Genomic DNA, 115,343 nt, shown 5'->3' with positions numbered 1-115,343 from the left:
TCGACACCATCAGCTCGATATCGCCCAGGCCATCCTTGTAGCCGATCAGGTTCGGGCAGCGCTCGGCCAGTCGTTCCAGCAGCGGCGCGGTCAGGCGGCAGACATTGCGGTTGTAGACCACCACACCAATTTTTACCGATTTGCACACGGCTTCAACGTGCGCGGCAACGCCGTCCTGGCTGGCTTCGGTCAGGTAGTGCGGCAGCAGCAACAGGCCTTTGGCGCCCAGGCGCTCGGCTTCCTGAGCGTACTCGATAGCCTGGCGGGTCGAACCACCGACACCGGCGAGGATTGGCACGCTGCTGGCGCAGGTGTCGACCGCAGTCTTGATGATTTCCGAATATTCGCTGGCCGCCAGAGAGAAGAACTCACCGGTACCGCCTGCGGCGAACAACGCCGAGGCGCCGTATGGGGCCAGCCACTCGAGACGCTTGATGTAGCCCGCGCGATGGAAGTCGCCCTGGGCATTGAAGTCGGTGACCGGGAACGACAGCAAGCCGGAAGAGAGGATGGACTTCAGTTCTTGTGGATTCATTATTCGAACACCCTGGTAGCAACGTTGTGTGAGAAAACCGTTCAGCCTTCGCCGAAGTTGTAGGTCATCGTACAACTTAAAATACAACCGTCAACTGCATTTCATCGCTGGGTGGGTATTTTTGTCAGACAACATTGTTGTTTAAAAGGGTGAAAGCGGCGCCTTTCAAGCTCAGGAGGGAGATACGTTGTCGGAAGAGTACCCTCGGGAATTTTTCACTCAACGCCCCGGAATCATTGCCTGCGCGCAGTGTTGAACCTTGAAATGCCTGGTCATGATCGGGTTCGGCAGATCACCGATGCGCCCGGTAAAGTGCGACGACTGCCGCGAAGGATCGCGGCAGATCTTTCAAGGAGAGCGATTCAACATGACTTTTGCTATTGCACACCTTCCGCAGTTCCCGGAGCACTCAGCCGATCGGGCAACCATCCAGCTATCGACCCTAAGTGAAGACTTGATCGTCCGCGTGCCGGACCCGAACGATATTCCGCCGAACTGGGATGTCTACCCGATCCTCGGCACAAATACGGAAGAGCCTGACTGGGAGGGCCTCGCAGAGCCTACCGGCGTCTGGGATGACGCCTGCGACGACATGGTAAAACTGACGGGAATTGAACTGCGAATCCCCAAAACAGAACTGGAAAAGTACCTGAACACAGAAGTGGAATTGCGCTACAAACTCGCGGACGAGTCGAGTCTGGAGCCGTGTTCTGAGCCCCTGATACTGTTTATCGAAGCCTGACCCTCATCGTGCCTGATCGTTTACCGGTCAGGCGCTTTTTTGAGTAGAACGATTTCCTGCCACGCACCGTTCAACCTTGCGCCTGCGCCTCTTCATGCGCCTGGCGCAGCCGCTCACGGCTATTGGTCAGGTGCAAACGCATCGCGGCCCGCGCCGCATCAGAATCCTGGCGGGCAATCGCATCGTAAATCTCTTCGTGTTCACGGCTCAGGCGACTCATGTAGTGCTGCTGGTCGTCATGGGCCAGGCGCGCGGAGTTGAGGCGTGTGCGCGGAATGATACTGGTGCCCAGGTGGGTCATGATGTCGGTGAAGTAGCGGTTGCCGGTGGCCAGGGCGATTTGCAGGTGGAACTGGAAGTCCGACGCCACGGCATCGCCGGCGTGGGCGGCACTTTCGTTTAAGGCGTCCAGCGCCTCACGCATCGCCGCTAACTGCTCCGGGCTGCGACGTTGCGCGGCAAGGCCGGCGGACTCCACTTCCAGGCTGATGCGCAGTTCCAGAATCGCCAATACGTCGCGCAAGGTCACCACGGTCGCCGGGTCGATGCGAAAACCGCTCGGGCTCGGGGTGTCGAGCACGAAGGTGCCGATGCCGTGACGGGTTTCCACTTGCCCTGCGGCCTGCAAACGGGAGATCGCTTCACGCACCACGGTGCGGCTGACGCCATGGGCATTCATGATCGCCGATTCGGTGGGCAATTTGTCGCCACGCTTGAGCTGACCGTCGCGGATCTGCTCGGACAACACCGTCACCAATTCCTGTGCGAGGCTGCGGCGCTTGCGAGGGAGGCGAGGTGCGTCGATCGGGTTTTCCATGGTGAACGTCTGTCTCGAAAAAACGGCTGAAACCGCATCATAGCGCATGCGGGTTGTACGATCACCGTTGACCTGTGGGAGCGTGGCATGCCCGCGATGGCCTTGACGCGGTTTCCTGACGAACCGCGTTATCGTTCATCGCGGGCAAGCCACGCTCCCACAGGTTCAGGCGGTCACGGCCTGGTCCACCAGGTGACCATTCTCGATGCGCACATGCCGTGGATGGAAACGTTTCAGGCTGCTGCGATGGCCGACGCTGACAATGCTCAGCCCCGGCAATTCATCGATCAACGCCTGATACAACGACGCTTCATCCTCTTCGTCCATCGCCGAGGTGGCTTCGTCCATGTACAGCCATTGCGGCGCATACAGCAGCGCACGGGCGAAGGCCAGACGTTGCTGCTCACCCGGCGAAAGCATGCGCTGCCAGTGATTGGCTTCATCCAGACGTGAAACCAGGTGCGGCAAGCGGCTGGTTTCCAGCACGTGGACGTAGCGCTCGTGCGGGTAGGTGTCGCCCGGTTGTGGATAACTCAACGCCTCACGCAGGCTGCCAATCGGCAGATAGGGTTTTTGCGGCAGGAACAGATAACGCGCCGTCGGCAGGCGAATGCTGCCGTGGCCGGCTGGCCAAAGGTGCCCCATCGCTCGCAGCAAGGTCGACTTGCCGCTGCCGGAACGACCGCTGAGCATAACGCGCTCGCCCTCCTCCACGGTCATGTCGGCATTGGTCAGCAAATGACGACCGTCAGCGAGGTCAAGACCAAGGTTATGCACCCGTAGTGCCGAACCCTGATTCTGCACGTCGATAGCCGGCGCGCGCTCTTCGTTGTCGGTCATGGCCTGACGGAAACTCAGCAGACGATCACAGGTGGCGCGCCACTCGGCAAGGTCCTGGTACGCGCTGATGAACCAGCTGAAGTTCTCCTGCACATTGCCGAACGCGGAGTTGATTTGCATCAGCTCACCAAGTTCGATCTTGCCGGCGAAGTAACGCGGCGCAGCGACCATGAATGGAAAGATGATTGCAATCTGGGCATAGCCGGAGGTGAAGAAGGTCAGGCGCTTGGACACTTTCATGATGTCCCAGAAGTTGTGCCAAACCAGGCCGAAGCGACTGCTCAGACGACGGTTCTCGTTGGGTTCGCCGTTGTACAGCGCAATGCTCTCCGCATTTTCGCGGACCCGCACCATGGAGAAACGCAAGTCGGCTTCGAAACGTTGCTGGTTGTTGTTGAGGCTGATCAAGCGACGACCGATCACATGCGTCAGCCAGCTGCCGACGGCGGCGTAAACCAGTGCGCACCAGAACATGTAGCCGGGGATCGTGAAGCCAAACACTTCGATGCTGCCCGACACGCCCCACAAAATGATCGAAAACGACACCAGGCTGACGATGTTCCGTATCAGCCCAAGGCCCAGGCCCAAGGTGTTGGTGGTGAACTTATTGAGGTCTTCGGAAATCCGCTGGTCCGGGTTATCGGTGTAACCGCCCTGCTCCAGCTGATAGTAATTCTTGCTGCCTAGCCAGCGGGCGAAGTGCTTTTCGGTGAGCCAGGCTCGCCAGCGAATGGTCAGCATCTGAGTCAGATAAAGCCGATACACCGCGCCAAGAATCGCCACGGCGGCGATGCCGCAGAAATACAGAATCAGCTGCCAGAAGGCTGCTTCGTCCTTCTTTTGCAGGGCGTTATAGAAGTCTTTGTACCAACTGTTGATCCACACCGAAATCGCCACGCTGAACAATGACAGCGCAATCACAGCGATCAACAGCGTCCAGGCCTTGCCCTTCTCTTCGCTGCGCCAGTAAGGCGTGGTCATCGCCCACACTTTGCGAAAAAACTGCCCGCGCACAGCATCGTTGACCGCGGAATATTCAGCGTTCTGATTCATGGATAAGGCTCGATAAAGAAAAGAACACACACGAACCGATCATAGATGATCGGCTCGTGTGATCGCGAGAGCTGGCGATAACCGTTCAGCGCTCGTTCAGCGACGGACCGGACGCTTCTGCAGTTTGCGCTGCAGCGTGCGGCGGTGCATGCCCAGGGCACGGGCGGTGGCGGAGATGTTGCCTTCGTGCTCGGTCAGGACGCGCTGGATGTGCTCCCACTGGAGACGGTCCACGGACATCGGGTTTTCCGGCACCAGGCTGTCGAGGTCGGCGTGCTCGGAGAGCAACGCGGCCAGCACGTCATCGGCATCCGCCGGTTTGCACAGGTAATTGCAGGCGCCGCGCTTGATTGCCTCGACGGCAGTGGCAATGCTCGAGTAACCGGTGAGGATCACCACGCGCATGTCCGGGTCGAGTTCGAGCAGCTTGGGCAGCAACACCAGGCCTGAATCGCCGTCCATTTTCAGGTCCAGCGCGGCGTAATCAGGGATATCGGCCTGGGCGATGGTCAGGCCCTCTTCGGCGGAACCTGCGGTGCTGACGCGAAAACCACGGCGGGCCATGGCGCGGGCCATCACGCGGGTGAAGGTTGCATCGTCGTCTACCAGCAGCAAATGCGGCAGTTCTTCGCCTTCAACTTGGATCTCGTCACTCATGTTCGTCTCCTCGGGCGACACGGGGCAGGCGCAGCTCGGTGAGCGTGCCGCCTTCCTCATGACTGTAGAGTTTCACTGAGCCGCCGGCGCGTGTCACGCTGGCCTTGCTCAAAAACAGGCCCAGGCCGAAACCTTTGCCCTTGGTGGTAAAAAACGGTTTGCCGATCTGCTCGGCGATAGCCAGCGGTACACCGGCACCATGGTCGCGAATGCTGATGGTCAAGTCTTCGACGGTCCAGTCCAGGGTCACTTGCAAGCCTTCAGGGCAGGCATCGGCGGCGTTGTTCAGCAGGTTCAACAGCGCTTGAGTCAAATCCGGCGGCGGCGCCATGCGCGGCACCGTGCCCTGGCCCAGACGCTGGAAGCGATAACTGGCCTCAGGACGCATCAGGTGCCAGCGGTTGAGCGCTTCGTCGAGCCAGTCGGTGACATCCTGCATCTCCACCGCCATACGACGGTTGGCCTCGGCGGCGCGCACCAGTTGCTGCAAGGTTTCCTTGCACAACTTGACCTGATCCTGCAAAACCTTCAAATCGTCCTGCAACATCGGGTCGGGGTGATCCTGCTGCATCTCTTTGAGCAACACGCTCATGGTCGCCAGCGGCGTGCCCAGTTCATGGGCGGCACCGGCAGCCTGAGTCGCGACGGCCAGTAATTGCTGATCGCGCAGGCCTTCCTCGCGACGGATCGCACGCAGCTCTTCCTGCCGACGCAGCTCTTCAGCCATGCGTGCAGCAAAGAAGGTGATGACGGCGGCGGCCAAGGCAAAACTCAACCACATGCCGTAGATCTGCAGGTTTTCCCGGGCGATGGGGAAGGTTTCCAGCGGGTAGAACCGCGCCAGCAGCAACGTATACAGCGCCAGGGCGATACCCGACAGAATCACCGAATAGCGCCACGGCAGCGTCACGGCGGCGATGGTCAGCGGCACCAAGTAATAAGAGACGAACGGGTTGGTCGAACCACCGGAGAAATACAACAAGGCGCTGTGGATAAACAGGTCGCAGGCCAGTTGCAGGGCGTATTCAAGCTCGGTAACCGGCCACGAAGTGCGCAGGCGCACGGCGGTGAACACACACAACAGCGTCGAACAGCCCAGGGTCATCGCCAGCGGCACCCACGGCAACGGCAGCAGCTGGAGCCAGTAGGCCAGGCCTACGGAGCCGGCCTGGGCGGCGAGCACCAGAATCCGGATGAAAGTCAGCCGCCAGAGGTTCTGGCGAGTGGCGGAAGTCAATTGTACGGGGGCGAGCATGAGCTCTCCTGATGAGCGCTCCAGGCGGATCGCACGGAGTATAACCAAGCCGCGGGCCTGAGAGGCGAAAGTGCGGCAAACGACCACAGTTGCGGCTCATGGATTTATAAGTGAATGCTTCGCCGATGAGCCCCTGTGGCGAGGGAGCTTGCTCACGTCGGCCTGCGAAGCGGACCCCAACCATTCAACCGGGTGAAACTGGCAAACCACGCATACCGACTTTGCGACTGCTTCGCAGCCGAGCGGGAGCAAGCTCCCTCGCCACAAAAGCCCGGCACCGGTTGAGACTGTATAGAAGTTGTAACTGTGCGAAACGGACCATTGAAGCTAGAGTCTGATGGTTTCACGCAGGTTCGGACCCTAACCCCTGCGCATCGTCCAAGGAGCTTTTCATGCACACATTGCGCCGCAGCGCCGCCCTTCTTGCCCTAAGCGTTGGCACCGCCGCCAGCCTCCCGGCCCTGGCCGTCGACGAGTTGCATTACAACCAGATCTCCCTGCGCGCCGAAGTCAGCCAGGAAGTGGCCCGCGACCTGATGATCGTGACCCTCTACACCGAAGAACAAAACACCGACCCGGCCAAACTCGCCGCCGACGTCAGCACCACCATGAACAAGGCGCTGGCCCAGGCCAAACAGGTCAAGGACATCACCCTGCGTCAGGGCAGCCGCAACAGCTACCCGATCTACGACACCAAAGGCCAGAAAATCACCGGCTGGCGCGAACGCGCCGAACTGCGCCTGGAAAGCTCGGACTTCGCCGCCCTGTCCAAACTCACCGGCGAACTGCTCACCGACCTGAAAATGGGCGGCATGGACTTCGCCATCGCAACGCCAACCCGCAAAGCCAGCGAAGACGCCCTGCTCAAAGAAGCCGTGATCGCCTTCAAGGCCCGCGCCCAACTGGCCACCGACGCCCTGGGCGGCAAGAGCTACAAAATCGTCAACCTGAACCTCAACAGCAACGGCTATCCACAACCGTACATGCGCGGGCCGATGATGATGAAAGCCGCCGGCATGGATTCGGCACCGGTGACGCCAGAAGTTGAAGCCGGCACCAGCCAGGTCAGCATGACAGCGGATGGGGCGATTGAAGTGTTGATGCCTTGATGCGATAACCCGGACACGAAAACGGCAGGGCGGTGTACACGCGAGTAAACAGGCCGCCTCAGCTGCTTTTGATTTTGCATTTGCGAAAGCCCAGGAGCTAAGAGAAACTCCCTGCCTTTCCAGACTCGATAAGGACGCGAGCATTGAAGTTTGAAAGGGATCAGTTTTCCGGCAACCATGGAATTGTCTTCAACGTATCGCGCTTCACCCTGTCAGCCGGTGAACGGGGTAGCCTCAGAACACTGCATTTTGGTGAAGCGAAAGCCGCCCACTATGAAGTGAGCAATCTGGTGGTAGAGCTCTATGACAAAATGCTCGCCAAGGATTTGCCTTGCCAAATGATGGTCGGGATCTCCAAACCCCTGACCCGGCAACAGGGGGATTTACTCAATGCTCAACGAACAAGTATCGCCAACCTCACCAGTGGTGTTTTCGGGGCAGCGGCAGGTAAATTCATGCCCGGTGCGGCCATCCCGGTGGGATGGGCAGTCCGCGAGTTCACGCTGAGCAAATTGCCGACTTATCACGCCGGCGATGTCATCGTCAGCCTGGATGCACAGGTCAGCGGTGGCATAGGCCCTCAGCACTCAGGATCGTCCATGATCATCAAGACTCAAGGCGGGTGAGATCATGAACGAATATGGCCTGTACGCCGTGGCTTATGCAGTATTCCTGCTGTTGTTCTTCTATCTGAAATCCTATGGCCTCAGAAAATGGCTGGGCATCACCCTGTTCGCTCTGGGGTTTTCGAGTATTTTTATGCTGCCGCCTTTCATCGCCGGCTTCGATCTGGGCATCGTTTCAACCAATGCTATCGCCCTCGGGGCTGCGCTGTTTTTTAGTCGGGCCCGGTATACGGCGTGAGCCACGCGCTCATTCAAGCAACGTGAAACGGATTAACTTCACCCACAACGCCCGCCTGACACCGCTTTGCGTAGGAGCTGCCGAAGGCTGCGATCTTTTGACGTTGATTTTTAAGATCAAAAGATCACAGCCTTCGGCAGCTCCTACAGTCCGCCATCAACGCAAAGACCGGCAGACTATGCCCGGATAGAGGGGTCCCCCTCAAAAAACGATATTTCCACCCTCCCCGCCAACAACGCTACTCTCAGGAAAATATCGCTGCTCAAATCCCGGGGACTCCATGGAAAGAACCACCGTCAAACCACTTCTGCTCGCACTCGCCCTCGCCACAACCGCATCACTCGCACAAACCGCCCAAGCCGCCACCACCCTGGTCTACTGCTCCGAAGCCAGCCCTGCCGGATTCGACCCCAGCCAATACACCAGCGGCACCGACTTCGATGCCTCGGCCGAAACCGTCTTCAACCGCCTCACCCAATTCAAACGCGGCGGCACCGAAATCGAACCCGGCCTGGCAACAAAATGGGACGTATCCGAGGACGGCCTCACCTACACCTTCCACCTGCGCGACGGCGTGAAATTCCACACCACCGACTACTTCACCCCCACCCGCGACTTCAACGCCGACGACGTGCTGTTCACCTTCCAGCGCCTGCTCGACCCGGACAACGCCTTCCGCAAGGCCTACCCCGCCGAGTCGCCGTACTTCACCGACATGGGCCTGAACACCACGATCAAAAGCATCGACAAGATCGACGACCACACCGTGCGCTTCAGCCTGAACAACGTCGACGCCGCGTTCGTGCAAAACCTCGCCATGAGCTTCGCCTCGGTGCAATCCGCCGAATACGCCGCCCAACTGTTAAAGGAAGGCAAAGCCGCCGACCTCAACCAGAAACCCGTCGGCACCGGCCCGTTCGTGTTCAAGCGCTACCAAAAGGATTCGCAAATCCGCTACGCCGCCAACAAGGCCTACTGGAAACCCGAGGACGTGAAACTCGACAACCTGATTTTCTCGATCACCCCGGACGCCGCCGTGCGCTTGCAAAAACTCAAGGCCGGCGAGTGCCAGGTCAGCGGCTACCCACGTCCGGCAGACATCGAAGTGATGGAGCAAGACCCGAATCTGAGGGTGCTCAAGCAAGCCGGTTTCAACCTCGGCTTCCTTGCCTACAACGTGACCCACCCACCGCTGGACCAGCTCAAGGTGCGTCAGGCGCTGGACATGGCCATCGACAAGCCGGCGATCATCAAGGCTGTCTACCAGAGTGCCGGGCAACTGGCGCAAAACGCCTTGCCACCGGCGCAATGGTCGTATGACCCGAGCATCAAGGACGCCCCGCACGACCCGACCAAAGCCCGCGCGCTACTGAAAGAAGCGGGAGTTGCTCCCGGCACCACAATTAATCTGTGGGCCATGACCGTGCAGCGCGCCTCCAACCCCAATGCGCGGATGTCGGCACAGATGATCCAGCAGGATTGGGAGAAAGTCGGGATCAAGGCCAACATCGTCAGCTATGAATGGGGCGAATACATCAAGCGCGCCAAGAACGGTGAGCATGACGCAATGATCTACGGCTGGACCGGCGACAACGGTGACCCGGACAACTGGCTCGGCGTGCTCTACAGCTGCGCTGCGGTGAAAGGTAGCAACTACGCCAAATGGTGTGACCCGGCCTACGACAAACTGGTGCAGCAAGCCAAGGTGTCCACGGACAAACAACAGCGGGTCAAACTGTACCAACAGGCCCAGCAAATCCTTAAACAACAAGTACCTATCACACCCATTGCCAACTCGACGGTGTTCCAGCCACTGCGCAAGGAAGTCACCGACTTCAAGATCAGTCCGTTTGGCCTCACACCGTTCTATGGCGTGGGTATAAATAAGTAACACCAGGCTCCAACCGGGTGCGTCAACCGCCCCGGTCGCCCCTTATCGGTGCACGACTTGCACCGTAAAAAACCTGCGTAAACGGTCAAATACATCAGTTTTTACACATATGCGACATTAAGGTACGTTCGTGCCACTCTTTAGGACTTGTGGCCATTCCGGATCTTGCATTGGGTACGGCCCCTGCATAAGTATCCGCAGGTCGACTCACGAGGTCGTCCTCTAATCCAAAAATGACAACAAATCATGAGGCCACCATGCTTAAACACGCGGTCATTCCGTTTTTAGTCGGCGCAAGCCTGTTAGCCAGTGCACCTTTCGCCCAAGCGGCGTCTAACCTGGTGTTCTGCTCCGAAGGAAGCCCGGCCGGTTTCGACCCAGGTCAGTACACCACCGGAACCGACTTCGACGCCTCTGCAGAAACCATGTTCAACCGCCTGACCCAGTTCGAGCGCGGCGGCACCGCTGTGATTCCTGGCCTGGCGACCAAGTGGGACATTTCCAGTGACGGCCTGACTTACACTTTCCACCTGCGTGAAGGCGTCAAGTTCCACACCACCCCGTATTTCAAGCCGACGCGTGAGTTCAACGCCAACGACGTGCTGTTCACCTTCAATCGCATGATTAACAAGGATGACCCGTTCCGTAAGGCGTACCCGACCGAATTCCCGTACTTCACCGACATGGGGATGGATACCAACATCACCAAGATCGATAAAGTCGACGACCACACCGTCAAGTTCACCCTCAAAGACGTAGACGCCGCGTTCATTCAGAACATGGCCATGAGCTTCGCCTCGATCCAGTCCGCCGAGTACGCTGCCCAGCTGCTCAAGGAAGGCAAGGCTGCCGACATCAACCAGAAACCGATCGGCACCGGCCCGTTCGTGTTCAAGAGCTACCAGAAAGACTCCAACATCCGCTACACCGGGAACAAGGACTACTGGAAGCCTGATGACGTGAAGATCGACAACCTGATCTTCGCCATCACCACCGACCCGTCGGTACGCATCCAGAAGCTGAAGAAGAACGAGTGCCAGATCACTCTGTTCCCGCGTCCAGCCGACCTGAAGGCGCTCAAAGAAGATAAAACTTTGAAGATGCCTGAGCAGGCTGGTTTCAACCTGGGCTACATCGCCTATAACGTGATGGACAAGGTCAAGGGCAGCAACGAGCCGAACCCGCTGGCCGACCTGCGAGTTCGTCAGGCGCTGGACATGGCCGTCAACAAGCCGCAGATCATCGACTCGGTTTATCAGGGCGCAGGCCAACTGGCCGTCAACGCCATGCCGCCGACCCAATGGTCCTACGACACCACCATCAAGGATGCCAAGTACGATCCTGAGAAAGCCAAACAGCTGCTCAAGGAAGCCGGCGTCAAGGAAGGCACCGAAATCGTTCTGTGGGCGATGCCGGTACAGCGTCCGTACAACCCGAACGCCAAGCTGATGGCTGAAATGCTGCAGTCCGACTGGAAGAAGATCGGCCTGAACGTGAAGATCACCAGCTACGAATGGGGCGAGTACATCAAGCGCTCCAAAGGCGGCGAGAACCAGGCGATGATCATCGGCTGGAGCGGCGACAATGGTGATCCGGACAACTGGCTCAACGTGCTGTTCGGCTGCGACTCGCTGAGTGGCAACAACTTCTCCAAATGGTGCGACAAGAAATTCGACGGCCTCGTCAAGGAAGCCAAACGCACCACCGATCAGGCCAAGCGCACCGAACTGTACAAACAGGCGCAACACGTCCTCAAAGATGCTGTTCCAATGACACCTATCGCTCACTCGACGGTGTTCCAACCCATGCGCGCCAACGTGCAGGACTTCAAGATCAGCCCATTTGGCTTGAACTCCTTCTACGGCGTCAGCGTCAGCAAATAAGAAAAGGCAGCGGCGACGTTTTCAGTGTCGCCGCTGCTTTTTTCTGCCGAGAAGTTAGGAATTTGCCTACATCCAAATCCGCTGTCTGACGCAGCCAGGGGTTAGGACGAGTTGCCTTTTCCTACGAGTCTTTAGGACTCAGCGCATTTACTGCCAGACCCACGGCACCTACCGTCGGGTTCTGACCAGTGACTGTGTGGGCTATCGGTTTGCTGCCCGTATTGGTTTGAGCTCAATGCCGCCACAACGTCCCCGGACGGGATCGCGGCGCATTGAATAACACTACAAAAAGAGGGAGCGTCATGCGCCATTCCTTGGTTTTATCCGCATTGCTGGGCACCGGCCTGCTGGCCGCCACTTCCATCAGCCAGGCCGCCAATAACAGCCTGGTGTTCTGCTCCGAAGGCAGCCCCGCCGGTTTCGACACCGCGCAGTACACCACTGCGACCGATAACGACGCCGCCGAGCCGCTGTACAACCGTTTGGCAGAGTTTGAAAAAGGCGCCACCAATGTCGTGCCAGGCCTGGCAACCCGCTGGGATATTTCCGAGGACGGCCTCAAATACACGTTTCATCTGCGTGAAGGGGTGAAGTTTCACACGACCAAATACTTCACGCCGACTCGCGATTTCAACGCCGACGACGTGCTGTTCACGTTTAATCGCATGCTCGATCCGCAGCACCCGTTCCGTAAGGCTTATCCGACCGAGTTCCCGTATTTCAACGGGATGAGCCTGAACAAGAATATTGCCAAGGTCGAAAAGACCGGGCCGCTGACCGTGGTGATGACGCTCAACAACGTCGACGCCGCGTTCATCCAGAACATCGCCATGAGCTTCGCCGCCATCCTTTCGGCCGAATACGCCGACCAGTTGCTGGCGGCCGGCAAGCCGAGCGAGATCAACCAGAAGCCAATCGGCACCGGGCCGTTCGTGTTCAAGAGCTACCAGAAAGACTCCAACATCCGTTACAGCGGCAACAAACAGTACTGGGACCCGAGCCGGGTCAAGCTCGACAACCTGATTTTTGCCATCAACACCGACGCCTCGGTGCGCGTGCAGAAGCTCAAGGCCAACGAATGCCAGATCACCCTGCACCCGCGCCCCGCCGACGTAACCGCACTGAAGAATGATCCGAAACTGCAGCTGATCGAGAAACCCGGCTTCAACCTCGGCTACATCGCCTACAACGTCCGGCACAAGCCTTTCGACCAGCTCGAAGTGCGCCAGGCGCTGGACATGGCGGTGAACAAGCAAGGCATTCTCAACGCCGTCTATCAAGGTGCCGGTCAACTGGCGGTCAATGCCATGCCACCGACCCAGTGGTCCTATGACGACACCATAAAGGACGCCTCCTACAACCCGGAAAAAGCCAAGGAACTGCTCAAGGCCGCTGGCGTGAAGGAAGGCACCGAAATCACTCTCTGGGCCATGCCGGTCCAGCGTCCGTACAACCCCAACGCCAAACTGATGGCCGAAATGCTCCAGGCGGACTGGGCGAAGATCGGCCTCAAGGTCAAGATCGTCAGCTATGAATGGGGCGAGTACATCAAGCGCACCAAGAACGGCGAGCACGACATCAGCCTGATCGGCTGGACCGGTGACAACGGTGACCCGGACAACTGGCTCGGCACGCTCTACAGCTGCGATGCCATCGGCGGCAACAACTACTCCATGTGGTGTGATCCGGCCTACGACAAGCTGATCAAGCAGGCCAAGGTCGTCACCGATCGCGACCAGCGCACCGTGCTCTACAAACAGGCGCAGCAGTACCTCAAGCAGCAGGTGCCGATCACGCCGGTCGCCCACTCGACGGTCAACCAGCCGTTGAGCGCCAAAGTCGAAGGGTTCAAGGTCAGCCCCTTCGGTCGCAACGTGTTCTCGGGCGTCAGTATCGACCAATAACCAATTAGCCAGAAACGCTGGGGGGCGGATTCCGCCCTCACGCAAGCGTATTGCCGTAATTCGTCAAATCGGCCTGCAGCAAACGTTTGCGAAGCCTGAATGAGTTCTAAACCAAATAGCCGGATCACCAAAAAAGACCGGCATTAAAAAAAGAAAGAAAGGAGCTTCACACATGAAACTGAGCAGCACCGCGTTATTGGCCTTGGCCATCAGCAGCGTGACCGCCACGGCTTACGCAGAGTCCCAGAGCCAGGCGTTCACCCCGGTTACCGTGAATGAGAAAAGTGCTCAGAGTGAAGCCACTGGCTTCGTCGAAGGGCAGTCGATCACCGGTAGCACGCGTAACTGGTATGCCAACGAGCAACTGAAACGTGGCGGCACGTTCAGCTACAAGAAAGACGGTGTATCAACCCCGACTGATCGTCGTATCAACTGGGTTCAGGGCACCATCCTCAAGTACAACTCCGGCTTCACTCAAGGCACCGTAGGTTTCAGCACCGAAGTGGCGGCCTACAACGCCATCGCTCTGGATCGTGATCGCAAGGATCTGGCGTCCAACAACGGCGGCGCACCGGGAACCCGTCCTGGCGCGGGCAACAACCGTACCCTGACCGAAGAAGGTGGCGACGCCGTCGGCCAGTGGAGCAAACTGGGCCTGGCCAACGTCAAGGCCCGTGTCTCCAACACTACCCTGACCGCTGGCCGCATGAACTTCAGCAGCCCGATGGTCGATGTCATCGGTAACCGTGCGCTGCCTTCGAGCTTCGAAGGTGTGGCCATCCACAGCGAAGAGCTGAACAACCTGGCTTTCGACCTGGCCACCTTCGATCGCAACTCTCCGCGTACCGAAGAAAGCCAGCGTAAATTCCGCACCGAATACGCCAACGGCATCGTTGAAACCGATCACATCTACACCGGCGGTATCACCTACACCCCATTCGCCAGCCTGACCACCAGCCTCTGGGCAACCCAGGCCGAAGACATCTGGAACCAGTACTACTTCGGCGCCAGTCATGTGCTGGGCGACAGCCAGGTCCTGAGCCTGACCACCGGCCTGAACTACTACAAAACCCAGGAAGAAGGTAAAGCCCTCATAGGCAAAATCGACAACGACACCTACTCCCTGTCGTTCGGCCTGACCCACCAGGCCCACAGCCTGACCTTCTCCTACCAGGAAGTGAACGGTAACGAGTACTTCGACTACCTGCACGAAACCAACGGCATCTACCTGGCCAACTCCCTGCTGTCGGACTTCAACGGCCCGAACGAGAAGTCCTTCCAGATTGCCTACGGTCTGAACATGGCCGAATACGGCGTGCCAGGTCTGAAGTTCAACATCTACCAGGCACGTGGCTGGGGCATCGACGGTACTCACTACACCGGCAATGAAGGCGTAGCAGGCAAGGGTTACGACGGTATCCAGGCCCAGGATGGCGAAACCCATTACGAATACGGTATCGGTGCGACCTACGCCCTGCAGAGCGGCCCGCTGAAGGCTACCACTGTTCGCGCAACCTACACCGCGCACCGCGCCAGCGAAAACCAGGCGGATGGCAGCATCAACGAGTTCCGTCTCGTGACCACCATCCCGTTCAACATTTTGTAAAACGCACGCCGGCGGCTGACTCATGACGAGTCGGCCGTCCGGTTTTTTCCTGTTCAACCGATTGCAGAGGGTTCTTGATGAAAATGCTTCCCCTACGAGCGGCCATCGCTGCCGCATTGCTGAGTGTCGCTGTTGGCGTCTCGGCCAAACCCTTGGTGGTCTGTACCGAAGCCAGCCCGGAAGGCTTCGATATGGCCCAGTACACGACTGCAGTCACAGCCGACGCAGTGGCCGAAACCATCTTCAATCGCCTGGCGGACTTCAAGCCCGGCACCACTGAAGTGATTCCGGCGCTGGCCGAATCCTGGGACATCAGTGAAGACGGCCTGACCTACACGTTCCACCTGCGCAAAGGCGTCAAGTTTCACACCACCGATTACTTCAAGCCGACCCGCGACATGAACGCCGACGACGTGGTCTGGAGCTTCCAGCGTCAGCTGGACCCGAATCACCCATGGCACAAGCTGTCGAGCGTGGGCTTCCCGTACTTTGAGAGCATGGGCTTCAAGGAACTGCTCAAAAGCGTAGAGAAAGTCGACGACAACACGGTCAAGTTCACCCTGACCCGCCGCGAAGCGCCGTTCCTGGCCGACATCGCCATGGCCTTCTCCTCGATCTACTCCGCCGAGTACGCCGATCAACTGCTCAAGGCCAACAAGACCGGCGACCTGAACAACAAACCGGTCGGCACCGGCCCCTTCATCTTCCAGCGTTACGCCAAGGACGCCCAGGTGCGCTTCAAGGCCAACCCGGACTACTTCCGTGGCAAGCCACCGGCTGATGCGCTGGTCCTGGCGATTGCCACCGACAACAACGTGCGCCTGCAAAAGCTCAAGGCCAACGAGTGCCAGATCGCGCTGTATCCAAAACCGGATGACATCCCGAGCATCAAGAAAGACACCAACCTGAAGGTTGATGAACTGAACGCGATGACCGTCTCCTATGTCGCCATGAACACCTCCCGCAAGTACATGAGCGACGTGCGGGTGCGCAAAGCCATCGACATCGCGTTCGACAAAGAGGCCTATGTCAACGCGCTGTTCGGCAAAGGCAATGCGACGGTGGCGGTCAACCCGTACCCGGACACCCTGCTGGGCTACAACCATAAACTGACCAACCCGCCTCGCGACCTCGACAAGGCTCGTGCCCTGCTCAAGGAAGCCGGGGTACCGGAGGGCACTGTGTTCACCCTGTTCACCCGTAACGGCGGCGGCCCGACCAACCCTAATCCGATGCTCGGCGCGCAAATGATGCAGGCAGATCTGGCCAAGGTCGGCATCAAGGTCGATATTCGTGTCATGGAATGGGGCGAGATGCTCAAGCGCGCGAAGAACGGCGAGCACGATATGGTGTCCGCCGGTTGGGCAGGCGATAACGGCGACCCGGATAACTTCCTGACGCCTATGCTCAGTTGTGAGGCCGCCAAGAACGGCGAAAACTACGCTCGCTGGTGCAATGAAAAGTTCCAGGCGCTGATCGACGAAGCACGGGCCAAAGTGAACCCGGCTGAACGCACGGCGCTCTACGAACAGGCCCAGGACGTTTTCAATCAGGACCAGCCATGGATCAGCATGGCGCACACCCGCATGTTCACTGCAATGCGCACCAACGTAGAGGGCTATCACATTAGCCCCCTCACCACTAACAACTTCGCCACCACCCAGGTGAAGTAGATAAGAAACGCCCGGCATCGCTGACCCCAGCGATGCCGGGCATGCCTAACCGGCTGATGAGGTACCACACAAGATGTTTAGTTTTATTGCCCGCCGATTGGGGTTACTGATCCCCACGTTCTTCGGCATCACCTTGTTGACTTTCGCGTTGATCCGCATGATTCCTGGCGACCCCGTGGAAGTGATGATGGGCGAACGTCGGGTCGACCCCGAAATGCATGCTCAGGCAATGGAACGCCTAGGTCTGAACAAACCGCTGTATGCCCAATACCTGGATTACATTGGCAAACTGGCCCACGGCGATCTCGGCGAATCCCTGCGTACCCGTGAAAGCGTCTGGACCGAGTTCAGCTCTCTATTCCCCGCGACCCTGGAACTGGCCTCGGCCGCCATGTTGTTCGCCGGCATCCTGGGCCTTCTGGCCGGGGTGATCGCGGCACTCAAGCGAGGGTCCCTGTTCGACCATGGGGTAATGGGTGTCTCCCTGGCGGGATACTCGATGCCGATCTTCTGGTGGGGCCTGATCCTGATCATGTTCTTCTCGGTGAGCCTGGGCTGGACCCCGGTATCCGGGCGGATCGACCTGCTCTACGACATCGAGCCACGCACCGGCTTCATGCTCATCGATACGTTGCTGGCCGATGACGTCGGAGCGTTCTTCGATGCCCTGCATCACCTGATCCTGCCAGCCATCGTGCTCGGCACCATCCCGCTGGCGGTGATTGCGCGGATGACCCGTTCGTCGATGCTCGAAGTGCTGCGTGAAGACTACATCCGCACCGCCCGCGCCAAAGGCCTGTCGCCATCGCGCGTGGTATTCGTGCACGGTCTGCGCAATGCGCTGATTCCGGTACTGACGGTGGTCGGCCTGCAAGTCGGCACGCTGCTGGCCGGCGCGGTCCTGACCGAAACCATCTTCTCCTGGCCCGGCATCGGCAAATGGCTGATCGAAGCCATTGGCGCACGGGACTATCCCGTGGTGCAGAACGGCATCCTGTTAATCGCCTGCCTGGTGATTCTGGTCAACTTCGTAGTGGACATCCTCTACGGCTTTGCCAACCCACGCATCCGTCATCAGCGCTGAGATCAATGACCATGACCACTCTCACTACACCGGTAGCAGTCGATCAAAGCCTGCTGTATCCGTCGCCCTACAAAGAATTCTGGCATGCGTTCTCCAGGAACAAAGGCGCTGTCGCCGGCCTGATGTTCATGCTGCTGGTGATTTTCTGCGCGATCTTCGCCCCATGGGTCGCACCGCATAACCCGAGCGAACAGTACCGCGACTTCCTGCTGACCCCGCCCTCCTGGCTGGAAAGCGGGCATATCCAGTTCCTGCTGGGTACCGATGAACTCGGTCGTGACCTGCTGTCGCGTTTGATTCACGGCTCGCGCCTGTCCCTGCTGATCGGCTTGTCATCGGTGGTGATGTCGCTGATTCCTGGCATCCTGATGGGTCTGTTCGCCGGGTTCTTCCCGCGCGTGCTCGGCCCGACCATCATGCGTCTGATGGACATCATGCTGGCCCTGCCGTCCCTGCTGCTGGCGGTGGCAATTGTCGCCATCCTCGGCCCTGGCCTGATCAACACCATTATTGCCATCGCCGTGGTTTCGTTGCCGTCCTATGTTCGTCTGACCCGCGCCGCGGTGATGGGCGAATTGAACCGCGACTACGTGACCGCCGCACGCCTGGCCGGTGCCGGTCTGCCTCGCCTGATGTTCGTCACCGTGCTGCCCAACTGCATGGCGCCGCTGATTGTTCAGGCCACCTTGAGTTTCTCCTCGGCGATTCTCGATGCCGCGGCACTGGGCTTCCTCGGCCTTGGCGTACAACCGCCAACCCCTGAGTGGGGCACCATGCTGGCTTCGGCTCGCGACTACATCGAACGCGCCTGGTGGGTGGTGAGCTTGCCTGGTTTGACCATTTTGCTCAGCGTGCTGGCAATCAACTTGATGGGCGACGGCCTGCGCGATGCGCTGGACCCGAAACTCAAGAACGCCGCCTGAGGAGATTCAAATGTCACTGTTAGAAATCAAGAATCTCAACGTTCGCTTCGGCGACGCCAACGCCGTTCCGGTGGTCGATGGTCTCGACATATCCGTGGAAAAGGGCGAAGTGCTGGCCATCGTTGGCGAGTCGGGTTCCGGCAAGTCCGTGACCATGATGGCGCTGATGGGCCTGATCGAGCGTCCGGGGATCGTCACCGCCGACGCCCTGAATTTCGACGGCAAGAACATGCTCGCGCTCAGCAACCGTCAGCGTCGACAGATCGTCGGCAAAGACCTGGCCATGGTCTTTCAGGACCCGATGACCGCGCTGAACCCGAGCTACACCGTGGGCTTCCAGATCGAAGAAGTGCTGCGCCTGCACCTGAAAATGTCCAGGAAGGACGCTCGCAAGCGCGCCATCGAACTGCTGGAAAAAGTGGAAATCCCCGGCGCCGCCAGCCGTATGGATGCCTACCCGCATCAACTCTCCGGCGGCATGAGCCAGCGTGTTGCAATCGCCATGGCGATTGCCGGCGAACCAAAACTGCTGATCGCCGACGAACCGACCACCGCACTCGACGTAACGATTCAGGCGCAGATCATGGACCTGCTGCTGGCCCTGCAGAAAGAGCAGAACATGGGCCTGGTGCTGATTACTCACGACCTCGCGGTCGTGGCCGAAACCGCCCAGCGCGTGTGTGTGATGTACGCCGGCCAAGCGGTTGAAGTCGGTCAGGTGCCACAACTGTTCGACATTCCGGCGCACCCGTACAGCGAAGCGCTGCTCAAGGCCATTCCAGAACACAGCCTGGGTGCTGCGCGCCTGTCGACGCTACCGGGCATCGTTCCCGGTCGTTACGACCGTCCGCAAGGTTGCCTGCTGTCGCCGCGCTGCCCGTACGTGCAAGACAATTGCCGCACCCAGCGTCCAGCCCTTGACCAGAAAAGCAACAGCCTCGCCCGCTGCTTCTACCCGTTGAACCAGGAGGTGGCGTAATGGCCGTCGTACTTACCGCCCGCAACCTGACCCGTCACTACGAAGTGTCCCGTGGCCTGTTCAAGGGCCATGCGACCGTGCGCGCCCTCAACGGTGTGTCGTTCGAACTGGAAGCCGGCAAGACCCTCGCTGTCGTGGGTGAGTCCGGTTGCGGCAAATCCACCCTGGCCCGTGCCCTGACGTTGATCGAAGAGCCATCCTCCGGGTCGTTGAAAATCGCCGGGCAGGAAGTCGCCGGCGCCGACAAGGCTCAGCGCAAGCAACTGCGCAAAGATGTACAGATGGTGTTCCAGAGCCCGTACGCGTCGTTGAATCCACGGCAGAAAATCGGTGATCAGCTTGCAGAGCCATTATTGATCAACACCAACCTCAGTGCCGCCGAACGTCGCGAGAAAGTCCAGGCGATGATGAAGCAGGTGGGCTTGCGTCCCGAGCACTACCAGCGCTATCCGCACATGTTCTCCGGCGGTCAGCGCCAGCGGATCGCCCTGGCCCGCGCGATGATGTTGCAGCCGAAAGTGCTGGTGGCGGACGAACCGACCTCGGCGCTGGACGTGTCGATTCAGGCGCAGGTACTCAACCTGTTCATGGATTTGCAGCAAGAGTTCAACACCGCCTACGTGTTCATCTCCCACAACCTGGCGGTGGTACGCCACGTTGCCGATCACGTGATGGTGATGTACCTCGGCCGTCCGGTGGAAATGGGGCCGAAAGAGGACATCTACACCCGTCCCCTGCACCCGTACACCCAGGCGTTGTTGTCGGCGACGCCGACCATTCACCCGGATCCGGACAAGCCGAAAATCAAGATCGTCGGCGAACTGCCAAACCCGCTGAATCCACCGTCCGGCTGCGCCTTCCACAAGCGCTGCCCGTACGCGACCGAGCGCTGTGCCATCGAAGAGCCGGCCCTGCGTCTGCTCGACACACGCCAAGTGGCTTGCCACTACGCCGAGCAATTCCTCGACGGCGCGGCCTGAAAAAAACGCGCCCCGGTGCCGGGGCGCGCTTTTGCTGAGTTAACCAAACCCCTTCTGCCCCGACTGCGCATCAGTCAGGCAGACGGGGTTTTCTTTTGCCTGTCATTCAGGCTCAAGTGTCGTCTTCGTTGCTGTCCGAGTCGTCGGTCGAGTCATCATCGTTCGAGCTACCCGATTCCGATGCGGCGAGCATCAGCTCGCTGTGCACGCCTTGCCCGCTCCAGGCCTGTTCATCATGGTTCGTGCACTCCGCCCACGCCGCTGACGTGCCGAGGGATAGCATCACCAAAACCTTCAGCAGCAACACTATGCGTTGAATAATGCTCATAGCCGATTCCATCCTTTCTTGGGTGAAGCATGGGTGCCGGAATGGCGCAGAGAGAAATTTAGCGCGATTCTCCAGATAGGACGCTAACGAAGGTCGGGAAATGCCGTGAGAAGGGAGATTGGTTTCGAATAATGCCTATAACCAGATCAACTAAGTGATGCGGGCTCGCCGAGCACGGAAGGAAGAACCCTGTTGCGCCCGGACAACTGAGTCGCTTCGGTGCGGTACACAGCCCAGACAATAAAAAGCCCCGAGACTCGCGCATCGGGGCTTTGGGGTTTGCAACTCAGCGCTTAGTGATGCTCACGCGTCGCACGGAATTTCACGTCCGGCCAGCGTTCTTCCATCAGTGCCAGGTTGACCCGGGTCGGGGCCAGGTAGGTCAGGTGACCGCCGCCGTCGAGGGCGAGGTTTTCCACGGCCTTGTTGGTGAATTCCTCAAGCTTCTTCTTGTCGCCGGACTCGATCCAGCGCGCGGAATACACGGTGATCGGCTCGTAGGAGCACTCGACCTTGTATTCCTCTTTCAAACGGCTGGCGACCACATCGAACTGCAGCACACCGACGGCGCCGAGAATGATGTCGTTGCTGCGCTCGGGGAAGAACACCTGGGTGGCGCCTTCTTCGGCCAGTTGCTGCAAGCCTTGACGCAGTTGCTTGGATTTCAGTGGATCGCGCAGGCGTACGCGACGGAACAGTTCCGGGGCGAAGTGCGGGATGCCGGTGAAACCCAGGGTTTCGCCTTCGGTGAAGGTGTCGCCGATCTGGATGGTACCGTGGTTGTGCAGGCCGATGATGTCGCCGGCGAACGCTTCTTCCAGTTGCTCACGCTCGGAGGAGAAGAAGGTCAGCGCGTCGCCGATCCGCACGTCCTTGCCGGTGCGCACATGGCGCATCTTCATGCCTTTTTCGTATTTGCCGGAGCAAATGCGCATGAAGGCGATGCGGTCGCGGTGTTTGGGGTCCATGTTCGCCTGGATCTTGAACACGAAACCACTGAACTTCTCTTCCACCGGCTCGACGGTGCGCTCGTTGGCGACACGGGCCAATGGTTGCGGTGCCCAGTCGACCACAGCGTCGAGCACGTGATCGACACCGAAGTTGCCCAGCGCGGTACCGAAGAACACCGGGGTCAGTTGGCCGTCGAGGAATTCCTGTTGATTGAATTCGTGGCAGGCGCCCTGCACCAGTTCCAGCTGCTCGATGAAACGCTCGTACTCGTCACCTAAGTGCGCGCGCGCTTCATCGGAATCGAGCTTCTCGATGATTTTGGTTTCGGTGCGCTCATGACCGTGGCCGGCGGTGTAGACGATGATGTAGTCGTCGGCGAGGTGATAAACACCCTTGAAGTCGCGGTAGCAACCGATCGGCCAGGTGATCGGCGCGGCCTTGATCTTCAGGACCGCTTCGATTTCGTCGAGCAGTTCGATCGGGTCGCGGATGTCACGGTCGAGTTTGTTGATGAAGCTGACGATCGGCGTGTCACGCAGACGGCAGACGTCCATCAGGGCGATGGTCCGTGGTTCTACACCCTTACCGCCGTCGAGGACCATCAATGCCGAGTCCACCGCAGTCAGGGTGCGGTAAGTATCTTCGGAGAAGTCTTCGTGGCCCGGGGTGTCGAGCAGGTTGATCATGTGGTCGCGATACGGGAACTGCATGACCGACGTGGTAATGGAAATACCCCGTTGTTTTTCCATTTCCATCCAGTCGGAGGTGGCATGGCGGTCGGACTTGCGAGATTTCACCGTGCCGGCAACCGCAATCGCCTTGCCCATCAGCAAGAGCTTCTCGGTGATGGTGGTCTTACCGGCATCGGGGTGGGAAATAATGGCGAAAGTGCGGCGTTTCGCGACTTCGGCGGCCTGTTTGGTCATGGGAAATCGCCTGGCGGTGATTCAAAAAAGGGCGGCGAGTATAGCTTAAAAAGTGATCTACGGACCACCACGCACAGGAGCTGCCGATGGCCGTAATCAGCGCGGGCAGCTCCTTCTTGGTGGCTAAATGCTGCTGATTATGGAACCTTTTAAAAGCTGGAGACGTCCACTCCCCTGTTACGACCCATCGTCAGGGGCTGAAAAATCAGCAAGTTAGCCTGACGAGGCTGCGCTTATGGCTCTATCTCATGCGGTTTCATCAGCATGAAGAGCTGCTTCTCGCGAACGTTATTTTCCCGGCAGCCAGGAATGGCATGCCACACGGGACTGCGTTCGCCGACTGAAAAAAGGAGTCTGCCTGTGGCTATTCGCTATGGCAAAGGGCTGACAGGAGGTGCGGTTGTCGTCGCTCTTCTGGCCCTGCTGGTCCACTGGATTGGCATCAACACGATCGAACAGTACCGCGACGATTTGTTGTTTTACCTGCAAGCTCATCTGATTCTTGTCCTCGCTTCCATGCTGGCCGCCCTTGTTGTGGGCATACCCGCCGGCATCGTTTTAAGCCGCCCGCCCCTGGTGGGACGCGCCGAACGCTTCATGCAGATCTTCAACATCGGCAATACCGTGCCGCCGCTCGCCGTACTGGCCATCGCCCTGGGCATCCTCGGCATCGGCAGCGGTCCGGCAATCTTCGCTCTGTTCCTGGCTTCGCTGTTGCCGATCGTGCGCAACACCTATGAAGGGCTGAAAAACGTTCAGGGTTCGCTCAAGGAAGCCGCCGTCGGCATCGGCATGACCCCGACTCAGGTGCTGTGCCGGGTCGAACTGCCGAACGCCGTGCCGATCATCATCGGTGGCGTGCGTGTGGCGCTGGCGATCAACGTCGGGACCGCACCGCTGGCGTTCCTGATAGGCGCCAACAGTCTGGGCAGCCTGATTTTCCCCGGCATCGCCCTGAACAATCAGCCGCAACTGCTGCTCGGCGCGGCCTGCACCGCCCTGCTGGCCTTGCTGCTCGACGGTCTGGTGACACTCGCCAGCCGCCTCTGGCTCGAACGCGGCCTGCGCCCGTCTTAAGCCTCGGCAAAGGAATTCTCATGAAGACATCAAGCTTTTTACTAGGCTGCGTTCTGCTGTTCGCAGGAATCGCCCAAGCCGCTGAAAAACCCGTGATCCGCATTGGCGCCCGGGTGTTCACCGAACAAACCCTGCTGGCGGAAATCACCTCCCAATACCTGCGCACCAAGGGTTACGACACCCAGGTGACCGGCGGCCTGGGCAGCAATCTGGCCCGCAGTGCTCACGAAAGCGGCCAACTGGACATGCTCTGGGAATACACCGGCGTCTCGCTGGTGGCTTACAACCATGTCACTGAAAAACTCGACAGCGCGCAGTCCTACGCCCGGGTGAAAGAACTCGACGAGAAAAAAGGCCTGATCTGGCTCACTCCGTCGAAATTCAGCAACACCTACGCCCTGGCCCTGCCGGAAAAAACCGCGAAGGCTTACCCGCAGATCAACACCATCAGCCAGTTGAACGAGGTGTTGCAAGCCGAGGCGAAGACTAATCACCTCGTCGCTTTGGACACCGAATTCGCCAACCGTTCGGACGGTTTGGGCGGCATGGTTGATCTCTATGGCATGAACCTGACCCGCAACAACATTCGCCAGATGGATGCCGGGCTGGTCTACACCGCCTTGCGCAATGGCCAGGTGTTCGCCGGCCTGGTCTACACCACCGACGGTCGCTTGAACGCCTTCAAACTCAAGCTGCTCGAAGACGACAAGCATTACTTCCCCGACTACACCGCCGCGCCGGTGGTGCGCCAGGCCTACCTCGATGCCCACCCGAAACTCGCCGAAGAGCTCAAGCCACTGGCCGAACTGTTCGACGACACCACCATGCGCCAGCTCAACGCACGGGTCGATGTCGATCACGAAAGCCCTTCATCCGTTGCCGCCGATTTCCTGCGCCAGCATCCACTGCTGTCTGTTCAATAAGGCAGAGGAGAAAAAGACATGGAATTTCTCAACGCCTTTTCCCATCTCGATTGGCCGCTAGTGCTGCACCTGACCTGGCAGCACATCACCCTGGTTGGCATCGCGGTAACGCTGGCGATTCTGGTCGGCGTGCCGCTGGGCATCCTGATGACCCGCTTCCCGACATTGGCCGGCCCGTTGCAAGCCAGCGCCACGGTTTTGCTGACCGTGCCGTCGATTGCGCTATTCGGCCTGCTGTTGCCGTTCTATTCCAGGTTCGGCCAGGGCCTGGGCCCGATGCCGGCAATCACCGCCGTGTTTCTCTATTCGCTGCTGCCGATCATGCGTAACACCTACCTGGCGCTGACCGGCGTGGAACCCGGCATTCGCGAAGCCGCCCGGGGTATCGGCATGACCTTCGGTCAGCGCCTGCGCATGGTCGAACTGCCGATTGCCGTGCCGGTGATCCTCGCCGGTGTCCGCACCGCCGTAGTGATGAACATCGGCGTGATGACCATCGCCGCCACCATCGGCGCCGGTGGCCTCGGTGTACTCATCCTCGCTTCCATCAGCCGCAGCGACATGTCGATGCTGATCGTCGGCGCGGTGCTGGTCAGTCTCCTGGCCATCTTCGCCGACCTGCTTCTGCAATGGCTGCAACGCACGCTGACTCCAAAAGGACTGCTCAAATGATCGAACTTCAAAACCTCAGCAAGACCTTCCAAAGCAACGGCAAAGATGTGAAAGCCGTGGACTCGGTGAGCCTGACCGTCAATGAAGGCGAGATCTGTGTGTTCCTCGGGCCATCGGGCTGCGGCAAGAGCACCACGCTGAAAATGATCAACCGGTTGATCAAACCGACTTCGGGCAAGATCCTGATCAACGGCGAAGACACCACCGACCTCGACGAAGTGACCCTGCGCCGCAACATCGGTTATGTGATCCAGCAGATCGGTCTGTTCCCGAACATGACCATCGAGGAAAACATCACCGTCGTTCCGCGCCTGCTCGGCTGGGACAAACAGAAATGCCACGACCGCGCCCGCGAGTTGATGAGCATGATCAAGCTTGAACCCAAGCAATACCTGACTCGCTACCCCCGTGAATTGTCCGGCGGCCAACAACAGCGGATCGGTGTGATTCGAGCACTGGCGGCGGATGCGCCGCTGTTGTTGATGGACGAACCGTTCGGCGCGGTCGACCCGATCAACCGCGAAATGATCCAGAACGAGTTCTTCGAAATGCAACGGGCGCTGAACAAGACCGTGATCATGGTCAGCCATGACATCGACGAAGCCATCAAGCTCGGCGACAAAATCGCGATCTTCCGCGCCGGCAAGCTGTTGCAGATCGACCACCCAGACACCTTGCTCGCGCATCCGGCGGACGATTTTGTCAGCAACTTCGTCGGCCAGGACAGCACGCTCAAACGCTTGCTGCTGGTGAAGGCTGAAGATGCGGCGGACAACGCGCCGTCGGTCAGCCCGGAAACCCCGGTGGCCGAAGCGCTGGAATTGATGGACGAACTGGACCGCCGCTACGTGGTGGTGACCTGCGCCGAGAACAAAGCCTTGGGCTATGTGCGTCGGCGCGACCTGCATCGCCAGACCGGCACCTGCGCGCAATACCGGCGCGAGTTCAACGCCACCGCGGCGTATGACGAACATTTGCGCATCCTGCTGTCGCGTATGTACGAGTTCAACCGCTCGTGGTTGCCGGTGATGGATGCCGAGCGGGTGTTTCTCGGTGAGGTGACTCAGGAATCGATTGCCGAATACCTGAGCTCCGGTAAGTCCCGTGGGGGCAAGACCAGCATTGTTTCGCCAGCGGAAACTGCGTTGACCTGACTTGTATGAGGCTCTAGTGCTTTTGTGGCGAGGGAGCTTGCTCCCGTCCGGCCGCGAAGCAGTCGTGAAGTCAGCCGATGCGATCCTTCTGAAGAACCGCATTGCCTGATTTTGGGGGCGCTACGCGCCCCAGCGGGAGCAAGCTCCCTCGCCACAAAAGCCAACCAAGCTCCCTTCTAAAATCCTTGTCTTGGGAACATCACACTGTCACGCAGGTCGGTTACATCAGTAGCTGTCAGGGACCGCACGACGGAAGCGTGCAAAAACGCGACATTTTTTGTTGATCTCAAGCCCCTCACGCCCTAAAGTTCGCGCCGAACGTCCATGCTGGAAACGATCCATCCGGCTCAAGTACTGACGACGAGACAGCAAGGCCAAGGGAAGCACCGCCTCCCATGGCCTTTTTGCTTTCGGCGACATGCCTTGGGAAGTAGGCGAACCAAAGTGGGGATACGGAGGGCGTTCATTTGCACCCATTGATAATTTCAGTTTGCCAGTAGGAGTTCCCAGCATGTCGATCAACGTCGAAGACTATTTCGCGCGCGAAACCTTCCAGAAAATGAAGGCCTTCGCCGACAAACAAGAAACCCCGTTCGTGGTGATCGACACCGCGATGATCGCCCAGGCCTATGACGACCTGCGTGCCGGTTTCGAATTCGCCAAGGTCTACTACGCGGTCAAGGCCAACCCGGCCGTGGAAATCATCGACCTGCTCAAAGAGAAAGGCTCGAGCTTCGACATCGCCTCGATCTATGAGCTGGACAAAGTGCTGAGCCGTGGCGTCAGCGCCGACCAGATCAGCTACGGCAACACCATCAAGAAATCCAAAGACATTCGCTACTTCTACGACAAGGGCGTGCGCCTGTACGCCACCGACTCCGAAGCCGACCTGCGCAACATCGCCAAGGCCGCTCCGGGCTCGAAAGTCTACGTGCGTATCCTGACTGAAGGCTCGACCACTGCCGACTGGCCTTTGTCGCGCAAATTCGGCTGCCAGACCGACATGGCCATGGACCTGCTGATCCTGGCTCGTGACCTGGGCCTGGTGCCATACGGCATCTCGTTCCACGTCGGTTCGCAACAGCGCGACATCAGCGTCTGGGACGCGGCAATCGCCAAGGTCAAAGTGATCTTCGAACGCCTGAAAGAAGAAGACGGCATCCACCTGAAGCTGATCAACATGGGTGGCGGCTTCCCGGCCAACTACATCACCCGCACCAACAGCCTGGAAACCTACGCTGAAGAAATCATCCGCTTCCTGAAGGAAGACTTCGGCGACGACCTGCCGGAAATCATCCTGGAGCCGGGCCGTTCGCTGATCGCCAACGCCGGCATTCTGGTCAGCGAAGTGGTGCTGGTGGCGCGTAAATCCCGTACCGCTGTAGAGCGTTGGGTGTACACGGATGTGGGCAAGTTCTCCGGCCTGATCGAAACCATGGACGAAGCCATCAAGTTCCCGATCTGGACCGAGAAGAAAGGCGAGATGGAAGAAGTGGTCATCGCCGGTCCGACCTGCGACAGCGCCGACATCATGTACGAAAACTACAAGTACGGTTTGCCGCTGAACCTGGCGATCGGTGATCGCTTGTACTGGCTGTCGACCGGTGCGTACACCACCAGCTACAGCGCCGTCGAGTTCAATGGCTTCCCGCCGCTGAAGTCGTTCTACGTGTAAGCACTGCACGCAGAAATCAAAAAGCCCATGACGTGTCATGGGCTTTTTTGTGCCTGTGCTGATCGCTCCCACACGGGGCGTGGGAACGATCTATCCTGGCGTCAGCTCCCGAGCACGCTGTTGATACTCACTAGCCAGCCCATGAATTCTTGGATCGGTCGACGTCAATAGCGCCCTGTTCGCCACCCGCAAGAAATTCAAATTCCCGCCATCCAAGGCCTTGCGTAACCAGCCCAACGCCTCGTCGACCTTGCCTTCATCCGCCAACACCGCCGCATAACTGAACTGACCGCGAAAATCCCCTCCTTCAGCCGAGCGTCGATACCAGTCACGGGCAGCGTGCGGATCTGCCGGGCAATCGTGCCCCTCTTCCAGGTATCGCCCCAGCAGGTTCATCGACTTTGCGTGGCCCAATTCAGCGGCACGCCGATAGAGATTCAGCGCTTGCGCCTGATCCTCGACCACCCCGCGCCCGGTAGCCAGCAGATTGGCGTAGTTGTACATCGCCCAATCCAGTCCCGCCTCGGCGGCGAGGCGATAATGCCCCGCGGCGCTCGTGGCGTTGGCGGTGCACCCCCAGCCATGTTCATGGCAACGACCAAGCATGTTGCGCGCCATCAAGTGCCCGCGCTGAGCCGCAATCTCGAACCAGCGCAGCGCCAGCGGCTGATCCCGCTCGATACCCCGCCCGTCCAGCAAAATCTGTCCCAGCAAGGCCTGGGCATTCAGCACACCTTCACGGGCGGCGATCAGAATCGCCTGGGCTGCGCGCGCCGGGCTTTCCTCCAGCATGGCCTTGAGGCGATCACCGTCGAGGACTTCCTCGCGGCGCAATTGATAACTCATACCTCGACCCAGCGACGCAACAGGTTGTGGTAAGTACCGGTCAGGCGGATCAATGAAGGATGGTCGGGCATGTCCTGGGTCAGTTGCTGAATCGCCCCGTCCATCTCGAACAGCAAAGCGCGCTGGTTGTCTTCACGCACCAGGCTTTGCGTCCAGAAGAACGATGCGTAGCGGGTTCCACGCGTGACGGCGTTGACCTTGTGCAGGCTGGTGCCGGGATACAGGACCATATCGCCGGCCGGCAATTTCACGCGCTGAGTGCCGAAGGTGTCCTGGATTTCCAGTTCGCCACCGTCGTAATCCTCCGGGTCACTGAAGAACAGCGTCGCCGACAGGTCGGTGCGCACCCGCTCGATGCTGCCCTTGGGCTGACGCACGGCATTGTCGATATGGAAGTCGAAACTGCCACCGGCCGTGTAACAGTTCAACAACGGAGGGAAGACCTTGTGCGGTAATGCCGCTGACATGAACTGCGGATTTTTCCACAGCCGTTCGAGCATCGCCGCACCGATTTCCTTGGTCAACGGATGTCCTTCAGGCAATTGCAGATTGTGCTTGGCCTTCGCCGACTGATAACCGGCGGTAATTTTGCCATCGGCCCAATCCGCCTGCGCCAGGGCCTCGCGAATGCGCTGCACTTCTTCTTTCGCGAACACGCCGGGAATGTGCAACAACATCGAAAGACACCTGAAAGCAAAGGGGCGTTAATGGTATTGATTCTTATTGCACATGTAAAACCCAAGAGACGAATGAAACCGCAAAAACCGTAAAGGCAAATTGTAAAGAATGTAAATTCGTCGCTAATAGCAACGTTTCGCAATTGATACAGATACGTATTTACTCTACATTCCGCGACCTCAAATCCTTGGGGAGGGGAATTCACATGTCACGCCAACAACCACAATCAACGGTCAGTTCACCGCGTTTGCTCGCGTCTGCAATTGGCGTGGCGATCACCGCCGGCTCTGCGGGCCACATGGTTTTCGCGGCCGAGAAGACCGACGAAAAAGCACCCGGCAATGCGATATCCCTGGACGCCACCAGCGTTGTAGGCGAGCAGGATGACACCTCCTACAAGACCGATACCTCGGCCTCCAAGAAGTACACCGCGCCACTGCGCGAGACGCCGAAAAGCGTCACCGTGATCCCGCAACAAGTGATTCGCGACACCGGCGCCACCAGCCTGGTCGACGCCCTGCGCACCACGCCGGGCATCACTTTTGGTGCCGGCGAGGGTGGCAACCCGGCCGGTGATCGTCCGATCATTCGTGGATTCAACGCCGAAAGCGACGTGTTCATCGACGGCATGCGCGACGTGGCGTCCCAGAGCCGCGAGATCTTCAACGTTGAATCGATCGAAGTCAGCAAGGGCCCGGGATCAGCCTTCACCGGCGCCGGATCCACCGGTGGCAGCCTGAACCTGGTGAGCAAGACCGCCAAGCTGGGCAATGCCTACAACGGCGGCTTCACCTGGGGTTCGGACCAGACCAAGCGCACCACCCTCGACCTGAACCAGCAAATGACCGACACCTCGGCGTTCCGGCTGAACCTGATGAAGCACGAAGCCAACGTCGCCGGGCGTGATGCCGTGGACGTCAGTCGCTGGGGCGTGGCACCGTCCTTCGCCTTCGGCCTGGGCACCGACACCCGCTTGACCGTCGGCTACTACCACGTCGAAACCGACGACATGCCCGACTACGGCATCCCGTTGACCCTGAGCCCCAACCGCAGCAAGTACAACGTCGACAAGCCGGCCAACGTCAACCGCGACAACTTCTACGGCCTCACCGGCCGCGACTATCGCCAGACCAGCAACGACAGCGGCACGATCAAGCTCGAGCACGATCTGAACGATAGCCTGACCGTGTCGAACAGCTTTCGCATGTCCCGTTCAACCCTGGACTACATCGTCACCAACCCTGACGACAGCAAGGGCAACGTGGCCAACGGCAGTGTCTACCGTGGCGCGAAGAGCCGTAACTCGACGTCCAGCGGCTGGATCAACCAGACCGACCTGAGTGCCAAATTCAACACCGGCGCCATCGAGCACAGCCTGGTGACCGGTCTGGAGTTTTCCTATCAGGACACCCACAACCGCCCGTACCTCCTGACCTCCAGCGCCAACGGCACCCGGTGCAACCGTGCCCTGTTCAACTCCGGCGACTGCACCAGCCTGTACAACCCGACGCCTGGGGATAACTGGAACGGCACGATCACCGACAGCAACGCCTTCACCGACACCGACACCAAGACCGCCGCGGCCTACGTGTTCGACACCCTGAAGTTCAACGAGCAATGGTCCCTGAACCTGGGCCTGCGTTATGACAACTACCAAGTCGAATCCAGCGGTTTCGCCAACGCCAGCAGCACGGCTCCAGCGGGCAGTTTCTCCCGTCAGAACACCAGTGACCTGGTGAACTACCAGATCGGCGTGGTCTACAACCCACTGCCAAACGGCAGCATCTATGCCGCCTACTCGACGTCCAGCAACCCGGCCGGCGAAACCAGCGGCAACGGTGGCCTGGAACTGGCGGCGAACAACAGCAGTCTGGACCCGGAAAAGAACCGCAACTACGAGATTGGCACCAAGTGGGACTTCTTCGGTGACGACCTGTCGCTGACCGCCGCACTGTTCCGCACCGAGAAAACCAACGCGCGTATCAACGATCCGGACGGCGGCACCACCCAAGTGCTGGACGGCGAACAGCAGGTCAATGGCCTGGAACTGACCTACACCGGCAAGCTGACCCGTAACTGGCGAGTCTTCGGCGGCTACACCTACATGGACAGCGAAGTGGTCAAAACCACCCTCGCCGCCGATGAAGGCAACCACATGCCAAGCACCCCACGAAACAACTTCACGTTCTGGTCGACCTACGACCTGGTGCCGGACAAGTTGACCGTCGGTGCCGGTGCGACCTTCGTCGATTCCCAGTTCGGCAACGTCGCCAACTCGGTGGAGATCCCGTCCTACTGGCGTTACGACGCGATGGCCAGCTACCGCCTGACCAAGAACGTCGACCTGCAACTCAATGTACAAAACCTGACCGACAAGCGTTACTTCGACCAGGTATTCCAGACGCACTACGCCCACGTGGCGCCGGGCCGCACTGCTCTGCTGAGTGCCAACTTCCACTTCTGATAACAGAAGCGTGAAGACCAAAGCGCTCAGGCAAAAGCCCCGTTCATCAAAGTGAACGGGGCTTTTGCCTGTAAAAAAGAATGCTTCTCGACAACTCACGGCATAATGCGCGCCGTGATGATGACTTTTGAACGAACAAGGCGAGCGACGTGTTGAAGAAATCCCTGTTCCAGTTGCACTGGTTTTTCGGCATCAGCGCCGGACTGGTCCTGGCCCTGATGGGCATTACCGGGGCGGCAGTATCGTTTCAGGATGAAATCCTGCGAACGCTGAACCCCTCCGTGCTGCACGTCGAGAAGCAGATCGCCGGCGTGCTGCCACCGGCCGAACTGGTGGAGAAAATCGAAAGCGCTTCGGGCAAGATCGTCTCTATGCTCTGGGTCGAGACCGACAGCGGCAATGCTGCGCGGGTGATCTTCACGGCGCCGCCCGGCGAACGTCGCGGGCAGATGCGTTATTTTGACCCGTACACCGCCGAGTTCATGGGCGACGTCACCGGCCAGGACTTCTTCGGCCTGATGCTGCAGTTGCACCGCTTCCTCGCCATGGGTGATACCGGCCGGCAGATCACCGGCGCCTGCACGCTGATTCTGGTGTTCTTCTGCCTGTCCGGCCTGTACCTGCGCTGGCCGCGCCAGTGGAAAAGCTGGCGCGCCTGGCTGACGCTGGACTGGAAGAAAAAGGGTCGCAGCTTCAATTGGGACCTGCACTCGGTGGCCGGTACCTGGTGCCTAGTGTTCTACCTTTTGGCGGCACTGACCGGGTTGTCCTGGTCGTACGAGTGGTACAACAAAGGTCTGACCAGGCTGCTGTCCGACTCGCCGCAAAACGAGCGGGTTCGCAGTGGTCGCGGCCCTGCGCCAAGCGGCCCGGCCCCCACCGCCGATTACGCCGCCATGTGGAGCAGCATCTACAGCGCCGCCGGCCCTGGTCTTTCGTCCTACAACGTTCGGATGCCGCCAGTGGCCGGGCAACCGGCAACCGCGTTCTACCTGCTGAAGGATTCACCCCACGACCAGGCACGGAACCAGATCACCCTCGATCCGGTGACCGGCGCCGTCAGCCGTCATGACCGCTACAGCGACAAGAGCCTCAAGGCGCAGTTGCTGACCAGTATTTATGCACTGCACGTCGGCAGTTATTTCGGGCTGGTCGGGCGGATCATCCTGACCATCACCGCGCTGAGCATGCCGCTGTTTTTCGTCACGGGCTGGTTGCTGTACCTGGACCGCCGACGCAAGAAACGTCAGATCAAGGATGCCCGTAAAGGCCTTGAGCAACCGGGTAGCGACGCACCGGCATGGCTGATCGGCTTCGCCAGCCAGAGCGGGTTTGCCGAGCAGCTCGCCTGGCAGACTGCCGGGCAATTGCAGGCCGCCGGATTACCGGTGAAAGTTCAACCGTTGGCCGATGTCAGCGAACAGGACCTGCGAGATTCCAGCAACGCGCTGTTTGTGGTCAGCACCTTCGGCGACGGCGAAGCGCCGGACAGCGCCCGCGGTTTCGAACGTAAAGTGCTGGGGCGTGCACCGAGTCTTAAACGCCTGAACTATGCCGTGCTCGGCCTCGGTGACCGCCAGTATCAACACTTCTGCGGCTTCGCCCGTCGCTTGCACACCTGGCTGGGCGAGCACGGCGGCAAGACCTTGTTCGCCCCGGTTGAAGTCGACGGTGGCGACCCTTACGCCCTGCGTCACTGGCAACAGCAACTCGGTCTGCTGACGGGTCAGGCACCGGTCGACACCTGGCAAGCGCCCAGCTACGACAACTGGACCCTGACCCGCCGCGAATTGATGAACCCGGACAGCAGTGGAGCTCCCGTGTACTTGCTCGGCCTCACCGCTCCCAGCACCAGCAGTTGGCTGGCCGGTGATCTGGTGGAAGTGCTGCCGCGCAATGGTGCGTGGGCCATCGAGCATTTCCTCGAAGGCCTGGGAATTGACGGTCGAGCCACGGTTGAACTCGATGGCCTGTCGCAGTCTCTGGAGCAAGCCCTGGCCAGCCGCCAACTGCCCGAGAACCGCGCTCATCTGGTCGGCCTGCACGCGCAAGCGCTGGTGAATGCGTTGGTGCCACTGGCCCTGCGCGAATACTCCATCGCCTCGATCGCCGCCGACGGCGCGCTGGAATTGATCGTGCGTCAGGAGCGGCACCCAGACGGCAGCCTGGGCATCGGCTCCGGCTGGTTGACCGAACACGTGCCTGTGGGCAGCCACGTCAACCTGCGGGTGCGGCGCAACAGTGGTTTCCATATGCCGAACGAACCGGTGCCGATGATCCTGCTGGGCAACGGCACCGGGCTGGCCGGGTTGCGCAGTTTGCTCAAGGCACGGATTGCCGACGGGCAACAGCGTCACTGGTTGCTGTTTGGCGAGCGCAATCGGGAACACGATTACCTGTGCCGTGCGGAGCTGGAAGAGTGGTTGATCAACGGTGATTTGGCACGTCTGGACCTGGCGTTTTCCCGCGATCAGGCCGAGAAAATCTATGTGCAGGATCGCCTGCGCGAGTCTGCCGGCGAGCTGAAGAAATGGCTGGCCGATGGCGCCGTGATTTACATCTGCGGCAGTTTGCAGGGGATGGCGTCAGGGGTGGACCAAGTGCTTAACGACGTGCTGGGTGCGGATGAAGTCGAGCGCCTGATCGAACAGGGCCGCTACTGCCGCGACGTTTACTGACACCGTTGATGATTGTTCCCACGCAAAGCGTGGGAACAATCACGCGGCGCTCAAACCGGCTGCAACGTGCGCTCAAACACCCCCACCCCATCCAGATCCCGCAGCACGACACTCAACTCCCCCGACTGCCCATCGATATTCACCTCGCCAAAAAACTGAAACCCGGCAAACGGCGAGGTGTTCTGCGCCGCTGGAGCCTTCTGGAACACCACCTCGGGGCCGAAGGTTTTATCCAGCGCATTCGGCCCGAAGCTGCCCGCATTCAGTGGCCCCGCGACAAATTCCCAGAACGGTTCGAAGTCCTGGAACGCCGCGCGATCAGGATGGTAATGGTGCGCTGCACAGTAATGCACATCCGCCGTCAGCCAAACGAAATTGCGCACCTGCTGCGCCCGCAGAAAACCCAGTAATTCAGCGATCTCCAGCTCACGGCCTTGAGCCGGGCCCGGATCACCGTTGGCCACCGCTTCCCAACGCGCCACACCGGGGCTGACTTCGCCGTCCGGGACGCCGAGGCCGATGGGCATGTCGGCGGCGATGACTTTCCATTGAGCCTGGGAGCCTTTCAATTCACGTTTGAGCCAATCCAATTGCTCTCGACCGAGGAACGGTTTGGCGGCACCAAGGTTGTCGTCATTGGCACCTCGGTAGCTGCGCATGTCGAGCACGAACACATCGAGCATCGGCCCATAACTCAGCTTGCGATAAATCCGCCCGCCACCGTCGGCGCTCTGCAAACGCATCGGCGCATATTCCAGCCAGGCCTGCCGTGCGCGGCCCACCAGGCTGTGGATATCTTTGCTCTTGTAGCGATCATCCAGTTGCTTGCCCGGCGACCAGTTGTTCACCACTTCGTGGTCGTCCCACTGCCAGATTTGCGGCACTTCGGCGTTGAAGCGACGGACGTTTTCGTCCATCAGGTTGTAGCGGTAGTTGCCGCGATACTCGTCGAGGGTTTCGGCGACTTTGCTCTTGGCTTCGCTGGTGATGTTGCGCCACACCCGGCCGCTTTCGGTGGTCAGTTGCGCCGGCACCGGGCCGTCGGCGTAGATGGTGTCGCCACTGTGGATAAAAAAGTCCGGCAGGCGCAGACGCATGGCTTCGTAGATGCGCATGCCGCCGATGTCCGGGTTGATGCCAAAGCCTTGGCCAACCGTGTCGCCGCTCCAGACGAAGCGAATATTCCGCCGAGCGCTGGGCGCGCTGCGCAGATGGCCGAACCAGGGTTCACTGGCGACACCGCTCTGGGCGTCTTCGAACGTCACACGGTAGAAAATTGCCTGATCGGTGGGCAGGCCGGTGAGTTCGACCCGAGCGGTGAAATCGGTGCCGGCATCGGCCAATGGCGAGACGAATCGACGAGGGTTGCTGAACAGGCTGCGCGTGTCCCATTCCACCACCATCCGCGCCGCACGATCGCTACGGCTCCAGATCATCGCCCGGTCGCCCAACAGGTCGCCGGACTGCACACCATCGGTGAGTTGCGGCCGATCCTTGACCGATGCAATCACCGCCGGCGCCAGGCCGGGCAGCAACAGCCCGGCTCCGACAGCTTGTATGACACGACGGCGGCCGAGGTCGAATTCGCTCATGGTGCTCTCCCTGAAAAAGGAAAACTAAAGCATGGCCGCATGAATCAGGTATGACACAAAAAAGATCGCACCCTCCAGCAGCTCCAGGCTCGATGTACGCCGCCATATCGCGGTCGAACACTGTTCTGGCCGGGAGCTGCCAAAGGCTGCGATCTTTGGCTGTTAAGCGTTAGCCGGCTCCAGCGCCAGTTCCACTGTTTCCGGTCGCTTGAGCACCGAATACACCACCGCCGTCAGCAGACTCCCGGCCACGATCGCCAGCAGATACAACAGCGCATGGTTGATCGCATTCGGAATCAGCATCACAAACAATCCACCGTGCGGCGCCATGAGTTTGCAGCCGAAGTACATCGACAACGCGCCGGTCAGCGCACCGCCGGCGATGCTCGCCGGAATCACCCGCAGCGGGTCTTTGGCCGCGAACGGAATCGCCCCTTCGGAGATAAAGCACAGCCCCAGCACCAGCGCCGCTTTACCGGCCTCGCGTTCCGTCTGGGCGAACTTGCGCCGGGCAATCAACGTGGCGATGCCCAGGCCAATCGGCGGCACCATGCCGGCGGCCATGGTCGCGGCCATCGGTGCATAACTCTGCGATGCCAGCAGCCCCACCGAAAACGCGTAAGCCGCCTTGTTGATCGGCCCACCAAGGTCGACGCACATCATGCCGCCCAGCAGCACACCGAGCAGAATCGCGTTGGTGGTGCCCATGCTGTCGAGGAAATGGGTGAGCCCCGCAAGCATCCCGGCCACCGGCTTGCCGACCACGTAGATCATCACCAGACCGGTGAACAGACTCGCCAGCAACGGAATGATCAGAATCGGCTTCAGCGCCTCAAGACTTTGCGGCAAGCGCGCATATCGGTTGATCGCCTGGGCCGCATAGCCAGCGATGAAACCGGCGATGATCCCGCCGATGAAACCGGCACCGAGCGTGCTCGCCAGCAAACCGCCGATCATCCCCGGCGCCAGGCCCGGTCGGTCAGCGATCGAGTAGGCGATATAACCCGCCAGCAGCGGCACCATCAGTTTGAACGCGCTCTCGCCGCCGATCTGCATCAGCGCCGCCGCGAGCGTGCCTTGCTCCTTGAACGCGGTGATGCCGAACACGAAGGACAAGGCAATCATCAGACCGCCCGCCACCACCATCGGCAACATGTACGAGACACCGGTCAGCAGGTGTTTGTAGATACCGGTCTTCTCTTGCTTGGCCGGGCCTTTGGCGCCGGTCGCAGCGCTTTCCTGCTTGCCTTCGGCCAGGGCTTTGTTCAGCGTCGCTTCGGCCTGTTTCAGGGCGATGCCTGTGCCGCAGCGGTAGATTTTCTTGCCGGCAAAACGCTCGGTGGCAACTTCGATGTCTGCCGCCAGCAGCACCACATCAGCATCGGCAATCGCCTCTGCACTAAGCGGATTGCGTGCGCCGACCGAGCCCTGGGTTTCCACTTGCAGGTCGTAACCCAGACGCTTGGCCGCTTGCTGCAAGGCTTCGGCGGCCATGAAGGTGTGGGCGACACCGGTCGGGCACGCGGTGACGGCCACCAGGCGTGGCGCCTGTTTAGCAACCGCGGCAGGTTCAGCGGTGGCTGCGGGCGCGACGTAAACCTCGGCTTCCTCTACCCCACGGCGCAGCACCGCTTCGACATCTTGCAGAGCCTGGGCCGGGGTGCTCTGGAACACCCGTTTGCCGATAAACCGTGACATATCCACCGGTGCGCTGGTGACCAGCAACACCCACTCGGCGGCCTCGATGATCGCCGCCGACAATTGACGTTCCGGATGGGCTGCATCCACGACTTCGACACTGGTGCTCCAGCCCTGACGCTGGGCCGCTGCATCGAGCAGACGAGCACACAGCACACTGGTGACCATGCCGTTCGGGCAGGCCGTAACAATGGCTAATTTCATTGCAAACCCTCTTATTGTTCTGTCAGGGGGCGCACGCGCACGCCCTGTTCGAGCTGCGCCAGTTGCGCGGCGTCGCCGATGCCAAAACCGATCTGGGTGACGGCCATGGCTGCAATCGCAGTGGCGGTGCGCAAGGTCTGTTCAGGCGTATCGGCACTGAGCAAACCGTGCAGCATGCCCGCCAGCAGCGAATCCCCCGCACCGACGGTGCTGACCACGCTGACCTTGGGCGGTGTGGCATGCATCGCCGAGCCGACACTGAACCAGTTCACCCCGTCGGCACCGTGGGAAATCACCACGTGCTCGATGCCATGAGCGTGCAAACGGCTTGCGGCCTCGGCTTGGGCGCCCACGGAAACCACTTCGCAATCCAGTGCTTCAGCCAGCTCTTCAGTGTTGGGCTTGATCAGCCACGGGCCAGCCGACAGGCCGGCGCGCAAGGCTTCACCGCTGGTGTCGAGCGCAACGTTCAAGCCGCGTTTTTTCAAGCGCAGGATCAACTCCCGCAACCATTGAGCACTCACGCCACGGGGCAAACTGCCGGCCACCACGACCGCGTCATGCCCTGGTGCAATCTGGTCGAGCCGATCGAGCAAAGCCTGCTGCGCCGCTTCACTGACCCGCGGCCCCGGGCCGTTGATGTCGGTGATGCGCCCATCGTTTTCCGCCAACTTGATATTGCTGCGGGTCTCACCAGGGACGCGGATAAACGCGTCGGTGAAGCCGCGTTTGGCGAACAGGGTTTCGAACGCCTGAAGGTTGTCTTCCCCGAGAAATCCGCTGACGGTCAGCTGATGCCCGAGGTCGGCCAGCACCTGTGCCACGTTCACCCCTTTGCCGGCGGCGTGGGTGTGCATTTCGTCGCTGCGATTGACCTGACCGGGCACAAGCATCGGCAATTGAACGGTAAGGTCCAGCGCCGGGTTGAGGGTCAGGGTTAAGATCTTGGCCATTACAGCGCCTCCACTAATGCGCGGACTTCGTTCGCGCTGCCCACGGCCAGGGCCTGTTGGGCAAGGGTTTGAGTCTGGGTCAGGCTGAGTTCGCGAATGCGCGCCTTGACCTCGGCAATGCTGCGGCCCGACACGCTCAACTCATCCACACCCAGGCCCACCAGCACCGGCACCGCCAGCGGATCGGCCGCCAGTTCACCGCACACGCCGACCCACTTGCCATGAGCATGAGCCGCACGCACGGTGATGTCGATCAGTTGCAGCACCGCCGGGTGCAAGCCGTCAGCCTGGGCCGACAAAGTGGGATGACCACGGTCGATGGCCAGGGTGTACTGGGTCAGGTCGTTGGTGCCGACGCTGAAGAAGTCCACTTCCTTGGCCAATACCGGCGCCAGCAAGGCAGCCGACGGCACTTCGATCATGATCCCCAGTTGCAGATCGGCGACCGGGATTTCCAGACGCAGACGTTCGGTCATGTCCCGAGCCTGGCGCCACTCATCGACGCTGCCGACCATCGGGAACATGATCCGCAAGGGACGGTTATCCGCCGCACGCAGCAAGGCGCGCAATTGCGCTTCCATGACCTGCGGACGTTGCAGGGTCAGGCGAATGCCACGCACACCGAGGAACGGGTTCTCTTCTTTGGCGATCGGCCAGTACGGCAGCGGTTTGTCGCCACCGACGTCGAGGGTGCGCACCACCAGCGGTCGCCCGGCCAGGCCATCGAGTACACGACGGTATTCGACTTCCTGGGTGGCCTCGTCCGGTGCTTGTGAATGAGCCATGAAAATCAGTTCGGTGCGCAACAGGCCAATGCCTTCGGCGCCCTGCTCCACCGCGCTGGTGACGCCAGCGCTTTCACCGATATTGGCGAACACTTCCACGGGGTGGCCGTCGGTGGTCAGCGCCGGTTGATGGCGTTGTTCGGCGGCGGCTTTGAGGCGCAGTTCGCGGGTGTCGCGCTCTTCGGTGGCGCGCTGCAAGGTCGCGGCATCGGCGTCCACGTGCAGGCGGCCGCGTTGGCCATCGATCAACAGCGGCGTGCCCGGTTTCAGCAGCAACACGGCGGCGCCGGCGCCCACCAGTGCCGGAATACCCAGGGCCCGGGCGACAATCGCACTGTGGGCCGTGGCACCACCGCGAGCGGTGAGAATGCCGGCGACGCGCGTCGGATCAAGACGCGCCACATCCGACGGGCCGACTTCGTCCATCACCAGAATGTACGGTTGCGCAGGCTCCGCAGGCGTTTCGACGCCACACAAATGCGCCAGCACCCGACGGCCAATGTCGCGCAAGTCGGCGGCACGTTCGGCGAGCAACGCGTCCTGCAGCGCTTCCTGTTGTTTGGCGGCGGCTTCGATCACCGTCATCCACGCTGCTTCGGCGCTTTCACCTTGCTTGAGGCGGGTTTCGACTTCGTCGGTCAATTCCGGGTCGTCGAGCATTTCCTGATGGGTGATGAAAATCTCGCGAATCGCTTTGGCCTTGCTGCGCTCGATCAGGCCTTCGATGTCACGACGCACATCGGCCAGCGCTTGCTTGAGACGCTCGCGCTCGATGGCCGCGGACTCACCGCGCAGCGGGTAATCGATGACTTGCAGCACTTGAATATGCGCCGGGCCGATGGCGATCCCCGGTGCCGCGGCAATCGCCTGAATCAGGCTGCCGGACGCTGGCGCGAGCAGTGTTTCGGCGACCTCCACCTCCACGAGCACTTCGCGCTGCTGGCTTACCACGGGCAGCGGCTCGACTTCTTCACCGAGGCCTTCTTCGATGGCCGCCAGCAAGGCCGGCAAGGCGTCGGCGGCGATGACCGGTTCGGCGATGAGCTCCAGCACCTGACCGCGACGGGCGCCAAGGCTGAGCAGTTTGCTCAAACTCTTCACCGACACCGCGCTGTCGTGGCCATCGACGATGCGTATACGGATCTCGCCTTCAAAACTTTTCGCCAGTTGCGCGAGGATCTTCGCCGGGCGCGCATGCAAACCGTGGGCGTTGGCCAGGGCAATGCGTGCGCTCGGCCAGTCCGCCGGCACTTCACCGCCAAGGACTTCCAGCACCGCGCGGCTACTGGTGGCACGGCCCAATTCATGGCCGCGACCTTCAATCAGCAACGCGCAAAGACGTTCGAGCAGCGCCTGATGGGCTTCACCGAGGCTGGCCAGGCAGAACAGCCCGCTCAGCGGCTGACCGAGGTAGCGGATGGGTTTGTCCGGGGTAACGAACGCCAGGCCCGGACGCTTCACTGTTTGCTCGCTGTGCAGCCACCACAGGCCATCGCCCAGCGGCAACGCTTCGACCTGCTGCAAGACGCCAGCAAAACCGTTGCTCACACAATCGGCCTGACGCAGCAAACGGGCACCGCGCCAAACCAGCTCTTCGAAGTCATCGGCGGACACACCGAGGCCGATCATCTGTGCGTCCAGTGCCAGCTCTTGCGGCGCGCCTTGCAGCAATTTCAGCAAGGCTTCGGCGGAACTGGCGCGGCGCAGGGCCTGGCCGAGGTCGGTTTCACCGAGGGCACGGGTCAGCAGTTGCAGTAGGCGCAGGTGTTCATCGGATTTGGCGGCGATACCGATGGCCAGATAAACGATCTGGCCATTGCCCCAGTCCACGCCGTCAGGAAACTGCATCAGCCGCACGCCAGTGGCGAATACCTGATCGCGGGTTTCGGGAGTGCCATGGGGGATGGCAATACCTTGGCCGAGAAAGGTCGAGCCCTGGGCTTCCCGGGCCTGCAAGCCTGCGAGGTAACCGTCGGCCACCAGGCCATCGGTCACGAGTCGGTCAGCGAGCAATTGCAAGGCGGTGGCTTTATCCACAGCCGACTGGCCCATGGATATCTGCTCTATGGTGAGCTCGAGCATGCTTTCTCCTTTTTGGCGCCGTGTGACGCCAGGTATTGTTTTGATTGATTCAGCTTAGGCGTTTTGAGAACACCTTTTCAGACGCAGTTTTGGCGGTTTCGCGGCAGAACCGGCCAAAGCGACCTATAACGTAGAAAATACGCCTGCTGAAACGTTTAATCTAGAATCTTAGGCACGTTACTCGATAATGTCTCATCCTTGAAGTCCAATTATCGGATGTGCTGCGACAATGGTCGCCTGCCTCAATCGGGTAGGATTGGCGAAAATGTCGGGGCACGCTCTAAAAACAAGGAATACCGGGTTGAAACTCAGTGATATTGCACAATTGGCCGGTGTCTCCGTGACCACCGCCAGTTACGTCATCAATGGCAAGGCCGAACAGCAACGCATCAGCAGCGCCACTGTCGAGCGCGTGCGGGCAGTGGTCGAACAACATGGCTTCACGCCCAACCCGCAGGCCGCCGGGCTGCGCAGTCGGCACACCCGCACCCTGGGCTTCATTCTGCCGGACCTGGAAAACCCCAGTTACGCGCGAATCGCCAAACTGCTGGAACAAGGCGCCCGGGCGCGCGGCTATCAGCTGCTGATCGCCAGCTCCGACGATGCGCCGGACAGCGAACGGCAATTGCTGCAACTGTTCCGCGCCCGCCGCTGCGATGCGCTGATCGTCGCCAGTTGCCTGCCGGCCGGTGACGACAGTTATCGCCAGTTGCAGGCCAAAGGCATTCCGATCATCGCCATCGACCGGGTGATGGAGCCCGAGCATTTCTGCTCGGTGATCAGCGATGATCGCGAAGCCAGCCTGCACCTGACCCGCAGCCTGCTGACCCCGCTGCCAAAACAGATCGCGCTGCTCGGCGCACGCCCTGAATTGAGTATCAGCCAGGAGCGGGCAGCGGGCTTCAAGGAAGCGCTGAACGGTTTCAAAGGCGAGGCGCTGATCGAGCACGGCGAGTCGTTCAGCCGTGAGTGCGGCAAACAACTGATGGAAGAATTGATCCAACGCCTGGGCCATTTGCCGGATGCGCTGGTGACCACCTCCTACGTGCTGCTTCAGGGCGTGTTCGATGCCTTGCACGATTTCCCGCTGAAAAGCCGCCCGCTGCGCCTAGGCACCTTTGGTGATACGCAGTTGCTGGACTTCCTGCCGCTGCCGGTCAACGCCATGGCCCAGCAGCATCAACTGATCGCCGACAAAGCCCTGGAACTGGCAGTGACCGCCATCGAACAGGCCGATTACCAGCCCGGCGTGCAGGCCATCGCGCGGACGTTCAAGCAGCGTATTCTTCAGGACTGAACCGTGGAACTGATCGACACCCACACTCACCTGGACTTTCCGGACTTCGACCCGGATCGTCAGGCGCTGCTGGCCGAGAGCCGCGCCCTCGGCGTGCGGCGGATGGTGGTGCTGGGGGTGTATCAGGCCAATTGGCAGCGGGTCTGGGAGCTGGTGCAAAGCGATCCCGATCTGCACGCGGCGTTTGGTTTGCACCCGGTGTATCTGGATGACCATCGCCCTGAAGATTTGACCGAACTCGGTGACTGGCTGACGCGGTTAGCGGGCCATCGCCAGCTATGCGCGGTGGGCGAGATCGGTCTGGATTACTTCATCGAAACTCTGGATCGTGAACGTCAGCAAACGCTGTTCGACGCCCAACTGCAACTGGCGGCGGACTTCAATCTTCCAGCATTGATTCATGTGCGACGCAGCCACGCAGCGGTGATCGCCACACTCAAACGGTTTCGCTTGAAACGAGCGGGGATCATTCATGCCTTCGCCGGCAGCCAGGAAGAGGCTCGCGAATACATCAAGCTCGGTTTCAAACTCGGCCTCGGCGGCGCCGCGACCTGGCCACAAGCCTTGCGCATGCACCGGGTGATTGCCGGTTTGCCCCTTGAATCGGTGGTACTGGAAACCGACTCACCGGACATGGCCCCCGCCATGTTCCCCGGCCAGCGCAACAGCCCGGCTCATCTGCCGGCGATCTGCGAGGCACTGGCTGCCCTCATGGCGATCAGCCCCGAACAACTGGCCGCTGCCAGCACGGCCAACGCCTGTGAGCTGTTCAACTGGTAATCCGTTGATTCCCACATTTGATCTGCTTCGTGGCATCAAACCCGGAACGCACTGATCAACTGCTTGAGCTCCACCACCTGCGCCGACAGTGCTCGGCTCGCATTCTCGGTCTGGTGCGCGCCTTCGGCGGTGCGCTCGCCGGCGCGGTTGATCTCGACGATGTTCTGGTCGATGTCGTGAGCCACAGCGGTCTGCTGCTCTACCGCAGCGGCAATCTGCTGGTTCTGGTCGACGATCATGCCGACGGCGCCGAGGATGTTTTCCAGCGCCTGCTGGACCTTTTCCGACTGCCCGACCGTGCCGCTAGCCATCTGATGGCTGGTGCCCATTGCCTTGACCGCCGCACCGACACCGCTGTGCAACTTGGCGATCATCTGCTCGATTTCTTCGGTCGATTGCTGGGTGCGCTTGGCCAGGGTCCGCACCTCATCCGCCACCACCGCAAAACCCCGGCCCTGCTCGCCCGCGCGGGCGGCTTCGATGGCGGCGTTGAGGGCCAGCAGGTTGGTCTGTTCGGCAATGCTTTTGATCACCTCCAGCACACGACTGATGGACTGACTGTCGCTGGCCAGTTGATTGATCACCCGCACCGACTGATCGATTTCGCTGGCCAGTGCAGCGATGCTGCCCTGCTGGGACTCCACCAATCCGCGACCGCTGATGGTCTCGTCATTGACGCTGTGGGCACTGCTGACGGCCGCAGAGGCACTGCGCGCCACCTCCTGGGAAGTGGCCGACATCTGGTTCATCGCGGTGGCGACCTGTTCGATCTGCGTACGCTGCCCCGCTACCGCCTGGTTGCTCTGGGCGGACACGCTTTCGACCTGCCCGGCCTGGCGCTCGACCTCGCTGACGGTCTGCCCCACTCGCTCGATCAGGTCATGGATTTTCTTCACGGTACCGGTGAACACCTCACCCAACTCGCCCAGCTCGTCGCGGCTGTTGGCGCTGAAGGTCACGGTCATGTCACCGGCCGCCACCTTGTCCATCACTGCGCCCAGACGCTTGAGGGTGGTGCGAGTCGAAGCGTAGAACCCGCCATAGAGGTAAAAAATCAACACAAACACCAGCGCCAGCGCCACCGCCTGCAACACCATGTGGGTACGGTGCTGCTCCAGCCGCTGCTGCAACTGGGTGCCGAGAAACTTCAGGGTGGCTTCGTTGAGTTGATAGGTCTGGTCCATCAGGCCCGTGACCTGATCGAAAAAGGCCTGCCACGGCGCATCGAGGGTGTCGGCCATCACCACCTGTTCTTCGAACAGTTCACTGGCCTTTTTCAGGGAGGCCTTGCTGCTTTCTGCCTGAGCCGCCAGGGTTTCGTGCGCGGCTTTACTGGAGCCCAGAGCGTCCTTCAACTTCAGGCCGTATTCGGCCTGAAGTTTCTCGATCTGCGCCAGCAACTCATCGAATCGGGTACTCGAGGCCGAATTGAGAAAACCCTGCCCCAGCGAGTAAGACCCCATCGCCCGACCCTCGCCGAGTGTCTGGGTGACGGCCGGCGTGACGTTGGTAATGAGTTCGCTCAGCTGACGCATGTCGCTCTGGTTGTCGCGGCTCAGGCCGGCCTGACTGGCGATGATCTGGCTGAAAATCTGCGCGCTGCCGAGCAACTTGCCGATCAGCGCACTTTTGCTTTGCAGGGAGTTTTCCGCTTGCTGGGCCTTGAACGCGGCGATCATTTCATCGCGTTTGCCATCGAAAAACGTGATTTGCTCCGGGTCAGTAGTCATCGCCGCCAACCCCTGCAAACGGCTCAGGACGCTTTGCTCCAGGGCACTGATCGTCGATTCGACATGATTGGCCTTGCCGGACTGGCCCAGGGTGACGTTGATCTGTACCAGGTTGTTCAGGGTCTCCAGGTCCCGACGCAGGCTCAGGCCGCTGCCCAACAGGTCGAGGCTCTGCAACTCGATCCGGGTGCCCTGGAATTCGCGATAGGAGTCGCGCACCAGATAGAAGTTGGTCACCAGCATCGGTACGAGGAACAGCACGCTGATCAGGCTGAACTTCATGCCGAAGCTCAGGCGGTTCATCAGCGCGACGGCGGGATAGAGCAAGCTCTTCACTGTGAAGTCTCCCTTTGATTTCTTATTTTTATTGGCAGGCGCGCAGAGACAGCAGATAGCCACTATTGGCGCTGCCTCTGTATAGCCTAAATCGGAGGGAGGTTTTGTAACTTAAGGTTAACGACAGGTCGCCGTTGTTGGAGCGGATGAGCCCCTGTGGCGAGCCCCCTCGCCACAAAAGCGTCCGTAGATTGGAGTCAGGACAAAACAGTCCACAACGCAAAACCGGCATACCAAAGCACTGCCGCGCGCAGCAGCAGTTCCCAGATCCGGTCCAGGCTGTTGATGCCGTCCGGGCCGACCACCGGCGCCGGAATTTCACCGGCAACCAGTCCGACCTTCTCGATCAGTTGGGCGGCGCTGATGTTCCAGTTCAGCAGCTCATGCAGCATCACCCGGCTGACCGCGACAAAGTTGCCGACCAGCGCGAAGCTCGCCGCCAGCAACCGCACCGGCACCCAATCGAACGCGTGGCGCAGTTGTGTCGCGCGCTCGACCACGGCCGGGTTCTGCCCATGCTCTTCGGCCAGCGCCAGCAGCCGATAGCTCAGGGCCGCAACCGGGCCCAGCAGGAAGTACCAGAAGATCACCGCGAAAAAGCTCTGATAGGCCTCCCACAACAGATGCCCCTGCACCCGTTCCAGCAGTTGCTCGCCACTGTCGGCGCAGATATCCAGGTCGCGTTTGGCCACATGGGCGGCAGCCTGCAGGTCTTCCCGGCGCCAGGCATCGCGAAACGGCCCCAGGCCGGCCAGCAGATCGCCACGCCCCAGACTGTAAATCACCACCAACAGGTGCACGGGCAACGCCAGCAAGCCATAGGCCACCGGGTCCAGCACCACCAACAGCAACCCCAGCAGCGCCACCGGCAACAACACCAGCACCACCAGTATCAGCCACGGACGGTTGGTCATGCGTGGGCTCACTTCAAGCTTGTTCAGCTCACGCACCCAACCCGCATCACGTTGAACCCGATGGCGCAGGGCCGAGAATTTCTCGATCCAGACCGCTAACAGCAGCACCAGAAAACTCATTGTTGCTCCTCTTCTTCCTGAGCGGCTTTTGCCAGGTCCGCACGATAGCGCGCCCAGTCAAACGCCGGTCCCGGATCAGTCTTGCGCCCGGGTGCAATGTCGCTATGCCCACAGATACGTTGCGCGGTGATGCCTGTGAAGGCGCTTTGCAGCTGTCGGGTCAGAGTCGTCAACGCCTGATACTGCGCATCGGTAAACGGTAGATCATCCGTGCCTTCAAGCTCGATGCCCACGGAAAAATCATTACAGGTTTCCCGTCCCTCAAAACACGAAACGCCGGCGTGCCAGGCGCGCTCAAGACAAGAGACAAACTGAGTGACGGTGCCGTCACGTTCAATCAGAAAGTGCGCAGACACCCGCAGGTCGGCGATCCCTGCAAAGTAGGGATGTTCCGTGACATCCAGACGATTCTGGAAAAATTCCTGCACCTTGCCGGTCAGAAACTGCGCGGGCGGCAGACTGATGTTGTGGATCACCAGCAGGGAAATCTCGCCCTCGGGGCGCGCATTGAAGTTGGGCGAAGGGCATAAACGCACACCCTGACACCAACCACTCGCGGGGTCCAACTGCATACAGGCTCCTTCAACGACGACTGTGTTGGCGCCCAGTATGCCGCGATAGACCCTCGGCGCGCGATCACTTGCCGCGATTGAGACGCCGCAGGTTGCCCAGCACCGATTCCAGCGCCCGATCGAACAGCAAGGTGTCGTCCAGCGTGCGCACCGCGCCACGCCGAAACTCCAGGGCCAGGCCGGTACGGTTGTGCTCCAGCACTTTCATTCCGGTACGGTCGACAAAGATGTACTTGCCGGTGGATTCAATGATTGCCGTCAATTTACAACGCAGGGTGTTTTCCTCGTCTTCCTGAAACTCGACCCAGCACCCCGGGCGCAGTTGATCGACTTGCAGTAGCGCGGCATCACCCTCCGGCAAACGCACCGAGGCCGTTTCGACCGGGCCTTCGTCAGCAGTGCGAAGCACGATTTCCTCCTGCACTTCGACCATTATCGGCCCCTCGACAGGCGTGCTGTTCTGGCTCGGACGTTCAAACAGTTGAACGTGCAGGGCTTCCAGCTCGCTGAAAAACTCGCTGGTAGCGAACGGGTCGAATGCCGAGCTGTTCAGCCCATCGCGCAATGACTTGAGCAACCCTGGCACCAGCGCCAACAAGCGCAGGCTCGCATCGGGTTCGTCATGGCGCTGCACGCTCCAGATCAACTGCTCCATGGTCTGCACATCGGCGTGCCATTCGGCGGACTGATCACCGTGCTTGAGGCCGGTCAGCAACAGCACTTTGCTCCAGGCCTCCTGAACAAACACCACCACGCTGTGCGGCAAAACCTTGCCCACCAACACCTGATTCAGCGCCTGCTCGACGCGCTGACGGGCCAGTTCGGTCCTGGCGCGGCCTTCTTCGGCGTCTCGGGTGCGCTGCTCCAGCAATTCACTGCGACGACGCTCGTCATGGGTGAAGGCGAGGAAATCCGCAAGCAGTTCGGAAAAGATCGCCGGGTCATCGACAAAGTCGTTCAACAAGCGCTGCACCACCTGCTCAATGCGCAGGTACAGACTGTCGCGCTGATGGTCATCGCACTCGCCCCAGCCCATGGCCGCCGCGGCGATTTCGTTGAGCAAGCGCCGGGCGGGATGGCTGCTGCGGCTGAAAAAACTCTTGTCGAGCACTGCGACTTTCAGCATCGGAATCTGCAAGCGGCCAATCAGCGCCTTGAGGGAGTCCGGCAGGTTGCGGTCATCGAGAATGCATTCGAAGAGCATGGCGATCAGGTTGATCACGTCTTCATCAGCCACCCCGACCACCCGCGACCTGCCACTTTTGACGCTGACCCGGGTCAGCAGCAGTTCGAGCTGGTTACGCAGGTCGAAGTCGTCCTGAACCGCCAGCGCCGGCACATATTGCTGCAAGTGCGAGAGCAGTCGCAACAGGTCGCGGGTGGAAATGGGCTGGGTCTGGGCACTGACCTCCAGGGTCGGCGCAACGCTGCCGCGCACATGGAGCAGCAACTCCTGCAAGGCGGCGAAAACTTCCTGCACCCCCTCGTCAATCTGTGGATTGCTGCTGCGACTCCCTGCCTCGACAGGGTCGGCGTGAGCACTGGCAGCCGCTCGATCAGTGGCACGCCGCGCCGGGGCGGGCTTGAGGTCCGGCAGCACACCGGTGGCGATCAGCAATTGATTGGCTTCGGCGTAGAGCTGATCGGCGTTGCTGAGCACATAGCGCTCAAACAGCTTGAGGATGATCAGCTTGACCTTGATCTCCATCCCCAGGTTGCGACCCGCCTGCAGGAAATACTCGCAGAGCAGCGTCGGCCCCAGGGGGTTGTGCTGTTCGACCAGTTTCTTGCCCAACAGGGTGCTCAGTCGGGCGGTGAGTTGGTCGAGGGCGAAGCCATCGCGGTTCAGCACTTTGCCGACCATGATCTCCACCGCCACATTACGCTCCATGTCGTCATGGGATAGCGACGCCGAGGTATCGAAAGCCAATGCCCGGGGCAAGGCAGCCTGTGAGGTGTCGCACTGCGTGAGTCTGAGGAAAGCCTCGAGGAACTGCTCGAGAAAACCGCGCTCGATACTTTTGCGCTTGAGGCGCAAATCGCGCATGGCTTCGAAGAAAATGTTTTGCTCGACATCGTTTCGGGCCCGGTCGGCCATTTCGAACAAGGTGTCGTCGGCGTTATCGAACAGCTCCTGCAAACCCTGCTTGAGCTGTTGGGCAGCTTTGTCGCGAACCTGAAGCAGAATCACGGGCAGGCGGGCGAGCAGCGAATGAGTCGCCTGATCGGTAGTCGCCTTGTGCAAAGGCACTACATTCCCGTCGTTGTGCATCCAAGCCTCCTGAAACGGTGATTCTTCGGTTCGGTAAGAAAGATCGAGCACGCCGGCCACACAGCCGGCGTTCAGCGGAGAACATTGCACACCCGCTGTCATTCAATAATCGGGAATCCAAAGGTGCGTCAAAGCTATGACGTCAAATGCAAGGCAGAATTATCTGCAAAAGACCTCTCTTGTGCCAGCAGACTCTGCGCTCCCAAAGAAACAGACGTTTATGAAAGACCCTTGCTTCGAGTCAATTGCTCACGCGAATCGACCAAATGCAGGTTTGCGAACGACGGGATGGTTGTTGATGCCTTGGGTTGCCTCGCGCCATGGCCCTATAATCGGGCCACTTTGTTTGTGGAGCCCGTTATGCCGAATCTACGTCTCGCCGATTTGACCGCCGAAATCGAAGCCAACGTGCGCCGTGCGTTGCTCGAGGACATCGGCAGCGGCGACATCACCGCGCAACTGATCCCGGCCGAACGTCTGGCCAAAGCCACCATCATCACCCGCGACGCGGCCGTCATCAGCGGCACTGCATGGGTCGATGCCGTGTTTCGGCAGCTGGATCCGCGGGTCGCCGTGCACTGGCAGGTGAGCGATGGCGAGCGGGTGAAACCCAATCAGGCGCTGTTCCACCTCGAAGGCCCGGCACGCTCGCTGCTCACCGGCGAACGCAGCGCGCTGAACTTCCTGCAGCTGCTTTCGGGCGTGGCCACGCGCGCGCAGTACCTGGCGGATTTCGTCGCCCAGACCCAAGTGAAGTTGCTCGATACCCGCAAAACCCTGCCGGGGCTGCGTCTGGCCCAGAAATACGCCGTGACCTGCGGCGGTTGCTACAACCACCGCATCGGCCTGTATGACGCCTTCCTGATCAAGGAAAACCATATCGCCGCCTGCGGTGGCATCCCTGAGGCTATTGCTGCCGCGCACAAGATCGCTCCGGGCAAACCGGTGGAGATCGAAGTGGAGAACCTGACGGAGCTCAAAGAAGCCCTGGCGGCGGGGGCCGACATCATCATGCTCGATGAACTGAGCCTGGATGACATGCGTGAAGCCGTGCGCCTGAATGCCGGCAAGGCAAAACTGGAGGCCAGTGGCGGCATCAACGAAAGTACGTTGCTGCCGATTGCGCAAACCGGGGTGGATTACATTTCGATTGGTGCGATGACCAAGGATGTGAAGGCGGTGGATCTGTCGATGCGACTGAGCCTCTGAGTTCTTCGCATAAAGAAAAACGCCAGCCCCGATGAGGCTGGCGTTTTTGTATCAGACCACCAGATTGTTCATCTCGCAGTACTCTTCCCACTCGACACCCAATACCTCGGCCGCTTCCTTGTGCAGCGCCAGGCGCGCAGCCTCGAACTCTTCCGGGGTTGAGGTGTACTTGAGCGTCAGCTCCCACGGCTGCAAGCCCTGGGCTTCTGCCTCATCCTCGAACGCCCACTGGATCTGGTCCTTCTGATCGTCGGCAGGCAAGTCCTTGATCTCTTCCAGTAACTGGGGTGCATCCAGTACGTACTTTTTCAGGGCTTCTTCGTGTCTGGCTTCTTGGGTCAATTCTTTAACGGTCATGGCGTTCTCGCTGATCTGGGGAATGGAAGATGGATCTGGATCATCAAGGATCTCTCTGACGCAAAAAAACCGTTTGAAGCCCGGTTTGTCTGGCCTTCAGAACCATTCGGGATCATCTGAAAACTGCTGGGCGATGCTCATGCAGGCAACGAATATAGGACGTTTTGCCGACGATTTACACGGCTCTTTACATCTATCCCGCAAAAAGCTGTGTGCAAGAGATGCTGGAGACCTCGGGGAACATAAATTCAAATCCCAAGTCATAGCGATGTGCCATATCGGCACTTCACAAGGAACCCCAGTGATGCGCAGTTTTTCGAAGCTTTCGTCTACCCGTCTTGCCGCTGCTACCCTGCTGCTCGGCAGCCTGACATTGGCCAGTGCAGCTCAAGCGGCTGTCGAAGTCGCCTCTGACCCTTCGCTGTACTCCGACAAAATCTCTGCCCTCCACAATTCATACGGCAAGGACACGCTCGTCAGAACCAGTGTCAGCATCGATGATCTGGAAAACCTGCAAAAAACCGTGAAGGCCAATGCCAGCGATCTCGAAAGCCAGAAGCGCACTATCAGCGAACAGGCCCGTCAGATCGAAGAACTCAAACGCAACAGTGGTTCCAGCACCAGCTCCAGCAGCAAGGAGATTGATGATCTCAAGCGCACGGTCAATGAACAGGAACGCGACCTGAACACTCTCACCAAACAAGTGGAAGAGCTCAAGCGCAACAGCGGTTCCAGCTCCAGCTCGAACAACAGCGAGATCTCCAGTCTTAAACGGGAAATCAGCGATCAGGATCGCGCGATGGATCAGCTCAAGCGCACCGTCGAGGAGCTGAGCAGAAAGGTGAAGTAAGCGGGGAAAATGGTGCCCGAGACAGGAATCGAACCTGCGACCTTCGCGTTACGAGTGCGCTGCTCTACCGGCTGAGCTACACGGGCTGTGGGCTAAACCTAGCACCGGTCTCGAGGTCCGGCAACTTGTGGCGAGGGAGCAAGCTCCCTCGCCACACCAAATTCCACGCTCAGCTTTTTCCTGCACACAGCAAAACGCCCCGAACCAGTCGGGGCGTTTTGCTGTTCAACGGTCAGGCGCGGGGGTAATTAAACGCCCGAAGCCTTGGCCGCTGCTACGTCTTTGATGGACAGCTTGATACGGCCGCGGTTGTCCACGTCCAGTACCAGAACTTCCACTTCCTGGCCTTCTTTCAGGATGTCGGTCACTTTCTCAACGCGAGCGTCGCTCAGCATCGAGATGTGAACCAGACCGTCCTTGCCAGGCAGGATGTTGACGAACGCGCCGAAGTCGACGATGCGCTCAACCTTACCGACGTAGATCTTGCCGATTTCAGCTTCAGCGGTGATGCCCAGAACGCGCTGGCGTGCAGCTTCAGCCGCTTCCTTGGTTTCGCCGAAGATCTTGATCGAGCCGTCGTCTTCGATGTCGATCGAAGCCTTGGTCTCTTCACAGATCGCACGAATGGTCGCGCCACCTTTACCGATGACATCACGGATTTTGTCGGTGTCGATTTTCATCGCGATCATGGTCGGAGCGTTTTCCGACAGTTCGGTACGCGACTGGCCAATGATCTGGTTCATCTGACCGAGGATATTCAGGCGCGCTTCCAGGGCTTGGCCCAGAGCGATTTCCATGATTTCTTCGGTGATGCCCTTGATCTTGATGTCCATCTGCAGCGCGGTAACACCTTTGGCGGTACCGGCTACTTTGAAGTCCATGTCGCCCAGGTGGTCTTCGTCACCCAGGATGTCAGTCAGGACGGCGAATTTCTCGCCTTCTTTAACCAGACCCATGGCGATACCGGCAACCGGTGCCTTCATCGGTACACCGGCGTCCATCAGCGCCAGGGAAGCGCCGCAGACCGAAGCCATGGAGCTCGAACCGTTGGACTCGGTGATTTCCGACACGACACGGATGGTGTACGGGAACACGTCGGCAGCAGGCAGCATGGCCTGAACCGAACGACGAGCCAGACGGCCGTGACCGATTTCACGACGACCAGCGCCACCCATGCGACCACACTCGCCCACCGAGAACGGAGGGAAGTTGTAGTGCAGCATGAACGGGTCTTTTTTCTCGCCTTCCAGGGTGTCCAGCAGCTGTGCGTCACGGGCGGTGCCCAGTGTCGCGACGACCAGAGCCTGGGTTTCGCCACGGGTGAACAGTGCCGAACCGTGGGTCTTCGGCAGAACACCCACTTCGATGTTCAGCGGACGTACGGTGCGGGTGTCGCGGCCGTCGATACGTGGCTTGCCGTTAACGATGTTTTCGCGAACGGTGCGGTATTCGATTTCGCCGAAAGCAGCTTTGACGTCAGCAGCGGAAGGCTGGCCTTCTTCACCGGACAGCTTGGCAACCACTTGGTCTTTCAGTTCGCCCAGGCGAGCGTAACGGTCGGCCTTGATGGTGATGGTGTAAGCCTGGGAGATCGCTTCGCCGAACTCGGCACGGATAGCACCCAGCAGAGCAGTGGCTTCTGGCTGAGGAGCCCAGGCCCAGGTCGGCTTGGCAGCTTCAGCGGCCAGTTCTTTAACGGCGTTGATCACCACCTGGAACTCGTCGTGAGCAAACAGTACCGCGCCCAGCATCTGGTCTTCGGTCAGCTCTTTGGCTTCCGATTCAACCATCAACACGGCTTCCGAAGTACCGGCAACGACCATGTCCAGGCTCGAAGCTTTCAGTTGTTCGTAAGTCGGGTTCAGCAGGTAACCGGTGCTTTCGTGGAATGCAACGCGGGCAGCGCCGATCGGGCCATCGAAAGGAATGCCGGAGATAGCCAGCGCAGCCGAGGTACCGATCATCGCTGCGATGTCCGGATCGGTCTTCTTGCTGGTGGAAACGACGGTGCAGACAACCTGCACTTCGTTCATGAAACCTTCAGGGAACAGCGGACGGATCGGACGGTCGATCAGTCGGGAAGTCAGGGTTTCTTTCTCGGAAGGACGGCCTTCACGCTTGAAGAAACCGCCAGGGATCTTACCGGCGGCGTAAGTCTTTTCCTGGTAGTGAACAGACAGAGGGAAGAAACCCTTGCCTGGATCAGCTTGTTTGGCACCGACTACGGTCACCAATACGCTGACGTCGTCGTCAACGGTGACCAATACTGCGCCGGAGGCCTGACGGGCGATACGGCCAGTCTCGAGGGTAACGGTCGACTGACCGAACTGGAATTTTTTGATTACCGGGTTCACGGTGTCCTACCTTCTTTGTGGCTCTTGGGGGAACTGGTTTCTTGCGAAATTCTTGGGCAACGCCGGGAATCGGCCCGACTGTCATTGTCCAGGGTAAAACTATTGTCCAGATAAAACTTGAGGCTGGGAGCCTGCCATGTACCTGCGGGAAACCCGCTGGCACACAGCAAACAACCAACCTCTAGCGCAATCGCTTATTAGCGACGCAGACCCAGGCGAGCGATCAGAGCGCTGTAACGGCTCACGTCCTTGCCTTTCAGGTAGTCCAGCAGCTTACGACGCTGGTTAACCATGCGGATCAGACCACGACGGGAGTGGTGATCTTTACCGTTGGCCTTGAAGTGACCTTGCAGTTTGTTGATGTTGGCGGTCAGCAGTGCAACTTGCACTTCTGGCGAACCAGTGTCACCAACAGCTTGCTGGTAGTCAGCTACGATTTGAGCTTTTTCTTGAACGTCGAGAGCCATGAGGCAATCCTTTTATCAGGAAACCGTTTCAGAAAAACAGTTTCAACAGGCCAGGGACAAATCCCTGTATCTAAAAATGAGTAGTGACCGTGCCTGTTAACAGCCACCCTCGTTCGGTCATTCTGACCGAATCAGTCGACGTGGCGCGATGCGCCCGTCTTCGCTCACTTCACCGATACCGATGAAGCGACCATTGTGATCCTGTACCCGTACCATGCCAAATTTCGGTGCATCCGGGGCACGTACCGGCTGGCCGTTGAGCCAGTAGAACGCGCTCGCTTCCGAGAACTGCAACAGTGGCCAATCCAGCAGGCCGCTGTCCGATGGCATCAGGAAGCGGTCGACCGCTTCGTTGCCGCCTTCGGCATGTACCGCTTCCAGCTCTTCCAGAGTGACGGTCTGTGCAAGCGTGAAAGGCCCGGCCTGGGTACGTCGCAATTCAGCCACGTAAGCGCCACAACCGAGTTGCTCACCGATATCCTCCACCAGGGTACGGATATAGGTGCCTTTGCTGCAATCCACCGCAAGCCGCGCAGTATCACCCTCAAAGGCCAGTAATTCCAAGCGCGCAATAGTAACAGAACGCGGTTCGCGCTCCACTACTTCACCTGCACGGGCCAGCTTGTACAGCGGCTGCCCATCGCGCTTGAGTGCCGAGTACATCGGCGGTATCTGACTGATTTGCCCACGAAATTTCGGCAACACAGCTTCGATATCGGCACGACCAACGGTCACCGGACGTTCCAGCAAAACCTCACCTTCGGCATCCGCCGTGGTGGTGGTCTTGCCCAGTTGCGCCAGGGTTTCATAACCTTTGTCGGAATCGAGCAGGTATTGCGAGAACTTGGTGGCCTCGCCGAAGCACAACGGCAACACGCCAGTGGCCAGCGGATCGAGACTGCCGGTATGCCCGGCCTTCTCGGCATTGAGCAACCAGCGGACCTTCTGCAACGCCGCATTGGAAGTGAACCCCAACGGCTTGTCGAGCAGGATGATACCGCTGACGTTACGACGGATACGTTTGACCTGAGCCACCGATTACTCCTTGGCGTCTTCGGGTTCAGCCGCTACCGGGTGCTGATTGTCTTCAGCCACCGCGCGTTCGATCAGGGCCGACAGGTGCGCACCACGCACGACACTTTCGTCGTAATGGAAGTGCAACTGTGGAACGCTGCGCAATTTCATCTCGCGAGCCAACTGCATGCGCAGGAAACCGGCGGCGGAGTTGAGCACCTTGATGCTTTGCGCGATGTCGTCGCGGCTGTCCTGTCCCATCACGGTGATGAAGATCTTGGCGTGACCGACGTCACGGCTGACTTCAACAGCGGTAATGGTGACCAGCCCGACGCGCGGGTCTTTGACTTCACGACGGATCAGCTGTGCCAGCTCACGCTGCATCTGATCGCCGATACGTTGGGTACGGCTATATTCTTTTGCCATGTCTTGTTACCTGTTACTGCCCCACGGTGAAACCCGAAGGGTCTGAAAGCGGCAAACGCCCGGCCTGACAAAAGCCAGACCGGGCGTTGCGTTTAGAGTCCGACTGATGCGCCGCGCAATTGCATGCGGCTGGCCATCACGGCTCTTGAAGTGCGCGAGTTAGAGGCTGCGAGCAACCTGAACCTTCTCGAAGACTTCGATCTTGTCACCGACTTTGACGTCGTTGTAGCTCTTCACGCCGATACCGCATTCCATGCCGGCACGTACTTCGGAAGCGTCATCCTTGAAGCGGCGCAGGGATTCCAGCTCGCCTTCGAAGATAACGATGTCTTCACGCAGTACACGGATTGGACGGTTACGGTGAACAACACCTTCGATAACCATGCAACCGGCGATCGCGCCAAACTTCGGCGAACGGAACACGTCACGCACTTCAGCGGTACCCAGGATGTTCTCGCGAACATCGCTGCCCAGCATACCGGTAAGGGCTTTCTTGACGTCTTCGATGATGTCGTAGATCACGTTGTAGTAACGCATATCCAGACCTTCCTGCTCGACGATCTTGCGAGCGCCGGCATCGGCACGCACGTTGAAGCCGAACAGTACAGCGTTGGAGGCCAGTGCCAGGTTGGCGTCGGATTCGGTGATACCACCGACACCGCCACCGACCACACGCACTTGCACTTCGTCGTTACCCAGGCCATTCAAGGCACCGTTCAACGCTTCCAGCGAACCACGGACGTCGGATTTGAGGACGATGTTGAGCGTCTTCTTCTCTTCCTGACCCATGTTCTCGAAGATGTTTTCAAGCTTGCCGGCGTGAGCACGGGCCAGTTTGACTTCGCGGAACTTGCCTTGACGGAACAGAGCCACTTCACGGGCTTTCTTCTCGTCAGCAACTACGCTCATCTCGTCGCCAGCGTCCGGAGTACCGTCCAGGCCGAGGATCTCGACAGGGATGGAAGGACCGGCTTCCTTGATTGGCTTGCCGTTCTCGTCGAGCATGGCGCGAACGCGGCCATAGTTCGAACCGACCAGAACCATGTCGCCCTGGCGCAGGGTACCGTCTTGAACCAGAACGGTTGCAACCGGGCCACGACCTTTGTCGAGACGCGATTCAACCACAACACCACGACCAGGGGCCGATGGGGTTGCTTTCAGTTCGAGAACTTCAGCTTGCAGCAGAACAGCTTCGAGCAACTCGTCCACGCCGGTACCGACTTTCGCCGAAACCGATACGAACGGGGTGTCGCCGCCCCACTCTTCCGAAGTCACGCCGTGAACCGACAATTCGCTACGGATGCGATCGAGATCGGCGCCCGGCTTGTCGATTTTGTTCACTGCAACAACCAGAGGTACGCCAGCCGCCTGAGCGTGCTGAACAGCTTCAACGGTCTGCGGCATTACGCCGTCGTCCGCTGCAACCACCAGGATCACGATGTCGGTCGCCTTGGCACCACGGGCACGCATGGCGGTAAACGCGGCGTGACCAGGGGTGTCGAGGAAGGTGACCATGCCGCGTTCGGTTTCAACGTGGTACGCACCGATGTGCTGGGTGATACCACCGGCTTCGCCAGCAGCTACCTTGGCACGACGGATGTAGTCGAGCAGCGAGGTCTTACCGTGGTCAACGTGACCCATTACGGTCACAACCGGTGCACGGGAGAACGTCTCACCTTCAAACTTCAGGGACTCGGCCAGGGAATCTTCCAGGGCGGTGTCGCTGACCAGGGTCACTTTGTGGCCCAGCTCTTCGGCAACCAGTTGGGCAGTTTCCTGATCCAGTACCTGGTTGATGGTCGCTGGGGTACCCAGTTTGAACATGAACTTGATGATTTCAGCAGCCTTGACCGACATCTGCTGGGCGAGATCGCCAACAGTGATGGTCTCGCCGATCTTCACTTCGCGCACAACAGGGCCGGTTGGGCTCTGGAAACCGTGGGCGTTGCGTTTCTTCAGCTTGGCCTTGCCGCGACCACCGCGACGGAAGCCATCGCTTTCTTCGTCGGTAGTACGTGGGGCAACACGTGGAGCAGGCGCTTTTTCCTTGACCGAAGCACGATGCGGAGCGTTTTTGCGCTCGCCATCACCACTGCCACGACGATTGCTATCGTCGGCACGTGGTTTGTCCGGACGACGCTGCTCGTCGCGCTTGCGAGTGTCGGCTGCCGGTGCAGGTGCAGCGGCCACGACCGGGGCGCTCTCACGCACAGGTTCGGCAACTGCAACAGGCGCTGCGACAGCTTCGACAGGAGCGGTTTGCGCAGCAGCAGGCTGGCGACGCGCTTCTTCTTCGGCGCGACGCTTGGCTTCTTCTTCAGCCTTCTGACGTGCAGCATTTTCTACTGCGCGACGTTCTTCCAGTTCGCGTTTGCGCTCGGCTTCGATTTCTTCCGGGCTGCGCTGCACGAAGACTTTCTTCTTGCGTACTTCAACGCTGATGCTTTTGCTGCCAGCAACACGCAGGGTGCTGGTGGTTTTACGCTGCAGCGTGATCTTGCGTGGTTCTTCCACTTTCGCCTTGTGGCTGCTTTTCAAGTGAGTCAGCAAAGATTGCTTCTCACTGTCAGTCACATGTTCTTCGGCGGCGGTGTGCGGCAGACCTGCCTCACGCATCTGCTGCAACAGGCGCTCTACCGGTGTTTTGACCTCATCGGCCAGTTGTTTCACCGTGACTTGCGTCATGCACTTCTCTCCTCAGGCCGCGCCTAATTACTCGAACCAGTGGGCTCGGGCGGCCATGATCAACTTGCCGGCACGATCATCGTCAATGCCGTCGATGTCGAGCAGGTCGTCAATAGACTGCTCGGCCAGGTCTTCGCGGGTAATTACGCCGCGCACCGCCAGTTCCATCGCCAAATCCTTGTCCATGCCCTCAAGCGAGAGCAGGTCTTCGGCCGGATGGGCGTCTGCCAGCTTTTCCTCAGTAGCGATGGCTTTGGTCAACAAACGATCCTTGGCGCGAGCGCGAAGCTCGTTGACGGTTTCTTCGTCAAAGCCGTCGATGTTGAGCATTTCTTCCAACGGTACGTAGGCAATCTCTTCCAGGCTGGTGAAACCTTCATCTACCAGCACCTGTGCCAGGTCTTCGTCGACTTCCAGCTCGTCGATGAAGTTGCGCAGGATGTCGCCGGTTTCTGCTTGTTGCTTAGCCTGGATGTCCGATTCGGTCATCACGTTCAGGGTCCAGCCAGTCAACTGGCTAGCCAGACGCACGTTCTGACCACCGCGACCGATGGCCTGAGCCAGATTGTCTGCGCCAACGGCGATGTCCATTGCGTGGGCATCTTCGTCAACGATAATTGCCGCCACTTCAGCCGGCGACATTGCATTGATCACGAACTGAGCAGGGTTATCGTCCCACAGGACGATGTCCACACGCTCACCGCCCAACTCGCCGGACACTGCCTGGACGCGCGAACCGCGCATACCGATGCAAGCGCCTTGCGGATCGATGCGTTTGTCTTTGGAGCGGACCGCGATCTTGGCACGCGAACCCGGGTCACGGGACGCAGCCATTACTTCGATCAGGCCTTCAGCGATTTCCGGCACTTCGATGCGGAACAACTCGATCAGCATTTCCGGCGCGGTACGCGACAGGATCAGCTGCGGGCCGCGGTTCTCGGTGCGGATTTCCTTGAGCAGCGCACGCAGACGCACGCCAACCCGGAAGGTTTCGCGAGAGATGATGTCTTCACGGGCCAGCAACGCTTCTGCGTTATTGCCCAGGTCGACGATCACGTTGTCGCGGGTGACTTTCTTCACGGTGCCGGAGATGATTTCCCCCAGACGCTCGCGATAGGCATCAACGACTTGAGCACGCTCGGCTTCGCGAACTTTCTGCACGATGACTTGCTTGGCAGTCTGTGCAGCAATGCGGCCGAACTCGATGGATTCGATTTTTTCTTCGACAACGTCACCGACCTTGGCGCCAGGATGCGTTTGCGCAACCTTGCTCGGCCAGGTTTCGATAGCCGGATCGTCCAGGTCTGCTTCTTCGACGACCGTCCAGCGACGGAATGTCTCATAAGCACCGGTGTGGCGATTGATTTCCACACGCAGATCGACTTCGTCCTCGAAACGCTTTTTGGTAGCAGTGGCCAGAGCCAGCTCCAGCGCTTCAAAAATTACGTTTGCCGGTACGCCCTTTTCATTGGATACCGACTCAACAACCAGCAGTACTTCTTTGCTCATCGTACGCCTCGCCTTTCGCAAGCCATTGGATCCGCGGGATCCGCGTCTCAGTCAAAACTGGGAATAATGTTGGCCTTGTCGATCATATCGATCGGCAACAGGAACTCATGGTCTTCAACCTGCACCACGACGTCCTGCTCTTCTACACCGCGCAGAAGGCCCTGAAAGTTGCGTCGACCTTCAAAAGGCGAGCGCAGCTTGATCTTCACTTGTTCACCGGCAAATTTTGCAAACTGCTCAAGAGTGAACAGTGGGCGTTCCATGCCAGGCGAGGAAACTTCAAGGGTGTATTCAACGGAGATTGGATCTTCAACATCCAGCACACCGCTGATCTGGCGACTGACGATGGCACAATCGTCCACCAGCACGCCGCCTTCTTTATCGATATAAACGCGCAACATTGAGTGGCGACCTTGAGCCGAAAACTCAATACCCCAGCATTCATAGCCTAGGGCCACGACCACCGGGGCCAGCAAGGCCTGCAACTCTTCTAGCTTGCTCGACACCTGAACCCCCTCGTGCATGTATGTGCATGCTATGCAAAATAAAAAAATGGGCGAAACGCCCATCCTTGAAACGCCGCCGAATAGCGGCGTTGAAAGTGTCCAGCTAACAAAAAGCCCCTGAAAAGGGGCTCCTTAAACTGGTTGCGGGGGCCGGATTTGAACCGACGACCTTCGGGTTATGAGCCCGACGAGCTACCAGACTGCTCCACCCCGCGACAAAGCTGGGGCGGAAGTATACGACCGATCCCTGACAGGGTCAATGTAACCTTCCACCTACAAGAAAGCCCGCAACAGCGGGCTCTCCTGATAATTGGTACCGAGAAGGGGACTCGAACCCCTACACCCTATGGGCACAACCACCTCAAGGTTGCGTGTCTACCAATTCCACCACCTCGGCAATACTACGTTTGAAACTCTTCTTACTTCTGCTCTTGAGCTGGAGGCACGTCAGTCGCTGGAGTAGCCGACTTTTGCTCTTGAAGCACCGGGACATCATCAGAAGCCGGTTTTTGCTTTGGAACTTCCAACACTGCTGGGTTTGGCAAACCTACTTGAGTCAGCTGGTGAGCTTTCTCTTTAGCAAAGTAACCTAACCCCAAGCTGGTCATGAAGAAACCGGCGGCAAGTATAGCAGTAAACTTACTAAGAAAGGTAGAGGTACCTTGGCTTCCGAACACAGTATTTGAAGCACCTGCTCCGAAAGATGCACCAGCGTCCGCACCTTTACCCTGCTGCAGCAATACCAGAGCAACTACGCCCAACGCACCCAGCAGATGAAAAACGACTACGACTGTTTCCAGCATTTTTTCAGTTTCCCGCGGCGCGACAAATCGCACCGAACTCATCTGCATTCAGGGAAGCCCCACCAATGAGCCCCCCATCGATATCCGGCATGCCGAACAGTTCGGCCGCATTGGCCGCCTTCACGCTGCCGCCGTATAGAAGCCGCACACCTTGTGCGACTTCAGAATTCTCTGCCGCCAACTGGGCGCGAATGGCTGCATGCACATCCTGCGCCTGTTGCGGCGAAGCAGTCAGCCCGGTACCAATGGCCCAGACCGGCTCGTAAGCGATTACTGCCTTTGCAAAAGCACCAACACCCAGCTCCTCGATGATGCTGCCCAGCTGACGCCCGACAACCTCAAGAGTTTTTCCAGCTTCGCGCTGCTCGAGGGTTTCCCCTACACACAACACCGGAATCAAGCCACATGCCTGTGCTGCCGCAAATTTGCGATTCAGCGTCCCGTCGAGCTCGCCCATTATCTGGCGGCGCTCAGAGTGCCCGACAAGCACCAGGGAACAACCTGCATCCACCAACTGACTCGGTGAAATTTCACCTGTCAACGCACCCTGCCCGGATTCAATCGCAGAGTTCTGCGCGCCGACCGAAATCGACTTCCCTTGCAAGCCATCAATCACTTGATTGATATACAAGCAAGGCGGGAACACCGCGACATCAACACCGCTCGGCAAGGCCAGATGACGAAGGCCGTCGATCAGCTCAGCGACGCTGGCGCGGGTACCGTGCATCTTCCAGTTACCAGCTACCATAGGGCGACGCATGCTGTACCTCGTCGGTCAAAGTGGGCGCAGATGTTACCCAACACAATCATGGCTGGCAAGCCGAAATCAGGCAGAAACTTCAGTTACCAGTTTTGCCAGCTCTTCGGCGTAATCGCGAACCTGCGTTTCGTCCTCGCCTTCGACCATGACACGCACCAGCGGCTCTGTCCCGGACTTGCGCAACAACACGCGCCCGCGGCCCGCCATCGCTTGAGTGACACGATCACTGGCCTCCTTGACGGTCGGATGCTCGAGCGGGCTCACACCACCGCCAAACCGCACATTGATCAACACCTGAGGGCACTTGCGCAACGCCTGACGCGACTGAGCCAGGCCTTCTGCGCGCCGTTTCAGCGCCATCAAGACCTGCAACGCAGCAATGATCGCATCCCCGGTAGTGGTGTGACTGAAGCAGACAATGTGCCCCGAGTTTTCACCGCCCACCAGCCAATCGCGCTCCAGCAACTCGGAGATGACGTAACGGTCACCAACGTTGGCCCGCACAAAAGGAATCGCCAGATCCGCCAGGGCCAACTCCAGCCCCAGGTTACTCATCAGTGTACCGACCACACCGCCCTGCAACTTGCCACGTTCTTGCAGATCGCGAGCGATGATGAACAGCAGCTCGTCACCATCGACGACAGCACCGGTGTGATCAACCATCTGCACCCGATCACCATCACCGTCGAAGGCGATACCCAAATCGGCGCGCTCGGCCAGCACGGCCGCTTGCAGCGGCGCCATATGGGTCGAACCGCAATTATCATTGATGTTCAGGCCGTTGGGATGGGCAGAAAGCACAACGACATCAGCCCCCAACTCACGGAACACGCTAGGCGCCACTTTATAAGTCGCGCCGTGAGCACAATCGAGCACGATCTTCAGGCCGGCAAAACTGGTGCCGGTGGGAACGCTACTCTTGCAGAATTCGATATAACGGCCCGAGGCATCGTTGATTCGCGACACTTTGCCGATCTTGCTCGACTCAACCACGGTCATCGGGGTGTCTAGCAGCTCTTCGATCATCAGCTCGACTTCATCCGGGAGCTTGGTGCCCTTACCAGAGAAAAACTTGATACCGTTGTCGTCATGAGGGTTATGCGAAGCGCTGATCACGATGCCGGCTTCGGCGTGAAAGGTCCGCGTCAAATAGGCGATGGCCGGAGTCGGCATTGGCCCCAACAGCATCACATCAGCACCGGCCGAGGTCAGCCCAGCCTCAAGCGCCGACTCGAACATGTAACCGGAGATACGGGTGTCCTTGCCCACGAGCACCTTGCAGGCGCCCATGCTGCGAAATGCCATGCCTGCCGCCCAGCCAAGCTTGAGCATGAAATCAGGAGTGATAGGGTATTGACCGACCCGACCACGAATGCCGTCGGTGCCAAAGTATTTCTTACTCATAAGTACTCCATCTTTCTTATTCAGCTGATTCTACGGCGGCAATCATCCGCACCACGTCGACCGTTTCCGCTACATCATGGACGCGCAATATACGCGCACCTTTGACCGAAGCCAGCGCCGCAAGTGCCAGACCACCATGCAGACGCTCTCCCACAGGTCGATTCAAGGCCTGGCCGATCATGCTCTTTCGCGAAACACCGACCAACAGAGGCCGCCCCAAAGCATGCAGGGCCTCCATATGCTTAAACAAACTTAGATTGTGCTGCAGGGTTTTCGCGAAGCCGAAGCCCGGATCAAGAATGATCCGCTCAGCAGGGATACCTACCGAGGCACACTGAACCATGCGCTCGGCAAGAAACTCGCCGACCTCTTTCGTAACATCCTGGTACTGAGGGTTGTCCTGCATGTCGCCCGGCTCGCCGAGCATATGCATCAGGCACACCGGCAAACCGGTGGCCGCCGCTGCATCCAGAGCACCATCTCGACGCAACGAGCGTACGTCATTGATCAACCCCGCCCCCAGCCTTGCGGTTTCACGCATGACGGCAGGCGTGGAGGTATCGACCGAGATAATCACATCCAGTTCGCGACTGATGCGCTCAACGATAGGCGCTACGCGCTCGAGCTCTTCAAGCGGCGAAACGGCCCTGGCACCGGGCCGGGTCGATTCACCACCGACGTCGATCAGCGTCGCACCGGCCGCCACCATCGCCTCGGCGTGGCGCAGGGCCGCGTCCAGCTGGCTGTATCGGCCGCCATCAGAAAAGGAATCGGGAGTGACATTGAGAATGCCCATGACATGCGTCTGGGCCAAATCAAGAACCCGGTTGCCGCAAGGCAACCGGGTCGAGGACTGAACAGAAGTCATTTCAAACCTTAAACGTCAGCAGCCGGGCCGCCGATAGGTGTTTCCGGACGCCCATCCTGCACCACTGGAGGCGTGCCGGAAGTGTCGTTGCCGCCAGACCAGTCGCGAGGTTCGCGAGGCGTACGACCCGCCATGATGTCATCGATCTGATCGGCATCGATCGTCTCGTACTTCATCAGGGCATCCGCCATCGCATCAAGCTTGTCACGGTTATCCGTAAGGATCTGCTTGGCCGTGCCATAGCACTGGTCAATGATGCTGCGCACTTCGGAGTCGATCAGCTTGGCCGTCTCGCCAGAGAAACTGGCATGCTGACCACCGCCGCCACGACCGAGGAACACTTCGCCCTCTTCTTCGGCGTACATCAATGGACCGAGTTTTTCCGACAAGCCCCACTTGGTCACCATGTTTCGTGCTATCTGGCTGGCACGCATGATGTCGTTGGACGCACCGGTGGTGACGCCATCGAAGCCCAAGGTCATCTCTTCAGCGATACGACCGCCGTACAGCGAGCAGATCTGGCTGATCAGTGCACGCTTGGACAGGCTGTAGCGATCTTCTTCCGGCAGGAACATGGTCACACCAAGTGCGCGACCGCGCGGAATGATCGACACTTTGTAGACCGGGTCATGCTCTGGCACGACGCGACCGACGATAGCGTGGCCGGCTTCGTGATAAGCAGTGTTCTGCTTTTCTTTCTCGGACATGACCATGGATTTGCGCTCGGCACCCATCATGATCTTGTCTTTGGCCAGTTCGAACTCTTTCATCTCGACGATGCGCTTGCCGGCACGAGCCGCAAACAACGAAGCCTCGTTCACCAGGTTGGCCAGGTCGGCACCGGAGAAACCAGGAGTACCACGAGCGATCACGGCCGGAGCGACGTCGTCACCCATCGGCACTTTGCGCATGTGGACCTTGAGAATCTGCTCGCGACCACGGATGTCCGGCAGGCCAACCACGACCTGACGGTCGAAGCGGCCCGGACGCAGCAACGCAGGATCCAGTACGTCCGGACGGTTGGTCGCGGCGATGACGATGATGCCGTCATTCATTTCGAAGCCGTCCATCTCTACCAGCAACTGGTTGAGGGTCTGCTCGCGCTCATCGTGACCACCACCCATGCCGGCACCACGGTGGCGACCGACGGCGTCGATTTCATCGATGAAGATGATGCATGGCGCATGCTTCTTCGCCTGCTCGAACATGTCACGGACACGGCTGGCACCGACACCGACGAACATTTCGACGAAATCGGAACCGGAAATAGTAAAGAACGGTACTTTGGCTTCGCCGGCAATCGCCTTGGCCAGCAAGGTTTTACCGGTACCCGGAGGACCAACCATCAGCACGCCGCGAGGAATGCGACCGCCCAGGCGCTGAAACTTGCCCGGATCACGCAGGAACTCGACCAGCTCGCCGACTTCTTCCTTGGCTTCGTCACAACCTGCAACGTCAGCCAGGGTGGTTTTCACCTGATCTTCGGAGAGCAGGCGCGCCTTGCTCTTGCCGAAACTCATCGGCCCACCCTTGCCACCGGCACCGCCCTGCATCTGCCGCATGAAGAACATGAAGACGGCGATGATCACCAGGATCGGGAAGCTTGCGACCAGGAGTTGAGTCCAGATACTTTGCTGCTCAGGTTGCTTGCCTTCGACCACAACGTGGTTATCCACGAGGTCGCCGATCAGACCGTTGTCCTGGATTGCCGGACGGATGGTCTTGAAGCTGTCGCCATCGTTGCGCTTGCCTGTAATCACGTAGCCATCAACCGCTACGCGCTCGACCTTGCCATCCTTGACCTGCTGGATGAAGTCGGAATAGTTGAGGGTCTGCGGCTCGTTAGGGCTGGAGAAGTTGTTCATCACCGTCACCAGGACAGCTGCGATGATCAACCACAGGATCAGATTCTTTGCCATATCGTTCAATTAACTACCCTCTGAAGCAAGCTCCGCTAATGGCGCGCGCTTCGCATGATATTCACCGGCCTAACTTACTACATTACCTACGGCTCTGGCAGGCGCCGTCTGTAACCCTTTGTGAAACACTTTCTACACAATATTCGCTAATGCATGCGGGGCGAAATATGAAAAACCTATCACCCCGCCAAAAAACCTCGTTTTACTCACTACGCCCGCGGTAACCCCAAGCCAACATGTATTGCTCGCGGGAACTGTCACGGGAAGAGTCTGGCTTGATCATCTGGATCTTGTCGAATTTCCGACGAGCATCCTTCAGGTAAACATCAAACCCTTCGCCCTGAAAAATCTTGATCACAAAATTACCACCCGGCTTGAGTATCCGTTCCGCCAAATCAAGCGCCAGCTCGCAAAGAAACATGGCTTTTGGCATGTCCACTTCAGGCGTACCACTCATATTGGGGGCCATATCGGAAATCACAAGGTCCACCTGCGAATTACCCACAGCTTCAAGGATCCGCGTGAGCACTTCGTCCTCGGTGAAGTCCCCCTGAATGAAAGTCACGTCCGGAATGCTGTCCATTTCCAGAATGTCCGAGGCGATCAGTCGCCCCTGACCACCAATCAGACGACTAGTCACCTGCGACCATCCGCCGGGCGCCGCACCCAGGTCGACAACGCTCATGCCGGGACGGATCAGCTTGTATTTCTCCTGGACCTCCAGAAGTTTGTAACTCGCACGCGAGCGGTAGCCATCCTTTTGCGCCTGCTTCACATAGGGATCGTTGACATGTCTTTTCAGCCAACCAAGGCTTGTCTTGGAACGCGCCATTGGGCACCTCGATGATAAGGGTCGTGATTAATTGGGCGGATCCACGAGCCCTCGGGTAAAATGGCCGCCATTTTACAGAATCCAGACGAAAGGGTCAGATTATGCCGCTCACTCAAGAGCAGAAGAAACAGTACAAGTCCATTGGCCACCATCTGAAACCAGTTTTGATTGTGGCTGACAACGGCTTGACTGAAGGTGTGTTAGCCGAACTTGAACGCGCTTTGGCGGATCACGAGCTGATCAAAATCAAGCTCAACATCCTCGATCGCGAATCGCGCCTGGCAGCCATTGCAGAACTCTGCAAGGCCGGCAAAGCCGATCTGGTTCAGGTCATCGGCAAGATGGCACTGATTTATCGCAAGAACTTCAGCGTCAACAAGCAGTTGTCGAACGTCCATCGCTTCAAGTGATGGCAAGGGTCAAGGGTGTGCTTCGCGCACCCTGACACTCCATCCAGGCACCGGCTGCATCACCAGCACCAGCCCGGAAAACCCCAGGACAAGATAGCTGAACAACTGCCAATGCAGCGCCTGCGGCCAACCGAAGCGTACTGCGAAATACATCGCGCACCCATACAGCGCCATCAGCAGCAGTTGCCCGCGAATATCCCGCCATAGACTGGCAAGACCCTCGGCCTGTACCAGCACCAAAGCCTGAAAAATCACACTCGCTGTGGCGAATCCCACCATCAGCGTATTCAGCGCACCTGCAATTTCGTCGATCAGCAGCGGCGCCAAGCCTATTTGCCCCAGCACCGGCAGCAGACCGATGTGCAACAACCACAAGCCGCCAACCCAGAGCATCTGGGTCAGCTGCCAAAGCATGGCACCCGCACGTAGCGGGCGCCTTCTTTCAGATGTGGCGAACTTCGACAATCTCATACTCGATAACGCCACCCGGCGTTTTGACCGCCACCACATCACCCTCTTCCTTGGCGATCAAGGCACGGGCGATCGGCGAACCGACGGAGATCTTGCCGAGCTTGATGTCTGCTTCATCCTCACCAACGATCTGGTAAGTCACGCTTTCATCGGTCTCGACATTGGCGATTTCGACGGTGGTGCCGAAAATCACCTTGCCGGTGTGCTCGATGGTCGTTACGTCGATGACCACAGCGTTTTGCATGCGGCCTTCAATGTCACGAATCCGCGCCTCGACCATCCCCTGCTGCTCGCGAGCAGCGTGGTATTCGGCGTTTTCCTTCAAGTCACCCAACTCGCGGGCCGTACCGATGTCCTGACTGAGTTTCGGACGAACGACCTTGGTCAGATGAGCGTGTTCTTCTTCCAGGGCTTTAGCGCCCTTGACGGTCATTGGGTATTTGATCATGCCTTCAATCCTGCGTGTAGATCCTGCAAGCGGCGCACGGTCTTCTCAGGACCGAACTTCAGCGCTTCGCAGATAGCTTCGCCAGCAGCAATAGTAGTGGTGCAGTAGATCTTGTGCTGCAAGGCATTACGACGAATGGAGTAGGAATCAGCGATCGACTGACGACCTTCGGTGGTGTTGATGATCAGAGTGACTTCGTCATTCTTGATCATGTCGACCACGTGCGGACGACCCTCGGTCACCTTGTTCACACGACGCACTTTCAGGCCTGCAGCTTCGATCAGCTTGGCAGTACCGGCAGTGGCGACCACTTCGAAGCCCAAGTTGATCAGATCACGGGCCACGCCTGCAACCAGCGGCTTGTCATCGTCGCGCACGCTGATGAACGCGGTACCACCGGTTGGCAGCACTTCACTGGCGCCCATCTGAGCCTTGGCAAAGGCTTCGCCGAAGGTGTCGCCCACGCCCATCACTTCACCGGTGGACTTCATCTCTGGGCCCAGGATCGGGTCCACGCCAGGGAATTTGGCGAATGGGAACACCGCCTCTTTCACGCTGTAGAAGTTCGGAATGATTTCTTTGGTGAAGCCGATTTCCTTCAGGGTTTTACCGGCCATCACGCGAGCCGCGACCATCGCCAGGGACACACCGATGCACTTGGAGACGAACGGTACGGTACGGGATGCGCGCGGGTTGACTTCGATGACGTAGATGTCTTCGCCTTGCAGCGCCAACTGAACGTTCATCAGGCCGACCACGCCCAGTTCCAGGGCCATTTTCTTGACCTGTTCGCGCATCTCGTCCTGGATATGTGCAGGCAGCGAATACGGCGGCAGGGAGCACGCGGAGTCACCGGAGTGAACGCCGGCCTGCTCAATGTGCTGCATGATCGCGCCGATCACCACGTCGGTGCCGTCGCAGACCGCATCCACGTCCATTTCGATCGCGCAGTTGAGGAAGTGGTCCAGCAGCACCGGGCTGTCGTTGGACACTTGAACCGCTTCACGCAGGTAGCGTTTGAGTTCTTCCTCTTCGTAAACGATTTCCATCGCACGCCCACCCAGTACGTAGGACGGACGAACCACCAGCGGGTAACCGATTTTGGCGGCGGCACGAATCGCTTCATCTTCGCTGCGCACGGTGGCGTTAGGCGGCTGACGCAGGTTCAGACGCTCAACCATCTGCTGGAAGCGCTCACGGTCTTCGGCGCGGTCGATGGCGTCAGGACTGGTGCCGATGATCGGCACGCCGGCGGCTTCCAGGGCACGGGCCAGTTTCAGCGGGGTCTGACCGCCGTACTGAACGATCACACCTTTTGGCTTCTCGACGCGGACGATTTCCAGCACGTCTTCCAGGGTCACTGGTTCGAAGTACAGACGATCGGAGGTGTCGTAGTCGGTGGAAACGGTTTCCGGGTTGCAGTTGACCATGATGGTCTCGTACCCGTCATCGCGCAGGGCCAGTGCTGCGTGTACGCAGCAATAGTCGAACTCGATGCCCTGACCGATGCGGTTTGGACCGCCACCCAGGATCATGATCTTGTCGCGACCCGACGGCGCAGCTTCGCACTCTTCCTCGTAAGTCGAGTACAGGTACGCGGTGTCGGTAGCGAACTCGGCGGCGCAGGTGTCGACGCGCTTGTAGACCGGGAACACTTCCAGCTTGTGACGATGGGTACGCAGGTTCTTCTCGGTGACGCCCAGCAGCTTGGCCAGACGCTGATCGGAGAAGCCTTTACGCTTGAGGCGGAACATCAGGTCGCGGTCGATAGCGGACAGACCCAGGGTCTTGACCTTCTCTTCTTCCTTGATCAGATCTTCGATCTGCACCAGGAACCACGGGTCGATCATGTTCATGCCGAAGATGTCTTCGACCGACAGGCCCGCGCGGAACGCGTCAGCCACGTACCAGATACGCTCGGCACCCGGCACGGTCAGTTCGCGCTTGAGGATGCTCATGCTTTCCGGGTTGCTCAGGTCGAGCTTCTCGTCCAGGCCGCAAACACCCACCTCCAGACCGCGCAGAGCTTTCTGCAGGGATTCCTGGAAGGTCCGGCCGATGGCCATGACTTCACCGACCGACTTCATCTGAGTGGTCAGGCGTGCGTCGGCTTTCGGGAATTTCTCGAAGGCAAAGCGTGGCAGTTTGGTGACGACGTAGTCGATGGACGGCTCGAAGGACGCCGGGGTCTTGCCGCCGGTGATGTCGTTCGACAGTTCGTCGAGGGTGTAACCGACGGCCAGTTTCGCCGCGACCTTGGCGATCGGGAAACCGGTGGCTTTCGATGCCAGGGCCGAGGAACGGGATACCCGCGGGTTCATCTCGATGACCACCATGCGACCAGTGTTCGGGCAGATGCCGAACTGGACGTTGGAGCCGCCGGTTTCCACGCCGATCTCGCGCAGTACCGCCAGGGAGGCGTTACGCAGGATCTGGTATTCCTTGTCGGTCAGGGTCTGTGCGGGTGCAACCGTGATCGAGTCACCGGTGTGCACGCCCATCGGGTCGAAGTTTTCGATGGAGCAGACGATGATGCAGTTGTCCTTTTTATCGCGGACAACCTCCATCTCGTATTCTTTCCAGCCGATCAGCGATTCGTCAATCAGCAGCTCTTTGGTCGGCGACAGATCCAGACCGCGGGCGCAGATTTCTTCGAACTCTTCACGGTTGTAAGCAATACCGCCGCCGGTGCCGCCCATGGTGAAGGACGGACGAATGATGCACGGGAAGCCCAGACGATCGAGAACCGCGTTGGCCTCTTCCATGCTATGGGCGATACCCGAACGCGGGCAGTCCAGACCGATGGATTTCATCGCCTTGTCGAAGCGCGAACGGTCTTCAGCCTTGTCGATGGTGTCAGCGTTGGCGCCGATCATCTCTACGCCGAACTTCTCCAGAACGCCTTCGCGCTCCAGGTCCAGGGCGCAGTTCAGGGCGGTCTGGCCACCCATGGTCGGCAGCAGCGCGTCCGGACGCTCTTTCTCGATGATCTTGGCAACGGTCTGCCACTTGATCGGTTCGATGTAGGTGGCGTCGGCCATGGCCGGGTCGGTCATGATGGTCGCCGGGTTGGAGTTCACCAGGATGACGCGGTAACCCTCCTCGCGCAGGGCTTTACAGGCCTGGGCGCCGGAGTAGTCGAATTCGCAGGCCTGGCCGATCACGATCGGGCCAGCGCCGAGAATCAGGATGCTTTTAATGTCTGTACGTTTTGGCATGGGTTGTCACTCAAATCCGCAGGTCAGTCGGCAAGCCGTCTTGTTCAATCTCTGAAGCCTTGAGGGGGGCCGCCGGTTTCGGGACCGCCCCCAGGCTTCGCTACATCAGGGCGAGCGATTAGCGTCGCTTGGCCATTTCGTTGATGAAGCGATCAAACAGTGGCGCTACGTCGTTCGGGCCAGGGCTGGCTTCAGGGTGACCCTGGAAGCTGAAGGCGCTCTTGTCGGTACGCTCGATGCCTTGCAGGGTGCCGTCGAACAGCGATTTGTGGATCGCACGAACGTTGCCTGGCAGGGTCGCTTCGTCTACCGCAAAACCGTGGTTCTGGCTGGTGATCATCACCACACCGCTGTCCAGATCCTGAACCGGGTGGTTGGCACCGTGGTGGCCGTGGCCCATTTTCAGGGTCTTGGCGCCGGAGGCCAGAGCCAGCAGTTGGTGGCCGAGGCAGATACCGAATACCGGGATCTCGGTTTCCAGCACGTCTTTAATGGCCTGGATCGCGTAGTCGCATGGCTCAGGGTCACCCGGGCCGTTTGACAGGAACACGCCGTCCGGTTTCAGAGCCAGAACGTCAGCCGCCGGCGTTTGAGCTGGCACCACAGTCACGCGGCAACCGCGCTCGACCAGCATGCGCAGGATGTTCAGCTTGACGCCGTAGTCGTAGGCAACCACGTGGTATGGCAGATCGGAAGCGTCGATGGTCGCGTGGCTGTCGGTCTTCAAGTCCCAGACAGTCGAGCGCCACTCGTACTTCTCTTTGGTGCTGACGACTTTCGCCAGGTCCATGCCTTTGAGGCCAGGGAAGCCCTGGGCAGCGGCGATGGCGGCTTCTTCGGAAATGTTGTCACCGGCCATAATGCAGCCGTTCTGCGCGCCTTTCTCACGCAGGATGCGTGTCAGGCGACGAGTGTCGATACCGGCGATTGCCACGACGTTGTTGGCTTTCAGGTAGTCGGACAGAGACATCGTGTTGCGCCAGTTGCTCGCAACCAGTGGCAGGTCACGGATGACCAGGCCAGCGGACCAGACGCGATCGGACTCGGCGTCTTCCGGCGTAGTACCAGTGTTGCCGATGTGCGGGTAAGTCAGGGTAACGATCTGTTGGGCGTAGGAAGGATCGGTAAGGATTTCCTGATAGCCGGTCATTGCGGTGTTGAACACCACCTCACCAACGGTTTGACCGTCGGCTCCAATGGCTTCGCCGCGAAAAATGCTGCCATCAGCAAGGGCGAGTATGGCTGGCTTAGTCAAGAAGACCTCCCGTAAATAAAGCCTGAAAGGGCGATCGCAGGTTGTAAAAAAGCGGAGTGACGTATGGACACGTCACCCCGCTTCTTCATCGAATTATTCTGCGCGCTTTTAGTGGACACACTAAAGCTGTAGCTTACAGAAAAAGGCATTTTTGGTCTACCGCCAATGAGCCCTAAAGGCCGGAGAATGCGACAGGACGTCGCTTGGCGGTTTAAAACCGGGCTCAAAGGCTATGTTTGAACCCGGTTTTGGCTGCATCTTAACGCAGGTCGAGCACGTCTTGCATGTCGTAGAGGCCTGGCTCACGACCGTCCAGCCACAAAGCCGCTCGTACCGCACCCTTGGCGAAGGTCATACGACTGGATGCCTTGTGCGTGATTTCCAGTCGCTCGCCCTCGCAGGCGAACAGCACCGTATGATCACCGACCACATCACCACCGCGAACAGTCGCAAAGCCGATCGTTTCACGCTCACGCGCACCGGTGTGACCTTCACGCCCATAGACCGCAACCTTCTGCAGATCACGATCCAGCGCATTGGCGATTACTTCACCCATGCGCAGCGCCGTGCCCGAAGGCGCATCGATCTTGTGCCGATGGTGAGCCTCGATGATTTCGATATCCGCATCATCACCCAGCACGCGCGCAGCCATGTCGAGCAGCTTCAGCGACAGGTTTACACCGACGCTGAAATTGGCCGCGAACACGATAGGAATATCCTTGCCCGCCTCGGCCAGCAACTGCTTCTGCGCGGCGTCCAATCCTGTCGTGCCGATCACCATGGCCTTGCCCGCCTTACGGCAGAAAGCCAGGTTTTTCAGCATGACTTCCGGGAGCGTGAAGTCGATCAGCACGTCGAACTCATCGGCCACCGAATCCAGACTACCGGACAGCGGCACACCAATACGCCCCAACGAGGCCAGCTCACCGGCATCCACGCCAATCAGCGTACTGCCGGGACGCACGATGGCGGCGGTCAGACCGGTCAGCGGCGCGCGCTGCTGCACCGCCTCGACCAGGATCTTGCCCATGCGGCCAGCGGCACCCATCACAGCTATACGTCGCATGCTCACTCCTTACAAATCGCCGAAGAAGCGCTTCACGCCTTCGAACCAACCAGTGGTTTTCGGCGAATGACTGTTGTCGTCCGCCAGGGAGCTGCGGAACTCTTCCAGCAATTCGCGCTGGCGACGACCCAGGTTGACCGGGGTTTCGACCGCCACACGGCACATCAGGTCGCCAGCGCCGCCGCCACGCACCGGCGCAACGCCTTTGCCGCGAACACGGAACTGCTTGCCGGTCTGAGTCCCCTCAGGGATCTTCAGCTTGACCCGACCATCAAGGGTCGGAATCTCCAGCTCGCCGCCCAACGCTGCGTCGACGAAGCTGATCGGCACTTCGCAGAACAGGTGCTTGCCATCACGCTGGAAGATCGCGTGCTCACGCACATTGATCACCACGTACAGATCGCCGGTCGGACCACCCTGCGCGCCCGCTTCGCCTTCGCCGGACAGACGAATACGGTCACCGGTATCGACACCGGCCGGCACTTTGACGGAAAGCGTCTTGTACTCTTCGACACGACCTTCGCCGTGGCAGGAATCGCACGGATCGGAAATGATCTTGCCCTGGCCATGGCAACGCGGGCAGGTCTGCTGCACCGAGAAGAAGCCTTGCTGCATGCGTACCTGACCGATACCGCCACACGTCGGGCAGGTGACCGGCGAGGAGCCTTTCTTGGCACCCGAGCCGTCACACGGCTTGCAATTGACCAGTGTCGGAACACGGATATTCACGGTTGTGCCGCGCACCGCTTCTTCCAGGTTCAACTCCAGCGTGTAACGCAGGTCGCTGCCACGCTGCGCGCCGCCACGGGAGCCGCCGCGACCGCCACCGAAGAAGTCACTGAAGACATCGCCAAAGATATCGGAGAAGTTCTGGCCACCAAAACCGGCACCGCCGCCACCCATGCTCGGGTCGACACCTGCATGACCGTATTGGTCATAGGCCGCGCGCTTACTGGAATCGGACAGCACTTCGTAGGCCTCGTTGGCCTCCTTGAACATATCTTCCGACGCTTTGTCATCGGGATTACGGTCCGGGTGGTGCTTCATCGCCAGGCGGCGGTAGGCCTTTTTCAGGTCTGCTTCGCTTGAGCCACGCTCAACACCCAATACTTCGTAATAGTCACGCTTTGCCATAAGTCTTTGCACTCTTAAGGACGTTCGACAAACCTCTCCTGAGCCTCGTCAAACTCGTTGAGCCCCAATACAGGCCCGGACCCAACTCACGTCAATTCAACGATCCTGGTCTTTGATTCGATGCAGCACTTTCGGCGCGGAAAGCAGGAGCATCCCCGGCCATGCCACCAACACGCGAGCGTTGTCGCATGCTGTAAAAATTCGCTAACTCCAGACACGCCAACGCGGGAGCAAGCTCCCGCGCGGCGACATCCTACCAGTCACCGCCTGAAGGCAGTCAACCGGGCGACCAACAACTTACTTGTGGTCTTTAACTTCTTCGAACTCAGCGTCGACGACGTCGTCAGCTTTTTCAGCCGCTTCGCCTTTCGGTGCCGCGCCTTCAGCTGGCTGAGCCTGCTCGGCATACATTTTCTGAGCCACTGGCGCGGAGACCTTGGACAGCTCTTCAACCTTGGCTTCGATCGCAGCCTTGTCGTCGCCTTTAACAGCGGCTTCCAGGGCAACTACTGCCGCTTCGATTGCAGTCTTCTCTTCAGCGCTCACCTTGTCGCCAGCATCAGCGACCATTTTGCGAGTCGAGTGAACCAGTGCGTCGCCCTGGTTACGAGCGCTCGCCAGCTCTTCGAACTTGCGGTCTTCTTCAGCATTCAGTTCAGCGTCGCGAACCATCTGCTGAATTTCGTCCTCGGACAGACCGGAGTTGGCCTTGATCACGATCGACTGAGTCTTGCCAGTAGCCTTGTCTTTGGCGCCTACGTGCAGAATGCCGTTGGCGTCGATGTCGAAGGTCACTTCGATTTGTGGCACACCACGTGGAGCCGGTGGAATCTCGGCCAGGTCGAACTTGCCCAGGGACTTGTTCTGTGCGGCTTGCTTACGCTCACCTTGCAGCACGTGAATGGTCACGGCGCTCTGGTTGTCGTCAGCAGTCGAGAACACTTGCGATTTCTTGGTAGGAATCGTGGTGTTTTTCTCGATCAGCGCAGTCATCACGCCACCCATGGTTTCGATACCCAGGGTCAGCGGGCTGACGTCGAGCAGCAGAACGTCTTTCACGTCGCCGGCCAATACAGCGCCCTGGATCGCAGCACCCATGGCAACAGCTTCGTCCGGGTTAACGTCTTTACGAGCTTCTTTACCGAAGAAGTCGGAAACAGCTTTCTGCACCATTGGCATACGGGTCTGACCGCCGACCAGAATCACGTCGTCGATCTTGCTGACATCGATACCGGCGTCTTTCATCGCGATGCGGCAAGGTTCGATGGTGCGCTGAACCAGGTCTTCCACCAGCGCTTCGAGCTTGGCGCGGGAGATTTTCACGTTCAAGTGCTTAGGACCGGTAGCGTCTGCAGTGATGTACGGCAGGTTCACGTCGGTCGACTGGCTCGAGGACAGTTCGATCTTGGCTTTCTCGGCAGCTTCTTTCAGGCGCTGCATGGCCAGCGGATCACCCTTGAGGTTCATGCCGCTTTCTTTCTTGAATTCGTCGACGAGGTAGTCGATCAGGCGAATGTCAAAGTCTTCACCGCCCAGGAAGGTGTCGCCGTTGGTGGCCAACACTTCGAACTGGTGCTCGCCATCGACTTCAGCGATCTCGATAACGGAAACGTCGAAAGTACCGCCACCCAAGTCGTAAACGATCACAGTGTGATCGCCCTTGGCCTTGTCCATACCGTAGGCCAGTGCGGCTGCGGTTGGTTCGTTGATGATGCGTTTTACGTCCAGGCCCGCGATGCGGCCGGCGTCTTTGGTGGCTTGACGCTGGCTGTCGTTGAAGTAGGCCGGAACGGTGATCACCGCTTCGGTCACAGGCTCGCCGAGGTAGTCTTCGGCGGTCTTCTTCATTTTCTTCAGAATTTCAGCCGAGATTTGTGGCGGTGCCATTTTCTGGCCGTTCACTTCAACCCAGGCGTCGCTGTTGTCAGCCTTGACGATCTTGTAAGGGACCATCTGGATGTCTTTCTGTACGACTTCTTCGTCGAAACGACGACCGATCAGACGCTTCACCGCGTACAGGGTGTTATGCGGATTGGTCACTGCCTGACGCTTGGCCGACTGGCCAACCAGGATTTCGCCATCGTTGGCATAAGCGATGATCGACGGCGTGGTACGCGCGCCTTCAGCGTTTTCAATAACTTTGGCCTTGCCGTTTTCCAGCACGGAGACGCAGGAGTTGGTAGTCCCCAGGTCGATACCGATAATTTTGCCCATGTTCACTCTCCCGAAACTTTGGATTTGGATGCCGCAGTAGTGGTGGCTGACTGCGGTAGCACTTAAACGCTTGACTTCTAAATGGGGGCCTTGCGGCTAATTTCAAGCCTGCTCGTCAATCGAAGGCGAAACCGGTGCAGGTGCCTTGCTGACCACGACCATGGCCGGGCGCAGCAGGCGACCGTGGAGCTGATAGCCCTTCTGAAACACCTTGAGCACGCTGTTTGGCTCGACGTCGGCGCTTTCCTGCATGGCCATCGCCTGATGATGCGAGGCATTGAAAGGTTCGCCTTCAGGATCGATGGCTTCCAGGTGATAGCGCTTCAGGGTGTCCTGGAACATTTTCAGGGTCAGCTCGATCCCTTCGCGCATCGAACGAATGTTTTCGTCGTCAGGGTTGGACAGCTCCAGGCCGCGCTCCAGGCTGTCAATGATCGGCAGCAGGTCGCCTGCGAATTTTTCCAGGGCGAACTTGTGAGCCTTTTCAACGTCCTGATCGGCACGACGGCGGACGTTCTGCAGATCGGCGGCTACACGCAAAGCCTGATCCTGCGCACCAGCCAATTGCTCTTCGAGCACTTGTACACGAGCCGCCAGGTCTTCACCCGAAGCCTCGGGGGTCTGGTTGGCGTCTAGATTTTGCGTATCCACTGTCTGTTCGTCAGCCATAGATTTCTCCTTCCAATATCGTCCGCGAGCTCAACTCACGCTTCTGCCCCGGTATATGGGGTCGCAAAATTCAGCTTCAAGGGCTATCCGATGATTAACCCTACAAAAAACAACTGCTTTGTCATTCCCAGGCGCGCTAAGGATTTCTTTCAATCAAGCAAATCGACCTAAGCGGGGGCATTGTCAGCCAGAAACAAAACACTGTATAAATAACCAGACCTAAAGCCTGGGAGCGGCCTTCATGCTGGTGCACCTGTCCGTACACAACTACGCCATCGTTGAACATCTCGATCTCGAACTCGATCGCGGGATGAGCGTGATCACAGGAGAAACCGGCGCCGGCAAGTCGATCATGCTCGACGCCCTCGGTCTGACCCTGGGCGATCGCGCCGACAGCGGCGTAGTCCGCCCGGGGGCCGACAAGGCCGACATCCTGGCCACCTTCGACCTGATCGACATCCCTGAAGCCAGCGCCTGGCTGGCCGAACGCGACCTCGAGAACGACGGCCCGTGCATTCTGCGCCGCGTGATCACTGCTGAAGGGCGTTCGCGCGGCTATATCAATGGCACCCCCTGCCCTCTCGGCGACCTGAAGGCCCTGGGCGAGTTGCTGATCGATATCCACAGCCAGCACGAACACCAATCCCTGCTCAAAACCGATACCCATCGCCGCCTGCTCGACGAGTACGCCGGCGCCACGGACCTTGCCCGTCAGGTGCAACTGGCCGCCCAACGCTGGCGCCAGACCCGTCAGGAGCTGGAACGCCTCTCCAACTCCGGCGACGAACAGCGCGCTCGTCATCAGTTGCTCAGCTATCAACTCGAAGAACTGGAAAACCTCGGCCTCGGCGAAAGCGAGCTGGAGCAACTGGAGCAGGAACACAAGAACCTGACCAACGCCGAAACCCTGCTGGGCATTTGTCGGCAAGTGGTCGAACAATGCAGCGAAAGTGATTCCGGCAATGTATTGAACGCACTGACCGCCAGCCTCAATCGCCTATCGAGCGTGAACAATTCGATCGGCGCCCTGGGTGAAGCCAGCAACCTGCTGACCAGCGCGCAGATTCAGGTTGAAGAAGCGGTGGGCGAATTGAACCGTTTTCTCGACAATTTCGACGCAGACCCGGCACGCCTTCAATACCTGGAAGAGCGCCTCGATGCGATCTACACCCTGGCTCGCAAACACCGCATCCAGCCGACCGAGGTCGCCGAGATGCAACAGAAGCTACTCGACGAAATCGAAACCCTGAATGCCAACGATGAATCCATCGAACGACTGGGCGATGAGCTGGCCTCCTACGCCCGTCATTATCAGGAGAAGGCCCGGGAATTGAGCGACCTGCGCCATCAAGCGTCGAGCAGCCTGGCCAGCGCCGTGGAACAGGAAATCCAGCGCCTGGGCATGCCCGGTGGCCGCTTCACCATCGAACTGCGCCCCAACAGCAGCGACGAACTGCTGCCCAACGGGCTAGAACAAGTGGAACTACTGGTGAGCGCCAACCCAGGGCAACCGTTGAAAGCCCTGGCAAAAGTGGCATCGGGGGGCGAACTATCGCGCATCAGCCTGGCAATTCAGGTGATCACCGCACAGACCTCCCGCGTACCGACGCTGGTGTTCGACGAAGTGGACGTAGGCATTGGCGGCCCGACCGCCGAGATTGTCGGCCAGTTGCTGCGACGCCTCGGGGAGCGCGGGCAGGTTCTGACCGTGACGCACTTGCCGCAAGTGGCGGCGCAGGGGCATCAACATCTATTTGTGCACAAGGTCCGCGGTGAAGATGCCACGCACACAGCCGTCTCCAAGCTGAGCAAGAATGATCGTGTCGAAGAAGTGGCACGGATGCTCGGCGGCATCGACCTCACCAAGGAGTCCCTGGCTCACGCGAAGAAAATGGTTGTTACCGCGAAAATCTAAGAAGGATAGAAAGCACGAAGGCGACCCTGAGGTCGCCTTCGTTCGTTTCGCGAACCTGAAGTTCGCGCGACATGCTTACTTTTTCTTGCGCACGTACAGTACAAGATTGTGATCGACCATCTCGAAGCCATACTTGTCGACGATTGCTTTCTGCAGCCGCTCGATTTCTTCGTCGAAGAATTCGATCACTTCACTGGTCTCGACGTTGACCATATGGTCGTGATGCTTGCCGTCGTCCAGTTCGAAGACCGCATGGCCTCCGTCGAAGTTGTGCCGCACCACAAGGCCAGCTGCCTCGAACTGGGTCAGAACACGGTAAACCGTGGCCAGACCGACGTCCTCACCAGCCTCCATCAGTGCTTTGTAGACGTCCTCGGCACTCATGTGGCGTTGCTCGGCGGAATCGAGCATTTGCAGAATTTTGACCCGTGGAAGGGTCACTTTGAGGCCGGCTTTGCGTAGTTCGCTATTTTCAACCATGGTCAGCTTTCTCGCGATGCTGCTTCGCAGCTTCTCTTAATGCGGGTATGATCGGCGTTTACGTTGTCCCAGCCAAGATAGTGGAAGTCGCCCACCGATGCAAAACACCAAGCTCTTGCTAACCAGTTTCACCTTTGTGGGACTGCTCGCACTCGCCGGTTGTTCATTCCCCGGGGTTTACAAAATCGACATCCAGCAGGGCAATGTCGTCACGCAGGACATGATAGACCAGTTGCGCCCGGGAATGACCCGTCGGCAAGTACGGTTTATCATGGGCAACCCTCTGTTGACCGACACGTTCCATGCCGATCGCTGGGATTACCTGTATAGCCTGCAACCCGGTGGCGGTGAACGCCAACAGGAACGCATTAGCGTTATCTTCAACCCAAATGACCAACTTGTCAGCCTCTCTGGCGATTTCATGCCAGGCGTGAGCCGCGACGAGGCCATTCTCGGCAAGGACAGCGGCACTACCGTGACCGCGCCGGCAGGAAACGCCGAGAAGCCGAAGCCAGAAAAACCGGTCAAGCCAGGCTCGTTGCTGGACCAGATCCAGAAGGACGTGGACAACGTAGAAACTGTCCCGGTCCCGACTCCAGAACCGCTGGAAACCTCGCCGCAATAATTTGCGACGCAATAAAAACCCCGGCATGTCCGGGGTTTTTATTGTCTGGCGTTTAATCGAATCACTGATTCCGGGCTTTGGCCTCGGCCGCCTTGGCTGCACGCAACCGCCGAACTTCTTTTGGATCGGCGAGCAACGGCCGGTAAACCTCGATGCGATCCCCTTCCTGAACCTGGCGAATGACCGGATCAGCGATCACTTTGCCAAAGATCCCGACCGGACAACTGCCCAGATCCAGCTCCGGGAATTCGTCATTCAGGCCCGATTTGAACAACGCATCCCGCACCGTCGCGCCCACCGGCACCGTTACGCTCAGCAGCATCTGACGATCAACGGCGGCATACACCACCTCGACCTTGATCACGGCCTCAACCATGCATTTGCTTCGCGCGCTGGCAGAACGCGTCCATCAACGTATTCGCCGCCTGATTAAACAAAGGCCCCAACGTCGCACGCACCAGCGGCCCCGAGTAGTCGAACGACAGGTCCAGACTGATCTTGCAGGCCTTCTCGCCCAACGGTTTGAACACCCAAACGCCGTGCAACTGGCTGAACGGACCTTCCTCGAGGTTCATTTCGATCGAACGCCCGGGCACCAGGGTATTACGCGTTACGAAATGCTGACTAAGCCCACCCTTGGCCACACCGACGCTGGCGCGCATGAACTCGGGAGAGCTTTCCAGAATTTCGGTCGATGAGCACCACGGCAGGAATTCCGGATAGCGGGCCACGTCGTTGACCAGGTCGTAAAGCGCTTGCGCCGGATACGGCAGCAGGGCCGAACGTTGAATGTGTGTCGTCATGTCAGCGTTACTTCCACAGCTGTGCGGCAAACACTACAAGAATGCCGATGGGCGCCACATAGCGCATCAAAAACAGGGACAGGGCGAACAGTACTGGGCTGCGGATCGACAACTCGTCGCGCACCGCTTCACGCCCCATCACCCAGCCCGCAAACACCACGAAACACAAACCACCGAGTGGCAGCATGATCCGCGAGGTGAAGAAGTCGATCACACCAAAGAAGTCCAAGCCTCCGGCCGCCCCCCATTGGTAGAGATGAAACAGCCCGCCTTCGTTCACGAAAAACTTGGCTTCCTTCCAGATATTGAAAGAAAACACGGTACCCAGGCCGACGAACCAGCAGGTGAATGCCAGCCAGAAGGTGACCCAGGCGCGGCTGATTTTCGTGCGTTCAACCAGGTAAGCCACCATCGGTTCAAGCAGGGAAATCGCCGAACTCCAGGCCGCAATCGCCACCAGTACGAAGAACACTACGCCCATCAACTGGCCGAACGCTACGTTACCGAAGGCGAATGGCAGGCTGACGAACATCAGGCCTGGGCCTTCGCTCGGGTTCAGGCCGGCAGCGAACACAATCGGAAACAATGCCAGACCGGCCAACAGCGAAACGAAGGTGTCGAGCAACGCCACACCGACGACGGTTCCGGAAATCGACGAGTGCTTCGGCATGTAGGCGCCGTAGATCATGATCGAGCCGACACCCACGCTCAGGGAGAAGAACGCGTGCCCCATGGCCGGCAACAAGCCATCAAGCACCTTGTCCGGATGGAAGTCGAACATGAAATGCACGCCCTCCATGAAGTGGCCGGTGGTCATGCTGTAACCCAGCAGGACAATCACCATCACGAACAGCAACGGCATCATGATCCGCAGGCTGCGCTCCAGCCCGGCGACCACACCCTTGGCGATCACCACTGCCGACAACAGCATGAAAATCGTGTGCCAAAGTGTCAGGCGCCATGGGTCGGCGATCACATTACCGAAGTATGCGCCGACCTGATCAGCCGTCACGCCCCGAAAGTCGCCACGGCCCATGTCGATGATGTAATCCAGCGACCAACCGCCAACCACACTATAGAAAGACAGAATCAGCAACGCCGTGATCATCCCGGCAAAGGCGCCCCAGGACCACTTCGCCGAATGCCCCGCTTCCAGCGCCAGGACCTTCAAGGCATTGGCCGGGCTCTGCCGCGCGCGCCGGCCGATCAGGGTTTCGGCCAGCATGACGGGCATACCGATCAGCGCGATGCAGGCCAGGAACATCAGCACGAAGGCCCCGCCGCCATAGACGCCAACCATATAAGGGAATTTCCAGATACTCCCCAAACCCACGGCCGAACCGGTCGCGGCGAGTATGAAGACCCAGCGGCTAGCCCAACTGCCGTGGACAGAAACCTTGTCTGTCGACATCGTTATCACGCCCAAGCGTTCAAAAAAGAGGCCGCATTGTCCGGGATTCAATCAACCTGCTCAAGCACGTAGCGTCACCGTAGCCGACTCGCGCGCAACTCCCTATAATGCCGCCCCTATGGCTAAACAGAAGAAACACCCAACAGGGACCATCGCGCAAAATAAAAAGGCGCGACACGATTACTTCATCGAACATCGGTTCGAGGCTGGTCTGGTCCTGGCCGGCTGGGAAGTAAAAAGTCTGCGGGCAAGCAAACTGCAACTGGTTGACAGTTACGTACTGCTCAAAGATGGCGAAGCCTGGCTGCTCGGCAGCCACATTACGCCTCTGACGACGGCCAGCACCCACGTTATCGCTGATCCGACCCGCACCCGAAAATTGCTGCTCAATCGGCGCGAGCTGGAGAAGCTGGCCGCTGCCGTGCAGCAAAAAGGTTACGCCTGCGTATGCCTGTCCTGGTACTGGAGCAAGCACATGGTCAAGTGCGAGATCGCTCTGGGCAAGGGCAAGAAGGAATACGACAAGCGTGATACCGAACGCGAACGCGACGCCGGCCGTGAATTGCAGCGTGCGGTGCGGAACAAGGGCAAGGAAGATTAATTTTCCTGCCTGATCGCGGCTTTTGTGGCGAGGGAGCTTGCTCCCGCTCGACTGCGAAGCAGTCGTAAACAATCTGCCCACAATGCTGGCCGGGGGGCCGCTTCGCGCCCCAGCGGGAGCAAGCTCCCTCGCCACACACTACATCCCCTTGCGTCGCTCCGCCCGAGCCATGCGCTGCACTTCCTGACGCACCTCTTCCAGCACTTCCTGCACATACAAAATGTGCCGACTGGACACTTCTCGCGCCTCTTCCGCCCGCCCCTCAATAATCGCCTGGTACAACTCCCGGTGCTGCGCAATCAGCATGTCACGGGTTTCGACGCGCTGTTTGTACATGCCGCCAATGTTGGTCACCACGTTGCGCTTGAGCAGGTCAAACAGCCCGCGAATGGTGTGCAGCAACACTGCGTTATGACTGGCCTCGGCGATCGCCAAGTGGAAATTCGCATCCGCCGCGCCCTCTTCCGCCCGACTCACTTCATCGTGACGCGAATAGCAGTCCTGCAATTCGTCAAACGCCGCCGTCAGCCGCTCACGATCCACCTCGGTGGCGCGCAGTGCCGCGTAGTAAGCGCAGGACGCTTCCAGGGTATGGCGAAACTCCAGCAAATCGCGCTGGGCCTCGGGGTTGCTCTCCAGCAGGTGCAGCAATGGATCGCTGAACGTCGAGCCCAGGGATTCCACCACATAGTTGCCGCCGCCCTGACGACTGACCAGCAGCCCTTTGGCCACCAGTTTCTGAATCGCCTCACGCAACGAAGGGCGTGACACGCCGAACTGCTCGGCCAACGCACGCTCTGCCGGCAGGCGTTCGCCAGCCTTCAAGGTGCCCTCGAGAATCATCCCCTCGAGTTGCTCGACAATATCGTCAGACAAACGGCGTTGCCGAATCTGATCAAACCCCATCACTCAATTCTCCACGATCCCGGCGGCTCGCCGGGCTCTCTATTCTGGCCTATCGGCGCTGCGCCAGCACCTACCAGACGACGCTTGATCGAACAGATCAGATGCGTTCTGCACCGCTCATTCGACAAAAGTTTTAGGGCGGCAAATTGACACACCGCCTCCAAGGCTTTTACCCTAGCCAACAGCGATTGTAAATTGGTCTTACCAATTATCCAAGAACGCTGACCAGTGCCTGACCAACAACAATTAGGGGCCACCCCATATGCAAACCTGGCAACAGCTCTACAGCCCGCTCGGCAGTCTCGGCGTGTCCGCACTCGCGGCCGTCATTCCCATCGTATTTTTCTTCCTGGCTTTGGCCGTGTTCCGCCTCAAAGGCCATGTGGCCGGCAGCATCACCCTGGCGTTGTCCATTGCCGTGGCAATCTTCGCTTTCCAGATGCCGGTCGACATGGCTTTCGCCGCCGCTGGATATGGCTTTGCCTACGGGCTGTGGCCGATTGCGTGGATCATCGTGGCAGCGGTGTTCCTCTACAAACTGACGGTCAAGAGTGGCCAGTTCGAAGTGATCCGCAGCTCGGTGCTGTCGATCACCGACGACCAGCGCCTGCAAGTGCTGCTGATCGGCTTCTGCTTCGGCGCGTTCCTTGAAGGTGCCGCCGGTTTCGGCGCACCGGTAGCGATTACCGCCGCACTGCTGGTTGGACTGGGCTTCAACCCGCTGTACGCCGCCGGCCTGTGCCTGATCGCCAACACCGCGCCGGTGGCCTTCGGCGCCTTGGGGATTCCGATCATCGTCGCCGGGCAAGTCACCGGCATAGACGCCTTCAAGATCGGCGCCATGACCGGTCGCCAGCTGCCGTTGCTGTCGCTGTTCGTGCCGTTCTGGCTGGTGTTCATGATGGACGGCCTGCGCGGCGTTCGGGAAACCTGGCCAGCTGCGCTGGTGGCCGGCTTGAGTTTTGCCATCACCCAATACTTCACCTCGAACTTCATTGGCCCGGAACTGCCGGACATCACCTCGGCGCTGGTCAGCCTGATTTCCCTGACGCTGTTCCTGAAAATCTGGCAGCCAAAACGCGCTGCAGGCGCGCACATCGTCGGCGCAGTCTCGGCTTCCGTAGTGGCCAGCACCGGTGGTTTCGGCCAACCGCGCACCACCGTGGCTTCGCCCTACAGTCTGGGAGAAATTTTCAAAGCCTGGTCGCCGTTCCTGATCCTCACCGTATTGGTCACCATCTGGACGCTGAAACCGTTCAAGGCGATGTTTGCCGCCGGCGGCTCGATGTATGGCTGGGTGTTCAACTTCGCGATCCCGCACCTGGATCAAATGGTGATCAAGGTCGCGCCGATCGTAACCAACCCGACAGCGATTCCGGCAGTGTTCAAACTCGATCCGGTTTCCGCGACCGGCACGGCGATTTTCTTCTCCGCGCTGATCTCGATGCTGGTGCTGAAGGTCAACATTAAAACTGGTCTTACCACTTTAAAAGAGACGTTCTACGAACTGCGCTGGCCGATTTTGTCCATCGGCATGGTGCTGGCCTTCGCCTTCGTCACCAACTACTCGGGCATGTCGTCGACCATGGCTCTGGTATTGGCTGCCACCGGTGCGGCGTTCCCGTTCTTCTCGCCATTCCTCGGCTGGCTCGGTGTGTTCCTGACCGGTTCCGATACCTCGTCTAACGCGCTGTTCAGTTCGCTGCAAGCCACCACCGCGCACCAGATCGGCGTCAACGACACCCTGTTGGTGGCGGCGAACACCAGCGGCGGGGTGACCGGCAAAATGATCTCGCCGCAATCGATCGCCGTGGCCTGCGCCGCGACCGGGCTGGTGGGTAAAGAATCGGATCTGTTCCGCTTCACCCTCAAGCACAGCCTATTCTTTGCAACGATCGTCGGCCTGATCACCTTGGCTCAGGCTTACTGGTTCACCGGCATGCTGGTGCACTAAGCACTACACGCCACACGGAAAAAACCGACGCTGGGTTACGCCCCCGGCGTCAGCTATTCACAACCGGGTCTGCAAGGCTGCTGAAAGCTTCTCTCTCTATATTCAGCAGCCTCAGCGGACGGATAACCGGGACCACCCGGAGACACGCCTGATGAGCGAGCTTTTTTACAACGCTGTGCCGAACGCGACCCGCGTCGCCCCGCCACTGCCTGAACCTCGGCAATACCCCAGCGAAAAACCGTCACGGGTGTACCTGTTCGGGACCTGCGTGGTGGATCTGTTCTACCCCGAAGCCGGGATGGACGCGATCCACCTGCTGGAACGCGAGGGCATTCGTGTCGAATACCCGCAAGGGCAGAGCTGCTGCGGGCAACCGGCCTACACCTCGGGTTACACCGAACAGGCCCGGACCGTGGCGCGCTCGCAACTGGCGTTGTTTGCCGGGGATTATCCGGTGGTGGTGCCGTCGGGTTCTTGCGCGGGCATGTTGCGCGAACACTATGCCGACCTGTTCAAGGACGAGCCGCAAACGCTGAAACAGGTTCAGGCCCTCGCGGCACGGACTTACGAGCTTGCCGAGTTCCTGCTGTTTGTCTGCAAGGTGCAGCTCAAGGACAGCGGCGAACCGGTGAAAGTGGCGTTGCACACGTCGTGCTCGGCACGCCGTGAAATGAACACCCACCTGCATGGCCGTGAGTTGTTGGCGCAGCTGAGCAACGTGGAGCGAGTCGACCACAGCCACGAAAGTGAATGCTGTGGCTTTGGTGGGACTTTCAGCGTCCGTATGCCGGATATTTCCGGTGCGATGGTGGCTGACAAGACCCGTGCGTTGAAGGAATCCGGCGCGCACAAGGTACTCAGTGCCGACTGCGGCTGCTTGATGAACATCAACGGTTCGTTGGAGAAACAGCAGGAGGCGTTGCGCGGTCAGCATCTGGCCAGCTTCCTTTGGCAGCGAACCGGAGGTGCCCGATGAGCAGCTCCACGATTATTCCTACGGTCGCCGTAGAAGAAGATTTTCGCAGCCGGGCTCACAAGGCCTTGGCTGACACGCAACTGCGAAATAACTTTCGCACGGCGATGGATTCACTGATGAGCAAACGGGCAGCGTCCTTCAGCGATGCCCATGAAAGAGAACATTTGCGAGCGCTGGGCAATGCCGTCCGCGCCCGCGCGTTATCCAAGTTGCCCGACCTGCTCGAGCAGCTTGAACAGAACCTGACCCGCAACGGTGTGACAGTGCACTGGGCGGAAACGGTGGACGAAGCCAATGGCATCGTCTTGTCGATCATCCGCGCTCACGAGGCGCGGCAAGTGATCAAGGGCAAATCGATGGTCAGCGAAGAGATGGAGATGAACCATATCCTCGAAGCTCAAGGCATTGAATGCCTGGAGTCGGACATGGGGGAATACATCGTCCAGCTCGACCACGAGAAGCCTTCACACATCATTATGCCGGCGATCCACAAGAATGCCGGTCAGGTCGCGTCCTTGTTCCACGACAAACTTGGCGTGGAGTACACCAAGGACGTTGACCAACTCATTCAGATCGGTCGCAAAGTCTTGCGGCAGAAATTCTTCGAAGCCGACATTGGCGTCTCCGGCGTCAACTTCGCCGTGGCCGAAACCGGCACCTTGCTGCTGGTGGAAAACGAAGGCAACGGGCGGATGACCACCACGGTGCCGCCAGTGCACATCGCCGTAACCGGCATCGAAAAAGTCGTGGAAAACCTGCGCGACGTGGTGCCGCTGTTGTCGCTGCTGACCCGCTCGGCACTGGGCATTCCGATCACCACCTACGTCAACATGATCTCCGGCCCGCGCAAGGAACATGAACTCGACGGCCCACAGGAAGTGCACCTGGTGCTGCTGGACAACGGTCGCAGCCAGGCGTTTGCCGACAGCGAATTGCGCCAGACCCTGAACTGCATCCGCTGCGGCGCCTGTATGAATCATTGCCCGGTCTACACCCGAATCGGCGGCCATGCCTACGGAGAGGTTTACCCTGGGCCTATCGGAAAAATCATCACCCCGCACATGGTCGGCCTGGCGAAAGTCCCCGACCACCCGAGCGCCTCGTCGTTATGCGGCGCCTGCGGTGAGGTCTGCCCGGTAAAAATTCCGATTCCTGCATTGCTGCGTCGCCTGCGGGAAGAAAACGTCAAAGCGCCGGACAGCCCACATCAAGTGATGCGCGGTCAGGGCAGCAAGTATTCGCGCAAAGAACGATTTATCTGGAACGCCTGGGCCAGGCTCAACAGTTCGCCAACGCTTTATCGCCTGTTCGGCTTCTTCGCCACTCGCCTGCGAGCGCTGACGCCGAGCAACGTCGGCCCATGGACCCAGAACCACAGCGCACCGAAACCCGCGGCCCGCTCACTGCATGACATGGCCCGCGAGCATCTGGCCAAACAGGGGGACCGTTGATGAGCGCCAAGCAAAATATCCTCGCCAAATTGCGCAACAGTCTGACGGGCACCACGCCGGTGGCTGACAACTTCGATGTCGAACTGGTGACCGAGCCTTACACCTACACGCCGGAACAACGCATTTCGCAACTGCGCAAACTGATGGAAGCGGTGCATACCGAAATCCATCTGACGTCCAGGGAAGGCTGGCCCGAATTGCTCGCGCAACTGCTGCGGGACCGCCAGTTGCCGAGCCTGCTGATTGCGCCGACGACGCCCCACGGGCAACGCATCACCGAGCATTGGGCGAAAAATCCTGGCCTGCCAGCGCTCAAAGCCTACAACCGCCCGGTCGAGGAATGGAAAGCCGAGTTGTTCAACGACACCCCGGCCAGCCTGACTACCACCCTCGGCGCGATCGCCGCGACCGGTAGCCTGATTCTCTGGCCGACGCGGGAAGAACCGCGCTTGATGAGCCTGGTGCCGCCAGTGCATTTTGCCCTGCTCAAGGCCAGTGAAATCCGCGACAACTTCTATCAGGTGCAGCAGGAATTCGAATGGGCCCAAGGCATGCCGACCAACGCCTTGCTGGTGTCCGGCCCGTCGAAGACTGCCGACATCGAGCAAGTGCTGGCTTACGGTGCCCACGGCCCGAAAGACCTGGTGGTGTTGATCCTGGAGGACCAATGAGTCTACCGGCGGCTTTTCTGCGCGATGCGCAGCAACTGATTCCTGAAGCACGACGTTTCGACGATCCGCTGTCGACCCTGGCCTTCGGCACCGACGCCAGTTTCTACCGGCTGATTCCAAAACTGGTGATCCGCGTCGAGTCCGAAGATGAAGTGGTGGCGCTGCTCAAACTGGCGCAACGGGACCACGTCCCGGTGACCTTCCGCGCCGCTGGCACCAGCCTGTCCGGCCAGGCCATCAGCGATTCGGTGCTGATTGTGCTGGGGGATAACTGGAACGGTCGCGAGATCCGTGGCCAGGGCACGCAAATCCGTCTGCAACCGGGCGTGATCGGCGCGCAGGCCAATGCGTGGCTGGCACCGTTCGGACGCAAGATCGGTCCGGATCCGGCGTCGATCAATGCCTGTAAAATCGGCGGCATCGTCGCCAACAATGCCAGCGGCATGTGCTGCGGCACAGCGCAAAATACCTATCACACCCTGGCCGGCATTCGTCTGGTGTTGGCCGATGGCAGCCGACTCGATACCGAAGACCCCAGCAGTGTTGCGGCGTTCCGAAAGAGCCACGCCGAATTGCTGGAGCGTCTGGCGACACTGGGCCGCGAGACCCGCGCCAATGCCGAACTGGCTGCGAAAATTCGCCACAAATACCGTCTGAAAAATACCACCGGGCTGTCACTCAATGCCCTGGTGGATTTCGACGAGCCTGTGGATATCTTGAGCCACTTGCTGGTGGGTTCCGAAGGCACGCTGGGGTTCATCAGCGCGGTGACCTACGACACGGTGATCGATCACCCGAACAAGGCATCGGCGCTGATTGTGTTCCCGGACGTGGAAACCTGCTGCAACGCGGTTTCCGTCCTGAAAAGCCAACCAGTGTCGGCCGTGGAACTGCTGGACCGTCGCAGCCTGCGCTCAGTGCAGGACAAGCCCGGCATGCCGGCTTTCGTACAACAACTGTCGCCTAATGCCTGCGCTCTGTTGATCGAATCCCGCGCGGCCTCCTCCACTTTGCTGCAGGAACAACTGGCGCAGATCATGGCGTCGCTGACCGACTTCCCAGTGGAAAAACAAGTCGACTTCACCGAAGACCCGGTGGAAAACGCCCGGCTCTGGGCGATCCGCAAGGACACCTTCCCCGCCGTCGGCGCGGTGCGCAAAACCGGCACCACGGTGATCATCGAAGACGTGACCTTCCCGGTGGAACAACTGGCCATCGGCGTGAATCGCCTGATCGAGCTGTTCGACAAACATCACTACGACGAAGCGATCCTTTTCGGACACGCCCTGGAAGGCAATCTGCACTTCGTCTTCACCCAAGGCTTCAACAGCGCGGAAGAAGTCGCACGCTACCAGGCGTTCATGGACGACGTGGCGCAGTTGGTGGCCGTGGAGTTCGGCGGCTCGCTGAAGGCCGAACACGGCACCGGTCGCAACATGGCGCCCTTCGTCGAACTGGAATGGGGCAGCGACGCCTACCAGTTGATGTGGCAGCTCAAACGCCTGCTCGACCCCAACGGCATTCTCAACCCGGACGTGGTGCTCAGCGACGATCCACAGATTCACCTCAAGCACTTGAAACCGTTGCCGGCCGCCGACGAGATTGTGGATAAGTGCATCGAATGCGGTTTCTGCGAACCGGTGTGCCCGTCGAAAGGCCTGACCTTGAGCCCACGCCAGCGCATCGTGATCTGGCGTGACATCCAGGCGAAGAAACGCGCCGGCATAGACACCGCCGAACTGGAACAGGCCTACGAATATCAGGGCATCGATACCTGCGCCGCCACAGGCCTGTGTGCACAACGTTGCCCTGTAGGCATCAACACCGGCGAGCTGGTGAAAAAGCTCCGTGGCCGTAACGCGACCCATACGAAAACCGCCAACTGGATTGAAGGCAATTTCGCCACTGCGTTACAAGGCGCGCGCTTTACCTTGCACGTCGCCAACGGTGCACGGATGCTGTTGGGGGCACCACGTTTGGCGAAGCTTTCGGCAACATTGACCCGTTTGTCCAAAGGCCAGGTTCCGCAATGGACCAACGCCATGCCACAGCCGGAAAAGGCCATTCGCTTCAGCCCGAGCGTATCGGACGAGCGCCCTCGGGTGGTGTATCTCGCGGCCTGCGTGTCGCGGGTCATGGGCCCGGCGGCGGGTGATAAAGAGCAAATGTCGCTGTACGACAAAACCCGTGGCCTGCTGGAAAAAGCCGGCTACCAGGTCGTCTTTCCAGACAATCAGGACAACCTCTGCTGCGGCCAGCCATTCGCGTCCAAGGGCTATGCCGAACAGGCCGAACACAAACGTCAGGAGCTGATCGGCGCACTGCTGCATGCCAGCCGCGGCGGGCTCGACCCAATCTACTGCGACACCAGCCCCTGCACGCTGCGGCTGGTTCAGGACCTCGGCGACGAACGACTGGACCTGTACGACCCGGTGCGTTTCATCCGTACGCATTTGATGGACCGACTGGACTTCACCCCGCAGGAAGCACCTATCGCGGTGCACGTCACGTGCAGCACGCAGCATCTAGGCGAGAGCCAGGCGTTGATCGATCTGGCGCGCAAATGCAGTAAAAACGTGGTCATTCCGGAAGGCATTCACTGCTGCGGTTTCGCTGGCGACAAGGGCTTTACCACGCCGGAACTGAACGCGCATTCGTTACGCACGCTGAAGGACGCGGTTCAGCAATGCAGCGAAGGGATTTCCACCAGCCGCACTTGTGAGATCGGTCTGACGCAACACGGTGGAATTGACTACCACGGGCTGGTCTATCTAGTGGATCGGGTCACTCAGGCCAGGGCAACCTGAAGAAAAATAGAACCCTGACGTACTGCCACAGTCCACCGATCAAGTCCCGCAGCGCGGGACTTCCCCTCAAATTGGCAGCCCGTCCTGATGGCCAGCGATGCCTGGACCCTCAGTTCAAGGAGATACTCATGAAACGCTCTGTACTGCTAGGTCTGTTCGTTACTGCCTCAATGCTGGCCTCCCCCTCGTTTGCGGTCGAAGACCTCTGTGCGGTCAACTTGAAAACCATCGAAAATGCCAAGGCACAGACTCCTCCAGAGATGACTGATCAGGTAATGGAAAGCGTCACGAAAGCCAAAGCCGATCAGGCAAAAGGCACCAAGGAAGGGACTGATGATTGCATAGCCGAGACTGAACAAACTATCCAGCAACTCAAGAACGCGAACAAAGGCGGGAAGTAATCCAGTACAAGGCCAACCTTCGGGTTGGCCTTCTGAGCCATGTAACCCCTAAGCTTGCGGAGCATCAGGCAGACTCACGACTACTTCGCAGCCGAACGCAGCCACGCGAGCTCGGCAGCCGCAACAGATTGCATGCGGTCTTAACTGACCGGCATCAGGCGCTTCTTGTCCCTTTTTCGCACCCGCCTCCCGGAAAAATCTTTCACCCCATCGCCAGCAAAAACAGAACCCTTGCACGCCTCCACAGTCCATTTGTTAAGCCCCAATCAGCGTGGCCCATCCCCACCCCCGTTCCAGGAGATACCCATGAAGCGTTCCGCCCTGGCTGGACTGCTCCTCACTGCAACAATGCTGGCCTCCTCCGCATACGCCTCAAACGATAGCGATCAATGCGTAATGAAGCTCCAGGAGGTCAATAGCAAGCTGTCCAGCGCAGCCACGCTGGACGCCGCCACCAAAGGTGTCGTCGTCACCAAAGCCGAACAAGCCAAGGCCGCCCACGCCTCCAACAACGACAGAGAGTGTGTTTCCCTGGCGCAGCAAGCGCTCCAGGACATTCAAAGCCACTTGAATAGCCATTAGGGCCAGGCCAGATAACATGCAGGTAAGGACAGAAGGTCGACTCGCCGCGCGTATTGGCGTACACTTCGCTTACCTGCTGGTTACACACAGCAGGTTCGGGGCCGCTTTGGATTCGACGCCGGTTGCGAAACTTTAGGTGCATGCCGACTTGGTAACAGAAGTCGTAAATCCACTGTTGCAACTACTTATAGTTGCCAATGACGAAACCTACGGCCAGGAATTCTCTCTCGCTGCGTAAGCAGCCTTAGATCCTGAGCTTCTGGTACCTTCGGGTCCAGCAATCATCAGGGGATGTCTGTAAACCCAAAGTGATTGTCATATAGAACAGAATCGCCGTGCAGTACGTTGTGGACGAAGCGGCTAAAACTTACACAACTCGCCCAAAGCACCCTGCCCGTCGGGTCGCTGAGGGTTAACTTAATAGACAAGGCTACGCATGTAGTACCGACAGCGGAGTACTGGCGGACGGGGGTTCAATTCCCCCCGGCTCCACCACTTCATCATCTAAAGACGTCCACGGACGTCTTTTTTTGTGCCTGAAATCCAGTGAATACAGAGGGTTCAGCGCTTTTTGGGGCTTTGGAGGATTTCTGAGTTCCAGGCGCTTTGGTATCCCAGGTGGTATCCCGGACTACCAAATGCTATTTTCAGGATACCAAAACGGTGCTGGAGGTAGCCCCTATGCCTACTAACGCAACCCGCCTCTCCGATCGCCAGCTCAAGGCAGTCAAGGCAACTGGTAAAGACTTCGTCCTCAGCGACGGCGATGGCTTGCAGCTTCGAGTACGCGCCAGCGGCTCGATGATGTGGAATTTCAATTACCGCGAGCCGTTGACCAGAAGCCGTATCAACATGGCGCTTGGTCCATACCCCGACCTCTCGCTAGCCAACGCCCGGAAGAAAGCCGCAGAGGCGCGTGAGTTGCTCGCTTTGGGCACTGATCCCAAAACCCAGCGTGATGAGGTAAGGCAAGCCAAACTTGCTGAGAGTGAACACACTTTCGAGAAGGTGGCCACGGCCTGGTTCGAGCTGAAGAAAGACTCCGTAACCAAAGCCTACGCCGAAGATATTTGGAGATCGCTGACGCTTCATGTTTTCCCAAGTATGAAAACAACACCGCTCTCTCAAATCACTGCTCCGATGGTTATCAAGATCCTTCGCCCAATCGAGGCCAAAGGGAGCCTCGAAACCGTGAAACGATTGAGCCAACGACTCAACGAGATCATGACCTACGGGGTCAACTCCGGGCTGATATTTGCGAACCCCCTCAACGGAATTCGGGCGGTGTTCAAGAAACCCAAGAAAGAGAACATGGCTGCGCTACCACCTGAGGAGCTTCCCGAGCTCATGATGGAAATCGCGAACGCCAGCATCAAGCGCACGACCCGCTGCCTGATCGAATGGCAACTGCACACGATGACCCGCCCTGCCGAAGCAGCCACCGCGCGATGGGCAGATATCGACTTCGACAAGCGCATTTGGACCATTCCGCCAGAGCGCATGAAAAAGCGTCGGCCGCACACAATCCCTCTTACTGATCAGGCACTTTCGTTACTGGAGACACTCAAGCAACTCAGCGGTAACAGAGAGTACGTGTTCCCCTCAGATAGAAACCCCCGCACCCATGCCAATAGCCAGACCGCCAACATGGCGTTGAAGCGCATGGGCTTTCAGGACCGTCTAGTCAGCCACGGCCTGCGCTCAATGGCGAGCACCATCCTGAATGAGCATGGCTGGGATCCAGAGCTGATCGAGGTCGCGCTGGCGCATGTCGACAAGGACGAAGTTCGTAGCGCCTACAACCGGGCGGATTACATCGAACGCCGGCGTCCGATGATGGCCTGGTGGAGTGAACATATCCAGAAGGCGGCCACCGGTAGCCTATCGGCATCTGCCATCAATCAAACCAGGGACCGTAACGTGGTGCCGATACGCTGAGCTTCACCGGCAACAATCCATGCCATCCGTGTCGAGAAGCATGGCGACAGAAATGACGACGGTCGATAAATCTCTCGCATGGCTGCGCATCTGGGCCAAGCCCCTGAGTGTGGGAAGGCTCCGCATTCCCACACTCAGGGGCTCACGCTTAAAAGGTCTATCAGGCAACCCCGAATTTCGCTTTCCTGCGGCGGATCAACCCTGCTGTTAATTCGTAGTGGTAGACGGTAGCTGGAGCTGAGCATCGCAGGTAGTGCTCCAGAAACCATCTCACGTGCTTTTCTCTCCAGGACCAGGGAGTCGCGCAACCCCAGCGCTCACGAATCACCTCGTGCATCCTTTCTGCTTGTCTGATGTGCCGCTGCCGCGTGGCATACGCACCTTTGAGCACGGGGCTCAGAAACAACGCCATGTCGAATTCAAACTTCATCACCGACCTCCGATGTAGGCACTCACCACATCGATGCGGTTATGTCCCAACTCATGGCTGATCTGCTGTCGTGCACGCTGATCGAGTTGGCGATCTTCTCGATGAACACGACCGCCATTGACGGGGGCAGGGAAGCCGGTCATTTGCTCATAGCGCTCACAGGCGTAAGCCGCCCGTAGCTCATGAAAACCTTTCAACCCCTGCTCATGCAGGAGGTCCCGTGCCGGTCGCACAACCGCCTGCATAAAGTCTTTGTAGCTTTCGTCGGGCGCCAACAAATTCCGGCTGCCATTGGGTGAAGTCGCGCGGGCCCAATCCAGGGCATCGCGAACTTGATCCGTGACCGTAATCCAACGCGGTGCCGAGGCCCCTGATCGACCACCTTTAGTACCGTCCTGGATGTTGATTTTCCCCAGCTGTTGAGCCTCTCGTTGCAGCCGTGGCAAGTCTGCCAAGATCGCTTCACGCAGGCGCATACCAGTCTCCCGGGCGAGAAGCACAATGGCACTCACCCTCGATTGCTGACGATCTGACAGTGCCCGTGCGATCAACTCAACCTGCGCACGGTCTTGGCCTTGCGGGGCCTCACTACGCACGCTTGAGCGCTGCAAGCCCAGCGCCTTGCTCGGACTGGGGATTTTGACGTACTGATCACCGCGCAGCGCGGCCATCGTTCGGTTCACGCTGGACAGGCGGTTCTGCGCGGTGGCAATGCCGACGTTGCCCTGATCAACCTGCTCGCGCAAATGGAAGGCGTACCGCATAAGGATCTCACGGTCGATCTGTAGCGCGTCGTTGAGTCCCGGTCCTTCATCCGATCGACACCATTGCACGAACGCCCGCCAGCGATCGCTATGGGCTTTGACGGTAGCAAAGTGGCCGTCGCCAAACAGATCTTTCAAGGCTTGCGGTCCGGCATAGCTGAGCTGGCGACCGAAGCCGAAATTGCGCCCAGCTCGCTTACCGACTCGAGCCATTTTTCTGCTCCTGATCGACTACAGCGAGATCATGCAAGAGGGCTCGCCAGTGCGCGCTCACGATGGCGAGTTGAGCCCAATCAGTCGGGCGAAAACACAGCCTGTTTTCGGTGACGTAGAGATCTGCGCCCTCCTCTTTCAACCATTGGATAATGGCTGTCGTCGAGGTGATAGTTCTACGGAGGGTGGCGACACCGGCGACACCGGCGACAACCCTTGTCTTACCTGACTTTGAGCGTGGCGACAAAGTGGCGACACTCGCGGCGACAAACCGCGCTTTCGGCTCCTTTTGGCGTTGAGCTAAGTGGTTGCGCAGTGCCTCATCAAGATTGAACATGGCGCACCTCGAAGGTGTGGCCGTCGGTAACCAGCCAATGATGATCAAGCAATTCGACCAGTAGCTTGGTGGCATGGCGACTGCTCTTACGGGCAAAGCGGGGACCATTGCGATTCAGTTCCCGAATACTGAAGCGCTTCCAATCTTTGACCTGCAGCCAGCGCAGCAGCCGATCCGCCTCCTCCTTAACTCGACACACTGGCTCCTGCTCAGTCAGGCGCTGGATCTCGGTAAGGTAGTAGCCAACCAAAGCCGAGGCCCGTTGGATATGGTCGACCTCCACGACGCTGCTTTCCTCCACCACTGCCAGAATGCCGGCGACGCGCAGCAGGTTATCGGCGGCCTTCGATCCGCTAGGCCGCACGCAGGCCAGCTCGCCAAACTCACCCAACTGGGCTTCGATGGCATCATGCAGATCTATCCAGCGACGGCGGGCCAACGGACTGAGGGTCAGCGGTGATAGCTGCAGAGCACCGTCAGATGTAAGTGACCAGGGCTGATGAAACAGCGCCGAAAGGCGGTGGTGATAGCGCGTTAGGGCAGCGTCATTGGACAAGTCGACAGCCTGGTAGCTGCGTTGTCCGGCCAGGCTAGTGGGCCAGGTCATCAGGCAGCGGCCGAGAATGCCTTGCCCCTGCAGCAACGGGTCACTGAGCAACTGCATGGCTAGATACGGTTGCAGCATCAGGTGCAGGCTCAAGCGTCGGTCGTAGGCTCGCAGGCTTTCGCCAGCCATGGAGCGCGCACGATCAATCGGGCTACCGTCCCAGAGTGACGATAAGGTCGTCACGGCTTTCAAACGATTATCCCTATTCATGGTGCTGCTGCCGAGGAATTGTCCGCCCTCGTCACAGAACAAACCCATGCTGGGCAGGTCATGACAGAGCCCCTTGATCAGGGCCTCGATAGTCGGGTCCGTGGTGATCAGCCTAGGGGCTGAGGGCTCCGCTTCGAGCGGTACGCCGTTTTTGGGGGCGGGATCCGCAGGGTTGATACGCTGCGCCTGTCGCTGTGCGGCGCGGTAGTAGGCAAGCTGTTCGCGGTAGCGCAGCCATTGTTCACGCTCCCATTGCCGTGCTGGCAGCAATGCACATCGGTCTGCGGCGGTCTTGCGATCACCGGACGCGGCCACCGTAATCAGGTACAGCGACAGGGGATAATTTCTCCCGTCGAGCTGTAAGCCCGCATGACCTTGAGTGGCCAGCGCCGAGGCAGCCAAGACCGATTGCGCGGCCAGTGCTTGGGGCACGCCGATGACCTCGGCCATGCGCTCAACCGCAGGCCCAAGAATCCCACCCAGTGCCGGCACCGGATAAGGCTGGGCCACGGGATTCGACTCAATCAGCGGTCGAGGTGGTTGTGGTAGTTCAAGCTTCGGATCTAACTGCTGCATGGGCCCTCTCCTCGTTCATTGCTGGCTGTCCTCACGTAGTCCCGCCACGGCTGTTGAGTGTTATCAGGGATCAAGGCCCCTGCGGCCTGTGAGGTGTTCACTGACGCGGAACGAACGGCTCCTTACGGCCGGGAGCGAGGGCATGAACCCATGAATCTGGCCTCCTTAGACGCATCCGAAAATGCGGGCGGGTGGAGGCTGTGCCGACTGACGAGTTCGACACCTGGAGATCCTGGGTGGGAGAAGGCAAAGACATGGACACCTGGGGCATGCCTGACTGTCAGCCAGGTACAACCTTTCCATGGGCTGCGGCACCGGTGCCTGTGTCGTTGCGGATGGTGACGAATCGAATTTGTCAGGCCGATTGTCACGAGGAGAGTTGCGGCAATGCCGTGTACGGCGTGGCTTGCAGCAGCGGTACGAGCGCCCGTCTCTTTCCAGGAGAAAGAGACGGGCGCGATTGGCGCAGCGAAGTGTGCCAAGAGGTGAGGTTGCTGCAGCGCAGCGAGGTAGGTCCATCGTCTGCCGCAGTGGGCAGAACAGTCGAGTAGGCATCCATCACCCCTGGGGAGTGATCGTGCGAGCCGCCGGACGCTAATCGCACTTCGGGAGAACCACCACGTAAGTGGCGTAGCCTTGAAGGTTTTGGCTACCTGGGCTGGTGCTGTCAACGACAGCGGTCCGTGCGCCAACTTTTATACCCACTCGAAAAGGCGGTCAAGCGTCACGGCCAAAGCGTGCAAAAAGTGGCGACTGTCGCCACTTTTGTCGCCATGCCTCAAGCCCCATTCTGCCTGTGTTGTCGCCGCTGTCGCCGCTGTCGCCACCTCCGTACCCATGGCCCCACGACAAGACCCTCTTTGACACCGCAACTGCACTGCGATCGATAACGGTAGTGAATAGTTTCTGACGGGCAAACGACAGCGTAACGCTAATTAAATTTGAAATAGGAGGGTGGAACGAGGAAGCTTCGAGAAAAAGCGAGTGAACCCTCCGATCGGCGCGATCAAAGATCGCTGGATCGGAGGGTTTGGCGGAAAAAGCAAAGACTCAAACGTCAATTAGCGCCTCAAGCATCGAAACTTGTTGGTCGGGATGCAGCAGCGTCACGAAGGTTGAGCAGCGTCTGCTGCAAACGCAGCAGAAAACCGACCTCGAACGCTTCCTGAAAATCGCCTGGACGATGACGTTTTCGGTTCTGCGCCAGTGCCCACCATAACGGTAATGATGAACCGTCAAGCCAGGTCTCTGCACACCGAACGCCATCCTTGATCGTCGGAGCGAATTCATCGCCCCACGGGGTTTGGATCGCGGGACAGCCTTCAGCGGAGGGGACAGAGACGTACTCACCGGTCTGTTGATGAACGCGCTGAGCAGGGATGCCGGTCAAGTACCGGAACGCCTTGTCGTATAACACGGCGGCATCATCCAGCAGCTCCACTGCCAGCTCAACGTCCTGCGGAAAATGAAGCAGAATACTTTGTGCTCCATTAAGCCGAAGCGTGGCAGCCTGCCGTAGTTTAATCGCGGCATCTTCAGGGGTGAGCGATGCTGTATCGATGGTGTGGGGTTTGGGGAGGCCGATTAGAAGCGAGAGATCAAACATCACGGAATCCTCCGAGATGGATTGAAGTACAAAACAAACGGCCGGGGTGGCGCACGAGCTTAAAAGGGGGACAGGGCATTTTCCTTATCTCCTTGGTTTGATTAAGGAATGCCATCCACCGTTCTGACTCGGCGTAGGGTGGCAAACCGTACGGGGGTCAGAAACCGGAAACCAAGGAACCGGCCAGGCCGAAGCCTGCCCCGCACGGTTCGCCATAGAAAAGCAGCAGCTAGCACTCAAAGTGCTGACTGTGCGGAATGGAAGAAACCGCGCCTTGGTTTTGATTCAGGTTCTGACACCCGGTCACGGGATTGACCGCGACGAAGCAAAGCGTAAATGTGAAGCCGCGACAACACAAGCATGCAGTATCAATAAGCTGCTTATCCGCATAAAAGCTGCCTGCCTGACGCTGACGCTCGCCGATAGTCTGGTGGCTCTAGTGCTTCAGGCCTGCCCCAGCGACTCTTTACTACAAATTCCAGCCACGCTGATAGAATTGGGCAGGTTATACATAACACCCTTCTGAGAAATGATATGAATACGGAATTGACAGAAGACGAGATGCGCCGTGCACTATTCGGTGAGTCTGAGTCCCCTGCGCCGGCAATTAACTCACACGTGCAAGACGTCGTTCCTGATGTCGTGATCGTGCAACCAGTAAAGGCCCCGAAGAAAAAGAAAGCCTCAATAGGCTTCACGCCCAGGCTGAGAGTCACGCTGCGGGTGGGAAATGAATTTGAAGGCAAGATGCACGAGATGGTACATGAGGCCGATACGCTGAGTTCCCTGGTTGCGGAGCAAGAAGCGACTAAGACGGCCAGAAAAAAATTCAGGTTTGTGGAAGTGATATCGGTCAAGTCGATGTAAGTGGGCACTCTCACTTGGCTCGCTGGCACCTGATCGACCGGCTAGTGTCGATTGAGGCCTCAAACCCCATGGATGGTGGTCGTATCGTGGACGGGCTTTAACACTGTCACTCCATCCAAAATCTCGGCGCTTACTCAATTCAATTTCCTCCATTCGCCGCTTCAGTTTGGCGCTGGTGAAATTGCGGTCGCGGTTGTTGACTGCTTTGAATTAACTGCCATCGATAGCGACCAGATTTTCTCCGAACAGTCCCAACTGCTGACACAGCACAACGAACTGGCGACAGATGCCTCGGATGGGCCGGGGGCACCCTCAGACTTTAAACTTATAAGATCTGAGGGTACGGCCGCATGAGGCGTTATTTTTTAAAGTCAGGCGTCATGAAATTTCTAATTTTATCGATAGAGTCTTTTTTCAACAGAAAATTCACGGTATTGGCATTCAAGATGCTCTCGAAAGCTATTCGAGTCTCAGGTTTTCGAGGCTTATGAAATGAGGTTTTAATTTTCTCTAAATAAAAGAAGTTATTCTCATAGTCATCTAACGACTCTATGAAGCTGTCTATTATTTCTAGAAGTATTTCATCCTTTTTATGGAAGGAATATTTCCGACAGAGTAGCTGGACCATTACCAATGTTGCACTGTAATAAGTTTTTATGTTTAGACGATCGTCACTTTTCTTTAGATCTACACGGATTTTTTTTGCGCTGTAGATTCCATTATCAATATCCTCTTCAGTTTTCCCCGCCATTAGTTCGCACTTGGCCATCTGCAACCAATAGTGAGATGTCGCCTTGAAGTCGTTAGACAACTTTGAATATACCTGTCTAATTATGCCGGCTGCGCCGTATTTGTCTGTGGAGAAAATTTCATTTAAGTTGTCGAATTTTATTATTGAATAAGCTGCTTCTCTATGAGTACTGGCAAGTAATTCGCTAGCAAGTTTTGCTGTAAGATCAGATGTCTTTACAACGTCTTTGGCGAATCTCTTTAAAGTATTGATGATCCAGGTTTTTGTATTGCATACTATCTGGTAGCCGATACTTGCTGGTATATCTTCCCGCTCGAATATAGGACTGTGATGCTGAATAAATTTTTCTACGTCGAAATGCCCATTGATGGATAGAATTTGATCTGATCTAGCCTTGTCAAAAAGAATCAAAAGTAAAAGAATAGCAAATACTTCATCCGCAATAGGTTTATCAAATATGTTCGAACTTCCCAATTGACTTTTGTACTCATGATGTATTCTGTATGAGAAGTCTAAAAGGTTTTCAGTTCTACCATTTTCATAGTTGTACCTAGGAAGCCCCAAATTATTTAGGCGCTCATTGAGGTTTTCCGACTCTGCCCTATCAAGCTTGTTGCTTATCTCAAAGTAGTTAAAGTTAGCTCTCTTTGAGGAGAGGATCTCATTTATTTTTTCGGAGTCATTTCTGCTTGTGCAGAATATAAATCTATTGGTGCTTTTTACATGGGCTGACTTTAATATTTCTTGTATGTTTCTTTCCGTGAAGGAGTTATTGTCCAATATGAAAATAGTGTGCTCTTTGGTCTCAGCCAGACTTATGATTTCACTAGAAAACTCATCCAGTGATGATAGAAAATATACATCTAACTCGCTCAGCTCTCTTATTATTTTAGCAAGGAATGTAGTCTTCCCGGAAAATCGCCTGCCGGTTATCAATGTGAATGGTTTTTTAGCTATAGAGTCTCTTTGTTGTGAAAGAAGTGTTCGGTTCACCATGACGTCCGGTAAGTTTATTTCGTTGGTATTGTTGTGCTTCGCTACAACCGGGCCACCGTTGGCTATGAATTTTACGACTTCTTCTTTGTTTCTAGTTAAGTTATTTAAGAATTTTACGTCTTGGAACTTACTATCTATAGTTATGGAACTTAGAGTCTCATGAAAAAAACTGTATATTTCGTCATAGTTGTCAAAATAGAGTACAGTTTTAATTCCGTACTCCTTTAGTTTGAGCTTTTCCTTTAAGTTTGGCTTGCCTTTTTTTACGAAAATTGATTTTTTAAATGTGTGAGCAGTTGAAAGATGTAGCAAGTCCACTTCTGCATCTAAGCTGCACCCTATAAAAATAACTGACCCGTTTACTGCTATGTTAGAGAAGTAAGAGAGCATTCCTTTATTGCTATCAATGCTTTTTGCATATTCTTGCCATGTAAATATAAGGTTTTTTTCTTGATAGTTTAAGTATTCATGGATATCACCGTGAATCTTAAAAAAACATTTTTTCGAGTTCAAATGGTCAATATTTATTTTTTTGTTAGGTAGTACTTTTGAGTAGCCTTCATCGATAACTCTTTCGATCGCATCATCAATGTTGAACGTGAAAATATTCGGCCATGCAAGGTTTAGGAATTTTCTTTTAGATTCGTCTATTTTAACTTTTGTAAATGCAGATTCAAAGTATTTTAGAATCTTGTTTTTGGGGACGATAGTTTCGTCATCTATTATAGAGAATATCGTTTTTAGATCACCAATTTCTGCCAGATCTTCTTGGGAGATGTCGTTTTCGGAGGTGAGCACTATGGTTTTTAATTTTTCAACTAGCGCTTTTGCGTCTGGAACCGTTGTTTTATAAGAGTGACAGCCCAAAGTGAATCCCGCTCCTAGCAACGGAACTAGTTGAGACTTTTTGTAAAGATTTTCTATTCTGCTTTTCGCTTCTTCAGAGTTGAAGTGAATTATTTCTATGCTTTCCAATCTGCACTTCCTTTAGTTTTTCTGTGCATGGGGGTATATTCAGCCTCCATGCGTAACAGGGAAATATAGCCTAATATAGGTTATTGCTAGCCAATTTTCAACATGGGCTTTAGGCGCTTTTTTATATTTATTTATGGTCATTATTTTTCGTGACCGATTGGTTATCTTTTTTTGTAAAAAACGAGCCCAAGCTTCATGTTTTCTTAAGACGCTTACACATCAATAAGGTGGTAAGCGAGTAGTAATATATGGAGGGTATTGGCACTCAACACACTTAATATTTTTTCGCTTCCAACGCTATGCTTCCTCAGACTTCCAACACTGTTGAATCGCGGTCAGTATGATCTTGGCTTGTCTTATATGACGTTGACGAGTCGAGAGTGAACCGGGAAGTACTCCGCTCAGGAAGTACGCCATATCAAAAGGCGGTGTCATTTCCTTCCTCCAGCATAAGCAGAAATCACATCGATACGATTATGCCCAAGCTCAATGCTGAGGCGCTCACGAGCAGCTTGATCGAGTTCGTGATCTTGTCGATAGCAAGGCAGGAGGGCCAGCGATTTGCTCATAGCGTTCACAGGCGTAAGCCGCCCGTAGTTTGTGAAAGCCACTGATATCAACATCGAGCAGTATTTCCCTGGCTGGACGTACCGTTTTTTGTGTGAACTGTACGTAACGTTCATTACGGACCAGCAGGTTATGGCTGCCGGCCGGCGCTTTGAGCCAACAGCAATGTCGCTTTCACTTATTCATTAGCCGCAATCCATCTCGGCGCCGAAGCCCCCGAAGGGCCGCCTTGGGCGCCGTTCTGGATGTTAATGCGACCAAAGTTTTTAGATTCGCGATGCAATCGAGGCAGGTCAGCCAGGATCGCTTCGCGTAGACGCATGCTAGTTTCGCGGGCCAAGTGCACGATGACGATCCCTGATCGCGGAGTGCCTGAGTAATGCGCTCAATCTGCTGTCGATCCTGCCTTTGTGGCGCAACGGAGTGGATCGTCGAGCGCTGCCGCCCTAACGTCTCGCTCGGGCTTGGGATTTTCACATACTGATCATCGCGCATCGCCCGGGGTGCGCAGTCGACGATGGACAATCGCTAATCAAACTTGAAATGGGAGGGCAAACCGAGGCGGCTTCGAGAAAATGCGAGTGAAACCTCCGATCGGCGCGATCAAATATCGCTAGATGGGAAGGTTTGGCGGGAAAAGCAAAATCTCAAACGTCAATTACAGACTCAGGCATCAAAACTGGTTGACTGGGAAGTGACTACCTCACGCTGCATGATCAGCGTCTGCTGTAGCCAACGCATTCCCTTGAAGAGGTTCCATCTCGTATTGAGCATGCTGGTTGCAATCTCTTTCTTGGAGTGCGCCGACAAGCGGCCGGTCGCGCTGGCAACCTGCTGATCGGCGTCAACATTAAGACGCTTGTAGCACTGTATTTGCATACAGTATATTCCATTCAGGCTGGCGTGACATCCCGTGGGAAACACAAACACCAAAAAATGATCAAAAGTGCGCACTTGTGTTGCTTTATGAGTAGAAAAACGTAAGCTAACTGCCGTATTGCATTTTGCCAAGAGTGATCCGCCCATGCCGACCAAAATCTCAGTGCTAGTAGCCGACGATGAGGCCCTCCGATTTGAGGCTTTTTGTAATGAGCGGGGATATAAAAAATCGACTTTAATCGCCCGCTTGATAAAAGAGCATCTCGATAGGGAGCAGTACCCATTTCAAGGCTCTTTACTTATCAATAACACTGATACGCTACGCGCATCGGTTGCAGGAAAAAGAACATGATGCAACTGAAAGAAAAGTCAACACAACGGTCGATAGTATCAACTTGCATAGACTTATTCGCAGGATGCGGTGGCCTCTCGCTTGGACTGAAGGGAGCGGGCTGGGAAGGCGTCTTCGCTATTGAGCGGGATCCTATGGCTTTCGAAACGCTCTCTAATAACTTATTGAAAGACGACGCACCTTATCGCAGCTTTGCAAAGTGGCCGGAGTGGCTGCAAAAAACCAATCAGGATATAGTCACAATCCTAAGCGATGACAAACATCGCGAAAACTTGAGAAAGCTGCGCGGCACTATCACTCTTATGGCGGGAGGGCCGCCATGCCAGGGCTTTAGTGTCGGCGGAAGACGAGATGGGGCTGACGAAAGAAACAACCTCGTTTTCCAAATGTTAGATATGGTGAACCTAGTTCAGCCTAGAGTGGTCTTGATCGAAAACGTCGAAGGCATTGCGAGGAAATTTGTAGCGCGCCCGGGTGAAGAAAAGATGTCGGTTGCAGATGAAGTAATTAACAACTTGACTTCGATGGGTTACGTATCAACTTACCACATCCTAGAGGCTAGACACTTTGGAGTTCCTCAATCACGTCGTAGAGTTGCAATTCTAGGAGTGTTAAATGCAGGTATAAATAGCGACGAATTAAAGTCTGATTTTATAGATTTTCTTGCATCGTCAGCGCTTTCTGTACGTCGAAGCAGGGGACTGCAGCTCTCCGGTGACATTACCGCCGAGGAGGCGATCCATGACTTGCATGGCGGAGAGCTGAAACCATGTCCTGATTCGTTGAAGTTCGAATCCTCTGCTTACACCAAGCCCATTTCAGCCTATGCCAAAGCAATGCGATGTGGAATTAAAACCGGATCAATTCCAAACTCACACCGATTTTCGCTGCATGGAGAAAGAATTAAAGAACTATATGACCTAGCGCACCGCACCCAGAAGCCGGGAAGATTATCAAAAAGCTTTTTACTCGAAAACAACACCAAGAAAGATAAAAAGGTTCTGATCGATCCTGCCGAATTAGTATCAACAATAACAACTCACCCGGACGAGTTTATTCATTACGTTGACTCGCGGAATATAACAGTAAGGGAAATGGCTAGGTTTCAGTCATTTCCAGACAACTTCACTTTTCACGGGCGCTACACGATCAATGGCCCTCGTAGAAAATTTGATGTGGCGAGGTGTTCTCAAGTGGGTAACGCCGTGCCACCATTAATGGCGGAAGCAATAGGGATAGCTATTCTGGGGTTACTTGAAAAGCTGGATTCCCGCTTAGCATCTGCTCCAGCGGAGAAGATTACAGCGCCAGTGACCAAAGACTTGTTTGAAAGCTTAGCGTGCTAATCCGTAAGCTCATATTTAAATTTGCCAACTTCGTTAAGGATGCCCATGTCGCTTTTGTCACTGCTTCAGTCGAGAAGTAAAGCTGATTGTGAACGTTTGAAGGAATCTGCTTTGGCGGAGTTGGCGTCAATATTTCCGGGTACTGAGTGGGGTATTGACGCGCTGTTGAGTTACTACACCCCGGAAAACGTATCAAATTTATGGAACAACGAACTTAGAAAGGGAGTAAAGAGCAAGCTTGAAAATGCCGGTATTGACGAGTCAAGTTATGGGGCATGGCTCGGAGATGTACACTTCATCAATATCAGTATTTATCGGAAAAGCCTGTTTGATAAGTACCGAAGCAATGCAGGATGGCGAATTTCTCTTTTGGCTATTCCAAGAGCAGACAGTATTCTTGTAGGATTAGCTTCTCACTACCAAAACGCACAAAACCATAATAAGCTTGGCGAAGCTTCTAATTTAATTCATGACGTAGCACTAGATGCCGTCTCCATCGAAAAATTCCCCGGCCTAGGTCGCAAAATCACCAGTGCTGATTGGGATCAGGGTGGGTTGATCTCGACACCAATCGACCATATGGTTAATGTTGCAATAAGTCCTGAGTCCATGTATCTAAAGGATATCAGAACTACAACTTTGAAGAAAATTCTCGCGTCGTTCATATCTGTCGCTAGCTTTCCGAGGAATGTGACTGATACTGAATTGAAAAGAGTTCTTAATGAAACTGGCTCTTTGGCCAAGTACCTTTCGTTGAACGTTTATCCGTTTGGCGTGCTGGAAGATTTCGAAGCGTTTCGCGCTCTGGCTTATTTAGATTTAGCGGCCGCAGGGACTAGGATCCAGCTAAGAAAAAAGAGCTCTACCCGTTCTATAGTTAGAGTTTATTATGGACCACCTGGCACAGGAAAAACTCTTTCAGCGGTTGCGGCGGCAGTCAAACTGGTGGAGCCTGCATTCGACGCCAATGGTGACCTCTCAAGATCATTTGAAAAATTCAATTCTCTGACAGAACAGTGCGCGTTCGTGACCTTTCACCCATCCCTGCAATATGAGGACCTCGTAGAATCAATCCGCCCGTCGCTGACCGACTTAAGCGATATTGAAACCGAGGAAGAGGACGGGCTTAACGCTACTCCAAGCCTTGAAGGTGGGGAGTTAAGTTATAAGATTCACGAAGGAATTTTGCTACGGATGATTCGCAGGGCGCTGCGCAACCTTGGAAAAGAATTCGTTTTGGTTATCGACGAAATTAACCGTGGTGATTTAAGCAGAATTTTGGGGCCCCTAATAACGGCGCTCGAAGCAGACAAAAGGTTAGGCGCTGAGTTTCCGATTGGTATCGAACTACAATACCCGCTTGCTGGTGAGCTGGAGTCGAGGTTGTTTATGCCGTCGAATCTACATATTATCGGCACAATGAATTCGTCCGATCGAAACATTGCGCTTGTAGATCATGCTCTCAGAAGAAGATTCGACTTTATCCAGGTTCCACCAGAACCTAACCTGCTGAACAACACGACTGATGCCGACTCTATTGATTGCGCAAAGTTGTTAGCAGTTATCAATTCTAGGATCGAGCACCTCATCGATGCGGATCACTGCATTGGTCATGGATACTTGATTGGCTGCGATACGAACTCAAAGGTTATAGAACGCCTGGCGACAAAAATTATACCTTTGTTGCGTGAGTATTTTTACGGCAACGAGGGATTGATCCTATTGGTACTTGGAGAGGCGACCACCTCAAAGTTCAATATATTTGAGATGATCCGACAAGACACGCAGTACTCGAAAGTATTTAATATCAATCCTAATATCGCGGCGACTTATGGCTATCGTCCACATTCAACCCCTCGCAGTTTGAAACTAGATACAAGATTTTGGAGCGCAGAACGCGCAATTCCGGGTCCTACCGACGAGCATTATGCGGTGCAGAGTGTACTAAAGGTATATCAAGGGATCGCAATTCCAAATGACGTTTTGAGCACCAATAAAGCAGAGCCTTATGAAACCACTTATTCAGTGTGAAGAATGGGCGAAGCTGGAGCTGAACGGGTCATCCTCCCTGCGCACCTATGAAGATTTCAAATTGGTGTTGGAATCATGGAAAGCAAATGTAGGGAAAGACACTTCGGGATATTTTGATATACGATCCGATTTCTTAAGGCCTAAGTTTTGGTCCGGCATACTGGACACTCCTAATTTCACATTGGAAGTTCTTCCAATTGGGATCACGAGTTTAAGCCAAGCCAAACGAAATCGCTTGGACTCCAGCCTATCGGAAATGTTAAGTTCGTCAAAATCTGCGCACTCGATGACAAGTAGCGCTACGTATTTGAGTAGTAGTGCTAGCCGGCATGATGCAGTGCTCGAGGTATTTTGTAACGACCTAAAATTGGCAAGGCGCCGCCAAGTTTTACGACGATATACAACTGTAACTCGAACATCTTCTTCTCCGAAAGGGCGGATATTGTTTCCTGGGCAGTGTTATAACAGCATCCAGAATCCTGGAAGGATACTATCGCAGTGGGTCGAGTTTACAGAAGATGTTCCAGAAAATCGGATATTCAAAGCAGTTCTTCTAAAGTTCAGGCCAAGATGCACCTCCAGCTTGAGGTCACGAATAGATCAACTGTTATCAGAGCTGATATCGGTCAATCTAATTGAACCACATCTGGACTGGCCGTTGATTTCGCTAGATCGATTGCCGGATACTTATCTTTCGCTTTTATCACAAAGCCGAATTCTGTTAGATGATGAAGGAGTAGGGGTTTTTTCAGGGGACAAACGTGCAAACTCTGAAATAATTTTCACATCACGGTTATTCGAGCATTACATGGCGATAGAGATTAGTAGCATCTCCCGTGAGATGGGACTTATGTCAAAAGCGCAAGAGTACGGAAACTATGTTTTCGACGATGTTGGCATCGGCAAGTCTTTCGAAATGATTCCAGACCTTAGGATATGGGATAAGTCTGGGAAAACATATTGCGTGATTGATACCAAGTGGAAATTTCTTAATCACCAAAAACAAGACCTCGACATATCTACAAAGGATATTTACCAGACGCTTGTTTATGGTCTGAGACATAACTGTAGTGATGTCGTATTACTGTACCCTGATGTCACTCAGTTAACTGGCGATACAGGTTACTATGAGCGTAGAACAGCATCTTTGGCGGGCTTTCGGTGCAACGTCCATATAGCCAAAGTCCCTATATTAGGAGAGAACATGGGCATATCTAGGGCGTATCTCAGAGACTTACTGACGAAGATCAAAGACTGATCGATGAAAATAATTTCCTAGGATGAGTTTCGTGGCGCTTGGTTGTAAGAGTAAATCAGCCTGACGCCCCCCAGAATGCGGTGGTCGAATGACCGTCCTCTGTCCGCCGGTGACGGTGTAGAGTCCGCTAATATCTTGGCGGGACAGGCTTCGGGCTTTTAAGGTATTCCAATTGGTATTCCAGCCAAAAATATTTACGACTTTTTATAAGTAAATACAATAAGTTAACCAGGCAGTTCAAATCACCCCGGCTCCACCAATCCGAAAACGACAAAGCCCGCCAAGTGCGGGCTTTGTCGCATCTGGGGTTTGGCAATCGATGGTTCACACATCCCCCTGTGGGAGCGGGCTCCTTTGCTTTGAGTATGCTGAACGGTTCTTGAAATGTAAGCGGCTGGCAAACACATGTGGACCGCGCGTTCAATAGCCATCCGCGCTCGTGAACTGGTTAGGGCATCGGCTATTGCCCGAATCGGCGGCGCGCCAGTTAGACTGCGGTGAGTAATCAGCATTGGAGTTGCGCAATGGCGACTTTTAAGACCCGCAGACTTTTGATAACGCGCCTGTCGTCGGATGATGTCGGTTTTGTGATGACGATGGAGGCCGACCCAGAGGTCATGCGCTACACGACCGGAGTAGTTGCCCCTACCCCTTCTCGACGGAAAGAAGTTCTCGCCTATGTAGATTCTGCACCGCATGAGGGGCCAGGGCATTGGCGTGTGGAGTTACAGGGGAAACCAATTGGCTGGATAAGCCTCACCCCCCTAGAATCCACTGATCGATTTCAACTGGCATACCGTTTCGCTAAAGTCTTTTGGGGTAATGGATACGCTACAGAGGCTGGTGCGGCAATTCTCGATTATGCACGTGAGGTGCTAGGTCTTTCAGAGTGTGTTGCTCTCGTCTGGCCCGATAACAATGCTTCTACTCATGTTTTATCTAAGTTGCGGTTTCAGTATGAAGGCTCTTCCGTGTACTACGGTAATGACGTGAATGTCTTTGTCCGTGCGCTGGATGTATAGGCTTCGGATGAAGCTGCCTTGGGCTCATCGACGGTATCCAGACACTCATCGGCACCCTGCCCTGCGTCGCCACCATCGAACGCCACGACGGATCCAAAACGCCCTTCCAGAAGCTGCCCCCCGCTCCAGACGACGACAACCTGATCCAGACCGACCGCGTCTTTATCAAGCACGGTTACGCACCATCGTCTGAGACCATCGAGTATTTGAAAAGCCTGGGGGTGGATCGGGTTAAAGGCCCTTTTCTCTTCCTACCGGGATGACTCTATTTTTGAGCATCCGGAGGCGATGGCTTTGGTGCCATGTCCAAGTATTGGGCAACTGGTCGGATCGGTGATACGTGCGGCTGGCTTTGCCATGCATGACTCCCTGTCAGCGGTATCAACGATGGTCGACCTTAGCAGATTTGTTCTGGCAACAGGCTCATCTTCAGCTCGTCCATTTAACGCAAGCGTTCAGCGATTACGCATTCCCAGTTTGCAACTGTTAGCGTCGTTGGTCGGTCCCGCTATCATGCAGGGCATAGATCACGAATGTAGATAACGCCATGCCAAGATTGTCATTCGCCATCAGAATTTTGTTCGCATGCTGCCTTTTCATCGCAACTGCTAATCACATCCGTGCAGACGTTTCGCATGGATTGCTCTGGGACTACGGATACGGGGATAGCGCTTACTTGGCCAGCCGCATTTTCTGGGGGGCGCTTACGTTTTTTGACCCGCTTGCAGCACTGCTACTTTTCATCAAGCCAAGAGCCGGAATCGTGCTTACGTTAGCGATTATTTTGGTCGACGTGACCCATAACACTTTATACGTCGCGTTGAATCAACAATGGCTGGAGCCGTTTTACCTGTCCCAGGTAGCTTTCCTTGCCACAGTATTCCTACTCTCACCCATCGCTTGGAATGGCCCTATTCGGGACGGAGCGCTCACCAATCCAGTCCGACTGTAACTAGCTCCATTTATGAGATAGAAGCTCTTCGATCTCACTCGCCCGCAGCGTCGGTCCACACCTGCCTGACAGGCTCATACACACCATCCTAGGAAATTTCCCGCAACCCGTAGCGGCTTCCATGAACTGGCGAACAACATTTCTGGAAGATAGTCTTCCCTCTTCGCTGCAACCCGGCGGACGGTTTTGACAGGCCGAAAAGCGTAGGAATCCCTAACCTTTCGGAGCTCCTCCATGAAAAAGACCAACCCACTTGAAAACCCAACCCTTTCAGAGTCGGAAGACCTAGACCTGACTCAAGCCACCCAACGCGCCGTCAGCGCCCGCTTGCGCAACCCGAAACAGCCCGACCCCGTGAGCCAAGTGTTCACCATCCTCCCCGACGTCGACACCCCCACCCTGCTCGGTCACGCCAGTGAAACCCTGGCCTCCTTGAACGTCATGACCACCGACCTGGCCGACCATCTCGAAGGCTCGCATCGCAATGTGGCATTGGCGATGCAGCAACTGGCCGTGCTGGCCGAGATGTTGATCAATCGAGCGCTGGATAACCTCGATTCGCCCACGCCGGCGATCGCGCCCGTCTGCCACTGAGTGATCGCGCTCGTTGATCGAATGGAGGTTTTGTCATGGATCGATACATGCCGATCACCGGCATCGACTGCACTATCGCGTCGCTGCTGATCGACACCGAAGCGCCGCTGGATGTGCTGCATGAAACGGCAGCCTACCGCATCCGCACGGCGACTCAATTGCTGGAGAGCTTCGCTGTAAGTGAAGGCGTTCACAGTGAGCTGGCGCGGGTGTTGGTGACTTCGTTGCGTGATGGTTGCGATTTGCTGGATGTGGTGGGGCGGCGGTTGCAGCGGCAGGTTTCAGCGTCTTAACGTATCCGGCATAGGGCATCGTTGCCGCGCCCCAACGCAAAAAGGCACCTGACGAGAATATCGCAGGTGCCTTTTTTGTGGATTCGATTCAATGCGCTATCGATGCATGACGAGTATCGTGTTTCTCAATCATGCCTTTTGCTACGGAACAGATGATGAACAAAAGCGTTATATACGCCTTGGGTGCTGCAGCGCTGTTTGGTGCCAGTACACCGCTTGCCAAGGTCCTGGGGCTGAACGTTTCACCCGTCTTGCTCGCCGGTTTGCTTTACCTGGGAAGTGGCTTGGGTCTCACGGTTACCCGGCTGATCCGCGATCGCGGCTGGCAGCCTGTCGGTTTAACCATTTCAGAATGGCCATGGCTCATTGGTGCTATCGCGTTCGGCGGCGTGTTGGGGCCGGTGTCTTTAATGTTTGGCCTTACCCTCACATCAGCTACCACTGCTTCGCTGTTGCTAAACCTTGAGGCGGTATTGACCGCCCTGCTTGCCTGGATGGTGTTCAAGGAGAACGCCGACCGGCGGATCGTCGCTGGAATGATCGCAATCGTTGCCGGTGGCGTGCTCTTGGGTTGGCCTCAGACTTCCGCAGGGATCCACGGCTGGGTTGGCCCGGTCGCCGTGGTGATTGCCTGTTTTTGTTGGGCCATCGATAACAACCTTACCCGGAAGGTTTCCGCATCGGATGCATTGTTTATCGCTGGCATCAAAGGATTGGTCGCCGGGGTCGTCAACTGCGCTTTGGGGATTGCTCTTGGCATGCATCTCCCTGAATTGTCTCTATTGGGGCCAACGCTACTGGTAGGCTTTTTGGGCTACGGCGTTAGCCTGGTGCTGTTCGTTTTGG

Annotated in this window: 96 protein-coding genes, 3 tRNA genes, 1 other RNA gene and 3 pseudogenes (2 of these 103 cut by a window edge); 47 read left to right on the top strand and 56 right to left on the bottom strand. The window is 57.7% G+C overall.

Translation table 11 applies throughout. The annotated features are described in order from the left end of the window. A protein-coding gene (gene kdgD / locus FFH90_RS05175) for a 5-dehydro-4-deoxyglucarate dehydratase (RefSeq protein WP_007939720.1) crosses the window boundary here: on the bottom strand, window positions 1–535 show its 5' portion. It extends 377 nt beyond the left edge of the window; 535 of the gene's 912 nt are visible here — the first part of the coding sequence; its start codon is at window positions 533–535; the stop codon falls past the left edge of the window. 367 nt (window positions 536–902) lie between these two features. Between kdgD and FFH90_RS05170 the strand changes: the two genes are divergently transcribed. Continuing rightward, window positions 903–1,277 (top strand): hypothetical protein, encoded by a 375-nt coding sequence (locus FFH90_RS05170; protein WP_064616161.1) that lies wholly within the window; start codon window positions 903–905, stop codon window positions 1,275–1,277. Between the two features lie 70 nt (window positions 1,278–1,347). Here the strand turns inward: FFH90_RS05170 and FFH90_RS05165 are convergent, their stop codons facing one another. The 4 genes from FFH90_RS05165 to FFH90_RS05150 form a co-directional block, all read right to left on the bottom strand. After that, a complete protein-coding gene (locus FFH90_RS05165) occupies window positions 1,348–2,094 on the bottom strand; it encodes a FadR/GntR family transcriptional regulator (RefSeq protein WP_018929528.1) in 747 nt (248 codons plus the stop codon). A gap of 165 nt (window positions 2,095–2,259) precedes the next feature. Then, window positions 2,260–3,987, bottom strand: a complete 1,728-nt coding sequence (locus FFH90_RS05160; RefSeq protein WP_138866778.1) for an ABC transporter ATP-binding protein/permease — start codon at window positions 3,985–3,987, stop codon at window positions 2,260–2,262. A 96-nt stretch (window positions 3,988–4,083) separates the two neighbouring features. Further along, window positions 4,084–4,644 carry a response regulator transcription factor gene (locus FFH90_RS05155; protein WP_007939714.1) on the bottom strand — a complete coding sequence of 187 codons (561 nt, stop codon included), beginning with the start codon at window positions 4,642–4,644 and terminating at the stop codon, window positions 4,084–4,086. Beyond that, on the bottom strand, window positions 4,637–5,899 hold the full coding sequence (locus tag FFH90_RS05150) for an ATP-binding protein (RefSeq protein WP_018929525.1): 1,263 nt from the start codon (window positions 5,897–5,899) through the stop codon (window positions 4,637–4,639). The genes FFH90_RS05155 and FFH90_RS05150 overlap by 8 nt, the downstream gene beginning before the upstream one ends. Before the next feature lie 392 nt (window positions 5,900–6,291). Here FFH90_RS05150 and FFH90_RS05145 point away from each other — a divergent pair, with 392 nt between their 5' ends. The 12 genes from FFH90_RS05145 to FFH90_RS05090 all read left to right on the top strand — a co-directional run bounded on the left by FFH90_RS05145 (window position 6,292) and on the right by FFH90_RS05090 (window position 20,795). Then, window positions 6,292–7,008 (top strand): SIMPL domain-containing protein, encoded by a 717-nt coding sequence (locus tag FFH90_RS05145; RefSeq protein ID WP_138866777.1) that lies wholly within the window; start codon window positions 6,292–6,294, stop codon window positions 7,006–7,008. 143 nt (window positions 7,009–7,151) lie between these two features. Continuing rightward, a complete protein-coding gene (locus FFH90_RS05140; protein WP_019582420.1) occupies window positions 7,152–7,634 on the top strand; it encodes a hypothetical protein in 483 nt (160 codons plus the stop codon). A 4-nt stretch (window positions 7,635–7,638) separates the two neighbouring features. Next, the gene (locus FFH90_RS05135; RefSeq protein ID WP_018929522.1) at window positions 7,639–7,872 is read left to right on the top strand and encodes a hypothetical protein; all 234 of its coding nucleotides are present in this window, start codon (window positions 7,639–7,641) and stop codon (window positions 7,870–7,872) included. Window positions 7,873–8,152: 280 nt separating this feature from the next. Continuing rightward, complete coding sequence (locus FFH90_RS05130) at window positions 8,153–9,763, top strand: ABC transporter substrate-binding protein (protein WP_138866776.1); 1,611 nt, start codon at window positions 8,153–8,155, stop codon at window positions 9,761–9,763. A 257-nt stretch (window positions 9,764–10,020) separates the two neighbouring features. Then, complete coding sequence (locus FFH90_RS05125; protein WP_138866775.1) at window positions 10,021–11,646, top strand: ABC transporter substrate-binding protein; 1,626 nt, start codon at window positions 10,021–10,023, stop codon at window positions 11,644–11,646. A 302-nt stretch (window positions 11,647–11,948) separates the two neighbouring features. Beyond that, the gene (locus FFH90_RS05120; RefSeq protein WP_018929519.1) at window positions 11,949–13,550 is read left to right on the top strand and encodes an ABC transporter substrate-binding protein; all 1,602 of its coding nucleotides are present in this window, start codon (window positions 11,949–11,951) and stop codon (window positions 13,548–13,550) included. Window positions 13,551–13,722: 172 nt separating this feature from the next. Next, on the top strand, window positions 13,723–15,156 hold the full coding sequence (locus FFH90_RS05115; RefSeq protein ID WP_018929518.1) for an OprD family porin: 1,434 nt from the start codon (window positions 13,723–13,725) through the stop codon (window positions 15,154–15,156). Between the two features lie 77 nt (window positions 15,157–15,233). Beyond that, on the top strand, window positions 15,234–16,829 hold the full coding sequence (locus FFH90_RS05110; RefSeq protein ID WP_018929517.1) for an ABC transporter substrate-binding protein: 1,596 nt from the start codon (window positions 15,234–15,236) through the stop codon (window positions 16,827–16,829). Window positions 16,830–16,902: 73 nt separating this feature from the next. Continuing rightward, window positions 16,903–17,913 (top strand): ABC transporter permease subunit, encoded by a 1,011-nt coding sequence (locus tag FFH90_RS05105; RefSeq protein ID WP_018929516.1) that lies wholly within the window; start codon window positions 16,903–16,905, stop codon window positions 17,911–17,913. An 11-nt stretch (window positions 17,914–17,924) separates the two neighbouring features. Further along, on the top strand, window positions 17,925–18,836 hold the full coding sequence (locus tag FFH90_RS05100) for an ABC transporter permease subunit (protein ID WP_064621194.1): 912 nt from the start codon (window positions 17,925–17,927) through the stop codon (window positions 18,834–18,836). A 10-nt stretch (window positions 18,837–18,846) separates the two neighbouring features. Continuing rightward, entirely contained in the window at window positions 18,847–19,815 is a 969-nt protein-coding gene (locus tag FFH90_RS05095; protein ID WP_064616156.1) for an ABC transporter ATP-binding protein, read from the top strand. Continuing rightward, a complete protein-coding gene (locus FFH90_RS05090; protein ID WP_064616155.1) occupies window positions 19,815–20,795 on the top strand; it encodes a peptide ABC transporter ATP-binding protein in 981 nt (326 codons plus the stop codon). Before FFH90_RS05095 ends, FFH90_RS05090 begins: the two co-directional genes overlap by 1 nt. Before the next feature lie 112 nt (window positions 20,796–20,907). On the opposite strand, the gene FFH90_RS05085 is transcribed toward FFH90_RS05090, so the two are convergent. Both FFH90_RS05085 and FFH90_RS05080 read right to left on the bottom strand, forming a co-directional pair. Further along, entirely contained in the window at window positions 20,908–21,123 is a 216-nt protein-coding gene (locus tag FFH90_RS05085; protein ID WP_064616154.1) for a hypothetical protein, read from the bottom strand. Between the two features lie 293 nt (window positions 21,124–21,416). Beyond that, the gene (locus FFH90_RS05080; RefSeq protein ID WP_064616153.1) at window positions 21,417–23,000 is read right to left on the bottom strand and encodes a peptide chain release factor 3; all 1,584 of its coding nucleotides are present in this window, start codon (window positions 22,998–23,000) and stop codon (window positions 21,417–21,419) included. A gap of 360 nt (window positions 23,001–23,360) precedes the next feature. Here FFH90_RS05080 and FFH90_RS05075 point away from each other — a divergent pair, with 360 nt between their 5' ends. From FFH90_RS05075 to FFH90_RS05050, 5 genes are all read left to right on the top strand, one after another. Continuing rightward, the gene (locus tag FFH90_RS05075) at window positions 23,361–24,077 is read left to right on the top strand and encodes an ABC transporter permease (RefSeq protein WP_086946000.1); all 717 of its coding nucleotides are present in this window, start codon (window positions 23,361–23,363) and stop codon (window positions 24,075–24,077) included. Between the two features lie 20 nt (window positions 24,078–24,097). Continuing rightward, entirely contained in the window at window positions 24,098–25,000 is a 903-nt protein-coding gene (locus tag FFH90_RS05070; RefSeq protein WP_138866774.1) for a glycine betaine ABC transporter substrate-binding protein, read from the top strand. Between the two features lie 18 nt (window positions 25,001–25,018). Continuing rightward, window positions 25,019–25,672, top strand: a complete 654-nt coding sequence (locus tag FFH90_RS05065; RefSeq protein WP_018929509.1) for an ABC transporter permease — start codon at window positions 25,019–25,021, stop codon at window positions 25,670–25,672. Then, on the top strand, window positions 25,669–26,826 hold the full coding sequence (locus FFH90_RS05060; protein WP_086945998.1) for a betaine/proline/choline family ABC transporter ATP-binding protein: 1,158 nt from the start codon (window positions 25,669–25,671) through the stop codon (window positions 26,824–26,826). Before FFH90_RS05065 ends, FFH90_RS05060 begins: the two co-directional genes overlap by 4 nt. A gap of 511 nt (window positions 26,827–27,337) precedes the next feature. Further along, the gene (locus FFH90_RS05050) at window positions 27,338–28,501 is read left to right on the top strand and encodes a type III PLP-dependent enzyme (protein ID WP_018929507.1); all 1,164 of its coding nucleotides are present in this window, start codon (window positions 27,338–27,340) and stop codon (window positions 28,499–28,501) included. A 90-nt stretch (window positions 28,502–28,591) separates the two neighbouring features. Here FFH90_RS05050 and FFH90_RS05045 read toward each other — a convergent pair whose 3' ends face one another. Next, complete coding sequence (locus FFH90_RS05045; RefSeq protein ID WP_138866773.1) at window positions 28,592–29,347, bottom strand: tetratricopeptide repeat protein; 756 nt, start codon at window positions 29,345–29,347, stop codon at window positions 28,592–28,594. After that, on the bottom strand, window positions 29,344–30,024 hold the full coding sequence (locus tag FFH90_RS05040; RefSeq protein WP_018929505.1) for a Fe2+-dependent dioxygenase: 681 nt from the start codon (window positions 30,022–30,024) through the stop codon (window positions 29,344–29,346). The genes FFH90_RS05045 and FFH90_RS05040 overlap by 4 nt, the downstream gene beginning before the upstream one ends. 206 nt (window positions 30,025–30,230) lie before the next feature. Here FFH90_RS05040 and FFH90_RS05035 point away from each other — a divergent pair, with 206 nt between their 5' ends. Both FFH90_RS05035 and FFH90_RS05030 read left to right on the top strand, forming a co-directional pair. Then, complete coding sequence (locus FFH90_RS05035; RefSeq protein ID WP_018929504.1) at window positions 30,231–32,489, top strand: TonB-dependent siderophore receptor; 2,259 nt, start codon at window positions 30,231–30,233, stop codon at window positions 32,487–32,489. Between the two features lie 149 nt (window positions 32,490–32,638). Next, a complete protein-coding gene (locus FFH90_RS05030) occupies window positions 32,639–35,167 on the top strand; it encodes a sulfite reductase flavoprotein subunit alpha (RefSeq protein WP_138866772.1) in 2,529 nt (842 codons plus the stop codon). A gap of 50 nt (window positions 35,168–35,217) precedes the next feature. On the opposite strand, the gene FFH90_RS05025 is transcribed toward FFH90_RS05030, so the two are convergent. The 4 genes from FFH90_RS05025 to ptsP all read right to left on the bottom strand — a co-directional run bounded on the left by FFH90_RS05025 (window position 35,218) and on the right by ptsP (window position 42,481). Then, window positions 35,218–36,759, bottom strand: a complete 1,542-nt coding sequence (locus tag FFH90_RS05025; RefSeq protein ID WP_138866771.1) for an alkaline phosphatase — start codon at window positions 36,757–36,759, stop codon at window positions 35,218–35,220. A 162-nt stretch (window positions 36,760–36,921) separates the two neighbouring features. Next, window positions 36,922–38,661, bottom strand: a complete 1,740-nt coding sequence (locus FFH90_RS05020; RefSeq protein ID WP_064616146.1) for a PTS fructose-like transporter subunit IIB — start codon at window positions 38,659–38,661, stop codon at window positions 36,922–36,924. A gap of 11 nt (window positions 38,662–38,672) precedes the next feature. Then, window positions 38,673–39,614, bottom strand: a complete 942-nt coding sequence (gene pfkB, locus FFH90_RS05015) for a 1-phosphofructokinase (RefSeq protein WP_018929500.1) — start codon at window positions 39,612–39,614, stop codon at window positions 38,673–38,675. Further along, entirely contained in the window at window positions 39,614–42,481 is a 2,868-nt protein-coding gene (ptsP, locus tag FFH90_RS05010) for a phosphoenolpyruvate--protein phosphotransferase (protein ID WP_019582441.1), read from the bottom strand. Before ptsP ends, pfkB begins: the two co-directional genes overlap by 1 nt. Before the next feature lie 301 nt (window positions 42,482–42,782). Between ptsP and cra the strand changes: the two genes are divergently transcribed. Together cra and FFH90_RS05000 are read left to right on the top strand one after the other, a co-directional pair. Next, a complete protein-coding gene (cra, locus tag FFH90_RS05005) occupies window positions 42,783–43,778 on the top strand; it encodes a catabolite repressor/activator (RefSeq protein ID WP_018929498.1) in 996 nt (331 codons plus the stop codon). A 3-nt stretch (window positions 43,779–43,781) separates the two neighbouring features. Further along, the gene (locus tag FFH90_RS05000) at window positions 43,782–44,558 is read left to right on the top strand and encodes a TatD family hydrolase (protein WP_138866770.1); all 777 of its coding nucleotides are present in this window, start codon (window positions 43,782–43,784) and stop codon (window positions 44,556–44,558) included. A gap of 35 nt (window positions 44,559–44,593) precedes the next feature. Here FFH90_RS05000 and FFH90_RS30595 read toward each other — a convergent pair whose 3' ends face one another. The 4 genes from FFH90_RS30595 to FFH90_RS04980 all read right to left on the bottom strand — a co-directional run bounded on the left by FFH90_RS30595 (window position 44,594) and on the right by FFH90_RS04980 (window position 50,502). After that, window positions 44,594–45,298: a methyl-accepting chemotaxis protein gene (locus tag FFH90_RS30595; protein WP_370741150.1), complete on the bottom strand. Its 705-nt coding sequence runs from the start codon at window positions 45,296–45,298 to the stop codon at window positions 44,594–44,596. A 1,523-nt stretch (window positions 45,299–46,821) separates the two neighbouring features. After that, window positions 46,822–47,658: a regulatory signaling modulator protein AmpE gene (gene ampE, locus FFH90_RS04990; RefSeq protein WP_086945991.1), complete on the bottom strand. Its 837-nt coding sequence runs from the start codon at window positions 47,656–47,658 to the stop codon at window positions 46,822–46,824. Continuing rightward, the gene (gene ampD, locus FFH90_RS04985; protein WP_018929494.1) at window positions 47,655–48,230 is read right to left on the bottom strand and encodes a 1,6-anhydro-N-acetylmuramyl-L-alanine amidase AmpD; all 576 of its coding nucleotides are present in this window, start codon (window positions 48,228–48,230) and stop codon (window positions 47,655–47,657) included. Before ampD ends, ampE begins: the two co-directional genes overlap by 4 nt. A gap of 64 nt (window positions 48,231–48,294) precedes the next feature. Next, a complete protein-coding gene (locus FFH90_RS04980) occupies window positions 48,295–50,502 on the bottom strand; it encodes a DUF1631 domain-containing protein (RefSeq protein WP_111454485.1) in 2,208 nt (735 codons plus the stop codon). Window positions 50,503–50,862: 360 nt separating this feature from the next. Between FFH90_RS04980 and nadC the strand changes: the two genes are divergently transcribed. After that, on the top strand, window positions 50,863–51,711 hold the full coding sequence (nadC, locus tag FFH90_RS04975; RefSeq protein WP_019582448.1) for a carboxylating nicotinate-nucleotide diphosphorylase: 849 nt from the start codon (window positions 50,863–50,865) through the stop codon (window positions 51,709–51,711). A gap of 51 nt (window positions 51,712–51,762) precedes the next feature. Here the strand turns inward: nadC and FFH90_RS04970 are convergent, their stop codons facing one another. Continuing rightward, entirely contained in the window at window positions 51,763–52,068 is a 306-nt protein-coding gene (locus FFH90_RS04970) for a DUF6388 family protein (RefSeq protein WP_018929491.1), read from the bottom strand. Between the two features lie 304 nt (window positions 52,069–52,372). On the opposite strand from FFH90_RS04970, the gene FFH90_RS04965 reads away from it, so the two are divergent. Continuing rightward, window positions 52,373–52,918, top strand: a complete 546-nt coding sequence (locus tag FFH90_RS04965; protein WP_018929490.1) for a hypothetical protein — start codon at window positions 52,373–52,375, stop codon at window positions 52,916–52,918. Window positions 52,919–52,928: 10 nt separating this feature from the next. Here FFH90_RS04965 and FFH90_RS04960 read toward each other — a convergent pair. The 16 genes from FFH90_RS04960 to rlmE form a co-directional block, all read right to left on the bottom strand. Then, window positions 52,929–53,004: transfer RNA gene (locus tag FFH90_RS04960), tRNA-Thr, on the bottom strand. Between the two features lie 162 nt (window positions 53,005–53,166). Continuing rightward, a complete protein-coding gene (gene pnp / locus FFH90_RS04955; protein WP_018929489.1) occupies window positions 53,167–55,272 on the bottom strand; it encodes a polyribonucleotide nucleotidyltransferase in 2,106 nt (701 codons plus the stop codon). Window positions 55,273–55,469: 197 nt separating this feature from the next. Next, window positions 55,470–55,739 (bottom strand): 30S ribosomal protein S15, encoded by a 270-nt coding sequence (gene rpsO / locus FFH90_RS04950; protein WP_011332409.1) that lies wholly within the window; start codon window positions 55,737–55,739, stop codon window positions 55,470–55,472. A gap of 117 nt (window positions 55,740–55,856) precedes the next feature. Continuing rightward, the gene (gene truB, locus FFH90_RS04945) at window positions 55,857–56,774 is read right to left on the bottom strand and encodes a tRNA pseudouridine(55) synthase TruB (protein WP_007933551.1); all 918 of its coding nucleotides are present in this window, start codon (window positions 56,772–56,774) and stop codon (window positions 55,857–55,859) included. Window positions 56,775–56,777: 3 nt separating this feature from the next. After that, window positions 56,778–57,179 (bottom strand): 30S ribosome-binding factor RbfA, encoded by a 402-nt coding sequence (gene rbfA / locus FFH90_RS04940; protein WP_007900467.1) that lies wholly within the window; start codon window positions 57,177–57,179, stop codon window positions 56,778–56,780. Between the two features lie 159 nt (window positions 57,180–57,338). After that, window positions 57,339–59,864 (bottom strand): translation initiation factor IF-2, encoded by a 2,526-nt coding sequence (gene infB / locus FFH90_RS04935; RefSeq protein ID WP_086945987.1) that lies wholly within the window; start codon window positions 59,862–59,864, stop codon window positions 57,339–57,341. Window positions 59,865–59,891: 27 nt separating this feature from the next. After that, window positions 59,892–61,373 carry a transcription termination factor NusA gene (nusA, locus tag FFH90_RS04930; RefSeq protein WP_007933547.1) on the bottom strand — a complete coding sequence of 494 codons (1,482 nt, stop codon included), beginning with the start codon at window positions 61,371–61,373 and terminating at the stop codon, window positions 59,892–59,894. Between the two features lie 47 nt (window positions 61,374–61,420). Continuing rightward, complete coding sequence (gene rimP / locus FFH90_RS04925) at window positions 61,421–61,879, bottom strand: ribosome maturation factor RimP (protein WP_007973115.1); 459 nt, start codon at window positions 61,877–61,879, stop codon at window positions 61,421–61,423. Window positions 61,880–62,017: 138 nt separating this feature from the next. After that, a tRNA-Met gene (locus FFH90_RS04920) sits at window positions 62,018–62,094 on the bottom strand. Between the two features lie 96 nt (window positions 62,095–62,190). Beyond that, a tRNA-Leu gene (locus FFH90_RS04915) sits at window positions 62,191–62,276 on the bottom strand. 22 nt (window positions 62,277–62,298) lie between these two features. Further along, entirely contained in the window at window positions 62,299–62,682 is a 384-nt protein-coding gene (gene secG, locus FFH90_RS04910) for a preprotein translocase subunit SecG (RefSeq protein ID WP_018929487.1), read from the bottom strand. A 4-nt stretch (window positions 62,683–62,686) separates the two neighbouring features. Continuing rightward, complete coding sequence (tpiA, locus tag FFH90_RS04905; RefSeq protein WP_007933541.1) at window positions 62,687–63,442, bottom strand: triose-phosphate isomerase; 756 nt, start codon at window positions 63,440–63,442, stop codon at window positions 62,687–62,689. Between the two features lie 66 nt (window positions 63,443–63,508). Next, window positions 63,509–64,846, bottom strand: coding sequence for a phosphoglucosamine mutase (gene glmM / locus FFH90_RS04900; protein WP_018929485.1), 1,338 nt, complete (start codon window positions 64,844–64,846; stop codon window positions 63,509–63,511). A gap of 16 nt (window positions 64,847–64,862) precedes the next feature. Next, a complete protein-coding gene (folP, locus tag FFH90_RS04895) occupies window positions 64,863–65,714 on the bottom strand; it encodes a dihydropteroate synthase (protein ID WP_019582454.1) in 852 nt (283 codons plus the stop codon). Window positions 65,715–65,722: 8 nt separating this feature from the next. Continuing rightward, a complete protein-coding gene (gene ftsH, locus FFH90_RS04890; protein WP_018929483.1) occupies window positions 65,723–67,633 on the bottom strand; it encodes an ATP-dependent zinc metalloprotease FtsH in 1,911 nt (636 codons plus the stop codon). Window positions 67,634–67,835: 202 nt separating this feature from the next. After that, window positions 67,836–68,465: a 23S rRNA (uridine(2552)-2'-O)-methyltransferase RlmE gene (gene rlmE, locus FFH90_RS04885; protein ID WP_007933535.1), complete on the bottom strand. Its 630-nt coding sequence runs from the start codon at window positions 68,463–68,465 to the stop codon at window positions 67,836–67,838. Between the two features lie 101 nt (window positions 68,466–68,566). On the opposite strand from rlmE, the gene FFH90_RS04880 reads away from it, so the two are divergent. After that, window positions 68,567–68,875 carry a YhbY family RNA-binding protein gene (locus tag FFH90_RS04880; protein WP_007900503.1) on the top strand — a complete coding sequence of 103 codons (309 nt, stop codon included), beginning with the start codon at window positions 68,567–68,569 and terminating at the stop codon, window positions 68,873–68,875. A 9-nt stretch (window positions 68,876–68,884) separates the two neighbouring features. Here the strand turns inward: FFH90_RS04880 and FFH90_RS04875 are convergent, their stop codons facing one another. From FFH90_RS04875 to grpE, 8 genes are all read right to left on the bottom strand, one after another. Beyond that, the gene (locus FFH90_RS04875) at window positions 68,885–69,289 is read right to left on the bottom strand and encodes a hypothetical protein (RefSeq protein WP_007933533.1); all 405 of its coding nucleotides are present in this window, start codon (window positions 69,287–69,289) and stop codon (window positions 68,885–68,887) included. A 28-nt stretch (window positions 69,290–69,317) separates the two neighbouring features. After that, window positions 69,318–69,794 carry a transcription elongation factor GreA gene (gene greA / locus FFH90_RS04870; protein ID WP_018929481.1) on the bottom strand — a complete coding sequence of 159 codons (477 nt, stop codon included), beginning with the start codon at window positions 69,792–69,794 and terminating at the stop codon, window positions 69,318–69,320. Next, a complete protein-coding gene (carB, locus tag FFH90_RS04865; RefSeq protein ID WP_018929480.1) occupies window positions 69,791–73,012 on the bottom strand; it encodes a carbamoyl-phosphate synthase large subunit in 3,222 nt (1,073 codons plus the stop codon). The genes greA and carB overlap by 4 nt, the downstream gene beginning before the upstream one ends. Before the next feature lie 118 nt (window positions 73,013–73,130). After that, a complete protein-coding gene (gene carA, locus FFH90_RS04860) occupies window positions 73,131–74,267 on the bottom strand; it encodes a glutamine-hydrolyzing carbamoyl-phosphate synthase small subunit (RefSeq protein WP_018929479.1) in 1,137 nt (378 codons plus the stop codon). A 259-nt stretch (window positions 74,268–74,526) separates the two neighbouring features. Next, window positions 74,527–75,333: a 4-hydroxy-tetrahydrodipicolinate reductase gene (dapB, locus tag FFH90_RS04855; RefSeq protein ID WP_026286671.1), complete on the bottom strand. Its 807-nt coding sequence runs from the start codon at window positions 75,331–75,333 to the stop codon at window positions 74,527–74,529. Window positions 75,334–75,342: 9 nt separating this feature from the next. Beyond that, the gene (gene dnaJ, locus FFH90_RS04850; protein ID WP_018929477.1) at window positions 75,343–76,467 is read right to left on the bottom strand and encodes a molecular chaperone DnaJ; all 1,125 of its coding nucleotides are present in this window, start codon (window positions 76,465–76,467) and stop codon (window positions 75,343–75,345) included. A gap of 297 nt (window positions 76,468–76,764) precedes the next feature. Beyond that, entirely contained in the window at window positions 76,765–78,681 is a 1,917-nt protein-coding gene (gene dnaK, locus FFH90_RS04845; protein WP_018929476.1) for a molecular chaperone DnaK, read from the bottom strand. Window positions 78,682–78,783: 102 nt separating this feature from the next. Then, a complete protein-coding gene (grpE, locus tag FFH90_RS04840; RefSeq protein ID WP_064616139.1) occupies window positions 78,784–79,350 on the bottom strand; it encodes a nucleotide exchange factor GrpE in 567 nt (188 codons plus the stop codon). A gap of 241 nt (window positions 79,351–79,591) precedes the next feature. On the opposite strand from grpE, the gene recN reads away from it, so the two are divergent. Beyond that, window positions 79,592–81,265, top strand: a complete 1,674-nt coding sequence (recN, locus tag FFH90_RS04835; protein WP_018929474.1) for a DNA repair protein RecN — start codon at window positions 79,592–79,594, stop codon at window positions 81,263–81,265. A 75-nt stretch (window positions 81,266–81,340) separates the two neighbouring features. On the opposite strand, the gene fur is transcribed toward recN, so the two are convergent. Further along, the gene (fur, locus tag FFH90_RS04830; protein WP_003197684.1) at window positions 81,341–81,745 is read right to left on the bottom strand and encodes a ferric iron uptake transcriptional regulator; all 405 of its coding nucleotides are present in this window, start codon (window positions 81,743–81,745) and stop codon (window positions 81,341–81,343) included. Between the two features lie 97 nt (window positions 81,746–81,842). Here fur and FFH90_RS04825 point away from each other — a divergent pair, with 97 nt between their 5' ends. After that, window positions 81,843–82,370 carry an outer membrane protein assembly factor BamE gene (locus FFH90_RS04825; protein ID WP_018929473.1) on the top strand — a complete coding sequence of 176 codons (528 nt, stop codon included), beginning with the start codon at window positions 81,843–81,845 and terminating at the stop codon, window positions 82,368–82,370. 61 nt (window positions 82,371–82,431) lie between these two features. Here FFH90_RS04825 and FFH90_RS04820 read toward each other — a convergent pair whose 3' ends face one another. The 3 genes from FFH90_RS04820 to FFH90_RS04810 are packed head-to-tail and all read right to left on the bottom strand — an operon-like array spanning window position 82,432 to window position 84,584. Continuing rightward, window positions 82,432–82,746, bottom strand: a complete 315-nt coding sequence (locus FFH90_RS04820) for an RnfH family protein (protein ID WP_138866768.1) — start codon at window positions 82,744–82,746, stop codon at window positions 82,432–82,434. After that, window positions 82,739–83,173, bottom strand: a complete 435-nt coding sequence (locus FFH90_RS04815; RefSeq protein WP_007933502.1) for a type II toxin-antitoxin system RatA family toxin — start codon at window positions 83,171–83,173, stop codon at window positions 82,739–82,741. The genes FFH90_RS04820 and FFH90_RS04815 overlap by 8 nt, the downstream gene beginning before the upstream one ends. 7 nt (window positions 83,174–83,180) lie before the next feature. Further along, window positions 83,181–84,584, bottom strand: a complete 1,404-nt coding sequence (locus tag FFH90_RS04810; RefSeq protein ID WP_111454481.1) for a sodium-dependent transporter — start codon at window positions 84,582–84,584, stop codon at window positions 83,181–83,183. Window positions 84,585–84,702: 118 nt separating this feature from the next. Here FFH90_RS04810 and smpB point away from each other — a divergent pair, with 118 nt between their 5' ends. After that, window positions 84,703–85,185 (top strand): SsrA-binding protein SmpB, encoded by a 483-nt coding sequence (gene smpB / locus FFH90_RS04805; RefSeq protein ID WP_018929470.1) that lies wholly within the window; start codon window positions 84,703–84,705, stop codon window positions 85,183–85,185. Between the two features lie 138 nt (window positions 85,186–85,323). Here the strand turns inward: smpB and FFH90_RS04795 are convergent, their stop codons facing one another. Then, entirely contained in the window at window positions 85,324–86,091 is a 768-nt protein-coding gene (locus tag FFH90_RS04795) for an FCD domain-containing protein (protein WP_064616136.1), read from the bottom strand. A gap of 262 nt (window positions 86,092–86,353) precedes the next feature. On the opposite strand from FFH90_RS04795, the gene FFH90_RS04790 reads away from it, so the two are divergent. The 9 genes from FFH90_RS04790 to FFH90_RS04750 all read left to right on the top strand — a co-directional run bounded on the left by FFH90_RS04790 (window position 86,354) and on the right by FFH90_RS04750 (window position 96,871). After that, a complete protein-coding gene (locus tag FFH90_RS04790) occupies window positions 86,354–88,045 on the top strand; it encodes a lactate permease LctP family transporter (protein ID WP_064616135.1) in 1,692 nt (563 codons plus the stop codon). 151 nt (window positions 88,046–88,196) lie between these two features. Further along, window positions 88,197–89,021 (top strand): (Fe-S)-binding protein, encoded by an 825-nt coding sequence (locus FFH90_RS04785; protein ID WP_018929467.1) that lies wholly within the window; start codon window positions 88,197–88,199, stop codon window positions 89,019–89,021. Then, the gene (locus FFH90_RS04780; RefSeq protein ID WP_138866767.1) at window positions 89,018–90,472 is read left to right on the top strand and encodes a LutB/LldF family L-lactate oxidation iron-sulfur protein; all 1,455 of its coding nucleotides are present in this window, start codon (window positions 89,018–89,020) and stop codon (window positions 90,470–90,472) included. The genes FFH90_RS04785 and FFH90_RS04780 overlap by 4 nt, the downstream gene beginning before the upstream one ends. Then, on the top strand, window positions 90,472–91,143 hold the full coding sequence (locus tag FFH90_RS04775; protein WP_018929465.1) for a lactate utilization protein: 672 nt from the start codon (window positions 90,472–90,474) through the stop codon (window positions 91,141–91,143). The genes FFH90_RS04780 and FFH90_RS04775 overlap by 1 nt, the downstream gene beginning before the upstream one ends. Continuing rightward, complete coding sequence (locus FFH90_RS04770; protein WP_138866766.1) at window positions 91,140–93,950, top strand: FAD-binding and (Fe-S)-binding domain-containing protein; 2,811 nt, start codon at window positions 91,140–91,142, stop codon at window positions 93,948–93,950. Before FFH90_RS04775 ends, FFH90_RS04770 begins: the two co-directional genes overlap by 4 nt. Window positions 93,951–94,078: 128 nt before the next feature. After that, window positions 94,079–94,351 (top strand): hypothetical protein, encoded by a 273-nt coding sequence (locus FFH90_RS04765; RefSeq protein ID WP_111454478.1) that lies wholly within the window; start codon window positions 94,079–94,081, stop codon window positions 94,349–94,351. A 306-nt stretch (window positions 94,352–94,657) separates the two neighbouring features. After that, on the top strand, window positions 94,658–94,933 hold the full coding sequence (locus FFH90_RS04760) for a hypothetical protein (protein WP_064616132.1): 276 nt from the start codon (window positions 94,658–94,660) through the stop codon (window positions 94,931–94,933). Between the two features lie 97 nt (window positions 94,934–95,030). Then, window positions 95,031–95,428: a transfer-messenger RNA gene (ssrA, locus tag FFH90_RS04755) on the top strand. Window positions 95,429–95,614: 186 nt separating this feature from the next. Further along, window positions 95,615–96,871: an integrase domain-containing protein gene (locus FFH90_RS04750; RefSeq protein ID WP_138866765.1), complete on the top strand. Its 1,257-nt coding sequence runs from the start codon at window positions 95,615–95,617 to the stop codon at window positions 96,869–96,871. A 160-nt stretch (window positions 96,872–97,031) separates the two neighbouring features. Here FFH90_RS04750 and FFH90_RS04745 read toward each other — a convergent pair whose 3' ends face one another. The 5 genes from FFH90_RS04745 to FFH90_RS04720 all read right to left on the bottom strand — a co-directional run bounded on the left by FFH90_RS04745 (window position 97,032) and on the right by FFH90_RS04720 (window position 101,614). Next, window positions 97,032–97,301 (bottom strand): hypothetical protein, encoded by a 270-nt coding sequence (locus tag FFH90_RS04745; protein ID WP_138866764.1) that lies wholly within the window; start codon window positions 97,299–97,301, stop codon window positions 97,032–97,034. Beyond that, window positions 97,301–98,278: an integrase domain-containing protein gene (locus tag FFH90_RS04740; protein ID WP_138866763.1), complete on the bottom strand. Its 978-nt coding sequence runs from the start codon at window positions 98,276–98,278 to the stop codon at window positions 97,301–97,303. The genes FFH90_RS04745 and FFH90_RS04740 overlap by 1 nt, the downstream gene beginning before the upstream one ends. Then, window positions 98,262–98,615, bottom strand: coding sequence for a hypothetical protein (locus FFH90_RS04735; RefSeq protein ID WP_138866762.1), 354 nt, complete (start codon window positions 98,613–98,615; stop codon window positions 98,262–98,264). Before FFH90_RS04735 ends, FFH90_RS04740 begins: the two co-directional genes overlap by 17 nt. Further along, entirely contained in the window at window positions 98,602–100,008 is a 1,407-nt protein-coding gene (locus FFH90_RS04730; RefSeq protein WP_138866761.1) for a YfjI family protein, read from the bottom strand. Before FFH90_RS04730 ends, FFH90_RS04735 begins: the two co-directional genes overlap by 14 nt. Window positions 100,009–101,077: 1,069 nt before the next feature. After that, window positions 101,078–101,614: a LasR-specific antiactivator QslA gene (locus tag FFH90_RS04720; protein ID WP_138866760.1), complete on the bottom strand. Its 537-nt coding sequence runs from the start codon at window positions 101,612–101,614 to the stop codon at window positions 101,078–101,080. Between the two features lie 534 nt (window positions 101,615–102,148). Between FFH90_RS04720 and FFH90_RS04715 the strand changes: the two genes are divergently transcribed. After that, complete coding sequence (locus FFH90_RS04715; protein ID WP_138866759.1) at window positions 102,149–102,481, top strand: hypothetical protein; 333 nt, start codon at window positions 102,149–102,151, stop codon at window positions 102,479–102,481. A gap of 132 nt (window positions 102,482–102,613) precedes the next feature. On the opposite strand, the pseudogene FFH90_RS04710 reads toward FFH90_RS04715, so the two are convergent. The 4 genes and pseudogenes from FFH90_RS04710 to FFH90_RS04690 form a co-directional block, all read right to left on the bottom strand. Beyond that, a pseudogene (locus tag FFH90_RS04710) lies at window positions 102,614–102,784 on the bottom strand (IS5/IS1182 family transposase); the annotation flags it as partial. Between the two features lie 55 nt (window positions 102,785–102,839). After that, window positions 102,840–105,203: an AVAST type 5 anti-phage protein Avs5 gene (gene avs5, locus FFH90_RS04705; RefSeq protein ID WP_138866758.1), complete on the bottom strand. Its 2,364-nt coding sequence runs from the start codon at window positions 105,201–105,203 to the stop codon at window positions 102,840–102,842. Between the two features lie 431 nt (window positions 105,204–105,634). Continuing rightward, window positions 105,635–106,298, bottom strand: a pseudogene (locus FFH90_RS30215) (integrase); the annotation flags it as partial. Window positions 106,299–106,436: 138 nt separating this feature from the next. Further along, on the bottom strand, window positions 106,437–106,649 hold the full coding sequence (locus tag FFH90_RS04690; protein ID WP_138866757.1) for a hypothetical protein: 213 nt from the start codon (window positions 106,647–106,649) through the stop codon (window positions 106,437–106,439). Window positions 106,650–106,794: 145 nt separating this feature from the next. On the opposite strand from FFH90_RS04690, the gene FFH90_RS04685 reads away from it, so the two are divergent. The 9 genes and pseudogenes from FFH90_RS04685 to FFH90_RS04640 all read left to right on the top strand — a co-directional run. After that, window positions 106,795–107,001, top strand: a complete 207-nt coding sequence (locus FFH90_RS04685; RefSeq protein ID WP_138866756.1) for a hypothetical protein — start codon at window positions 106,795–106,797, stop codon at window positions 106,999–107,001. Continuing rightward, a complete protein-coding gene (locus tag FFH90_RS04680; protein WP_218573881.1) occupies window positions 106,998–108,347 on the top strand; it encodes a DNA cytosine methyltransferase in 1,350 nt (449 codons plus the stop codon). The genes FFH90_RS04685 and FFH90_RS04680 overlap by 4 nt, the downstream gene beginning before the upstream one ends. Before the next feature lie 45 nt (window positions 108,348–108,392). Further along, window positions 108,393–110,378 (top strand): McrB family protein, encoded by a 1,986-nt coding sequence (locus tag FFH90_RS04675; protein WP_168206154.1) that lies wholly within the window; start codon window positions 108,393–108,395, stop codon window positions 110,376–110,378. Then, window positions 110,356–111,636 carry an McrC family protein gene (locus FFH90_RS04670; RefSeq protein WP_138866754.1) on the top strand — a complete coding sequence of 427 codons (1,281 nt, stop codon included), beginning with the start codon at window positions 110,356–110,358 and terminating at the stop codon, window positions 111,634–111,636. The genes FFH90_RS04675 and FFH90_RS04670 overlap by 23 nt, the downstream gene beginning before the upstream one ends. Before the next feature lie 524 nt (window positions 111,637–112,160). Continuing rightward, window positions 112,161–112,658 carry a GNAT family N-acetyltransferase gene (locus tag FFH90_RS04665; RefSeq protein WP_138866753.1) on the top strand — a complete coding sequence of 166 codons (498 nt, stop codon included), beginning with the start codon at window positions 112,161–112,163 and terminating at the stop codon, window positions 112,656–112,658. 26 nt (window positions 112,659–112,684) lie between these two features. Beyond that, window positions 112,685–112,891 (top strand): annotated as a pseudogene (locus FFH90_RS30210) (hydrolase); the annotation flags it as partial. Window positions 112,892–113,844: 953 nt separating this feature from the next. After that, window positions 113,845–114,204, top strand: coding sequence for a DUF6124 family protein (locus FFH90_RS04650; protein ID WP_138866752.1), 360 nt, complete (start codon window positions 113,845–113,847; stop codon window positions 114,202–114,204). A gap of 35 nt (window positions 114,205–114,239) precedes the next feature. Then, the gene (locus tag FFH90_RS04645) at window positions 114,240–114,497 is read left to right on the top strand and encodes a hypothetical protein (protein WP_018929441.1); all 258 of its coding nucleotides are present in this window, start codon (window positions 114,240–114,242) and stop codon (window positions 114,495–114,497) included. A 155-nt stretch (window positions 114,498–114,652) separates the two neighbouring features. Continuing rightward, window positions 114,653–115,343 carry the 5' portion of a DMT family transporter gene (locus FFH90_RS04640; RefSeq protein ID WP_138866751.1) on the top strand. It continues 350 nt past the right edge of the window, so the window shows 691 of its 1,041 coding nt (coding positions 1–691); the start codon lies at window positions 114,653–114,655; the stop codon falls past the right edge of the window.

This window comes from Pseudomonas sp. ATCC 43928 (assembly GCF_005938665.2).
Taxonomy (GTDB): domain Bacteria; phylum Pseudomonadota; class Gammaproteobacteria; order Pseudomonadales; family Pseudomonadaceae; genus Aquipseudomonas.
The sequence above is the reverse complement of the archived record's forward strand: the minus strand, read 5'-3'. Positions and strand labels throughout refer to the sequence as shown.

Coding starts and splice junctions, on each gene's coding strand:
- ampE (WP_086945991.1), bottom strand. CDS start 47,658: ATGAGTTTTCTGGTGCTGCTGTTAGCGGTCTGGATCGAGAAATTCTCG.
- rlmE (WP_007933535.1), bottom strand. CDS start 68,465: ATGGCGCGTTCCAAGACAAGCCTTGGTTGGCTGAAAAGACATGTCAAC.
- FFH90_RS05120 (WP_018929519.1), top strand. CDS start 11,949: ATGCGCCATTCCTTGGTTTTATCCGCATTGCTGGGCACCGGCCTGCTG.
- dnaJ (WP_018929477.1), bottom strand. CDS start 76,467: ATGGCAAAGCGTGACTATTACGAAGTATTGGGTGTTGAGCGTGGCTCA.
- FFH90_RS05155 (WP_007939714.1), bottom strand. CDS start 4,644: ATGAGTGACGAGATCCAAGTTGAAGGCGAAGAACTGCCGCATTTGCTG.
- FFH90_RS04760 (WP_064616132.1), top strand. CDS start 94,658: ATGAAGCGTTCCGCCCTGGCTGGACTGCTCCTCACTGCAACAATGCTG.
- FFH90_RS04825 (WP_018929473.1), top strand. CDS start 81,843: ATGCAAAACACCAAGCTCTTGCTAACCAGTTTCACCTTTGTGGGACTG.
- FFH90_RS05085 (WP_064616154.1), bottom strand. CDS start 21,123: ATGAGCATTATTCAACGCATAGTGTTGCTGCTGAAGGTTTTGGTGATG.
- FFH90_RS05040 (WP_018929505.1), bottom strand. CDS start 30,024: ATGTTGTTGCACATTCCCGGCGTGTTCGCGAAAGAAGAAGTGCAGCGC.
- FFH90_RS04785 (WP_018929467.1), top strand. CDS start 88,197: ATGAGCGAGCTTTTTTACAACGCTGTGCCGAACGCGACCCGCGTCGCC.
- FFH90_RS04820 (WP_138866768.1), bottom strand. CDS start 82,746: ATGGTTGAGGCCGTGATCAAGGTCGAGGTGGTGTATGCCGCCGTTGAT.
- rbfA (WP_007900467.1), bottom strand. CDS start 57,179: ATGGCAAAAGAATATAGCCGTACCCAACGTATCGGCGATCAGATGCAG.
- FFH90_RS04690 (WP_138866757.1), bottom strand. CDS start 106,649: ATGCAAATACAGTGCTACAAGCGTCTTAATGTTGACGCCGATCAGCAG.
- FFH90_RS04795 (WP_064616136.1), bottom strand. CDS start 86,091: ATGGGGTTTGATCAGATTCGGCAACGCCGTTTGTCTGACGATATTGTC.
- FFH90_RS05090 (WP_064616155.1), top strand. CDS start 19,815: ATGGCCGTCGTACTTACCGCCCGCAACCTGACCCGTCACTACGAAGTG.
- FFH90_RS30595 (WP_370741150.1), bottom strand. CDS start 45,298: ATGTCGGCCACTTCCCAGGAGGTGGCGCGCAGTGCCTCTGCGGCCGTC.
- greA (WP_018929481.1), bottom strand. CDS start 69,794: ATGATCAAATACCCAATGACCGTCAAGGGCGCTAAAGCCCTGGAAGAA.
- FFH90_RS04735 (WP_138866762.1), bottom strand. CDS start 98,615: ATGTTCAATCTTGATGAGGCACTGCGCAACCACTTAGCTCAACGCCAA.
- ftsH (WP_018929483.1), bottom strand. CDS start 67,633: ATGGCAAAGAATCTGATCCTGTGGTTGATCATCGCAGCTGTCCTGGTG.
- FFH90_RS05045 (WP_138866773.1), bottom strand. CDS start 29,347: ATGAGTTATCAATTGCGCCGCGAGGAAGTCCTCGACGGTGATCGCCTC.
- FFH90_RS05095 (WP_064616156.1), top strand. CDS start 18,847: ATGTCACTGTTAGAAATCAAGAATCTCAACGTTCGCTTCGGCGACGCC.
- FFH90_RS05150 (WP_018929525.1), bottom strand. CDS start 5,899: ATGCTCGCCCCCGTACAATTGACTTCCGCCACTCGCCAGAACCTCTGG.
- infB (WP_086945987.1), bottom strand. CDS start 59,864: ATGACGCAAGTCACGGTGAAACAACTGGCCGATGAGGTCAAAACACCG.
- pfkB (WP_018929500.1), bottom strand. CDS start 39,614: ATGGCCAAGATCTTAACCCTGACCCTCAACCCGGCGCTGGACCTTACC.
- FFH90_RS04790 (WP_064616135.1), top strand. CDS start 86,354: ATGCAAACCTGGCAACAGCTCTACAGCCCGCTCGGCAGTCTCGGCGTG.
- FFH90_RS05170 (WP_064616161.1), top strand. CDS start 903: ATGACTTTTGCTATTGCACACCTTCCGCAGTTCCCGGAGCACTCAGCC.
- ptsP (WP_019582441.1), bottom strand. CDS start 42,481: ATGCTCGAGCTCACCATAGAGCAGATATCCATGGGCCAGTCGGCTGTG.
- FFH90_RS05065 (WP_018929509.1), top strand. CDS start 25,019: ATGGAATTTCTCAACGCCTTTTCCCATCTCGATTGGCCGCTAGTGCTG.
- FFH90_RS04645 (WP_018929441.1), top strand. CDS start 114,240: ATGGATCGATACATGCCGATCACCGGCATCGACTGCACTATCGCGTCG.
- FFH90_RS04720 (WP_138866760.1), bottom strand. CDS start 101,614: ATGTTTGATCTCTCGCTTCTAATCGGCCTCCCCAAACCCCACACCATC.
- FFH90_RS05125 (WP_138866775.1), top strand. CDS start 10,021: ATGCTTAAACACGCGGTCATTCCGTTTTTAGTCGGCGCAAGCCTGTTA.
- FFH90_RS05110 (WP_018929517.1), top strand. CDS start 15,234: ATGAAAATGCTTCCCCTACGAGCGGCCATCGCTGCCGCATTGCTGAGT.
- secG (WP_018929487.1), bottom strand. CDS start 62,682: ATGCTGGAAACAGTCGTAGTCGTTTTTCATCTGCTGGGTGCGTTGGGC.
- FFH90_RS05100 (WP_064621194.1), top strand. CDS start 17,925: ATGACCACTCTCACTACACCGGTAGCAGTCGATCAAAGCCTGCTGTAT.
- folP (WP_019582454.1), bottom strand. CDS start 65,714: ATGACTTCTGTTCAGTCCTCGACCCGGTTGCCTTGCGGCAACCGGGTT.
- FFH90_RS05115 (WP_018929518.1), top strand. CDS start 13,723: ATGAAACTGAGCAGCACCGCGTTATTGGCCTTGGCCATCAGCAGCGTG.
- smpB (WP_018929470.1), top strand. CDS start 84,703: ATGGCTAAACAGAAGAAACACCCAACAGGGACCATCGCGCAAAATAAA.
- FFH90_RS05105 (WP_018929516.1), top strand. CDS start 16,903: ATGTTTAGTTTTATTGCCCGCCGATTGGGGTTACTGATCCCCACGTTC.
- FFH90_RS04875 (WP_007933533.1), bottom strand. CDS start 69,289: ATGCTTTGGCAGCTGACCCAGATGCTCTGGGTTGGCGGCTTGTGGTTG.
- FFH90_RS04775 (WP_018929465.1), top strand. CDS start 90,472: ATGAGCGCCAAGCAAAATATCCTCGCCAAATTGCGCAACAGTCTGACG.
- dapB (WP_026286671.1), bottom strand. CDS start 75,333: ATGCGACGTATAGCTGTGATGGGTGCCGCTGGCCGCATGGGCAAGATC.
- FFH90_RS04680 (WP_218573881.1), top strand. CDS start 106,998: ATGATGCAACTGAAAGAAAAGTCAACACAACGGTCGATAGTATCAACT.
- FFH90_RS04980 (WP_111454485.1), bottom strand. CDS start 50,502: ATGCACAACGACGGGAATGTAGTGCCTTTGCACAAGGCGACTACCGAT.
- FFH90_RS04750 (WP_138866765.1), top strand. CDS start 95,615: ATGCCTACTAACGCAACCCGCCTCTCCGATCGCCAGCTCAAGGCAGTC.
- FFH90_RS05050 (WP_018929507.1), top strand. CDS start 27,338: ATGTCGATCAACGTCGAAGACTATTTCGCGCGCGAAACCTTCCAGAAA.
- ampD (WP_018929494.1), bottom strand. CDS start 48,230: ATGCAGTTGGACCCCGCGAGTGGTTGGTGTCAGGGTGTGCGTTTATGC.
- fur (WP_003197684.1), bottom strand. CDS start 81,745: ATGGTTGAAAATAGCGAACTACGCAAAGCCGGCCTCAAAGTGACCCTT.
- FFH90_RS05160 (WP_138866778.1), bottom strand. CDS start 3,987: ATGAATCAGAACGCTGAATATTCCGCGGTCAACGATGCTGTGCGCGGG.
- FFH90_RS04650 (WP_138866752.1), top strand. CDS start 113,845: ATGAAAAAGACCAACCCACTTGAAAACCCAACCCTTTCAGAGTCGGAA.
- FFH90_RS05130 (WP_138866776.1), top strand. CDS start 8,153: ATGGAAAGAACCACCGTCAAACCACTTCTGCTCGCACTCGCCCTCGCC.
- FFH90_RS05020 (WP_064616146.1), bottom strand. CDS start 38,661: ATGAAATTAGCCATTGTTACGGCCTGCCCGAACGGCATGGTCACCAGT.
- rpsO (WP_011332409.1), bottom strand. CDS start 55,739: ATGGCTCTCGACGTTCAAGAAAAAGCTCAAATCGTAGCTGACTACCAG.
- nusA (WP_007933547.1), bottom strand. CDS start 61,373: ATGAGCAAAGAAGTACTGCTGGTTGTTGAGTCGGTATCCAATGAAAAG.
- FFH90_RS04965 (WP_018929490.1), top strand. CDS start 52,373: ATGCGCAGTTTTTCGAAGCTTTCGTCTACCCGTCTTGCCGCTGCTACC.
- FFH90_RS04880 (WP_007900503.1), top strand. CDS start 68,567: ATGCCGCTCACTCAAGAGCAGAAGAAACAGTACAAGTCCATTGGCCAC.
- FFH90_RS05025 (WP_138866771.1), bottom strand. CDS start 36,759: ATGAGCGAATTCGACCTCGGCCGCCGTCGTGTCATACAAGCTGTCGGA.
- FFH90_RS04715 (WP_138866759.1), top strand. CDS start 102,149: ATGAATACGGAATTGACAGAAGACGAGATGCGCCGTGCACTATTCGGT.
- FFH90_RS04815 (WP_007933502.1), bottom strand. CDS start 83,173: ATGACGACACACATTCAACGTTCGGCCCTGCTGCCGTATCCGGCGCAA.
- FFH90_RS04970 (WP_018929491.1), bottom strand. CDS start 52,068: ATGACCGTTAAAGAATTGACCCAAGAAGCCAGACACGAAGAAGCCCTG.
- nadC (WP_019582448.1), top strand. CDS start 50,863: ATGCCGAATCTACGTCTCGCCGATTTGACCGCCGAAATCGAAGCCAAC.
- FFH90_RS05165 (WP_018929528.1), bottom strand. CDS start 2,094: ATGGAAAACCCGATCGACGCACCTCGCCTCCCTCGCAAGCGCCGCAGC.
- grpE (WP_064616139.1), bottom strand. CDS start 79,350: ATGGCTGACGAACAGACAGTGGATACGCAAAATCTAGACGCCAACCAG.
- FFH90_RS04770 (WP_138866766.1), top strand. CDS start 91,140: ATGAGTCTACCGGCGGCTTTTCTGCGCGATGCGCAGCAACTGATTCCT.
- FFH90_RS05145 (WP_138866777.1), top strand. CDS start 6,292: ATGCACACATTGCGCCGCAGCGCCGCCCTTCTTGCCCTAAGCGTTGGC.
- FFH90_RS04675 (WP_168206154.1), top strand. CDS start 108,393: ATGTCGCTTTTGTCACTGCTTCAGTCGAGAAGTAAAGCTGATTGTGAA.
- FFH90_RS04765 (WP_111454478.1), top strand. CDS start 94,079: ATGAAACGCTCTGTACTGCTAGGTCTGTTCGTTACTGCCTCAATGCTG.
- FFH90_RS04730 (WP_138866761.1), bottom strand. CDS start 100,008: ATGCAGCAGTTAGATCCGAAGCTTGAACTACCACAACCACCTCGACCG.
- FFH90_RS04780 (WP_138866767.1), top strand. CDS start 89,018: ATGAGCAGCTCCACGATTATTCCTACGGTCGCCGTAGAAGAAGATTTT.
- FFH90_RS05035 (WP_018929504.1), top strand. CDS start 30,231: ATGTCACGCCAACAACCACAATCAACGGTCAGTTCACCGCGTTTGCTC.
- FFH90_RS04740 (WP_138866763.1), bottom strand. CDS start 98,278: ATGGCTCGAGTCGGTAAGCGAGCTGGGCGCAATTTCGGCTTCGGTCGC.
- tpiA (WP_007933541.1), bottom strand. CDS start 63,442: ATGCGTCGCCCTATGGTAGCTGGTAACTGGAAGATGCACGGTACCCGC.
- FFH90_RS04670 (WP_138866754.1), top strand. CDS start 110,356: ATGAAACCACTTATTCAGTGTGAAGAATGGGCGAAGCTGGAGCTGAAC.
- recN (WP_018929474.1), top strand. CDS start 79,592: ATGCTGGTGCACCTGTCCGTACACAACTACGCCATCGTTGAACATCTC.
- FFH90_RS04665 (WP_138866753.1), top strand. CDS start 112,161: ATGGCGACTTTTAAGACCCGCAGACTTTTGATAACGCGCCTGTCGTCG.
- FFH90_RS05070 (WP_138866774.1), top strand. CDS start 24,098: ATGAAGACATCAAGCTTTTTACTAGGCTGCGTTCTGCTGTTCGCAGGA.
- FFH90_RS05080 (WP_064616153.1), bottom strand. CDS start 23,000: ATGACCAAACAGGCCGCCGAAGTCGCGAAACGCCGCACTTTCGCCATT.
- carB (WP_018929480.1), bottom strand. CDS start 73,012: ATGCCAAAACGTACAGACATTAAAAGCATCCTGATTCTCGGCGCTGGC.
- FFH90_RS04745 (WP_138866764.1), bottom strand. CDS start 97,301: ATGAAGTTTGAATTCGACATGGCGTTGTTTCTGAGCCCCGTGCTCAAA.
- dnaK (WP_018929476.1), bottom strand. CDS start 78,681: ATGGGCAAAATTATCGGTATCGACCTGGGGACTACCAACTCCTGCGTC.
- FFH90_RS04685 (WP_138866756.1), top strand. CDS start 106,795: ATGCCGACCAAAATCTCAGTGCTAGTAGCCGACGATGAGGCCCTCCGA.
- glmM (WP_018929485.1), bottom strand. CDS start 64,846: ATGAGTAAGAAATACTTTGGCACCGACGGCATTCGTGGTCGGGTCGGT.
- FFH90_RS05060 (WP_086945998.1), top strand. CDS start 25,669: ATGATCGAACTTCAAAACCTCAGCAAGACCTTCCAAAGCAACGGCAAA.
- FFH90_RS05135 (WP_018929522.1), top strand. CDS start 7,639: ATGAACGAATATGGCCTGTACGCCGTGGCTTATGCAGTATTCCTGCTG.
- FFH90_RS04810 (WP_111454481.1), bottom strand. CDS start 84,584: ATGTCGACAGACAAGGTTTCTGTCCACGGCAGTTGGGCTAGCCGCTGG.